Raw genomic sequence first — 114,156 nt, 5'->3', positions numbered from 1 at the left:
AGCCAGACCGTCATCCGGGCAATCCAGCCCCGTACCATTGGCGACAGCCGCCATTTCGATGGCCGCCTTGGTGCCATCGGTGAAGGAATTATACATTTTCGGATTGAAGTCGCCCTTGGCCACTTCCTCGTCCGTCCAGCCGAAATAACCCCAGACCGTGTCGGGCGTCGAATAACGGTAACGCGGCTCGAAGTTCATGCCCTTGCCGGCGGAAACGACCTCGAAGCCGGTGGCGCGCGCCCAGTCGACAAGCTCGCAGATCAACGCCGGCTGGTCGCCGTAAGCCATGGAATAGATCAGGCCCTTGGCGCGGGCCTTTTCGGCAAGGATCGGGCCGACCATGACGTCGGCTTCGACATTGACCATGACGACGTGTTTGTTGTGGTCGATGGCGCCCAACGCGTGGCGGGCACCGGCCAGCGGATGGCCGGTGGCCTCGATGACGCATTCGATCTCACCGCAGGCGAAAAGCTCGTTCACGTCGTCGGTCACATAGGTCTTGCCGCTCTTCAGCGCCTCGGCGCAGCTCTTCGCATCGTAGCGCTCCTTCGGCCAGCCGACGCGATCCAGCGATTCCTTCGCCTTTCCGACATTGAGGTCCGCAACGGCGACCATGTGGAAACCGGCGATGCGCTGCGCCTGCGCCAGCACCATGGAGCCGAACTTGCCCGCGCCGATGAGACCGACGCGGACAGGCCTGCCGCCGGCCGCACGTTCTGACAGAAGAGAATAGAGGTTCATGTTTCATCATCCTTCGCTGGGGAAATTGCTGGCGAGAATGTCCAGTCAGCCCGGCGAAAACCATGCGATACCGCGGCTGCGAGGCTCCCCTCACGGCACTGGAGACATGGCAATCTGACGTTCCTCCCGAAGCCCGGCACACCTGTGCGCCGGCTCTCGCGGTCGCCTCCCAAAGCAACCTTGAGAACAGAGTAGGAGCGTTCAAATATTAGTTCTATTTAGAAAATCACATTTTTATTTTAGTTTTTCTAACGACCCTCAGGCCGATTTCCGCAGCATCAGATCGGCGCTGAGCAGGATGCGCTCCCGCATTCGGGTGGCATCGTCTGCCTCCTCGTTCAGTTTCTGAAACAGCAGCTCGATCGACAGCCTGCCGATCTCGTTGTAGTTCTGCGCCACGGTGGTGATGGGTGGGCAGGCATAACGCGCCAGCGGATGATCGTCGTGGCCAGCGACCCTTAGATCGTAATCGGCGCCGTGGCCAACCCTGATGCCCTTCTGAAAAGCCGCGGCGATGACGCCGAAGGCGATGCGGTCATGGGCGCACAGGATCGTCCGCGAGGGCAGAAGCGTGCGCCGTTCCAGAAGCCGGCCTGCTTCCTCGAAAGCAAACCGTTCAAACTCCCATGTGATGTCGCCCGGGACGTTAATCACATGTGGCTCGAAGCCGAGTTGTTGCATGGCCTCCACATAGGCCGTGCGGCGCGTGGCGGCATTGGTATTGACCTGCGGCATGTCGAAGAAACAGGGCGGTTCTCCCGACCGGCAGAGATAATCCACCATCAGTCCCACGCTCTGCCGGTTATCTGTGCCGACAAAGGCGGACGTCTCGTCGAGTGGCGAATCGACATAGACGATCGGGACAGTGGCCGCGAGTTGCTCCAGCGTAGCGCGATGGGATTTGACGCCAAGCGGCGCGATGATGGCACCCGCCACGTTCATCGACTTGAAGGTGCGGATGGCGCGGTCTTCGATTTCGGGCTTGCCGTCCGATGAAAGCACGAAGGCCAGAAACCCGGCTTCGCTGGCGATGAGCTCGATACGGCTCGTGAGCGCCATATAAAAGGGGTCGGTGGAACTCGGGATGATGATGCCGATGATGTTGGAACGGCGGCGGTTGAGGTTGACGGCGAAAATGTTCGGCCGAAACCCGGATTTCTTCAGCGCATCCTCGATGGCATCCCGCGTCTTCTTGCGGACCGAGGCCGGGTCATTGAAGTATTTCGAAACGGTCGGGCGGGAAAGGCCGACAAACTCCGAAAACTCCTCCATCGTCCTGATAGATTTGGCCAAAGTGCTTGCCCCCATGAACGTCACAGGTGGCACTTTACATCGACGGGCCTTCGCACGAAAAGCCGGTCCGATGCGGTTATCAACGGCCAAACGATCAATCGGCCGCAAATTAGAGTTTTATAGTGGTCGGATCGGACAACTCGAAAGCTCCGGTCCGTCCCTGTCAGGGCGAAAAGTCGACGGGGGTGGACGGCCAGAACCGATGGCAAGCTCGAGCTCAGGCTCGGTCAGGCCGTTTCATCACGCCGATGACAGCAGAGCGATCCCGGCCTGAATGATACGAGCGAAATCAGGGTGGCCGAAGCCACCCTGAAACTTTTCGGCTGAACGGCGGTCTTATTGCCCGAGTACAGCGGCCGAGATGGTCTCGATATTGTGGTTGACCATGTCGATATAGGTCGCGGCCGGGCCATCGGCCGTGGAAAGCGCGTCGGAATAAAGCGTGCCGCCAACCTTCAGGCCGGTTTCGCTGGCGATCTGGTCGATCAGCCGCTTGTCGGTGATGTTTTCGACGAAGATGGCCGAAGCCTTGTCGTGTCTGACCTGGTCCACCAGCTTGGCGACATCGGCGGCAGAGGCTTCGGACTCCGTCGAGATGCCCTCCGGCGCGAGGAAATTCAGGCCATAGGCATGCTCGAAATAACCGAAGGCATCATGCGACGTGATGATGACGCGCTTCTCCGGCGGGATCGCGGCGATCTCCGTCTTCACCTTCTCGTTCAGAGTGGCAAGCTTGGCGACATAGGCGTCGGAATTCGCGGTATAGGTCGCGCAGCCGGGTTTGTCGGCCTTGCAAAAGGCGCCGGCTATGTTCTTCACGTAGATTTGGGCATTCTTGATGGACTGCCAGGCATGGGGATCGTACTCGCCATGATGGTGATGTCCTTCGTGGCCATGGTCGTGATCGTGGGCGTCAGCCGTTTCGTGCTTGTGGCCGGCTTCCCCGGTCTTGTGGTCGTGAGCCTCCTCTTCCTCGGCCTCAGGATGGGCGTGGCCGGCGGGCTCGTCGGAAAGCCTGAGCGGCTCGACACCCTTGGTCAGCTCGACAACCGGCGCCTTCGTGCCGCTCGTTTCAATCAGCCGCTTCAGAAAGCCTTCGAATTCCAGGCCGTTGACCAGCACGACATCCGCCTTGCTGACGGCGACAGCATCGGCAGGGCGCGGCTCATAGACATGGGCATCGCCATCCGGCCCGACGAGCGTGGTGACCTCCACACGATCCCCACCGACATTTTTCGCGAAGTCGGCGATGATCGAGAAGCTGGCGACGACCTTCAGTTCGGCGGCGGAAGCCTGCGCCGTCAGAACCGGTGAGAGGGAAAGAAGACTGGCGTACGTGGCTAAGCGGAAGGTTTTGAACATTGGATTCTCCTGTTTCAAAGGCTGTTTTCAGGCCGCGCGGTGGCGGCCGGAACCGAGAAGATCGATGAGCACGCCGCGCGTGCCGAAGAGGATGGAGAGCACATAGACGGCGCCCGCCGAAAGGATGATCGCCGGGCCCGATGGCAGCGACGCGTGATAGGACAGGACAAGACCGGCAAAGCAGGACACCATGCCGATGCCGATGGAAATGAAGCACATGGGCGCGACGCGGTTTGACCAGAAGCGGCTGGCGGCAGCCGGCAGCATCATCAGCCCGACTGAAAGGAGCGTCCCCAGCGCCTGAAAGCCACCCACGAGATTGAGCACGACGATGCCGAGGAAGAGGAAATGCACCGGGCTGCCCCATCTGCTGACCGAGCGCAGAAAGAGCGGATCGAGGCATTCGGCCACGAGCGCCCTCCAGAAGGTGATCATCACCGAAAGCGTAATGACACAGATGCCGCCGATCAGTCCGAGCGCCTCATTGTTCAGCGCCAGCACCGTGCCGAACAGAACGTGCATCAGGTCGACGCTGGAGCCACGCCATGAGACGAGCAGCACGCCGAGCGCCAGCGAAATCAGATAAAGCGCGGCGAGAGAGGCGTCCTCCTTCTGAACGGTGAAACGCGACACCGCGCCGGCCCCCAGCGCGACCACGAGGCCAACGACGAGCCCGCCAATCGTCATCGGCAGAATGTCCAGCCCATAAAACAGAAAGCCGACAGCAGCGCCCGGCAGGATGGCGTGCGACATGGCATCGCCCGTCAGGCTCATGCGGCGCAGCATCAGAAAAACCCCGACGGGGCCGCAGCTGACCGCGAGGATCAGCGCACCGGCAAGCGCGCGCTGCATGAAGACATACTGGATGAAAGGATCGATGAAGATATCAGCCATGGCTATTCGAATTCGCGTGGAAGTGGGGGTGGGCGTGCGGCGGCGCCGCCGGATCCGGAGGGAGCGGAGGGGAAGCCGGCGCGCACCAAGGCGCGTCCTCCTCCCACGCCTCATGGAAATGTCGGGCCTGGCGAAGATTCTCCGCCTGCAGGACTTCAGCCGTTGGACCAAGCCCGACCAGCCTTCGCGCCAGGAAAAGCGTCTGGGGAAAATGCTGCTGCACGAGCTGGTGATCGTGAAGTACGGTCAGAACGGTGCGCCCTTGCGCCACCCATGCCTTGATCAGCACCAGCAGGTCGGTCACGGTCCGCTCGTCGACGGCATTGAAGGGCTCATCGAGCAGAATGAGCTGCGCATCCTGCAGCATGGCCCGGGCAAAAAGGGCACGCTGCATCTGGCCACCCGAGAGGGAGTCGATATTTCGCCTTTCAAAACCGGACAGTCCGACCGCTTTCAGCGCTTGGTCGATCGCCGTCCGATCTTCGGAACGGTGTCGTCCGAGCAGGCCGCGTCTCGGCCAGAGACCGAGGGCCACAAGGTCTCGTACTTGAGCGGGAAAGGACCGGTCCAGCTCCGACTGTTGCGGCAGATAGGCGACGGAGATCGCCGGACTAACCCGACATTCGCCGCCAAGCGGCTTCAAAATGCCGGCAATGCCTTTCATCAACGTGGATTTTCCCGAGCCGTTGGCGCCGATAACGGCGGTAAGCGAGCCGCAGGCAATACTACCATTGAGATGGTGCACCGCCGCCCGGCCGGCATATCCAAGGGTCAGATTTGAGAAGATAAGGCACGGATCGTTCATCGATCCCTCCGGAAGCAGGATGTCATTCGATGACCCTTGATATGTAATGTTATTACATTCGTCAAACGAATATGTAATGAAATAACATTTACTGGTGGAGGCGGACTGGCACGCTGTCACCTCCGGCGGTAGGCCGTTGCTGGCAAACGGCGAATTATTCATCCGGACGCGTAACCACCACGCTCATGCCGAAGGCAATTTCTCGCTCACCTGTTGACATTCCCTGTATATGTAATGTTATTACGTTACATATGGTAACGATGCGCGCCGGATCGTTTCCCAATGCCCCGATGTGCCCGCCGAGGTCCACTCGAAACACGTTTACAGAACGAGGTCCAAATGTCGAAAAAACTACCCGTCACCGTGCTTTCCGGCTTTTTAGGCGCTGGCAAGACGACGCTTCTGAACCACATTCTCGCCAATCGCGATGGTTTGCGCGTGGCCTTGATCGTCAACGACATGAGCGAGATCAATATCGATGCGGCGCTGGTTCGTGACGGCGGGGCCAATCTCTCCCGAACCGAAGAGCAATTGGTGGAAATGACCAATGGCTGCATCTGTTGCACCCTGCGTGACGATCTTCTCAAGGAAGTGCGGGCGCTGGCGGAGCAGGACCGTTTCGACTATCTGCTGATCGAATCGACCGGCATCGCCGAGCCGCTTCCCGTCGCCGCGACGTTCGATTTCCGCGACGAGAATGGTCGCAGCCTTTCCGATGTTGCCCGGCTCGACACGATGGTGACGGTGGTGGACGCCGCCAATCTTCTCAACGATTACGGTTCATCCGATTTTCTGGCCGACCGGGGCGAAACGGCGGGCGATGGCGACAACCGCACCATCGTCGATCTTCTAGTGGAGCAGATCGAATTCGCCGATGTCGTCGTGCTCAACAAGATCGGCACTGCAACGCCAGAGGAGCGGGATGCCGCCCGCAAGATCATCATCGGGCTGAACCCCGATGCAAAACTCATCGACGCCGATTTCGGCAAGGTGGCGCTGAAGGAGGTTCTGGGCACTGGCCGCTTCGATTTCGCCAGGGCCGAAGAACACCCTCTCTGGTTCAAGGAATTGCATGGTTTCAAGGACCACATTCCCGAAACCGAGGAATATGGCATTCGCTCTTTCGTCTATCGTGCCAAAAAGCCTTTCGACCCCGTGCTGTTCCAGCGTTTCATCGATCGCGCCTGGCCGGGGGTCGTGCGCGCCAAGGGTTTTTTCTGGCTGGCGACGCGGCCGCGTTATGTGGGAGAGATCAGCCAGGCCGGCGCTCTGGTTCGCACCGGCAAGATGGGTCTCTGGTGGTCCGCCGTGCCGAAAGAGCAATGGCCGCGCGAAAAGCAGTTCCTTGATATGATGAAGCCCTATCTCGACCCGGTCTTCGGCGACCGCCGGCAGGAAATCGTCTTCATAGGTTCCGATCCAATGAATGAAGCCCGCATCCGCGCCCAGCTCGATGCCTGCCTGATAGACACGGATGCCTTCACGCCCGATGCCTGGCGGCACCTGCCCGATCCTTTCGCCAGCTGGGACCGGCAGGCGGCTTGAGCGGTAGCTACCGATGCGGGGCAATCGCAAACCGTCACTCGGGATCAGGTCCGTGTCCAGCGCGGTCAAGTCCTTGATCGCGAAAAACTCTTTTCACGGCGCAGACGCGCCGTGGCTGGATGCCGGATCCAGTCCGGCATGACGGAGGAGAGGCTTCATGAAAAATTCAACGTCACCATCGCGAGCACCACGTATCGCCCGACCTTCGCGATGGTGACCAGCAGCAGAAACACCGGCAGCGGCTCTTTCATGATGCCGGCCGCAACCGTTAGAGGGTCCCCGATGATCGGCGCCCAGCTGAGGAGCAGGGACCATTTGCCGTAACGCCGGTACCAGTTCTGCGCCCGTTGCAGCGCAGCCTCCCCGACCGGAAACCAACGTTCATGTCGAAAACGTTCGATGCCACGGCCAAGCAGCCAGTTGGCGAAGGACCCGGCGACATTGCCGACGCTCGCCACGACAACCAGCAGCCAGACGGGCTGGGATTTCAGAAGAATGAGCCCCGCAAGCGCCGCCTCCGACTGCATGGGAAGGATGGTCGCCGCAATGAACGCCGTCAGAAACAAACCCGCATATACAGCCAGATCGGCCATTCCGTGCCCTTCATCATCCGCGAATCCCATCGCTGTCCCTGAAGTGGCGGATAAGGGCCGCGGCGGTCAAGCGGCTCTGCCGCGTGGAGGCCGGTTCTCAAGCTGAATTCGCGGCAATGGCGCGCACAATATCGTCATGATCCACCGCGAGAAGCGCCTTGTGGATGGATAATTGCCGGGTCGTACCGGAAACGGCGAGGATGACGATCACCGTTTCCCGTGGCGGGCAATCCGGCAGCGCGCAGGAAAGCTCGCTGACGGTAATACTGTCTTCCGGCTTGAGTTGCAGCAAATCACGTGACCATTGCTTCAGAAGACGCGCGTGCGAGATGATCGCGGAGCCACTGCGTGCAAGCGGATTGTTCATGCCCTGCCCTTCCGCCTTGCCTGCGCGGCCAATGTGTCGAAAAGCTCGCGAATGGGCTTTTGCGGCATGTCCATGCCGATCAGCACGATACGTGTCGAACGATCTTGATCCGGCCAGCGCTCCAGGCGGGTAAGCGGATAAAGCCGATGCTGCACCGCGTGGGCGACAACCGGTCGCTCCGGATCATCCGTCGCCCCGAAAATTCCCTTGAGCCGCAGAAGACCGGAATGCACATTGCTGGTGACGAGCTCGAGAAAAGTCACAATCGCCTGGGGGTCAAAAACCCCGTCAAAGGTGAGATTGAAGGCCTCGACCCCGACGCCGTGGCGGTTGACATCGTGCTGATGGGCCGCATGAAGGCTCAGCCTGTCGGCCGCAAGCCATGCAGGCGCATCCTCCGGCTTGCCACACAACGAATAATCCGATGCGTTGAACAACGACATCAGATCGAAATCGGCTGCATTGCGATCATGAAACGAGGCTGCGGGATTGAGATCGGCGAGGCTTTCGCGGTCCAGCGCCGCGTCATCGGCCAGATCGGTCTTCGTCAAAACGATGTGGTCGGCAAAGGCAAGCTGTTTCCAGCCCTCAATGAAGCTGTTGAGCATCGGCGGGCCCGAGACAACGTCGAAAGCCGTCACCACGCCCGAAAGATGAAAATGCCGGGCGACGATGTGATCCCGCAGGCCCAGCGCCGGCGTGCCGCTGGCGATGAGGCTGTTGATGATCGGCGCAGGATCGGCAAGACCGGTGGTTTCGATGACAACCCGCGAGACATCAGGCATTACCCCTTCCAGAATGGCCTGATGCAGTTCGTAAAGCGAGGTGCGGATATCGCTCGTGGCGGTGCAGCAGATGCAACCCGTCGTCGTTCTGAAATATCGTTCGGACCCCGTCCGCACCAGACCGTGATCGATGGGCACCGAGCCGAATTCGTTGACGATCACAGCCGCATCCCGCATGGCCGGCTCAGCCAGAAGCGCGTTCAGCAAGGTGGTCTTGCCTGCACCGAGAAAGCCGGTAAGCAGGGTAACCGGCACCGTTCGCAATGATGGCAGGCCAGCCGAATCGTCCCTGCGCTCAAACGCCTTTTTACGCTTCAATCCGAACACATCCACCTCTTCGCCCGCACAAATTCACAGCAATACAATACGTAATGTAATAACATATCAATGGCAACTATTGGATTTCGACAGGAGGGAATCCAGCGGAGACACGCGCCGGTGGCCAAGCGCATGAAAAAACCGTGGAACGAAGGAAATGGAATAATAAATCCGTTTCCTTCACTTTCGTTTTAATCGTTCCACGTTCTATTGCATTTTCGTTAGAGTTCGCTTTTAATCGGCAATGCTAATACAGAAAAGATCGCCCGCAACCATATCGAGGAGGATAGGCTGCAATTAAGGGGCTGTATCTTTTACTGTTTTCATAATGGGAGGAATCGCCTTGAAAAAACTCAGCTACCGCCTTGCTGCGGCATCCGCGCTTTCGTTTTTTGTCACATCGAATGCATATGCTGTGACGGAGATCCAGTGGTGGCACGCCATGACCGGCGCCAACAACGAAGTCGTGGATTCGCTTGCCAAGGAATTCAACGACAGCCAGAAAGACTACAAGGTCATGCCCGTCTTCAAGGGCACCTATCCCGAAACCCTGAACGCCGGCATCGCCGCCTTCCGCGCCAAGCAGGCGCCTGCCATCATTCAGGTCTTCGATGCCGGCTCCGGTGTCATGATGGGTGCTGCGGGCGCCATCAAACCGGTAGCGGACGTGCTGAAGGAAGGCGGCTACACCTTCAACAAGGATGAATATCTGGCAGGCATCGTCGCCTATTATTCCAAGCCTGACGGCACCATGCTGTCCTTCCCCTATAATTCGTCCTCGCCGATCCTCTATTATAACAAGGATATCTTCCAGAAGGCCGGCCTCGATGCCGCCAACCCGCCGAAGACCTGGCCGGAAGTTTTCGATGCCGCCAGGAAGATCAAGACCAGCGGTGCCGCGCAATGTGGTTTCACCTCCACCTGGCTGACCTGGATCCAGACCGAAAACTTCGCCGCATGGAACAACGTCTCCTATGGCAGCAATGAAAACGGTCTCGGCGGCACCGATGTGAAGCTCGCCGTCAATGCGCCGCTTTTTGTCGAGCATTTCCAGGCGATTGCCGATCTGGCGAAAGACGGTGTCTTCCGTTATGGCGGCCGCACTTCGGAAGCCAAGCAGCTCTTCATGTCCGGCGAATGCGGTATTCTGACCGAATCCTCCGGCGGCCTTGGAGATATCATCAAGACCGGAATGAATTACGGCATCGGCCAGCTTCCCTATTATGAGGGCCATGGCCCGCAGAACACCATCCCGGGCGGCGCCAGCCTCTGGGTCTTCGGTGGCAAGAGCGATGCCGAATATAAGGGCGTAGCGGAATTCTTCCACTTCCTCTCCCAGACCAAGATCCAGTCTCGCCTGCATCAGGTCTCTGGCTATATGCCGGTCACGATCGCGGCCTATGAGGAAACCAAGAAATCCGGCTTCTACGACAAGAACCCCGGCCGTGAAACGCCGCTGCTGCAGATGATGGGCAAACCGCCGACAGAAAACTCCAAGGGTGTACGTCTCGTGAACCTGCCGCAGGTACGCGACATCATGAACGAGGAGTTCGAGGCGATGCTGGCCGGCAAGCAGGATGCGAAGGCAGCACTCGACAAGATAGTCCAGCGCGGCGACGCGGCCATCAAACAGGCCGCCGGCAATTAAACGATCCCCTGCCCCGCCCGCATCCTCTGACAGATGCGGGCGGCATTTCCATGTCATCAGGAGATCGCCGTGCAAAGCGTCGGATTCCCCAACAAGATCCTGCCCTATCTGCTGGTCGCCCCGCAGATCATCCTCACGGTGATCTTTTTCTTCTGGCCGGCCAGCCAGGCGCTCTATCAGTCCACCATGCGCGAGGATGCCTTCGGGCTGAACAGCAATTTCGTCGGCCTGGCGAATTTTTCCGCGGTACTTTCTGATGAAAGCTACCTCAACTCGCTGCAGGTCACCGTCGTTTTCAGCATCCTCACCGCGCTTGTCTCCATGGGGCTGGCGCTGCTGCTGGCAACGGCGGCAGACAGGGTGGTGCGCGGCAAGGGCTTTTACCGCACCATGATGATCATGCCCTATGCCGTCGCGCCGGCGGTGGCCGGCATGTTATGGCTCTTCATGTTCAATCCGGCCATGGGAACCTTCTCTTATATCCTGCGTCGCAACGGCATCATGTGGGACCCGCTGCTTAACGGCAATCAGGCCATGCTGCTCGTCGTCGCGGCGGCTGCGTGGAAACAGATCAGCTACAATTTCCTGTTTTTTGTCGCGGGCTTGCAGGCAATTCCTAAATCATTGCTGGAGGCCGCCTCCATTGATGGCGCGCGCGGTTCGCGGCGCTTCTGGACCATCGTTTTCCCTCTGCTTGCGCCGACCACCTTCTTCCTTCTGGTCGTCAACACGGTCTACGCCTTCTTCGACACCTTCGGCATCATCCATGCGGTGACCGGCGGCGGCCCCGCAAAGGCGACGGAAACGCTGGTTTACAAGGTCTATAATGATGGCTTCGTGAACCTCAATCTCGGCTCATCCGCCGCGCAATCCGTGATCCTGATGGTGATCGTCATCGCGCTCACCGCCTTCCAGTTCCGCTTCGTCGAGAAGCGCGTGCATTACGGCTGAGGACGTCCTGATGATTGAAAATCGCCCCATCGCACGCGTGATTGCCCATCTGATGCTGGTGCTCGGCATCATCATCGTGGCCTTTCCGATCTACTACACCTTCATCGCGTCCTCGATGACGTCGAACGACATCATCCGGCCGCCCATGTCGCTGCTGCCAGGCGGCCATCTCGGAGAAAACTATACCGACGCCATGGTTGGCGGCGTGGAAAGGGTCGTCGGCGTCAGCCTCGAACGGCTGCTGTTCAACAGCTTCGTCGTGGCGCTGGCCATCGCCATCGGCAAGATCATCATCTCGTTCCTGTCCGCCTTCGCCATCGTTTTCTTCCGCTTTCCCTTCCGCATGGGCTTTTTCTGGATGATCTTCATCACGCTCATGCTGCCGGTGGAAGTACGCATCCTGCCCACCTACAAGGTCATCGTCGATCTGGGCCTGATCGACACCTATGCGGGGCTCACCCTGCCGCTGATGGCTTCAGCCACGGCGACCTTTCTCTTCCGGCAATTCTTTCTGACAATTCCCGGTGAAATGGTGGAAGCGGCGCGCATCGACAATGCGGGTCCGTTCCGCTTCATGCGCGATATCCTGCTGCCGCTGTCGAAGACCAATATCGCGGCACTTTTCGTGATCCTCTTCATCTACGGCTGGACGCAATATCTCTGGCCGCTGCTCGTGACCAACGACGCAAAGATGAACACGATCATCATCGGCCTCAAGCGCATGGTGGATTTTACCGATGCCTCGACGCCCTGGAATTATGTGATGGTGACGGCGATCCTCGCCATCATCCCCCCTGTTATCGTTGTGGTGCTGATGCAGCGCTGGTTCGTCAAAGGTTTGGTGGAGACCGAGAAGTAATGGCAAAAATTGCGCTGAAAGACGTCCGCAAGGTTTATGGCGGCAATGTCGAAGCCATCAAGGGCGTATCGATGGACATCGCCGATGGCGAAATGATCGTGCTCGTCGGTCCCTCCGGCTGCGGAAAGTCCACCCTGCTGCGCATGATCGCCGGTCTGGAAGGCATTTCCGGCGGCCAGATCGTCATCGGCGACCGCGTCGTCAACGATCTGGAACCCTCAGACCGCGACATTGCCATGGTGTTCCAGAACTACGCGCTCTACCCGCATATGACGGTGCGCCAGAGCCTTGCCTATGGCCTGAAGAACCGCAACACGCCGAAGGAGGAGATCGAGCGGCGTATCACGGAGGCGGCCAAGGCTCTCGAAATCGAGCAATTCCTGGAGCGCAAGCCGCGCCAGCTTTCCGGCGGCCAGCGCCAGCGTGTGGCCATGGGCCGCGCCATCGTGCGCAAGCCCGCGGCATTCCTGTTCGACGAGCCGCTTTCCAACCTCGACGCCAAGCTGCGCGTGCAGATGCGCGTCGAAATCCGCCGCCTGCAGCGCTCTCTCGCCACGACAAGCGTTTACGTGACCCACGACCAGATGGAAGCCATGACGCTCGCCGACAGGCTGGTGGTGCTGAATGCCGGCCGCATCGAGCAGATGGGCACGCCGATCGAGCTTTACGAAAAACCGGCCACGACCTTTGTCGCCACCTTCATCGGCTCGCCCTCGATGAACCTGCTGAACCACGGGACGGCGACGGCCAACGGCTCTTCCGGTTGGTCGGTGATGGAAAGCACCGCACTGCCGCAGGGTGCTGCCACGCTCGGCATCCGCCCGGAAGACATCACCCTTGCCAGTGAGGCCCCCACCGACGCTGCATTTACCGGCACCGTGCAGGTGGACGCCGTGGAACTGGTGGGTGCGGAAAGTTACGTGCACGGCTCCTTCGCCGACGGCACCACCATCGTCTTCCGCGTCCACGGCCGCTCGCAACTGCGCATCGGCGAAACGCTGAAAATCGCCGCCCAGGCAAAGGATTTCCATCTGTTCGATTCGGCGGGGAAGCGGATTTAAGCCACTGCGGGATGCCATTACTGCGACGTCCAGCATCTAAGTAATGGCGTCCCGTCGTGTTAGCCGCCCTTTCTCGCCGTGAAATGAAAGGTAAGGACATCACCTTGATAATGCTCGGAAAGCAAAACGTCCTTCATTCCGTTCCGACTGAACGCCGCGAGGATGGCGATAGGATCATATTCCGACATTCGCATTGAAAGTGTATTCCAGCCTTTTCCACGCAGGAATCTGTATGTTGCCGCCAGCACTGGCACATTGTGGCGCAGGTGATAGCGTAGGCGGTCTGACAAGCGGCGTTCAGGCCGTTTGACGCTCGCCTGGAGAATGGCGACACCGTTGGGGCCGACCTTAGACAGCAACTTGTCGATCAGCATCACTCCCCTCCTGGCATCTACGTGCTGGAGAACGATATAGCTGAGGACGAGGTCAAATTCGCCCGAAGCGTGACTTAAATCGTCGTCTGAAGGGACCATTTCGACATTTTTGACATTGTATAACTGGCAGTTCTTAACGGCTTCGGCACGCATGTCTGGAGATAGTTCTACGCCGATTACGGTTTCAAAACGGGATGCAAGCGGTATGCTCATTCGAGCCACCCCGGCACCGAACTCAAGAACACGTCCTTTACCCAACGGCCCGAAATACTGTTCCGCACGACCCAGCATCCAAGAGACATTGGCTTCCCCGGTTGCGAAGAATTCCCCCTTCGTTGCCTCGATATTTGAAGTGTGAAATCGGTCTTCGGAATACACGCCGTAATATGGGTTTTTCCTGCCCCATTCCAGCCACTGCGTATCGCTCATAAAATCCCTCAAACATAAGCAGACAATAATATTTATATATCCACTATTCAATACAATAACAGACATTACTTTGCAAAACAAATATATCAACAATAAATGCTATTAATAAAACACAAGCACAACCAAAATATATGTTATAAATACTCGGACGAGCAGGGGTGATGTGGAAAGACGCGGTGAAGCAAACATCGCAAATTTCGACTGAACCCCCTTTCAGTTTTCAAATGAAAAGGGGTTCAAAAGCCTGAAATCCCGTGCTTCGCCTCCATGAACGGCGACCAATCAAGGGAGCGCCAACCTACCAGACGAGTTCCACCTGCGGCCGGCCATTGGAAGTTTTCTCAAGGGTGCGGCCGGAGGTATCGACATTGCAATGAACGCGCTGGCGGAAAGCGGAGAAGCTTTCGAAGGTCACGACATCCACGGGATCATCGAGATGCAGGGTCAGCCGGTAACGTTCGGGATCCCCGCCGAGCGCCTGCACGCCCAGAACGGAGGCCACGAAAGGCTGCCCGAGGTAAAAACCTTCCACCCTCGAACCCAGAAGATAGGGATTGAATGCGGGACGATTTCCCGCGGCGGCATGTAGCGTATTCCAGTCGCGGAAGCCATATTGTGCGGCGATGAGTTCCAACGCCTTTGAATGGGTGATTGACTGCCCCCCATCCTCAAGAGCGGCACGCAGGCGCTTTGCCTGTTCTTTCAGCCCCTCAAGTGCGGGAAGCGGTTTGGACACGTTCATAACGGTTCTCCAACATGTGCATGCCGAATGTTCCGAAGGGGGTCCGCGTTGCCATCGACGACATGCAAAACATGGGATGACCGTTATCAAGAAAAGAGCTTCACCAGGGGCGCAAACGCGCCTGCGGACGGCCGGGGCTCTTGCCCGTGACCGTCCCTATAGCCCAGAAAGCGCCGCCCGTCAAAGGCCGCGCTTCATTGATCTACTGTCAGAAACGATAGGTGATACCCGCGCCAATCAGCCACGGATCCAGCTTGGCCTTGCCGCTGATCGGCGTGCCACCGAGTTCCGCCGTCCAGTCGGTCTTGAGGAAGATCTTCTTCACGTCGAAGTTCACACCCCAATGCTCATCCAGCATATAGTCGAAACCGACCTGCACCGCGGCGCCCAGCTTGTTCTTGACGTCGAGATTGCTGAAACCGGGCTTTTCCGTCTGGTTGTAGAACAGCGAATAGTTCACGCCCGCGCCGATATAGGGCTTGAAAGCGCCGAAGTCGGTGAAGTGATATTGCAGCGTCAGTGTCGGCGGCAGCAGCCAGGTCTTGCCGACCGGCGTGCCGGCCAGCACGCCCTCGCCATTGATTTTGGCATAGGTGGTGCCGAGAATGAGTTCGGCGGCGAAGTTATCGGTGAAGAAATAGCTGATGTCGAGTTCCGGGATTACGGTATCCGAATAGGACAGGCCAGCCCCTGGCACACCGTCGACGCTCCCGCTGTCGTTGGTGATGACGCCGAGGCCGCGCACGCGCAGCATCCACGGGCTTGCCGCCGCAATCGCTTCCTCCGCAGTCGGAGCCGGCGCCGCCTGGGTCATATCAGCGGCTATCGCATCGGCGGACCCGAGCATGGCGGCAACGCCAATCGCAACACTGGCAAGCAAGGCGTTGTTTCTGTTTCTATTCGTCATTCCATCTCTCCTATAGCGCACCGCAGCCGGGCAAGTCCCCGGAACCGGCTGATGACGGCGGGCCTTGCGAATCTTCGCCTGCCGCAACCGCTTGGGAGCCACTATGACGAAGGGTGACGCAGGCCGATTGAGATGGATCAAACCGGGATGCCCTTCATGTATGGAAGCGATGAACCGGCAAGCATTGTGGCAATTACGCAACAATACCGCCCGGCGACCCGCCTGCAGAAGCCGGAATACGGAGAAGGCCACATGCGCAGGCCTCCCCCATTCATATCACGCCGTCTGCGGCGTCAGGGTCGCGGAGCCCGGCTTTCGCAGCAGCAGAACCGAGACGGCGGCAATCATGCACATCAGACCGGCAATCTGCAGAGCGGGCATATAGGTATCGAAGTCGCTCTTGAAGAAACCGGCGCCAAAGGCGGCGGTGGCTGCCCCCAGCTGATGGCCGGCAAAGACCCAGCCGAAAACAAGACCGGCCTTTTCACGGCCGAAGTTTTCCGCGGCAAGCTTCACCGTTGGCGGCACGGTCGCTACCCAGTCCAGCCCGTAGAAGACGGCAAAGACCGAAAGCTCCACGAAGCTGAAGCCTGAGAATGAGAGGTAAAGCAAGGACAGACCGCGCAGACCGTAGAACCAGAACAACAGGAAGCGATTGTCGAACCGGTCGGAAAGCCAACCGGCGAAGATCGTACCGAAGAAGTCGAAAATGCCGATCACCGCCAGCGTTCCCGCCGCTGTTACCGCAGCCATGCCGAAATCGCCGCAGATCGAGATCCAGTGTGTCTGGATGAGACCGTTGGTCGAAAGTCCGCAGACGAAAAACGTGCCGAACAGCACCCAGAAGACGGGGTTGCCCGAGACGCTTTTCAGCGTCACCAGCGGCGATGCCAGCGTGGCGAGGAGATTGTGGTCCTGCTTGACCGGCTTTGTCACCACCGTCTCGCCATAGGCCGGCAAACCGACATCGGCGGGGTGGTCACGCATCAAAAGCAGGACGAGGACCATGGCGGTGGCAATCACAGCAACGGACAGGGTCAAGGCGGTTCGCCAGCCATAGGCTTCCGTCAGCGCCGCCAGCAGCGGCAGGAAAACCAGCTGGCCGGTGGCGTTGCTTGCCGTCATCAGGCCGATCACCAGTCCCCGGCGCTTGGAAAACCAGCGTGTCGCCACGGTGGCGCCCAGCACCAGGGCAGTCATGCCGGTGCCGACGCCGATCACCACGCCCCAGAGCAGCAGCAATTGCCACACCTCAGTCATGAAAAACGAGGCGACAATGCCGCCCATGATCAGGGCAAGCGCGGTGGAAACCACCTGCCGGATGCCGAAATGGTTCATGAAAGCGGCGGCAAAAGGACCAAGCAGACCGAACAGCACAAGCCTGACGGCCATGGCCGAAGAAATATCGGCGATATCCCAACCGAATTCCTGATGCAGCGGCTGGATCATCACCCCCGCAGATCCCATCGCACCGGCGGTGGCCAGCATGGTGAGAAAGGTGGTCGCGGCGACGAGCCAGCCATAGTGCAGATTTCTGCCGGCCATCCAGCTGGCGAGGCGTGTGGAGAGCATGTTCGAATTCCCTTTCCGGCGGCCGCGGCCGATATTTTACGGGTATATACCCACATTGCGGGCAGATAACCGCATATGCCCAAAAAACTACAGGGCTGCGAGCAGTTCCTGCAATTGTGCTGTCTTCTCGGGCCCAAGCCGGGCCTCGATTTCATCCTGCACCCCATCCCAGAGCGGTGCGCCCGCCTTGAGGATCGCGTGCCCTTCCTCCGTTACGGTCAGCATCGCTTCCCGCTGATCCTCGCCGTGACCAATAGCGACCAAACCCATCCGCGCCAGCACCTTGGCATTGCGGCCAACGGTGGAGCGATCCAGTTCCACCCTTGCAGCCAGGTCGGTCAGCGAGACCGGCGCAACGCGGTTGATGTTCCGCAGCAGGCTGAACTGACCGATGTTGACACCAAGCGGCGCCAGTGCCTCGTCATAATAGGACGAGACCTTGCGGGATGCTTTGCGCAACAGAATGCAGTGGCAGCTATCGTTTGGCATTTGTCTCGGGTATATACCCGCAAATTCCCGGGCGCAAGGGGGCATGGAACGCAAAGATGCGACAAAACGGCCGGAGATCGGCATGCGGCAGGGTTCAGAAGCGCAGTCGGAAGAAGCCATAGGCGGCAAGAACCGCACAGACAGAGGCGCCAACCAGATAAGGCATATGCAGCGCCGCGGTGCGGCCGATCTCCGGTTCGGCCAAACTGACCATTATCCCGGCGGCAAAGGCGCCGAACGACATGGCGCTCCAACCGAAAAACCGATAGACGGAATTGACGCGTCCAAGAAGCTCATCTGGAATGAGCCTCTGCCTGTAGCTGACGGTGACCACATTCCACAACATGCCGGCTGCGGCCTCGAAAAACAGGCCGGCCGCCACCAGCGGCAAGGACGCCGACAGGCCAAGCACCAGATTGAACAGTGCAAATGTGCAAAGCGCCAGAAAGAGGCTTGCCCTCGCCCCCAACCGCCGGGCAAGCCAGGGTGAGACCAGCCCGCCAAGAACGCCGCCAGCTGCGCCACAGGTCAACAGTACGCCATAGGCGGCCGCGGAGAGATTGAGCACCTCCTGCGCATAGAGAACGAGGACTGTCATTCCCCCGACAAATACGGCGTTGATTGCGCCCAGCATGATAGCGAGCCGCAGCACCATGGGGTTGCGCCACATCCAGCCAAGGCCTTCCTGCAATGCCGGCCAGAATGAAGCCGGACCGGAGGGTTTGCGTGGCGGCAGCACGATGAGCCAGATCAACACCGCCGAGACCGCGTAAAAGCCGGCATCAAGGCCGAAGGGAATGGCAATGCCCGCCGCGATCAACAGGCCGGCCAGCGGCGGGCCGATGAACTGGCCGGTCACCTGTTCGGCGCTCCACATCTGGCCATTGGCATGTTCAAGATCACCCGGCGCGACAAGCGAAGGCAGGATCGTCTGCGCCGCATTGTCCCGAACGACCTCGGCGCAGCCGAACAGGAACGCTATTACCGCGAGCGAAAAAATCGCCGTCGAACCCGATTGCATCGGTAATGGCAGGTTTGCAGTGGCGGAGATCATGGCGACTGCGCATATCATCAGCGCCAGCCGTACCATGTCTGCCCGCACCATCAGCAAACGCCGGTCGCTTCGATCGGTCCAAACCCCCACCGGCAGCGCAAAAAGCAGCCATGGCAACCGTTGCGCCACCGCGATCATGGATATCAGCAGCGGATCGCTGGTCAGCAACGTGCCGAGCCATGGTATCGCCACCATCGAAATACCATCGGCAAGATTGGATACGGCGCTGGCGGAGAATAACAGGCGGTAATCACGATTGGTTCGGAGTAGAGCTGCCTGCATGCCTGATCCCCTGCCGCTGAAATCACGCCGGAGCAGTCATAAACTGTCACAATGGCCAAAGAGGCTATTGCGACCTATCGCCGCCGAACCGGTATCGCATCCGATTCCGCAGCCTCGCATGAAAGAATATTTTGCAGCAATACAATTTCGCTGGATCGGCCCCGGCCACCCGGCCGGAGCACGAAATCAACGGTTGACGGTGTCAGGCAGAGAGCCTGCGGCCGCTTGCCACCAGCAGGCCGGCAGCGCCTTCAAGCCAGCCAGCTTTCAGCTCCAGCGCCAGGAAACGGCTACGCTCAAACGGGCCGGGCATGATGAGATGCTGGGCCTTGTCGGCGAAAAAGCCGAAACGCTCGTAATAGGGTGCGTCGCCAACCAGAAGAATGGCGCCATGGCCCCGCCTGGTGGCCTCGGTAATGGCGGCGCGCATCAGCGCCGAGCCGATGCCCTTGCCCTCATGGGCGGCATCGACGGCAAGCGGGCCGAGCAGCAGCGCTTCGACGGCGCGGCCTTCGCGGGAGATACCGGCTTCGACGTTCCACAGGCGCACCGTGCCGATGACATGGCCGTCCTCATCGCGGGCGACGAGCGCCAGGCCTTCGGCGGGAACGCGGCCGGCGCGCAGCTTTTCGGAAGACTTGCGGCGGCGTCCGGCGCCCATGGCGCGGTCCAGCAGGTTCTCACGGGCAACGACATCGCCCGGATTTTCCTGATCGACATGAAATGTCTGCGGTGTGAAAAATGCCCGTACCGAATTCAAAAGAGCGGCCATCCTTGGCCTCCCGTCACACAACCGCCCACACGCGGCCCTTGATGAAAATTGGTGGAGCCGTTCCGGCCCGCCGACACGCTTTCCTCGGCTGGAAGAGGTGCAGCAAGCAGGGATTTGCGCAACAGCACAATCGGCAGGGCCAGAACGGAAGCTTGGTCGAGACGCCGCCCTTTCAGCGGACGGCGCTCGGATCAGATGACGTAGGCCTTCAGCGGCTCGAAACCGTTGAACGCGACCGCCGAATAGGTGGTCGTGTAAGCGCCCGTGCCTTCGATCAGAACTTCATCGCCGATGGTCAGCGAGACCGGCAGCGGATACATGTTCTTTTCATACAGCACGTCGGCACTGTCGCAGGTAGGGCCGGCTAGAACGCAGGGCTCCATCTCGTCCTGATCGCGCTCGGTGCGGATCGGGTAACGGATCGCCTCATCCATCGTCTCGGCGAGACCGCCGAACTTGCCGATGTCGAGGAACACCCAGCGGTGGTTGTCATTGTCGGACTTGCGCGACACGAGAACGACTTCCGCCTTGATGACACCGGCATTGCCTACCATGCCGCGGCCCGGTTCGATGATGGTCTTCGGGATCTGGTTGCCGAAGTGCTTGCGCAGCGCCGTGTCGATGGCCTGGCCGTACTCTTCGGCAGCCGGAACGTCGCGCAGGTACTTTGTCGGGAAACCGCCGCCCATATTGACCATCTGCAGGTGGATGCCCTGTTTGGCAAGCGAAGCGAAAACGCGCTTGGCATCGGCCAGTGCCGCATCCCATGCGTCAAGGTTCATCATCTGCGAACCGACATGGAAGGATACGCCGTAGGACTCAAGACCGAGCTGATGGGCGTAAACCAGAACGTCGACAGCCATCTGCGGTACGCAGCCGAACTTGCGCGACAGCGGCCATTCCGCACCTTCGCCATCCGTCAGAACGCGGCAGAACACGCGCGCGCCGGGAGCTGCACGGGCAACCTTCTCAACTTCCTCATGGCTGTCCACGGCGAAGAGATCGATGCCGAGCGCATGGGCGCGCGCAACATCGCGTTCCTTCTTGATGGTGTTGCCGAAGGAGATACGGTCGGAAGTCGCACCCGCATCGAGCGCCATCTGGATTTCAGCCACGGAGGCGCAATCGAAGTTGGAGCCGAGCGAAGCAAGCAGCTTCAGGATTTCGGGAGCCGGGTTTGCCTTCACGGCATAATAGATCGCGCTGTTCGGCAGGGAGTGCCGGAACGCGTTGAAATTGTCGCGCACGACGTCGAGATCAACCACGAGGCAAGGGCCTTCGGGACGTCGGGTCTTGATGAAGTCGAGAATGCGTGCAGTCGTCATCGATGTATTCCCTGTTAAACCGGCTCCGGAAAAATCCGGAGGACAAAGGACGCTCGAGATATGCATTCGAATCAGCCGGTGGAGGCGCAGAATCGATAGCATACGCTCAAGGCGCGAATGTGAACGACGCCCTGCCAGAGCATCATTCGGCTTTGTCTGCCATGGATTGGAGGGAATGACCCGACCGCACTTCAGGCAATGATGGTGTGCCTCTTTAGTACCCCGGCTGATGGAGAGCCGGCAGAGAACCAGAAAGGCCCGCACCGTCGTTGCTTCGTATGTCCTCGCATTTTCCGGTTGGCCGGAATAGCGACTGGAGGGGTTAGTTCCAGGTACCTTACCTAAATCCTCACCACATCGAGGAATCGGCGGACACACATGGGCACGTGCGACTTTGGGCAGCACGGGAGATAAGAATATTCGCCGTCATAATCAAGAGGATTTTTTCACCATATAGCGGAATTTTTCAGCAGCGATTTTAAGGTTGAACAGTCAGGATGCAGCGTTCAATTATATGGAACAAACTGGAGGGTTTTCATGGACACGCTCACGCGCATCCGCGCCTTTATCGATGTTGTCGAAGCGGAGGGGTTTTCCGCTGCGGCGCGCAAGACCGGGCGCTCCAAGGCGCTTCTGTCCAAATATGTGCGGGAACTGGAGGACGATCTCGGAGCGCTTCTCTTAAACCGAACCACGCGGCAGTTTTCGCTGACGGAAGCCGGGCACACCTATTACCGCACAGCATCCGACATTCTGAAGGAGATCGACAATCTCGCCGACCTTGTTCGGGAAAAGAATGCCGATCTGAAAGGAAAACTGCGGATCTCCGTTCCACGCACTTTCATCGACGCGGAGGTCGGCCAGAGCCTCATCGACTTCGCCAAGGAAAATCCGGAACTGTCGCTCGAGATCGTCGCGGAAGACCGATTCGTCGACCTGATCGAAGAAGGCTTCGATCTCGCGATCCGGATCACCCGGCTGGAGGATTCGGGCCTGATCGCCCGCAAGCTTTCCGATTTCCGGGTCTATGCGGTGGCGACGGCGGATTTCGTCGCGCAACACGGACCGCTCGATGGTCCGCAGGATTTCTCCCGCGTTCCCTTCATCATCGACACCAATACGCGTTTTCATAATACGGTGCGGTATCTGGAGCCGGATGGCGGCTCAAATTCGGTCGCCATCAGCGGACCCATCGAGGTCAACAGCCCACAGGCGACCCTGCGCGCCGCCCGTGCCGGCCTCGGCATCGCCATGGTGCCTGACTTTATCGCCCGGCCCTATATCCAGTCCGGAGAACTGGTGACGCTGTTCGACGATTATATTTCCAAGGACCGCGGCATTTATGCGGTTTATCCGCATCGCCGCTACCTGCCCGCCAAGGTGCGCAGCTTCGTGGATTATCTCTCGGCGTGGTTCAGGAAGAACGGGTGAAGGCGGCATTCGCCGAGCGTCCTTCCGTCATGCCGGACTTGATCCGGCATCCAGCCACGGCGCGTCTGCGCCGTGAAAGGACTCTCCCGCGATCAAGGACTTGATCGCCCTGGACCCCGGATCAAGTCCGGGGTGACGGAGTGGGGATGCAGCCGTCTCGCCAAATCCAAACCTAGGCAAAACTTTTAGCAGCATCGACGCCCGCCTTGCAGCGGACGTCGCATGGCAGAAGCCAGCTCGTCAGAACGGCGAATCCGGGAAGTAGAACTGCTCGGCATTGTCCTTGGTGATCAGCGTCGCATCGAGGATGTACTCACCCGCGACCGGCACCTGATCGTAGAAATGCCCGGCCGTCAGCTGCATGGCGGTCGCCACCATCGCCGGCGGATAGAGCACGTCGACCGGCACAAGCTTGTCGCCGTCCATGACCTTCTTGATCATGTCCTTGGACCCGGCGCCCGCGACGATATACTGGATATCGGTGCGTTTGGCCTGCTGGATGGCTTCCAGCACGCCAATCGCCATATCGTCATCCTGACACCAGACCACGTCGATCTTCTTGTACTTGGTCAGATAGTCCTGCATCACACGGAAGGCGTCGTCGCGGTTCCAGTTGCCGTACTGGCGGTCGAGAACCTTGACATTCGAGCCGGCGATACCCTTGTCGAAGCCATCCTGGCGCTGCTGGTCGATCGGGATCGGCAGGCCGCGAATGACCACGACTTCGGCATCCGGCGTCGTCTTCTTGATGTATTCGCCGGCCACCTGGCCGAGCGCCGGGTTGTTGCCGGCCACATAGAGATCGCGGATCGAATTGTCGTTGACACTCGGCGCGCGGTCGACGAGCGCGACGAAGGTGCCCTTGTCCTTGATCTCCTTGATGGCGTTGACAAGCGGATCGGGATCGGACGGCAGGACGACCAGCGCGTCGAGCCCCTGCACGGCCAGATCCTGCAGCGCATTGGCCTGGTTTGCGGCGTCCGGCGATGTCTTGACGATGACGTTGAGACCCGGATGCTCCTTCATCAGAAGCTTCGCCACACGTTCGGCATGGTAGACCACGCCCGCCGTCCAGCCATGGTCGGCCGCCGGAATGGACACGCCGATCGTGACCTTTTTGTCCTGCGCGTGGGCCGAACCCGCCAGCACCGTTGCCAGCGCGGCAAAGGCCACGCCGATGAATTTATTACGCATAGTCTCTTTCCTCCCAAGACCGGGGCGTTCCTCCTCCAACCGCGCCTGCCCCACATGGCGCGGCGTGATACCTTACCTGCGGCTGAGCGAGCGCTGCACCAGCATGGCGATGATGATGATGGCCCCCTGTATGGCGCCGATCAGATATTCGCTGACGAAGTTCGACAGGATCATGATGTTGCCGACGATCTCCAGAATGAAGGCGCCGCAGATCGTGCCCCAGATGCGCCCTACCCCGCCGCGCAGCGCCGTACCGCCGACGACGACGGCCGTAATCGCCTGCAGCTCCCACAACATGCCTGTCGTTGCCGAAGTAGACGCGAGGCGCGGAACGTAAAGCAGCACCGCAACGGCGACGCAGAGCCCCTGTACCACATAGGCGATGGTGCGAACCCGGGCGACCGAAATGCCGGAATAACGCGCAACATCCTCACTGGAGCCCACCGCCGTCAGATGCCGCCCGTAGCGGGTACGGTAAAGCACGAAGGCGGCTATCGCAGCCGTGACGAAGATGACGATGACCGGCACCGGCACGCCCAGAACATTGCCGAAATAGACCGGGCGATAAAGCGTCTGGATTTCCGGGTTGCGCAGCGTGATCGCGCCGCCCTGCGACAGCCAGGTCGTCAGCCCGCGATAGATACCCATGGTGCCGAGTGTGGCGATGAAGGGTTCGATGCGGCCGATGGTGGTGATGAGCCCGTTTACCAGCCCGCAGGCCGCGCCGATGGCGAGCGCGAGCGCCATTGCCGCAAGAAGCATAAGCAACGGGCTCGCTATCGCGCCGCTGTTCATGAACAGGATCATCAGGCTGGCCACGAAAGCAACCATGGCGCCCACCGACAGGTCCAGCCCGCCCGACGTGATGACATAGGTTGCGCCCAGCGCGATGATGGCGATGAAGGCGCTGCGGGTGATGACATTCAACAGATTGTAGATGCCGATGAAATTGGGATTGGCGATGGTGCCGAGAACCAGCAGCAGTGCCAGCGCCACGAAAGGCGCGACGGCGCGCAGGTCCCAGTCCTTCGAGGTCTTCGGCGTTTTGCCGTTATCAAATGCGGCCTCAGTCATATTTCCCCTCAGTTTCTTTTGTCAGGCCATGTTTCCCGGAAAGCGGGCGCTCAGGCGGGTTCCTGCGTGTGAACACCCGTCGCCAGCGCCACGATGTCGTTTTCAGTCATGCGCTCCCCCGTCACCTCACCGACAATCCTGCCCGAACGCATCACCAGAATGCGGTCGCAGATGCCGATCAGCTCCAGCATTTCCGAGGAAACCACGATGATCGACCGTCCCTCATCCGCAAGCCCGGCGATAAAGCGGTAAATCTGCTCCTTGGTGCCGATATCGATGCCGCGGGTCGGCTCGTCGATGATGACGATGGACGGGTCGAGCAACATCATCTTGGCCAGCAGCAGCTTCTGCTGGTTGCCGCCGGAAAGCTGGCCCGCCAGCAAGTCCTTGCGTCCTGTGCGAATGTCGAAGTCGCGCACTGCAGCATCAAGCGCGGCCGTTTCCCGGCCGGTGTCGATCTGGAACAGACGGCTGAATTTTTTCAGCGACGCAAGCGTGAGATTGACCCGCAGATCCTTGGTGAGCAACAGCCCCTTCCCCTTACGGTCTTCGCTGAGGTAAACGATGCCGGCCCTGAGACTGTCCTCCGCCTTGGCGAAGTGCACCGTCCGGCCAAGGTGACGCACCGTCCCACGCCCGGTCCGCAGGCCCAGCACACCCTCCATCAGCTCCGTCCGGCCCGCCCCCACCAGCCCGGCAAAACCGAGGATTTCACCTTTGCGCAGGCTGAAACCGGCATCCTGCGCATAACCGGGAACGTTGAAATGCTCCACCTCAAGAACAGGCTCGCGCTCGCCGCCGGCGTTCCGGTCGGGATAGAGTTTCGCCACATCGCGCCCCACCATCAGCCGCGCCATATCGGCCGGCTCCAGCTCCGAGGCCGGGTGAGAGGCGACCAGCCGGCCGTCGCGCAGCACGGTCACGCGGTCGGCGATTTCCTTCACTTCCGGCAGGCGGTGCGAGATATAGAGCACGGCCACGCCTTTCGCGCGAATATCGCGGATGACGTTAAGCAGCGCCTCGGTTTCGATAGGCGTCAGGCTGGCCGTCGGTTCGTCAAAAATGACCAGCCGATGCGGCACGAGCAGCACGCGCGCGATCTGTACCAACTGCCGCTGGGCGATAGACAGGCTGCCGACGATGGCGTCGGGGTCTATAGCGCCGCCCAGTTCGGTGATCGCCCTGCGGGCGCCGTCGCGCATGGCACGATCGTCCACCACCGGGCCCTTGCGCAGTTCGCGGCCAAGGTAGATGTTCTGCGCCACCGTCAGATCAGGCGCGAGCAATATTTCCTGATGGACGAGCACAATGCCGCGATGTTCGGCATCCACCGGCCCGCTCAGCGTGACAGGGTCGCCGTCGACACGGATCTCACCGCCCGAGGGCTTTTCATTGCCCGCCAGCAGTTTCATGAGCGTCGACTTGCCGGCGCCGTTCTCACCGATGATGGCATGCACCTCACCGGCCCGCACGTCTATCTCTATGTCCTTCAGAACCTGAACCGGTCCGAAAGATTTCGATAACCCGACCGTCCGGACAAGTGCCGGTTCCGCAGTAACCTCAGCAATAGCCATGCGCCCTCACCGACATCCGGTGCGAACGGGCGGCTCCTGCCCTTCGATTGTCCTTGAAGTGACCATGAGCGAACTCCTCCCAAAGCTCGGAGAAGAAGCTAGCGTTGGTTTTGAGGTACGTAAAGCAAATTTCGCTTGTGTGTTAGAATACACTGAAATGTGAGGGTCGTCCGGTGGACGAGGAGCCCGCAAAACGCCTCACTCTGCAGGGGAACGCTGGAAGCCTTTCATGAGGCGATGTACCGCTTCGGCGCCGTCGCTGGCCAGATCGAATCGTTTGCCGAACAGCACCCAGTCGGAGCACATGCCCTTCAAAAGCCAGTAAAGCGCTCCAAGCGCGGATTCCGCGGTCCAGTTGTCGTTAAACGCGCCTTCCGCCTGCGCCCGCTCGAAAGCCGCCTCCAGCCGCTCCTTGTGGTATCGATCCAGCTCCTCCTGAGCATGAAGAACGGGCGCGAACTCATCGGAATAATTGGTACGAAGACTGATCGTCATGATGCGCTGGCGCTGTTCGTCGCCCGCCAGGAGCGCCAGCCATTTGCAGGCCGCTTCTTCTATCCTGGAGAGCAGCGCCGCACCCTTGAGGTCGGGATCGCCGAAATCGAGCAGGTCGGATTCCGGCAGAGCCACCGATTGGTAAAGGCCGATGAAGAGATCGGTCTTGCTGGAAAAATGCCAGTATATCGCCCCGCGTGTGACCCCGGCCGCGGCCGCCACCTCGTCAAGCGAGCTGTTGGCAACGCCCTTCTTGAAGAACACCCGCTCGGCAGCGGCAAGGATCGCCTGACGCGTCTCTTCTGCCTCGGCCTTGGTACGGCGCATTCCGTTATCTCCTTCCACTGCCGGCACGGCGCTTCCGCACCGTGCCTTTCCTCAACACCGGGGCGTCATGACATGACGGTATCCCGGCTTTCCCTCGATGTTATTCCGCCGGTGAAACGGCGTCAGCAGCAATCTCGTTCTCCTTCTTCCGATCCCCGAAAATCTTCATGACGAAAACAAAGAACACGGGAACGAAGAAGATCGCGAGGATCGTCGCCGAGATCATGCCGCCGAGAACACCGGTACCGATGGCATTCTGGCTCGCGGCGCTCGCACCGGAGGCGATCGCCATGGGCAGCACGCCGAGCGAGAAGGCGAGCGACGTCATCAGGATCGGCCTGAAGCGCAGATGCGCCGCCTCCACCGTCGCATCATAGGTGGATTTGCCCTCTGCCCGCAAATCCTTGGCGAATTCGATGATGAGGATCGCATTTTTCGCGGAAAGGCCGATGATGGCGACGAGGCCGACGAGGAAGTAGACATCGTTCGGCATGCCGCGCAGCATCACCGCCGCCACCGAGCCGATGACCCCGAGCGGCACCACCAGCATGACGGAGAGCGGAATTGACCAGCTTTCGTAAAGCGCTGCGAGCAGCAGGAAGACGAACAGCACGCTGAGACCGATGAGCGCCGGTGCCTGCGAACCCGACTGGATTTCCTGCAGTGACTGGCCGGTCCATTCGAAACCGAAACCGCCGGGCAATTCGCGCGCCAGACGTTCCATTTCGGCAATGGCATCACCGGAGGAGTAGCCCGGCGCCGCCTGGCCACCGATACGGATCGCCGGATAGCCGTTATAACCGACCACCTGAGAAGGACCGCGCACCCATTCCACCGAGGCGAAAGAGCTGATCGGCACCATGCCGCCATTGGCGTTGCGGACGTTGAGGTTCAGAAGATCCTCGGTCTTCATGCGCTGGCCCTGTTCGGCCTGCACCGTCACGCGCTGCATACGGCCGGCATTGGGGAAGTCGTTGACGTAGGACGAACCCATATTGGCCGAGATGGTTGCGTTGATATCGCTGAAAGTCACGCCGAATGTGTTTGCCTTCTCGCGGTCGATGACGAGATTGACCTGCGCCGCATCCGGCATGCCTTCGATGCGAAGGCCGGCAAGGATGGGGCTCTGCCGCGCCGCGGCCATCAGCTGCGCGCCGGCGGCGCTCAGTGCCGTCTGGCCCGCTCCGGACCTGTCCTGCAGGCGGAAGGTAAAGCCGCTGGAGTTGCCGAGACCCTGAATGGGCGGCGGCGACAGCGCAAAGGACATTGCGTCCGGCAGGCCCCAGAGCTTGCCATTGATCCGGGCTGAGATGGCCGCTGCAGAATCCTCCGGTCCACGTTCGCTCCAGTCCTTCAGCGTCGCGAAGGCGAGGCCGGCATTCTGGCCGGAACCGGAGAAGGAGAAGCCCGACACGGCGATGACGCGTTCAACCGCCGGCTCTTCCAGGAAGATCTTTTCGATCTGCTGGATGGACTGCAGGGTGCGGTCGCTGCTGGCTTCCGCAGGCGCCTGGATGTCCACGATCAGGTAGCCCTGGTCTTCGTTCGGCAGGAACGAGCTCGGCAATTGCATATAGGCCCAGCCGAGACCGGCCAGCAGCGCCGCATAGATCACCATGAAGCGGCCGGAGCGCTTGATGATGCCGCCGACCGAAGACGAATATTTGTGCGACGCCTTGTCGAAGTTGCGGTTGAACCAGCCGAAGAAGCCCTTCTTTTCATGATGCCCGGCCTTGATGGGCTTCAGGAAAGAAGCGCACAGCGCCGGCGTCAGCGACAGGGCCAGGAAGCCGGAGAACAGGATCGACACCACCATGGTCAGGCTGAACTGCTGGTAGATGATGCCGACGGCGCCGGGGAAGAAGGCCATGGGCACGAACACGGCCGTCAGCACCAGCGTGATGCCGATGATCGCGCCGGAAATCTGGCCCATTGCCTTGCGGGTCGCCTCCTTCGGCGACAGATGCTCTTCCGCCATGATGCGCTCGACATTCTCAACGACGACGATCGCGTCATCCACCAGAATGCCGATGGCGAGAACCATGGCGAACATGGTCAGAACGTTGATCGAGAAACCCGAGACATACATGATTGCGCAGGTGCCGAGCAGCGCCACGGGCACCACCAATGTCGGAATGATGGTGTAGCGGATGTTCTGGAGAAACACGAACATCACCACGAAGACGAGGATGATGGCCTCGATCAGCGTGTGAATGACCTTCTCGATCGAAATCTTGACGAAGGGGCTGGTATCATAGGGAATTTCATACTCTATGCCCTGCGGGAAATAGCGCGACAGCTCCTCCATCGTGGCGCGTACGCCCTCCGATGTCTGCAGCGCATTGCCGGTCGGCGACAGCTGCACGCCGATGGCGGCACTCGGCTTGCCGTTCAGGCGGCTCGAGAAGTTATAGCTTTCGCCGCCCACCTCCACACGCGCGACATCGCGCAGCCTGACGGAAGAACCATCCGGGTTGGCGCGCAGCACGATGGAGCCGAACTCTTCCGGCGAGGTGAGCTGACCCTGCACGTTGACGGTCGCGGAAATCTGCTGGCCAATCGGGTTTGGCGATGCACCGATGCGGCCGGCGGCGACCTGCGAGTTCTGCGCCTGGATGGCGCCGATGACGTCGCTCGACGTCAGGCTGAGGCCCAGCATCTTGTCCGGATCCATCCAGATGCGCATGGAGCGCTGGGTGGCAAAGAGCTGCGCGCTGCCGACGCCGGGAACGCGGCGCAATTCGCCGAGCACGTTGCGGCTGAGATAATCGCCGAGACCGATGGCATCGGTATTGCCGTCGACGGAGGTGAGCGCCACCATCATCAGAAACGAAGTGCCTGCCTGTTCCACGCGCAGGCCCTGCTGCGTCACTGCCTGCGGCAGGCGTGGCTCCACGCGTGCGATGCGGTTTTGAACTTCGACCTGCGCCTCACCGATATTGGTGCCTGGTTCAAACGTGACGTTGATCGAAATGCGGCCGGAAGCCTCCGATGTCGACTCGAAATAGATCAGGCCGGGAACACCGTTCAGTTCCTCTTCGATCGGGCGCGTGACGCTCTGGTAGATATCTTCCGGCGCAGCGCCGGGATAGGTCGTGGAGACCGAAATCTGCGGCGGCGCCACATTCGGATATTGCGCAATAGGCAGCATGGGAATGGCGAGCAGGCCCGCCAGCATGATGAAGATGGCGACGACCCAGGCAAAAATGGGCCGATCGATGAAAAAACGTGCCATGAAATCGGTCCTTATTGCTTCTGGGCCGGAGCCGCGCTCTCGCTGCCTGCGGCAGCGGCGACATCGGCCTCGTCGGACCAGGGTTCAGGCTTCACCTTGGCTCCCGGGGCGGTCTTCTGGAAGCCTTCGGCAACAACGCGGTCGCCATCCTTCAGCCCTTCCGAAATTACCCAGCGGTCACCGATGGAACGGCCGACGCTGACGCGCCGCTGCTCGACCGTATCTTCGGCGTTGACGACAAGCACGCTCGCCTGACCGCCGGCATCGCGCTGAACCGCCTGCTGCGGCACCGCGAATGCAGCCTTCTGAATGCCCTGCTGGATCTGCACGCGGACATACATGCCCGGCAGCAGATCGCCGTTCGGGTTGGGAAATTCGCCGCGCAGCGTCACCTGGCCGGTGGTCTCATCAACCGCCGCTTCCGAAAACAGCAGACGGCCGGGCTGCGGGTAACGGCTGCCGTCATCGAAGAGCAGATTGACTTCGGCTTCATTCGGGCCGGTCATCAGCTTGCCGTCCTGAAGCGCCTTGCGCAGCCGAATGAGATCGGCCGCCGGCTGGGTGAAGTCGGCATAGATCGGATCAAGCTGCTGGATCGTCGCCAGGTTTTCAGAGCCGGTCGCGCTGACGAGCGCGCCTTCCGTAATACGCGCGCGGCCGATCCGGCCGCTGATCGGGGCTTTGACATCGGCATATTGAAGATTGAGCTTCGCTTCCGCCAGGCCTGCCTCAGCCACCGCCACCTCGGCATCGGCCTGCGCCAGCTGGGCAATGGCGTTGTCGAATTCCTGCTGCGAACCAACGTTGGAACGGCGCAGCTGTTGCTGCCTGTCGGCCGTCTGGCGCGCCTGAAGCTGCGCGGCCTGCGCCCGGCGCAACGTGCCCTCGGCGCTGTCGACGCGCACCTGGAACGGGGCGGGATCGATGCGGTAGAGGACATCGCCTTCCTTCACCAGCGAACCCTGCTCGAACACGCGCTCAACGATGATGCCTGAGACACGCGGGCGCACTTCCGCAAGTCGCGTCGGTGCAATGCGGCCCGGCAGGTCGTTGGTTATCGGCAACTCTTCCTGCTTTACGGTCACGACCTTGACTGCACCAGGCGGCGGCGCGCCGGGGGCAGACGCCTGCTCGTCGCTACATCCGACCACAACGATGCCCGCCAACAACACCGCCACGATCTGCCCCAGTCTATTCGCCATTCTGCGCTCCGAATCCATGAAAAAGGTCACATTTACATACATACTAAGACGTATGTAAATTTCTGACAATAGAATTGTTGCAGCGCAAAACCGGCCTCACGCGCTTGTGAAGCCGCGCGAGACGGCGTGGAAACACGGCCTGCATTCGCAAGAACATCGGGAAACGGAAGGCACTGGGACCCACGACGGCGTGGGTCCCGCCTTGGGCCTTATGGCCGGAAGATCAGAAATAATTGCGAGAGCAAGGGTCGACGACCCGTCTTACCCTCAGGACAAACGCTTCAGCGAGCTGGCTTCGGGCTGGGGGCCGGCATTGGTCTTGTCGTTATTGTCGGCAGATCTGTTACGCAGCGCCGCGTAATAGGCATTTTTCTGCTCGTACATATTCATATCGGCGCGGCGCACCAACGATTCCATCGTCTCGCCTGCCTCGCTGGTCGCCACACCCAACGACAGGCTGAGCGGCGCGCTGGAATAGAACTGGTTGTTGATCTTCAGCAGCTCATAAACGGTTTCGACCATGGCGGCGGCCACCTGCTTGTCGGCGCCGGGAAGAAGAATGGCGAATTCGTCGCCGCCGATGCGGGCTGCATGGTTCGGCGCGGTCACCACGCCGTTCAGCACCTCGCCCATGCGTCGCAACAGGGCGTCGCCGGCATCGTGCCCAAGCTTGTCATTCGCGTCCTTCAGGCCGTTGAGATCGATCACGATCGCCGATACGGGCCGCAACGCGCTGCGCTCCAGCCTGTTCAGCTCGTCGGAATAGAAGGCGCGGTTGTGCAGCTTGGTCAGCACATCGTGCTTGCCGAGATATTCGAGGTAGGCTTCGGCTTTCTTGCGCGCGGTAATATCCGTCAGCGCCACCTGCACCAGAGACCAGTCCCGCTCATACCCGGGAAAAACCGAAAAATGCAAAAGCAGATGCCTCTCGGAACCGTCCAGCGCGTAGTTCACCACCTCGCGGTGATGGCTGAGATTACCGTTCCAGAGTTCCATCAGCTGTTCGCGGAACGGCTTTTCCATCTCGTCTCGGAAAATATCGCCGAGCCGCTGCAGCAGAACCTGCCGGTCCGGCGCACAGAACAGGTCGAGCGTCGCGCGATTGACGTCGATGACGCGGATTTCGCTCATGCATTGCCGCACGAATTCCGGATGCACATCCATGAAGACCCGGAAATCGATGATGCCGCGCTCCCTGACCTCCTCGATCAGGCGCCTTACCCGGCTGAAATCCTCCACCCATAGGGACACAGGCGAATGTTTGAACATGCCCTCGGCATAACGGCGGTTGAGCAGCTCCTTGCGGCGGGCCTCCTCCCGCTCCGTTACATCCTCGGTGGTCAGAAGCAGCCGGTCGAGCGTGTCCTCGTGGCCGGGTATCACCGCGCCGCGCAACTGAATGTCCAGCCGCTTGCCACCGATCGAATAATTGACAGCATTGCTGGTGAATTCCGTCTTGCCGGCCCAGAGTTCGGAAAGCTCGTTCACATGGCTCTCTAGCATGTCATCGCGAAAGATGCGGTGCAGATTGTCGACGAGATGGCCCTGGTCGTGGGCCTCGAACAGTTCCAGCGTCCTGGCGTTGACCTGGATGACGCGGATCTTCTGCGAACAGGCCGCCACCCTTGTCAGATCGTCCAGAAGAAACGCCCTGAGATCCTCTACGCCCTCCGCCCGCCAGATATCGAACTGGCGCTTTACCTCGCTGAAATCCTCGATCCACATCGCCACGGGCGCAAGATTGAAGACATTGGCATCGATCGTCTCAGTCATACGGGCAAGTCTTCTCAAGGATAGGTGCAGGCGGATCACCAAACGGAGCGGCGCAGCAATAGCCGCCGCCTACGGGAATTTATTAGGGATATTCGATCCAAAGCAAGCATTTATCGCGCAAGCCGCCGGATTGCGCGACAATTCATGGTTTTTTGCAGACCGCAGGCCCGTTACCAGAGCTTCACGTGTCGGTTTACATCCTTATAGAGCAGATAGCGGAATCGGCCCGGCCCGCCCGCATAACACGCCTGCGGGCAATAGGCGCGCAGCCACATGAAGTCGCCGGCCTGCACCTCCACCCAGTCCTCGTTCAGCCGGTACACGGCCTTGCCTTCGAGAACATAGAGGCCGTGTTCCATGACGTGGGTTTCCATGAAGGGAATGGTCGCGCCCGGCTCGAAGGTGACGATGTTGAGATGCATGTCGTAACGCACGTCATCAGGATCGATGAAACGGGTCGTCGCCCATTTGCCGTCGGTGTCCGGCATTGCCGAAAGGGCGGTCTCGTCTTCATGGGTGAAGATCGCCGGCGGTGGCTCCAGCCCGTCTACGGCCTGAAACGCCTTCCGCACCCAGTGGAATTTGACCGGCGCCTTGCCCGAATTACGGATCTGCCAGCGGCTGCCGGCCGGAAGGAAAGCGAAGGAGCCCTCCCGCAGCTCATGCCGGGCGCCCTCGAATTCCACGGTCATCTCGCCATCGACGACGAAGATCGCCGCCTGCGCCCGTGCGTCCGGCTCCGGACGGTCGCTGCCGCCGCCGGGCTGCACTTCAACGATATATTGCGCGAAAGTCTCGGAAAAGCCGGTCATCGGCCGGGCGATGATCCAGGCACGCGTGCCGGTCCAGTGGGGCAGCACGCTTGTCACGATATCGGACATCACGGTCTTGGGGATGACAGCATAGGCGGTCTTGAATACAGCCTTGCTCGACAGGAGTTCCGTCTGCCCGGGCAGACCGCCCATATCCGAATAATATCTCTTCATTTCAGCCATTCCATTCTGCAATGCATTCGGCGCGGATTCTTAGGCCCGCGACGAGGTTTAAGCAAATGGTTATTGGCAGGAAGACGGGCCGAAGGATGTCATGCCTTCTTACGCATCGTCGCGTAGACGATATTGTGGTTCTCGCCAAAGAACACCTCGGCCTCGATGCTGTCGGGATCGGCGCTGGCATTGACGATCCGCCACATATCCGCCTTCGAGCGCAACAGCAGCGCCCAGTTCATGAAGGTTTCCATGTAGCCGTCCACAACGATGTCCTCGGAGAAGTTGGCGAAGAGGAACATGCCGCCGGGTTTCAGCATCTCCATGCAGCGCCGCGTGAGTTTGATCGCCACACGGTCGTTCAGGTAGTCGTATAGACCGGCTGCGTATATCAGATCGAAAGTGCCGAGCTCCTGCGTGCGCAGGACGATATCGCGCACCGAGCCGTCGATCGCCTCGATGCAGGTGCCGGCGAAATCGCGGGCAACGGAACCGACGCTCAAGGGGTCCTGATCGAGCGCCACCCAGCGCCGCAGCCTGCCCTCCTTCAGCGCCGCGGAAGCATCCGCCTCGCGCAGATGTCCGGACGCTATGGTGAGGATTTCGGTATCTTCACCGTGCCGGGCCGCCGCTTCGTCGACAAAACGCGTCAGCAGATCCCGTCGCTCGCGCACCGCCACGGAAGAACTGGCGTCCTTCGTATAGTCGTAAAGATCACGCCCCAGCGGCGTCGCATTCTTCACCAGACCGGCAACGCTTTCGTGGCCATAGATAAAATCCAGCAATTGCGCATCGCCGGAATAACCCCGCGGCTTGTCGAACGACCAGCGCGTGAACGGATCCTGCAGAAAACGCTCCGACACGGGGTGATTCTGTATGATGGGGATCAGTTCAGCCCACACGCTTGAGTGGAGTTTTTCTCGCAACCCATGCAGCGCCCCCGCCGTTCGATGTATTATGTCATGTGCTGAAATACCATTATCGAACTGCTGCTGTGCCAATTCGAGAATGATGGCAATTTCTGCTTTTGCAACTGCGAACTGCTCATCGAACGTTTTCGTTTTGCGTGCAAAAATCTCTTTTGCGACAGTATCCGGGGTGATCAGACTTGCCCCATCCAGATTTTTCTTCTTTACCCGCACCACTTCAGCCTCCAGTGTTAACACATTGTTAACTATACGTTTCTGGGACACCGAAGGCCACTCGATTTCGATTTTTGCGCGGTGTAGGGATAGATTAGTAAATTAGCGTATTTTTTTGGTCACACTCTCGGGTGGCGGCTGGGAGGATAGGCGGTTTAGTGAAACTTAATGTTGCGAACGTATGATGCGTTCTTCCTTTCCATGGTCTCAATCCGCTTTGGCAGAGATCGACAGGAACCCGAACTGGGTGCGACAGCACACGGAAAAGTGGAATAAGCAGTTACTTAATAAGTATACGCAACACTATGGGAAAGTGCATGAAGCACACATTGGGAGAGGTGAGTGGACAGCAAGACTATCGGCGGCCGGACTCCCGGTTTTCTGATGAACTTCTTGCCCTTTACCAGCAGGAAGGCGAACGCGGCCGCCGGGGTTCTATCCGTCGGGGCCTGTGGACGGCTGTCTTCATTTATCTTCTGTTTGCCGCTTCAGACATCGTTCTGATACCCGACGTCGCGTTTTACACCATTGTCGCACGTTTCGCGGTCGCCGTATCAGCGCTGCTGACACTGGAAATCCAGCTACGCCGGGGAGCCAGCACCGCAGCGCTCGACCTCACCTGTGCGACCGCCCTCGTCATGGGTTATATCGGCTGGCTGTTGCCATCGCTGCTGACCGACAATATCGAAAACATGTCCTATTACATGGTTTTCGGGGCGATCTTCATGATGGGCGCCAATCTGTTTTTCACTTTCAGATTCCATCTGTCGCTGGTGTCATCGGGCATCATTCTCGTCACCTATTTTCTGGCGGCGACGCAGTTTCCTGAAGACGCTTTCTACAAATTCGCTTTCGGCACCTTCTATATCTCCTGCTTCGTCTTCACGTCTTATGTGAACTGGAACCTGAACAGGGAACGCTACCATGTCTTCGTCAACGGGCTGGAAGCGAAGGCCCAGCAGAAGGCGGCGGATGAGCGTGGCCAGGCGCTGCTGCGTCTTTCCAACACCGATTCCCTGACCGGGCTGCAGAACCGCCGCGCCATCGATCACCATCTGCGCCTGTTGTGGGATAACTGGATGAAGAAGGAAGAAGGTTTTTCCGTATTCCTGATCGATGTCGATTTCTTCAAGAAATACAACGACCGTTATGGCCACCAGGAAGGCGACAAGTGTCTCGTGACCGTGGGTAATGCCTTGCAGGATGCAATCATCCAGCACGGCGCCTCGATCGGCCGCTATGGTGGCGAAGAATTCATCGTGCTGGCGCCATTCAAGTCCAAACAGCAGGTTGGCGAGCTCGCCGAAACGATCCGCCATACCGTGGAAAGCCTGTCCCTCGCACATGACCAGCGCCGTGACGGCACCTTTATCGTCACTGTCAGCATCGGCGCCTCCTTCACCCGCCCCAATCCGGACGGCAAGCTGGAGAAGATCATCAACGAGGCCGATCGCGCGCTTTACATCGCCAAGGGCAATGGCCGCAATTGCATGAAGCTGTTCGATCCCGACGATCCGCAGACCAGCGACGAAACGGAAAACATCGCCGCTCTTCTGAAGATCGCAGTTGCGGAGAACCTTGTTTCCCTTGTCTACCAGCCGATCTTGAACATCTCGACCAATGAAACGACAGGCGTCGAGGCGCTGATGCGACTTCGCCTGCTGGATGGCAATTCCGTCGCCCCCGGCATCTTCATCCCGATCGCCGAGCGTACCGGCACGATCATGGAACTGGGCCTGTGGACCATCAAGACGGTCTGCAAGCACATATTGGCCGATGACAGGGTTGATGTCGTCAGCGTCAATGTGTCACCCATGCAATTGAAGAACCCTGGGTTTGCCACGTCCGTCGCGGCCATTCTCGTGGAAGCCGGTATTGCCGGCAACAGGCTCGCCTTCGAAATCACCGAAGGCCTGGACATGGAAATGCATTCGGATGTGCTGCGTTGCCTGAACGACCTGAAGACGCTTGGCATCAAAATCTGGCTGGATGATTTCGGAACGGGTTTCGCCGGGCTGTCATGGCTGCGCATGACGGATTTCGATACCGTCAAGATTGATCGTTCCTTCCTGCATGACAGCAAGACCCCACGCGGACGGGCGATGCTGCAGGACATGATCCGCCTCATTCGCAATCGCGGCCATAAAATTTTGATCGAAGGCGTGGAAACCGAGGAACAGCTAAGGCTCGTGCGCCAGATGGAAATCGATTACGCGCAGGGCTATTACATCGGCCGCCCGGTCGTGGCGGAAAGGCTGGGACCCGCAAAAGCACCCTATCCGCGCCCCAGCATGCTTCTTCGTCCCGCCTGAGCGGGCGCTGACAATCGTGGAAGCTTAGTGATATGCGGGCGGGCTGACCGAAAACCTTGCCGCCATTTCCGAAAAGGCCGCGCGGGTGACCGGATCGACCGGCGCTCCTTCCCTTTCCCGCTTCGCCGCCACCGCCCATTCGCGATCGCCAGGCGCCATGACCTTGCAATCCTCGCGAACGGGGGAACCCCGCAGCACTTCGAGATAGCGCTTCATGCCCTCGTCAAACGCGTCGCGCTCGAGGAAGGCTTCTGGTTTCAGCGCCAGAACGAAGGCACCAAGCCCGCGCGGCGTGGAGAAATCCGGCCCGCCCATCGGGGCGATATCGAAGCTCAGCTTCATGCCGGTCAGAACCGCACTGAAAATCTCCACCATTCCCGCCAGCGCCGCGCCCTTGAAGCCGAATTCGCCGCCGACAGGGGCAAGCATTTCCGCAGCATTCGGATCCCTTGTATCGACGCCGTCACCATCCGAGGCAACGCCCGCAGGCAATTGCTGTCCTAGGCTGCGGTAAAGCAGCACGCGATTATAGGGCACCGCGCTGGTCGCCATGTCCAGCAGCCACGGCAGGTCATCCGCTGCAGGAACGCCGACGGCAATCGGGTTGGTGCCGTGAAAGCGCATGGCGCCATCATGCAGGCGCACGAAACTGTCCGAATTGCAGAATGCCAGGCCGATATAGCCCTGCCGGGCCGCCTCCAGCGCATAAGCCCCAGCCGGTCCGAAATGCGAGGAATTCCTGATCGCCACCGCGCCGATGCCAAATTTTTCCGCGAGCGCCATGGCGTTTTCCATGGCCGCATAGGTGGCGCGGGCGCCGTGGGCGTTGTCCGCATCCACCGTCTCCACCGCGCCGAAGCCGGAAACGCGGCTGATCTGCGGCCGCGGATTGAGACGCCCGCCTTCAAGTGCGGTGACATAATGAGCGAGCAGGCGCACACCGTGGCTGTCAACGCCAAGCCGCGTACCATGCATCATGGCGCGGGTCGCCGCATCGGCCGTCTCGTCATCCGTACCGGCAGCGAGGAAAACGGCGCGGCAGAACCGATCCAGCTCATCCAGCCTCGCCAGAGCAGGGACGTTTTCATTGCTGTGCGACATGCGGGGAACCCTCCCGATTCCAGAATCCATGCCGCACAGGCTATTCATGGGATAGGTTTTTGCAATCGAATATCACGTGGAAAACGTCGATCGGCGCGGCGGCGGCGGAAAGCGGCCTATTTGCGCGGCGGGGCGATACTGCCCCTCAGCACCAGCCGGCAACCGAGTTCCAGCCGGTGCGCCGGCCGGGTGGGATCGGCCGCCACCAGCCGCTGCTCCAGCAGCGACAGCGCCGCCCCGCCCAGCCTGTCGGCGGGCAACTGGATGGTGCTGAGAGGCGGTGTGCTGAAGGCGGCTGGCATGATGTCATCGAAACCCAGCACCGAGACATCCTCGGGCACCCGGATACCGGCCTCCCCCAAGGCCTTCAGACAGCCGAGCGCCAGATTATCGGCGGCGCAGAAAATCGCGGTGGCGTTTCGCAGCGGTCGCTGCTCGGCAAGCAGACGGCGGATAGCCACCTCTCCCCATTCCGGTTCGTAGCTCTCGACCTCGATGACCATATCGGCCGGAACGGCAAGGCCCGTTGCAAGGAATGCATCGTTATAGCCATCATGACGACGGCGGATCGTCGTGCGGCCCTTCCAGGTCACATGCACAATATTGCGATGCCCGAGCGACAGCAGATGCTCGATGCCGAGGCGGGCGCCGAACCGGTTCTCCGCCGTTACCGTATCGACGATCATGGCCGGATCTTCGCCATTGATCAGCACCACGGGCTTGCCAAGCGCGGAAAGCGCCTCGACCAGCTGCGGCCTGTCGTCATTCAGAACCACGACACCGTCCACATTATCTGTCCTGACGGCCTCGGCAACCGCCACGGGGTCGAGCCGGCTCGTTGCACTGACATAGGGAACGATGCGGATTCCGCGCCGCTCGCATTCGCGGCGGAAGCCGTTCAACATTGTCCAGCTGACCATGTTGAGGTCGCTCTGCGGTGCCGCGTCATTGGTCATGGCCAGCAGGACGACACGCAAGGTGGCGATGGTCGCCTTCTGGCGCCGGTTTTCGAGATAACCAAGCGACCGGGCGGCTTCCAGAACCCGCTCGCGAACCTGCGTGGTGAGCGGCGCCGTGCCGTTGATCGCATGCGAAGCCGTGCTCAGCGAAACATTCGCCTCCCGCGCGACGTCCTTAAGCGTCGTTTTCCTGTCTATTTTCATAAAAGGGAATTCAACCACTCTTCTTCGGACGGCCCTGGCGGAAAGACTCACGCAATCGATCTGAAGAATAACCGCGCCGGTCTGCTGCTCTCTCGTTACCGGAGACTACAGCATCATCCGTAAATGCGGAATTGATTTCTCCGGCTTAGGCGATCGTCCGGTTGCCGCCCGCGCTTCACCGCGGGCGGCAGCGTGGTCAGAGCGCGCCGGCGATGTGGTCGATGCTGGCTTTCACGGCAGCGGCCGGGTCCTTCAGGTCATGAACTTCCGTCGCAAAGGGCTCGAAGCTGTAGGGGCCCTTGTAACCGGCGGCCTCCAGCGCCCTGATCTGGGCGATATTCTCCAGCCGGTCGGCGCCATCCACCAGGACGCGGTGGGCATCCAGCATGTCGGCGACGGAGACGGCGGGGTCGGTGACGCCGGAAATGTGGACGAGACCGGTGCGTTCGGGGAAAAACGCCATCTCGCCCGCGAGGTGATGGTGGAAGGTGTCGTGCACCAGCCTGTAGACATCGCCGCCGCCGGCCACATCAATGGCTCTCACCGCCTCGGTCTTGGTGCGCAGCGAGGAGACCGGGAAGCCGAGCGGTTCGACAAGACCGGTAAGGCCCCTCTCCTCAAGGATCGGCTTCATGGCCTTCAGCGCCGTCACGAGATCGTCGAAGGAAACCGCCCTGCCGTCATTGAGCGGGCACATGACCAGCGCTTTTGCACCGCTCGCCGCGGCGTAATCGGCCATGGCGACGGCGCGCTGCGGCAGGTCGCCCGACCAGACGTTGAAGGGATAAAGCGCGTTGATGGAGATGATCGTCACGCCGGCCTTTTCCGCCGCCGCCTTCACCTGCGCCGGTGTCACCGTACCGACAATATCCGGCAGGTCGTTGCGGATCTCGACCTCGGTGAGGCCGAGTTCGCGCGCGGTCTGGAAGAAGTCCTCGAGCGAAAGCGCCGGGGCGGTGATGTGGTTGATGGCAAAACGCATGAAAGACCTCACTGATAAAGGGCGGGACGGGCGGGAAGCCTGATTGCGACGGCTGCTCCGTCCGTCTCCTGCGCGGCGACGCAGGCATCGGAAGTGATCGCGGCCACGTAGCCGTCCCAGGAATTGGGGCCGGAGGCTGTTCCCTTCGCCGCCGCATGGATGAAGTCCTGCAATTCGACGTCGTAGCTCGCGATGAAGCGATCCTTCCAGTCGGTGAGAATATCGCTCTGCAGCTTGGCGCCGAGCCGTGTCTGTATCGCCATCGGCTCCGGCAGGCTGGCAATGCCGTCCTCGCCGACCACCTGGCACTGTATGTCGTAACCGTAGTGGCAGTTCACGAAGATTTCGACGTCGATGATCGTGCCCCTGGCCGTTTCCAGAATGACGATCTGCGGGTCCCTCAGCTTTGCATGGCTGCGGGCGGCGGCACGTGGAAAGAGAACCCGGGCCGACACATAGTCGTCATCGAGCAGCCAGCGCAGCACGTCGATCTCGTGGATCATCGTGTCGTGGATCGCCATGGGCGTCACATACTGCTCCGGAACGGTCGGGTTGCGATGGGCGGCATGGACCATGATCGGGGCGCCGATCATGGTGTCCACGGTCTTTTTCAGCGCCACGTAACCGGCATCGTAGCGGCGCATGAAACCCACCTGTACCAGCCGTTTGCCATGCACCACCTCAGCATCGACGATCCGCTTCGCGCCCTCTGCCGTCGTCGCCAGCGGCTTTTCGCAGAAGCACGGCTTGCCGGCGGCGATGGCCGCCAGCACATATTGCTCATGCGTCGCGCCCCAGGAGGTGACAAGCACGGCATCCACCTCAGCTGATGCAATGAGCTCCTCGCCGGTGGCGAAAATGGCGGCATCAGGGGCGATGTCTTTTTTGACCGCCTCGGCCGAGTCGCGGTTGACGTCGCTCAGCGCAACGACCTTCGCACCGCCCAGAACCTCATTGATACGTCGGGCGTGATCGCGCCCGATGGCACCGGTGCCGATGACACCAATTTTCACAGTCATCCGAAAAACCTCATTTCCAGTATTTGGCGACATATCGCCGGGTTTCGCTGAGCATGAAACGCGCGCTTTCATCGACACGATCTTCCCAGGCAAAGACGCAGTTCGACAGCACACCGTCGAATTTCATGTCGGCCAGCGTGGCGAAGAATATCTCCCAGTCGATCTCGCCTTGGCCGAAATCCGTGTGCTGGTGCACCCTGACTTTGGCGCCGGGCGGATTAACGATGTAGCGCAGCTGCGACGATTTGGTGTGGTCATAGGTATCGGCAAGGCGCACATGCACCAGATGACCTTCGGTCGCGCGCAGGTTGGCAACCATGTCCGGACCGTAAAAGAAGGTGTGAGGCGCGATGAAGGAGGCCTTTACCGCCTTGGAATTGATGGTCTTGATGATGTCGATGGCCGGCGCGATTTCCTCGACCCAGTCTTCGGGATGCGCCTCCAGCGACAGCACCAGCCCCTCCCGCTCGAGGATCGGAACCAGAACATCCATGGCGCGGAAGAACTGCGCTTCGCAGGTTTCCGGACGGTGCAGGCCGGACCGGTCGTTGAGGCTGCGCTCCGGCGAGCCTCCACGACCGAATTCCGAAACGAACATCGGGCACTCCATCTCCACCGCAATCTCGATGGCGCGTTTCCAGTTGTCGATCGCTACCTCCCATTCGTCCGGATACGGGCTCGCCCAGCGATACATGGGCTGCAGCGTGGCAAGGCCGACGCCGTGATCCTTCAGGGCTTTTTTGAATTCGGCGACGCGCTCGGGATAGACCTTCGGTCGCGTCCACCAGGACAGAAAATCCGGACGGGGTGAAAGTTCGACATAGTCGTAACCGAGCTCTGCGACCTTGCGGCAGGTCTCGGCCAGCGAAAGATGCCGGAACATGTGGGGATCGAGCGTATGTTTCATGGCTGTTTCCAGTCGGTGGGATAAGGGACGGGGCCGAAGCCCCGGCTCATTTGGCATAGGCGGACATGTTTTCCGGCGTGACGAGTTCGAAGGGCACCCAGAGCGTCTTTTCGGTGCTTTGACCGGCAGCGGCCTTCACCGCCGTCTGAACGGAGACCTCGCCCTGCTTCGTCGCATTCTGGTAGACGGTGATATCGAGATCGCCCGCCTGCATCGCGGCAAGTCCATCGGGTGTCGCGTCAATGCCGGCAATGACGACGTCCTTCATGGATACGCCCGCTGCCTTCAGCGCCTGCACGGCGCCAATCGCCATTTCATCGTTGTTGGCGATGACCGCATCGAACTGTATGCCCGCCGTCAGCCAGGAGGAAACGAGGTCCTGTGCCTGCGTGCGGCTCCAGTTCGCCGTCTGCTTTTCAAGGATTTCGATCTTGCAGTCCGGCTTGGAGAACACCGTTTCCACATCCTTGGTACGAACCAGCGCCGCATGGTTTTCCAAAGGGCCCATCAGAATGACGGCCTTGCCCTTGCCGCCCATCAGCTTGCAGGCGGCTTCGGCTTCCATGGTGCCGGAATCAAGTTCATTGGAGCCGACAAATGCCGTGCCGTCAGGCAGCCCGGTTTCCAGCTCAGCCGGCGGATGGTTCACATAGACAAGCGGAATTTTCGCAGCGGATGCGGCCTTGGTTATCGCCGAGGTAGCGTCACCATCGACGGCGTTGACGATGATTGCATCGACGCCATTGGCAATGAAATTCTGCACCTGGTTCAGCTGCTTTGAAGGATCGAGCTGGGCATCCTCGACCAGAAGCTCGATGGTCTTGTCGCGCCCGGCCTCGGCCCTTATGCCGTTGAGCAGGATCGTCAGAAACGGATTGTCGAAAGACGTCATCGAGACTGCAATTCGGGTCTCGGCCAGAGCCGGTGTCGCGAAGATACAGAGTGCCGTCGCCATCAATAGTTTTTTCAAGGTTTCCTCCCGCGGAAATCGCTGCTGATTGCATTGTCCAGTTTTTGCCGTAGCCGGTCGTGCCCGGCTGCGGCGCGTCAGGCCCCTCCGGCGGCACTCCCCCGGGGAGCGGAAGCCGGCAGGCACGGCCATGGCTCAGTTCCCGGCCTGATGGTTTTTGAGATCGGCCGGCCTTACCAGCTCGAAGGGCACGAAGACCCTCCTGTCTGCCGCAGCGTTTCCGGCAGGTTTCAGCGCCATCGAAACTCCAACGGCCTGCACCGGCGCGCCCGTCGTCCGCATGGTCGCGAAGGCTGCATTGGCGAAATGTCTTTTCATCTCGTTCCCCCTCCAAACCTTGAAAAGAACCGGCCGCACCATCGCGCTCGAAGTGCGCCGTCACGGCTTTCCGGAAAAAGCTGCCCCCGCGCCGCGAAGGAATATCCGCGGCGTCAAGCAACCCCGACGTAATCTCATGCTGTGAAGGTCGGCCTCCTGTCCGCTCCACAGGCAGGCAAGATTTCCTAGTCCGGTCACCACGTCAACGCGTCAGCAGCAGGCAAAACCATCAAGCATGATAGAAACGGGCGGGTGCGATATGATGTAATCTATCAAACCATCAAAGGCTTTCAGGAACCCAGAGATGGGCAGGAAGGAAACGCTGTCCCGGCGTCTCCGCCATGCCATGTTCGATAGTGTGAACCATGGTTGCGATGAGATCGGCGCACAATTCGCGCAGCGGGGTCTGGAACACGCCGCTGATGCTGCCTTCCAGCAGTGCCTGGCGGGACACGGGGGTCAGTTCGTTGACAAGGCAGACAATGGGTTCCTGCCGCTTTTCGTGTTGAAGCGCCTCGATCACCCCTTCCATGCCGCCGCCCACGCAATAGATGCCGACGAGATCCCTGTGCTTGGCGATAGAGTCCATCACGAGCTCATAGGTTACGCGTCGCGTTTCCAGCGTGATCAGGGCATCCATAACCTCAAATTCCGGCGCATATTCACGCATGTAGCTGCGAAAACCGGTTTCGCGCAGTGAATGACCATGAAACCGGTGACCACCAAGCAGCAGAAGCACCTTGCCCTTGCTGCGCGCCAGTCGTGAGATCATCCACGCCGCTGTGCGCCCCACCTTCATGCTGTTGACACCGAGATAAGCTTCCCGCACGCCCTGGGCAAAATCGGAAAGCAGCGAGAATGTCGGAATGCCCTTGATCTTCAATGCCTCGACGGCGGCCGTGACATCGTGGTGGTCCGGCCCGGTAGCGGCCACCGCCTGTACCCGGCCCTTCATGCCCATAAGCAGCGCCGCAAGCTCCGCCGGCTCACCGGATTGCGCAAATTCGATGCGCAGATTGACGTGGCGATCCCGGATGTTGCGCGCCGCAAGCTCCAGCTCGTCGGCAAAGGTCTGATAAAAGGCGTGCCGCTCCTTGCGCAGAATGATGCCAAGGCCATAGGACGGCATATCCGCCAGCATACGCTGACGAATGATGTTGGTGGCATGAAAGCCGATCTTCTCCGCGGCCTCGAACACACGCCGCGAGGTTTCCTCCCGCACCGGCAGGCGGCCGTTCAGCACCCGGTCGACCGTGGCGACGCTGACGCCGGCGGCCTTTGCAACATCGGTAATGGTCGGACGTTTCATGCGGGTGCCCCGTAGACGGAAAGATTCCTGTCATATCTCGCAAAACATGTCACGGATCATGATGGAATCCAACATGTGCAGAGGGATAAGAGCGTGGAGTACTTTATCAGGGAATAATCGACCGGGGCCTGCATCGCAGGGCCGGCTTGCTTGGCCCAGCACGCCTCCTCCCCTCATCTCTGTGCTTGTCACAGAGACTCAGCCAGCCCAAGTCCCTGGGCTGAGAGGAGTCTTTCCGCCGCGCAGACGCGCGTCGGCTGGATTCCTGTGACAAGCACAGGAATGAGGGGGCTGGGATGTGTCAGAGCGAAAAAATCACCTGCCGAGTAACCTGAATGGCCACTGTCACACTAAGGAAGATGCGGCAGCGGGCATTCGTACCGGTTTACGGCGGCATTAGCACCGTCATCACGATGCTGAAGCCGTTATCCCGTCAGATCCGCTCCAGCGCGACGGCGATACCCTGCCCGACGCCGATACACAAGGTGGCGAGCGCCAGCTGCTTGCCCGTCAAGGAAAGTTCGAGCGCCGCCGTGCCGGCGATACGCGCACCGGACATGCCGAGCGGATGGCCGAGCGCGATGGCACCGCCATTCGCATTTACCCGCGCATCGTCATCGGCAATGCCGAGCTGGCGCAGCGTTGCAAGGCCCTGACTGGCGAATGCCTCGTTCAGCTCGATCACATCGAGCTGTTCCTGCTTCAGCCCGAGCCGCGCCAGAAGTTTGGCGGAGGCCGGAGCCGGGCCGATGCCCATCACGCGCGGCGGCACGCCGGCAGCGGCGCCACCGAGGATACGGGCGATGGGAGTGAGGCCATATTTCTTCGCAGCCTCGGCTGACGCGATGATAAGCGCGGCCGCACCATCATTGACGCCAGACGCATTGCCCGCCGTTACCGTAGCGCCCTCGCGCTTGTTCACCGGCTTCAGCTTAGCCAGTGCTTCGAGGCTTGTGGCCCGCGGATGTTCGTCCTTCGAGACGACAAGTGGATCGCCCTTGCGCTGGGGGATCGTTACCGAAACGATTTCCCTGTCGAGACGGCCATTGGCCTGCGCATCCGCCGCCTTCTGCTGACTGCGTACGGCGAAGGCATCCTGATCCTCGCGCGAGACCTGATAATCGACCGCGACATTGTCACCGGTTTCCGGCATGGAATCGACGCCATATTGCGCCTTCATCAGCGGGTTGACGAAACGCCAGCCGATGGTGGTGTCGTAGATTTCGGCATTGCGCGAAAAAGCGCTCTCCGCCTTGGGCAGAACGAAGGGCGCTCGGCTCATGCTTTCGACGCCGCCGGCAATCATCAGCTCCGCCTCGCCCGATTTGACGGCCCGGGCGGCAGCAATGACGGCATCCATGCCGGAACCGCACAGACGATTGATGGTCGTTCCGGTTACCGACACCGGCAGGCCGGCGAGCAGCAACGACATGCGCGCCACGTTACGGTTATCCTCACCCGCCTGATTGGCGCAGCCGAAGATCACATCCTCGACGGCTTCCCAGTCGATGGAAGGATTGCGTTCCATCAGCGCCTTCAGCGGCACCGCGCCGAGGTCATCCGCCCTCACGGAAGAAAGCGCACCGCCGAAACGGCCAATGGGCGTGCGGATGTAATCGCAGATATAGGCTTCGGTCATCGGTGTTTCCTCAAAGTTCCGGTGCAACGAGATCAGCAACCGTGCCATCCACATGAAGCGGCGCGCCGGTCATGGCCTGCAATTCCTCAAACGTCATTGCCGGCAGTTTTTCACGCAGCACGAAGCGGCCATCAACCACGTCAATCACCGCGTGGCTGGTATAGATGCGGGTGATGCAGCCGACGCCGGTCAGCGGGAAGGCGCATTTCTCAACCAGCTTTGGCTCGCCATTCTTGGTCACATGTTCGGTGATGACGAAGACCTGCTTGGCCCCATGAACCAGATCCATCGCCCCACCGACGGCTGGCACACCCCTGGAGCCGACGCGCCAATTGGCGAGATCGCCATTCTGGGCCACCTGATAAGCCCCGAGGATCGCCACATCCAGATGTCCGCCACGCACCATCGCGAAGCTGTCGGCATGGTGGAAGAAGGCGGCACCCGGCTTCAGCGTCACGGCCTTCTTGCCGGCATTGATGAGGTTCCAGTCCTCCTCGCCTTCCGGCGGCGCTTCGCCGAAATTCAGGATGCCATTTTCGGTGTGGAAGATCGCCTGACGGCCGGGTGGCTGATAGCGCGCCACCATTTCGGGAAAGCCGATGCCGAGATTGACGTAGGCGCCATCCTCGATGTCCTGCGCCGCGCGCCATGCGATCTGGGCGTTGGAAAGCTTGATGTCTTCGCGGGTGTCGATGGTCATGGTCATGCGTAGGCTACTCCGGCGCGAATGAGGACTTCTTCCTGTTGCGGATCGGGAATTTCCACGACGCCGTTCACGAAAATACCCGGCGTCACGACATGCTCCGGATCGATCTCGCCGGCGGCGACGATCTTCGAGACCTGCGCAATGGTGGTTTTCGCGGCCATGCACATCAGCGGGTTAAAATTGCGCCCGGCCTTGTTGTAGGTGAGGTTGCCATAGGTGTCGCCAAGCTCGGCCTTGACGATGGCAAAGTCGGCCTTCAGCCAGCGCTCCTGCACGTAGGAGCGGCCGTCGAATTCCGCGATTACCTTGCCTTCTGCCAGTTCCGTGCCGAAGCCGGTCGGGGTGTAGAAGGCCGGAATACCGGAACCGCCAGCGCGAATGCGCTCGGCAAGCGTGCCCTGCGGCACCAGCTCCAGCTCGATTTCGCCGGCCAGATAGCGGTCAGTGAAGGCGCGCGGATCCGAAGATCGCGGGAAGGAGCAGATCATCTTCTTGACCATGCCCGCATCGATCATCGCGGCGATGCCGATGCGGCCGTTGCCGGCATTGTTGTTGATGACGGTAAGGTCCTTCGGTCCCTTGTCGATCAGTGCGTGGATCAGCTCGATCGGCGCGCCGGAGCCGCCGAAACCGCCGATCATGATCGTCGCACCATCGCCGATGCCAGCAAGCGCCTTTTCCGCGCTCTTGATTGTCTTGTCCATTCTTAAAACCTCCATCCAGCCGAGCGGATGGACCGGCAGGGCTGCTTCGCCATGAGGTAAAGCCGAAATTGCCTCGACGGCAAGGATTTTGTGCGTTATATGATTTTTGTTCGTATATCGCACAAATGGAGCGTAGCCATGGCCGTCAGCGAAAGAGACATGATGGGCGGTCTCGCCAAGGGATTGCGCGTGATCGAAGCCTTCAGCGCCGAGCGGCCGCGCCTGTCCATCTCCGATGCCGCCGAGATCGCCGGACTGGACCGCGCCACCACACGCCGCTGCCTGCTCACGCTATCGGAGCTTGGTTATGCCGCCTATGACGGCAAATTCTTTACCGTCACGCCGAAGGTGCTGCGGCTCGGCACCGGCTGCCTCGCCACCATGCCGCTGCCGAAAATCGTACAACCGCTCATCGACCATCTCTCTGAGGAGATCGGCCAGAGTACCTCCGTCTCTATCCTGGACGAGACCGAAATTGTTTATGTCGCCCGCGCCGCCCAGCAGCGGGTCATGTCCATTGCGCTGATGCCCGGGTCGCGCCTGCCCGCCTATTGCACCTCCATGGGCCGTGTTCTTCTTTCCGCTCAGCCGCCCGAACGCCAGCGCGACATTCTCGAAGCCTCCCGGCTGGTCGCCCGCACGGAAAAGACGATTACCGATATTCAGGCCCTGCTCACCGAGATCGAGGTGACCGGCCATCGCGGTTATGCGTTGATCGATCAGGAAGTCGAAATCGGCCTTCGCTCCATCGCCGTGCCGCTGAAAAGCGTGCGTGGCCAAACGGTTGCCGCGCTGAATGTCGGGCTCGCCGCCTCGGTCGCTTCGATGGATGATCTGGTGGAGCGATATTTGCCCGCCCTTCTGTCCGTTCAGCGGGAACTGGCGAGAATGCTGGTCTGAAGCGGCATCTGCCGCACGCCGGTATCGCCCATCCTGCGCTGCTCGGCGAGCCACCAGGCGCGCGGCGTCATGCCGGTTTCCCGCCTGAAGAAGCGGTTGAAATAAGCGGGATCGGCAAATCCAAGACCCTCCGCGATCATCTGTACGCTGGAAACGGTGAAGACCAGTTCCTGCTGGGCGATCTCGATCTGGCGCTTGGCAATCAGCCGCTGCAGGCTGAGCCCGGAAACGGAACGGACAAGCCGGTTGAGGTGCGTTTCCGAAAGGCCGAGCTTCCTCGCATAAAAACCGGCTTTCTGCGGCTCGCGGATATGGCGGGCGATCAGCGACAGCAACCGTTCGAAACGCTGCTCCGCCAGGCCCTCACCGCTTGTTTCCAGAAGCGGCCGCGCCGCCCGTGAAAGAAGCGCTACGACGGTCGCAAGCTGGCCTTCTATCATCGCGTCGCGACCGATCTCACGGGCCTCATATTCCGCGGAAATCCGTTCGAACCCGCTGCGCACTCCTTCTCCATCGGCAAAATCCTGCAAGGGCAGAAGCACCGGTTGGGAGAAATTCCGCAGCAGAAGCGCCTGCACCGATGCCGGCAGCGCGCCCTGCAGCATAGTGACGATGACGCCGCCGATATCGCGGGAAAAACGGAAGCCGTGTTCGAAACCGGGTGGCACGATGATGGCGACCGGCGGGCGGATCGGCTCGATGCGGCCATCCAGCAAGGCATCGCCCTCGCCGCCAAAAATGTACAAGATTTGCAAAAAAGCAGAATGGCGATGCAGGCCGATTTCAAAGCGATGCAGGCTGCTCCGCGAAAAAAGCGTTTCGCAATGGAAGCGAAAATCGCTGCCCTGCGCGGCTTCCTCACCATAGAGCCCTTCATTGGCAGTCACACGCATCTCATCCCCCTCCTGGACCCGATGGTCGGATTGTGCAATTTACGGACCGGAAAGTCCATTGAGCTTCCGGCAACGCTTGGTCAATTTCTTGACCGGAGACAAGTTCGGGAGGAAACAATGCGTACACAGGTCGTCATCATCGGCTCCGGTCCATCGGGGCTGTTGCTTGGCCAGCTTCTGGCGAAAGCCGGTGTCGAGACCGTCATTCTCGACCGCGTCAGCAAGGAATACATTCTCGGCCGCGTCCGCGCCGGCGTACTGGAAGAAGGCACGGTACAGCTCATGGAAAAGGCCGGCGCGGATAAGCGCCTGCGCCGCGAGGGTCTGCCGCATGACGGTTTTTCGCTGACCTTCGACGGTCGCGACCATCGTATCGATCTATTCGATCTGACCGGCGGCAAGCGTGTGACCGTCTATGGCCAAACGGAAGTGACCCATGACCTGATGGATGTGCGCGAAGCGGCCGGCCTCTCGACCATCTACGATGCATCTGATGTCGAGCCGCATGATTTCGATGGCGAAAGCCCTTATGTAACCTATCAGAAAGATGGCGTAACCCACCGGATCGATTGCGATTTCATTGCCGGCTGCGATGGTTTTCACGGGGTGAGCCGAAAATCCGTGCCGCAAGGCGCGATCAGGGAATTCGAGAAGGTCTACCCCTTCGGCTGGCTCGGCATTCTGGCCGAAGTGCCGCCGGTCAACCACGAACTCATCTACGCCAATCATCCGCGCGGTTTTGCGCTCTGCTCCATGCGCTCGCACACGCGCAGCCGTTATTACATTCAATGTTCGCTCGAGGACCGGCCTGAAGACTGGAGCGATGAACGTTTCTGGGATGAAATCCGCCGTCGCCTGCCGGAAAACCATGCGGATGCAATGGTGACCGGCCCCTCCTTTGAAAAATCGATCGCGCCGCTCCGTTCCTTTGTCAGTGAACCAATGCGGTTCGGACGGCTGTTTTTAGCGGGGGATGCCGCCCATATCGTGCCGCCAACGGGTGCCAAGGGCCTGAACCTTGCCGCCAGCGACGTACATTATCTGAGCGAGGCGCTGATCGAGTTTTATCGCGACAGGTCTGAGGCCGGCATCGACGCCTATTCGCAGAAGGCGCTTTCCCGCGTGTGGAAGGCGGTGCGCTTCTCCTGGTGGATGACGACGATGATGCATCGTTTTCCCGATACGGGGGATTTCGGCCAGCGCATTCAGGAGGCGGAACTGGATTATCTCGTCCAATCGCGCGCCGCTTCCACCGCGCTTGCGGAAAATTACGTGGGGCTTCCCTATTAGGGCTGCCCCAGACACGCGGCTTTTATCTCTACCGTTTCCACACCTCACCCCGGACCTGATCCGGGGTCCAGCGCTATCAAGTCATTGATCGCCAAAAAAGGACTCTTTTCACGGCGCAGACGCGCCGTGGCTGGATTCCGGCTCAAGGCCGGAATGACGGAGGAGAGGTTCTCAGACTTTTCCGACCCTCACCCTCATCTCAAGAACCAGCCTCCGCCCTCCCATCCAGCAACTCGCCCGCCGCCTCACGTATGGCCTGCATCAGCAGCGAAAGCGGCAGCGAGGGCTGCGTATCGGCCCGGACCGTCAGACCCACCGGCCCGCTGGTATCGCCGGTCTCGACCGGCAGAATTTCGAGGATGCCATCCGCCACATCCGCCGCCACCACGCCCTCCGAGATGATCCAGATCGCGTCGCTGGTGCGCAGAAAGGCGCGACCGAAGGCGTCGGATACGGTTTCGATGCGGATCGGCAGGGCCGGAACACCGTTGGCGATCAAAAACTGTTCCACGACAGGACCGATGACGGACTGCCGTGTGGGCATCAGCACCGGATATTCATGCAGGTGATCGAACACCGAAACACCGGGCGACAGAAGCGGGTGGCCAGCCCGCACCACGAAGCGCACCCTTTCCGAATAGAGATGCTCGAAGGAAAACCCGGCCATCTTCTGCGGCGCCGCGAGACGGCCGACGACGAGATCGAGATCGCCGACCCGCAGCTGCTCCAGCAGAACGGCGTTTTCGCCCGTCACGATCTTCACCGGGCTGCCGGTCTTTTCCGCCAGAAAACCGGCCATCGCCTTCGGCATGATGCGGACCGAAACCGTGGGCAGAGCACCCACCCGCACCGGGGGACCGGCGCGCGCCGCCTCCTGCGAAACCGAATCGACCGCCTGTCGCAACGCCGTCATCGTCGCGCCGGCGTGGCGCAGGAAAACCTCGCCGTAGCGGCTGATGCGAATGCCGCGACCTTCCCGGTCGAATAGCGAGACACCCAGAATCTCTTCCAGTTCGCGGATCGTTTTTGTCACCGCCGGCTGGCTGACATGCAGGATTTCGGCGGCGCGGATGACGCTTTTCTGCCGCGCAACCTCCACGAAGGTCTGCAGGTGGCGGAACTTGATACGCTGGTCGACCATCGCTCGTATAATCCAGTGGTTATGATTTTCATCGATAATGTCATTTTACTTAACCGGAACCCGCTTGCAATATCCCCGGCAGGAGGAGCCATCATGCATTTTCTGCGCTGCGGCGAGACCGTGATCCATTATCGCGTCAAGGGATTGGACAGCGGCAAGCCGGTCATCGCCTTCGTCAATTCGCTCGGTACGGATTTCCGCATCTGGGATGCGGTGATCGAGGTGCTTGGCGATGACTATGCCTACGTGCTGCACGACAAGCGTGGCCACGGGCTTTCCGATATCGGTTGCCCACCCTATTCGATCGACGACCATGCCGGTGACCTGATCGCGCTGCTCGATCATCTCGGCGTGAAAAGTGCCGTCATCTGGGGACTGTCCGTCGGCGGCCTGATTGCCCAGGGGCTTTATGCCCGCCGGCCCGATCTCGTCCGCGCACTCGTGCTCAGCAATACCGCTCACAAGATCGGCACGGCCGACATGTGGAACGCCCGCATCGACAAAATCTCTGCGGATGGCCTCGGCTCGCTGGTCGATCCCGTCATGGAGCGCTGGTTCACGCCCGCCTTCCGCACGCCTGACAATGCCGCCTATGCCGGCGCACGCAACATGCTGGCGCAGCAGCCGGAAGCCGGTTACAGCGGCACTTGCGCCGCCATCCGCGATGCGGATTTTACCGCTGCCGCCGGGCACATTGCCGTGCCGACGCTTTGTGTCGTGGGCGATCAGGACGGCTCGACACCGCCGGAACTGGTAAAATCGCTGGCAGACCTCATTCCCGCAAGCCGCTTTGTAACAATTGCCGGCTGCGGCCACATTCCCTGCCTTGAACAGCCACTCGCCTACGCGCAGGCCGCGTGCATTTTTCTCAAGACCTTGCCGGAGCATTGACCGATGGCGGACCAGAACAACAAGAACGAACGTTTCGAACAGGGCATGAAGACCCGTCGCTCCGTGCTGGGAGATGCCCATGTGGACCGCGCCCAGACCGTGACGACGGGCTTCGACCAGCCTTTTCAGCAGCTCATTACCGAAGGCGCCTGGGGCACCGTCTGGTCCGGCAATCAATGGACGAAACGCGAGCGCTCGATGGTCACCATCGCCCTTCTTGCGGCGCTGGGCCAGGACGAAGAACTTGCCATGCATGTGCGCGCCACCGTCAATACCGGCGCAACCGAGGCGGATATTCGCGAGGCGCTGATGCACGTGGCGATCTATGCCGGCGTGCCTGCCGCCAATCATGCTTTCAAGATTGCCAAGCTTGCCCTGGCCAGCATGAAAGCCGATAGTTCCCTTGATGAAACTGGCGATGGGGAGGAGACGAAATGAGCAACCAGCCACCAGAAACCGGGCCTTTCTTCGCGCGCAACCGCGATATTCACCCGCTGGCCTATGCGCCCGGCTACAAGACCTCGATCCTGCGCTCGCCGCAACGCGCCCTGATTTCGCTTGAGGGAACCAAGAGCGAGATCACCGGTCCCGTTTTTGGCCATGGCATGCTGAATCCGCTGGATAACGATCTCATCCTGAACTATGCCCGCCCCGGTGAAATGCCTGTTGGACCGCGTATTCTCGTTCATGGCCGGGTGCTGGACGAGCGCGGTCGCGGCGTCGGCGGCGCGCTGGTGGAATTCTGGCAGGCCAATGCCGGCGGTCGCTACCGCCACAAGAAGGAAAGCTACCTCGCCGCCATCGATCCGAATTTCGGCGGCGTCGGCCGCACGATCACCGACGAGAACGGCTATTACTGGTTCAAGACCATCCAGCCGGGCGCCTATCCCTGGCCGAACGGCGTCAATGACTGGCGGCCGGCCCATATCCATTTCTCCATCTTCGGTCACGGTTTCGCGCAGCGCCTCATCACCCAGATGTATTTCGAGGGCGATCCGCTGATCTGGAAATGTCCGATCGTCAAAACCATTCCGGACGAGGATGCGATACGGAGACTGATCGCGCCACTGGACATGAATGCGACGCTGCCGATGGACATGCTGGCCTATAAGTTCGATATCGTGCTGCGCGGTCGCCGCTCCACCCTTTTCGAAAACCGCATGGAGGGCAACTGACCATGGTTCAGCCGCTCAACTATTTCAAGGAAACCGCCTCGCAGACGGCAGGCCCCTATGTGCATATCGGCTGCACACCCAATTTCGTCGGCATCGAAGGCGTGTTCGAGAAGGATCTCGGTTCCGGCCCGCTTTATAACGACAAGGCCCGCGGCGAGCGCATCAGCGTGCGCGGCACGGTCTATGACGGCGCCGGCATGCCGCTCAAGGATGCGCTAATCGAGATATGGCAGGCCGATACCGACGGCTATTACAACAGCCCGAGCGAAACGCGCGGCAAGGCCGATCCGAATTTCATCGGCTGGGGCCGCTCGCCCGGTGACATGGATACGGGCGAATTCGTCTTCGAAACCATCAAGCCCGGCTCGGTGCCGTTCCGCGACGGTCGGCCGATGGCGCCGCACATCACCTTCTGGATCGTCGCGCGCGGCATCAATATCGGCCTGCAGACCCGTATGTATTTCCCGGAAGAACAGGAGGCCAATGCCGCCGATCCCGTTCTCGCCCGCATCGAGCAGAAAAGCCGCATCGCCACGCTTGTCGCCAAAAAGGAAGAAGGCAACGTTTATCGTTTCGATATCCGTCTGCAGGGCGAAGGCGAAACCGTGTTTTTCGATATCTGACGCATATCGCGCAAAAGTGTGCAGCGGTTTTGCGACAACGATATGCGCAAAAGAAAGCGAGACGGACGATGAGCCTTTCCCCCTTCGAGCACCCTTTCCTCTCAGGCCTTTTCAGCGACAGCGAAATCGTCGAGCTGTTTTCGGCAAGGGCGGATATCGACGCCATGATCCGTTTCGAAGCGGCGCTGGCGGAGGCGGAGGCGGAGGCTGGCATCCTTGCGGATGAGGTGGCACAAGCGATTGTCTCAGGCCTGTCGGACTTTGCCGCCGACGTCACCGCCCTTCGCCACGGCGTCGCAAAGGATGGCGTTGTGGTTCCCGAACTCATCCGGCAGATGCGGGCGGCCGTCGCCGGCAAGGCAGCGGACAAGGTGCATTTCGGTGCGACAAGCCAGGATGTCATCGATACCAGCCTGATGCTGCGGCTGAAATTGGCGGCGGAAATCATCGCCATGCGGCTCGGACGTCTCGTCGATACGCTGGGAGATCTCGCCTCCCGCGACGGCCACAATCCGTTGACGGGCTACACCCGCATGCAGGCCGCGATCGGCATCACCGTCGCCGACCGGGCGGCAAGCTGGATTTCACCGCTGGAGCGCCATTTACTGCGGCTCCAGAGCTTCGCGCAGACCGGTTTCGCCCTGCAATTCGGCGGCGCGGCCGGCACGCTCGAAAAGCTCGGTGACAATGCCGCAGCCGTGCGCATCGATCTGGCAAGGCGCCTCGGCCTTGCCGATCGGCCACAATGGCAAAGCCAGCGCGACGGCATCGCCGAATTTTCCGGTCTGCTTTCGCTGATCACGGGCACGCTCGGCAAGTTCGGGCAGGACATCGCGCTCATGGCCGAACTCGGCACGGAAATCCGTCTCTCCGGAGGCGGCGGTTCCTCGGCCATGCCGCACAAACAAAACCCGGTCAATGCCGAAACGCTGGTGACGCTCGCGCGCTTCAATGCCGTGCACATATCGGCGTTGCACCAGTCGCTTGTGCACGAACAGGAAAGGTCCGGTGCGGGCTGGATGCTGGAATGGCTGTCGCTCCCACAAATGGTGACGGCAACGGGAGCCTCGCTGTTGATCGCCGAGCGGTTGGCGGGGCAGATAGACAGGTTGGGCGCAGGCGACAACGAGCCTCAGGACGATCGGCATCTTCCATAGACCAGGGCTTCAAGGGACTGCCAGACGGGCGGCCGGTGGCGACATGGTGACGTGCGGAAAGCGCTTGCGCTCCTTTGCATTAGCCATTGATAAAAAAGACTTTATCGGGAATTTCAAAAAATAAAAAAACCGCGGTAACGCCACTTTTTAACCGGACATGGCGCTTGACACAAAAATGAACTAACTGGTACAAACATTAAGATTAACGAGACGCCGCCGGCAAGGGTTCGAAGCCCGCAGCGGCAAAAATCGACAAATGGAGGGCTTTGGCGCCGCACGGTTCCAGAGCGATGCGGACAAGGCGCAAAGCCTGTCCGGGCCCGAAGGGGTTGGGAGGAAGAATGTCTTACAGTCTCGATTTCTCAGCGGTCATAGACCGGCTGCCCGAGCTGCTTTTAGCCTGTCTGGCGACGATCGGCCTTGCCATTGCCGGCATGTCGCTTGCCACCGTCATCGGGGTTCTCGGGGTTGTCGCCCGACGCTCGCGTTTCAGGCTGCTGCGCGGCATCGTCATCGGCTTTGTGGAAGCCATCCGCAATACGCCGTTTCTGGTGCAGATATTCTTCATCTTCTTCGCCCTGCCGCAGATCGGCATCAAGCTCAATCCCACCGTCACCGCCATCATTGCGCTGGCCCTGAACGGTGGCGCCTACGCCATTGAAATCATTCGAGGCGGGGTCGATTCCATCCCCAAGGGCCAGGTGGAAGCGGGCCTCGCGCTCGGCCTGCACCGGGCGCAGATCTTCCGCCATATCATCCTGAAGCCGGCGTTGCGCGCGGTCTATCCGTCACTCACCAGCCAGTTCATCATGCTGACGCTGACGACGTCGGTCTGCACTTCGATCGCCGCTTATGAGCTGACTTCGGTCGCGCAGAAGATCGAGGCGGATACGTTCAGGTCCTTCGAGGTCTATTTCTCGATCACGCTGCTTTATCTCGTCATTTCCTCGCTGATGATGGCCGTCTTCTCGCTCATCTCCCGCCTTTCCTTCAGCTATCCGGTCAAGTGAGGAGAAAAGACAATGGCATCCATCGGTCCCAACGAACTCTTCTTCCTGCTGCAGGGCCTGAAATGGACCCTTGCGCTGACCATCATCGGCTTTATCGGCGGCGGCATTTTCGGCCTTTGCGTGGCGCTCGCCCGCGTTGCGGACAGCCCGGCAATCCAGCGGGCAAGCACGGCCTACATCGCCATCTTCCAGGGCACGCCGCTCCTGATGCAGCTTTTCGTCGTTTATTACGGCGTGGCGCTCGCCGGCCTCAATGTCGATGCCTGGATCGCCGTTGCCATCGCCTTCACGCTGCATGCCAGCGCCTTTCTGGGTGAAATCTGGCGCGGCGGCATCCAGGCTGTGCCGAAGGGCCAGACGGAAGCGGCCAATGCGCTCGGCCTGCATTACGTCTCACGCATGAAGGATGTGATCCTGCCGCAGGCGCTCAAGATTTCACTGCCGGCCACCATCGGTTTCCTCGTGCAGCTCATCAAGGGCACCTCGCTTGCGGCGATCGTGGGTTTCGTCGAGCTCTCCCGCGCCGGACAGATCGTCTCCAACCAGACGTTCCGCCCGCTCACCGTCTTCGCCCTCGTCGGCATCATCTATTTCCTGATCTGCTGGCCGCTCTCCCTGTGGGGCGCTGGCGTCGAAAAGCGGCTGCAGGCCGCGTCCCGTTAAACGTCAAAACCATCTCATCAGCTTTGTAAGGAGGAGCAAAAGATGAAAACCACCAGCATGAAATTCTCGCGTCGCGCCCTGCTCGCGCTCGCCGCGGCAACGGTTGCGCTGCCTTTCGTGACACCGGGCGATGCTTTCGCCGGGACCGTTGAAGAGGCAAAGGCCAAGGGCAAGGTCGTCATCGGCATTCAGGGTGACAATTCGCCCTGGGGCTTCGTGAATTCCAGCGGCGTGCAGGATGGTCTCGATGCCGATATCGGCAAGGCCTTCGCGGACTATCTCGGCGTGAAGGCCGAGTTCGTGCCGCTCGCCGTCGCAAACCGCATCCCGGCGCTGCTGACCGGCAAGGTCGACGTGCTCTTCGCCACCATGGCCATGACCGCCGAGCGCGCCAAGAGCATCCAGTATTCGAAGCCCTATGTCGGCAACGTGTTTTCCGTCTATGCCCCCAAGGACAAGAAGATCGCCGGTTACGATGATCTGACCGGCATCAATGTCGGCGTGCCGAAGTCGAGCGCCATGGACACGGCGATTACTGCCGGTGCCGGCTCCAAAGCCAATATTCTGCGCTTCGATGACGACGCCGCCAACATTCAGGCGCTGATATCGGGCCAGGTCGAAGCCGTGGGCGGCAACATGTTCTACGGCGACCGGCTGAACAAGGCCTCCGAGGGCAAGTACGAATCAAAGTTCGAACTGACGACCATGTATAACGGCGCCGGCACCCGCCCGGGCGAGAAGGACTGGAACGAAACCGTCAACGCCTTCCTCGACAAGATCAAGTCGGATGGTCAGCTCGCCAAGATTTACGACAAATGGATGAAGCGCGAAGTGCCGGCCTTCCCGGACAGCCTTCCCGACATCCCCTTCACCGTGAAGTAATCTGGAGGTTTCCATGCCGCAATCCGCCGCCGCACAGGTTCCGCTTATCGCCCTTGAAGGGGTCGGAAAGTGGTATGGAGCCTACCACGCGCTTAAAAATGTCAACATGACGGTTCGCAAGGGCGAGAAGATCGTTCTTTGCGGCCCGTCCGGTTCGGGCAAATCCACCCTCATTCGCTGCATCAACCATCTGGAGGAAATCCAGGAGGGCAAGATTACGGTGGAGGGAACCATGCTTTCGGATTCCAGCCGCGCCATCGATGCGGTTCGGCGCGAAGTGGGCATGGTGTTCCAGAGCTTCAATCTCTTCCCGCACAAGACCATCATGGAAAACTGCACGCTGGCGCCCATGCGGGTGAAAGGCCTGTCGAAGGCCGATGCGGAGGCGACGGCACGCAAATATCTGGAGCGCGTGCGCATTCTCAACCAGGCCGACAAGTACCCCGCCCAGCTTTCCGGCGGCCAGCAGCAGCGCGCGGCGATTGCGCGGGCGCTGTGTATGGAACCGAAGGCGATGCTGTTCGACGAACCGACCTCGGCCCTCGATCCGGAAATGGTGAAGGAAGTGCTCGACACCATGATCGGTCTTGCCCGCGACGGCATGACGATGATCTGCGTCACGCATGAAATGGGTTTCGCCCGGCAGGTGGCCGACCGCGTGGTCTTCATGTCGGAAGGCGAGATCATCGAGGAAGGCCCCCCGGAGGAATTCTTCCGCGATCCCAAGCACCAGCGTACCCGCACGTTCCTTGGCGAAATTCTCGCCCATCATTGAGGTTCGCGCTCCGCGGGGAACTCTTGGCGACCTCCCGCGCAGAGACAGCGTCATCCCCGGGACAGGCCCGGGGATCCATGGAGCCAGCGGATGACAGATCCCCGGGATCAGGCCCGAGGATGACGACGGCGAGGTTTCAACACCTCGCCAGCAACCCGAAGGCAGGCGATGCCCGCCGCCGAACAGATGAACGACCCGAGATCATGACAGACAAAACCGCATTCAAGGTCGGCCTGATAGGCGCCGATATCCAGCTATCCAAGTCACCCGCGCTGCATATGCGCGAGGGAGCAGCCCATGGTCTCGACTATTCTTATGAGCTGGTGGATGTCTCCGCCCGCAAATTGCCCTTAAGCGCCCTTCCCGATCTGCTCGATGAGCTGGAGGCGCGCGGTTTTGCCGGCACCAATATCACCCATCCGTTCAAACAGGCCGTCATCGCGCATCTGCACGAACTTTCTGACGACGCCCGGATGCTTGGAGCGGTCAATACCGTCGTCTTCCGCGACGGCCGCCGCATTGGCCATAACACGGACTGGTACGGCTTTTACGAAAGCTTCGTGCGCGGCCTGCCGGATGCAAAGCGTGATCGGGCGCTGCTGGTCGGCGCAGGCGGCGCCGGCGTGGCTGTCGCCCATGCCGCCCTGAAGCTCGATATTATGAGACTCGATATTTTCGATCGCGATTTGCCCCGGGCCGAGCGCCTGGCGAGCGAACTCAACGACCGGTTCGGAGAAGGGCGCGCCTTTGCCGTTGGCGACCCGGCCGCTTCCCTGCCCTTTGCCGATGGCCTGATCCACGCCACGCCAATGGGCATGCCCGCGCATCCCGGCATGCCGGTTTCGGCCGACCTGATCGAGCAACGACACTGGGTGGCCGACATCGTCTACATGCCGCTCGTGACCGAGTTGCTGGCGACGGCGGCGAAAAAGGGCTGCCGCACCCTGCCCGGCGGCGGCATGACGGTATTTCAGGCCGTTGGCGCATTCCGCCTCTTCTGCGGCCGCGAGCCGGACGCTGCGCGCATGACCGCACATTTCACCGAGCTGTGCATGGCGGAGGGGGTGGCATGAGCCTTTTCACAATCCTCAACGGCCCGAACCTCAACCTGCTCGGCCAGCGCCAGCCGGAAATCTACGGCTATGAAACGCTCGCCGATATCGAGTCCCGTTGCCGCGGGATCGCAGAAACCTCCGGCCACGAACTGTTTTTTGCCCAGAGCAACCGGGAATATGAGCTGATCGACTGGGTTCACGAAGCCCGCGGCAAATCCGCAGGCATCGTCATCAACCCCGGCGCCTTTACCCATACGTCGGTGGCCATCCTCGATGCGCTCAATGCCTTTGAGGGGCCGGTGATCGAGGTTCACATTTCCAACATCCACAAGCGCGAGGTCTTCCGGCACCACTCCTATGTCTCGACCCGCGCGGAAGGCGTGATCGCCGGCCTCGGCATCGAAGGTTATGACGTGGCGCTGCGCCACCTCATCGGCCGTCTTTCGCGCTCGTCGTGATATGGGCGGGCGTCAGCACATAACGCAGCACCATGTCGCTGACATGCCGCGACAATGTCTCCTGTCCCGCATCGGTGAACAGGCTGTCGCCGAAGATGAACGAGAACGTCGTGACATTCGAGACGTTGAAAAAGGACAGCGCGCTGATCTGCCAGTGCAATTCCAGCGCATCGATGCCCTCGCGGAAGACGCCGCTCTGCTGGCCTCGCAGCAGCACGCTTTCCAGCGCATCGATGGCCGGACGGTTGAGCTGGCGGATCGTTTCGGAGGACTGCATGTGCCGGCCGTGATGGATGTTCTCGATCATCACCATGCGAATGAAAGCGGGATTGCGCCGGTGGTGATCGAAGGTGAACCGACAGAGCTTGTCGAGCGCCGCAGCCGGTTCCAGATCATCGAGCTCCAGATCGCTCTCGCCGCCGCGAACCTTGGCATAAGCCTCCTCCAGAACGCGCTGGTAAAGGCTCTCCTTGTCGGTGAAATAATAATAGATCATGCGCTTGGACGTGCGCGTGCGCGCCGCTATTTCATCGATGCGGGCGCCGGAGAGGCCATTTTGCGAAAACTCTTCCATGGCCACCGAAAGAATGTCGCGGCGAACCCCTTCCGGATCACGCTTCGCCTGCCGGCTTTCTCGGGTCGCGTTCAAAGTCGCAGTTTTGGTCATCATCCATTCCATCGGTGGGGCGGCGGCCTGCGGTCACGCCCTGCTTATTAACCAATCAGTACATAAGGCTGAAAAGGAAGGCAATATGGCGAGCTATGACACAGCAGGACACGGCATGCCAATGCGCACATCCATTGCAACCGTATCGATCAGTGGCGAATTCCCCGAAAAGCTGGCGGCGATCGCCAAGGCCGGCTTTTCCGGCGTGGAGATTTTCGAAAACGATTTCCTGACCTATGACGCCTCCCCGCGCGAGGTAAAGGCACTGGCTGCCGACCACGGACTTGATATCACCCTGTTTCAGCCGTTCCGCGATTTCGAGGGCATGCCGGAGCCGCACCGCGCCCGCGCCTTCGAGAGAGCGCAGCGGAAATTCGACATCATGGGCGAACTCGGCACAGATCTGATGCTGATCTGCTCGAATGTCTCGCCGGTCTCGCTCGGCGGCATAGACCGCGCCGCCGCCGACTTCCATCAGCTGGGCGAACTCGCCGCAAAACATGGCGTGCGCGTGGGTTACGAGGCGTTGGCCTGGGGCCGTCACATCAGCGATCACCGCGATGCCTGGGAAGTGGTGCGCCGTGCCGACCACGCCAATGTCGGCATCATTCTCGACAGTTTCCACACGCTGTCGCGCAAGATCGATCCCAATTCCATCCGTTCCATTCCTGGCGACAAGATTTTCATCGTTCAACTGGCCGATGCGCCGCTGATCGACATGGACCTGCTCTACTGGAGCCGCCATTTCCGCAACATGCCGGGAGAAGGCGATCTGCCTGTCGTGGATTTCATGCGCGCCGTGGCTGCAACCGGTTATAGCGGCCCGCTGTCGCTCGAAATCTTCAATGACCAGTTCCGCGGCGGCTCGGCCCGGCTGCTCGCCGAGGACGGCCACCGCTCGCTCGTCAACCTGATGGATCAGGTGCGCCGTCTTGAGCCGGATATCAGAATCGACGTGCCCGCCATGCCGGACCGGGTTGAGACGCGGGGCGTGGAGTTCGTGGAATTCACCACGGCGCCGGAAGAAAAGATCAATCTGGAGGCGCTGCTCGCCACGCTCGGTTTCGAGAAAACCGCACATCACCGCAATCGCGATGTCGACCTCTACACCCAGGGCGATATCCGCATCGTCATCAATACCAGTGATGGCGGCGACAGTTTCGCCGGGGCGTCCTATTCCATCCACGGCACCAATGCCTATGCATTCGGCCTGAAGGTCGATGACGCCAAAGCGGCGCTGGCGCGTGCTGAAGCGCTGGGTGCGCCCACCTTCGCCGAGCCGCGCAAGACGGGCGAAGTCGCCGTCCCGGCCATTCAGGGCGTGGGCAACGGTGTCATTTATTTCCTCGACGATTCGCCGGCGCTTGCTTCCATCTGGGACAATGAGTTTGCGAAAGTCGGCGACAATAAACCAGCTGGCGATGCCGGGCTGAAGAGGATCGATCATCTTGCGCAAACAACGCATTACGATGAAATGCTGACGTGGCTTCTGTTCTACACCTCGCTATTTTCTACGCGCCGCACACCGATGATCGATGTGGTCGATCCGGGCGGGTTGGTGCGCAGCCAGGCGATTGAAAGCGTACCCTCACCGCATTTCCGCCTGACCATGAACGGCGCCGACAATCGCAAGACCTTCGCCGGCAAATTCCTGGCTGAAGGTTTCGGCACCAGCATCCAGCACATCGCCTTCGCCACCGACGATATTTTCGCGACGGCCAGGGCGATGCAGGCACGTGGCTTCCACGCCCTGCCGATCTCGCGCAATTATTACGACGATCTGGAAGCGCGTTTCGGTCTGGAGCCGGAATTTTCCGATGCTCTCCGGGCTGCCAGCATCCTTTATGACCGCGACGACAATGGCGAATATTTCCAGATCTACAGCCGCACCTTCGGCGAAGGTTTCTTCTTCGAAATCATCGAAAGACGCGGGGCTTACGGCGGTTATGGTGCCATGAACGCCCCCTTCCGCATCGCCGCGCAACGACGCCTTGCGCCGCCGGTTGGCATGCCGAAGGAATAGGTCTCGGCAGCGAAATCCTAAGAGGCTGCAGCGCTCAGGAATGCCGCTGCGGCCTGTTCTCAATTATTCCAATGTCGCTATCTCGTAATTGCGTGGAATGGCGGAGGTCGCCATAAACCACTCCGAAGCCCGCGTCCGCTGCTGATGAAAATCAAAGGCGGCACGATCGGCAAAAAGCTCCTCAACCCGCCAGATCAGGGGATCGTCTGTCTCGGATACCTCGAAGGAAATGCAGCCGGGTTCCTCTCTCGTCAGACGAAGATGTTCAGGAAGGTGGCGCCGGACCAGTTCGACATCATCCTTGGACAAGCATCGTAGAAAACCCCTCAGCCTGACTGCGCCCGCCCTATTGTTCATGCACGGCATTCCCATTCCTCTTCGTTCTTCTCAGCGTTTTCAGTGGCGCTACACGCGGAATACACGCCTCTTTGCGAAGCATTGTACAGGAACACGCGCTCAAAATCGGTGCATATGCGTATTTGTAGAGCAGTACACAAAAATTGTTCAACACTATGGACATGATTGTTCTGTTTTGTTAGCTTTTTCCATAAAACAAGGGCGGGGGAGAATAAGGTTTCATGCGCATTGTCGAATTGGCATCCGGCGTTTCGCGTCGGGTGGCTGACATGGATTTGACCGGTACGGCTGCGGCGGCACTGCGGCTATTAATGCGGGGCATCGCTTGTCGCGCGGCTCCCTGTGAAAAAGCATCCTGAAGATGCGATCTTACCCGACATTTTCGATATTCCCGCCCGGCGTTGCGCCAAGCTCGCCTGCCCATCGCTCTTTTCCTTTTCCAGACCACCGCGCCGCTTCACCGGCGCAGGCCACGCCGGAGACACTGACATGACTGCCGCAAACGCAAACGCCCTGCTGTCCGTCGAAGGCCTGAGCGTCGAGTTTGGCAACAGCCGCGTCGTGGACGATATTTCCTTTCGCGTCGAGCCTGGCCGCACGGTGGCGATCGTCGGCGAATCCGGATCGGGAAAATCGGTCACGTCGCTCTCCACCATGCGCCTTGCGGACATGATGGGCGCGACCTATCCGACAGGCAAAATCCTGTTTGAAGGCAGGGACTTGCTGAAGGCCTCTCAGAAAGAGATGCGCTCGATCCGCGGCAAGGAGATCGCCATGATCTTCCAGGAGCCGATGACCTCGCTCAACCCCGTCTTCACCATCGGCGACCAGATCTGCGAAGTGCTTGTGCTGCATGAGAAGATGGGTAAGCAGGCAGCGATGGCAGAAGCACAGAAGCTTCTCGAAATGGTGCGCCTGCCCGATGCCGCCGAGCTTCTGAAGCGATACCCGCACCAGCTTTCCGGCGGCATGCGCCAGCGTGTGATGATTGCCATGGCGCTCGCCTGTCGCCCGAAGCTTCTCATTGCCGACGAACCGACGACGGCGCTCGACGTGACCATTCAGGCGCAGATCCTCAACATCATGCGCGACCTGCAAAAGAAGCTCGGCATGGGCATGGTCTTCATCACCCATGACATGGGCGTGGTGGCGGAAATGGCCGATGACGTCGTCGTCATGTGGAAGGGCAAAAAGGTCGAGGAAGGTCCGGTCAAGGATATCTTCGCCAATCCGCAGCACCCTTACACGCGCGCCCTGCTTTCCGCCGTTCCGCGCCTTGGCAGCATGGAAGGTGAAGCCTTTCCGAAGCGCCTGCCGCTCACCGTGCTGCAGGATGGCCAGCCGGTCGTGATCGGTGAAGAGCGCGTGCAAAATACCGCGAAATACGACCAGAAACCGCTTCTGTCGGTCAAGGACCTGTTCGTGCGCTTCGATATCCGCAAGAACCTGTTCGGCAAGGCAACGCACCGGTGCAGCGCCGTGCAGAAGGTGAGTTTCGATATTCATGCCGGCGAAACGCTGGCGCTGGTGGGAGAATCCGGCTCGGGGAAATCCACCATCGGCCGCACCATCCAGCAGTTGCAGTCGGCCATCTCGGGCGAAATAACCTTCAACGGCCGCAGCTTTGCACAGATGTCGGCGGCGGAACGCTTCCGCATGCGTCAGGAAGTGCAATATATCTTCCAGGACCCCTTCGCCTCGCTCGATCCACGCAAGACGGTCGGTTTTTCGATTGCCGAGCCGATCAACACCCATGGTTTGATCAATGATCAGAAAGCCGTAAAGCGGCGGGTGGATGAATTGCTGGAGCGTGTGGGCCTCTCCTCCGAGCACGCCGCGCGGTATCCGCACGAGTTCTCCGGCGGCCAGCGACAGCGCGTCTGCATTGCCCGCGCGCTTGCTTCCGATCCAAAGCTTATCATTGCAGACGAGGCGCTGTCGGCGCTCGATGTCTCCATTCAGGCGCAGATCATCAATCTCTTCATGGATTTGCAGGCCGAGCGTGGCCTCGCCTATCTCTTCATCAGCCATGACATGGCTGTCGTGGAAAAGATGAGCCACCGCGTCGCCGTGCTTTATCTCGGCCAGATCATGGAAATGGGCAGCCGCCGCCAGGTCTTCGAAACGCCGACCCATGATTATACCCGCCGCCTGCTATCGGCCGTGCCGGTGGCCGATCCGACCATCGAGCGCCGCATCGCCATGATCGAGGGCGAAATTCCCAATCCCGTGCGCCGTGTCGGCGATGAGCCGGCCATTCTCGCCCATGAGGAAATCAATCCGGGCCACTTCATCGCGAAGAGCGCCTGAATAACAACCAGAACCACAACCATCTGAAGAGGAACAGGTAGATGACAATAATCAAGAAGGGGATGACGACAACGTTCGTCGCGCTTGCCATGGCCGCAACGGCCTTGACCGCCGCACCGGCTCTTGCCGCCGGCAAGATGACCATTTCCAGCCCGCAGGATCCGGGCAGCTGGGATCCGATCGACACCTTCCTCGTTCAATGGGCCGCTGTCGCCACCAACATCTTCGATGGCCTCACCTATCGCGGCCCGGACCTGAAGGTCGTGCCCGGCCTCGCCGAATCCTGGGAAGAGCTGGATGAAGGCAAGCGCATCCGCTTCAAGCTGCGCCAGAACGTCAAGTTCCACAATGGCGAGCCCTTTAACGCCGCCGCCGTCAAGTTCACCTTCGAGCGCCTTCTTGGCGAACAGGGTGCCAAGGGCCCGCAGCGCTCCAACTATGTCGCCATCGAAAGCGTCGATGTCATCGACGACTACACCGTCGACATGAAGCTGAAGGCGCCGGATCCGGTTCTGCTCACCAAGCTTGCCGGTTATGGCGGCATGATCGTGCCGCCGAAATATATCCAGGAAAAGGGTGAGGACAACTTCAACCTCAACCCTATCGGCACCGGCGCGTTCAAATTCGTATCCTATGCACCGAAGACCAACATCAAGCTTGAAGCCAACCCGGATTACTGGGGCGGCGCACCGAAGCTTTCCGAACTGGAATACCGCTTCATTTCAGAGCCGGCGACCGCCGTTGCCGAATTGCAGGCAGGCCGCGTCGATCTCGTCATTCCGCCCACCATCCCGATCGGCATGATCCCGGTCATCGAAGGCGATTCCAAGCTTCAGATCGTCAGCGTCCCCGGCCCGACCGTCGATGCGCTGCGTTTCAACACCCGTGACGGCATTACCGCCGATCCGAAGGTGCGCAAGGCCATCATCATGGCCGTCGACCGCGGCACGATCGTCAAGTCGATCCTTGCCGGCCAGGCATCGGAAATCGCAAGCTTCCAGAGCGCGCTGTCCTTCGGTTACGATCCGGAACTGAAGCCGCTGCCTTACGATCCTGAAGGCGCAAAGAAGCTTCTCGCGGAAGCCGGCGTCAAGCCGGGTGCGGCGCTCCAGATCGACATCCGCGGCAATGACGCGACGATGAACGAAGTGGCGCAGGTCATTTCCAGCTACCTCTCCATGGTTGGCATCACCGCTACCATCAAGCCCTATGAAACCAACGTTCTCCTGAACGACATCATTCCGCAGGGCAAGACCGGCGCGATGTTCCAGCAGAAATGGGGCGGCTGGACCTTCGATTACGATAACACCGCCTATTCCATGTATCACTCGGGTGAAAAGTGGAACCCCTATGACAAGGACGAAAAGCTGGACAAGCTCCTGGAATCCCAGCGTCCGCTGACGGACCGCGCCGAGCGCGAAAAGATTCTCAAGGAAATCGGCAGCTACACCGCCGAACGCGCGCTGGAAATCCCGCTTTACAACACCAATGCCATTTACGGCATCAACAAGCGGGTCAAGGGTTTTGTCGCACCGCCTGACAATCGCCTGAAGCTGACCGACGTTACCGTCGAATAATCGGGCTGGTTTCTGATCAACACACCTTGCCCGCCGCAATGCGGGCAAGGCCGGGTTTCTCTTCAAGGTAAAAAACGTGGCCGGTTTCCTCATCAAGCGATTGCTGCAGGCGATTTTTGTCGTCATTGCCATCACCCTTCTCGTTTCTTTCGCCATCCGCCTGACGGGTGACCCCGCCGTCACCATGTTCCAGGGCGGCGGCAGCATGACGGAAGATGATCTGGCGCGCATCCGTGCGGCGCTCGGCACCGACCGGCCGTTCTTCGTGCAATATTTCAGCTTCCTGAAGGGCCTCGTGACGCTCGATTTCGGCCGCAGCTTCACCGGCAGCACGCCGGTCTCGCGCCTGATCGCCGATGCCCTGCCCGCCACGCTGCTCTTGGCCTTCATCTCCATGGCGGTGTCGATTGCGCTATCCATCCCGCTCGGCATCAAGGCGGCGACTTCGCGTGGCAAGACGGCAGATCAGGTGATCCGCATCTTCTCGCTCGTCGGCCTTTCCTTCCCGAATTTCTGGCTGGCCACCATGCTGGTGCTGCTGTTCTCCATCACGCTCGGCTGGCTACCGCCAAGCGGCATGGGCGGTTTTGCGAGCTACATCATGCCCGCGGTCACCATGGGTGTGATCCTTACTGCCACCAATGTGCGCCTTGTACGCACGGCAATGCTCGATACGCTGCGCTCGCAATACGTCATGGTGGCGCGCGCCAAGGGGCTCAGTGAAAGCAAGGTTCTCTACAAACATGCGCTGCGCAACTGCGCCATTCCGCTCATCACCTATTTCGGCCTGCAATTTGGTGGGCTGCTTGGCGGCATCGTCGTCATCGAGCGTGTCTTCAACTGGCCGGGCCTCGGCACGCTCGCCTTCGACGCGGTCGGCGCGCGCGATTATCCCGTGCTTCAGGCCGTCATCACCGTGCTGTCGCTGATGATCGTCGGCATCAACCTTCTGGTCGATATCGCCTATGGCCTTGTCGATCCGCGCATCCGCACGGAGTAAGTGACGATGGCTGCCAAAACCTCGCGTCTCGCGCGCTTCACCAATCTCGAATTCGTCCTCGGCGCGTCGCTGACGACAATCATCTGCCTTGCCGTCATCTTTTCCGACGTGCTGTTTCCTGGCGGGGCCGACAAGATCGACCTGATGGCGCGCCTTGCCAAACCCTTCGCCAATGCCGCCCATCCCCTCGGCACCGATCCGCTCGGGCGTGATGTGCTCGCCCGCGTCGTCGCAGGTGGCAAGATTTCGCTGCTGGTCGGTTTCACCTCGGTCATCGGCGCGGTGATCTTCGGCGTCGCCGTTGGCCTTGTCGCCGGTTATTATCGCGGCTTCTGGGATATGCTGGTCATGCGCTTTGCCGATATCCAGCTCGCCATGCCCTTCATCCTGCTCGCCATCACCTTCATCGCCATTGTCGGCGGCAGTCTCACCAACACCATCATCCTCCTGATCGTCTCGCAATGGGTGCAATATGCCCGTCTCGTGCGCGGCTCGGTGCTGACGCTCAGGGAGCGGGAATTCATTCTTTCCGCCCGCGCCATCGGCGTGAAAGACTGGCGCATCATCCTACAGCACCTGCTGCCGAACCTCATCGGCCCTGTCATCGTGCTGATGACGCTCAACGTCGCCAACAACATCCTGCTGGAAAGCAGCCTCACCTTCCTCGGTCTCGGCGTTGATCCGACAATTCCGAGCTGGGGCGGCATGCTGGCGGATGGGCGTACCTATCTGCAGACGGCATGGTGGGTTAGCGTCTTTCCCGGCCTTGCGATTCTTCTGACCGTGCTTGGCCTCAACCTTCTCGGCGACTGGCTGCGCGACAGCCTCGACCCAACAGGCAGAACTTCGAGGTAACCGTGATGAGCCAGATTTTCGACAAGACCTTCGAACGAACGCTGGACGCGCTTGTCGCCAAAGCCGAGCCCGGCCAGTCCTTCGAGGCATGGACCTTCGATGACGCCAAAAGCCGCCGCGAGACTGAAGAAAGGCTGAAGAAAAAAGGCATCTGCGCCCGCATCCGCAGCGCCTACAAGCCGCTTCTCTTCACCTTTCTGGAAGAGATCAATCTGGATGGCGTCGACGCCATCGAAGTGCGTTACCCGGTGCACGAAAACGCCCCCTCCAACCGTTTCCGGCTGGAGGCCTATCCGCTGGCGGCGCTGGTGGGCGATGCGAAGCTGGATTTCATCGCCCGCGAGGACGGCAGTTTCCATTATGAGGTGACGCTGAGCCGCCGTGGCAAGACGGAAACTCTGAAGGTTCTGGCTCCGAACCGGGTTCATACCGATATCGTCGGCGAAACCAATGTCTCGCCAACCGGCTGGTTCCGGCTTGCCGGTGATGCCTCGGGCGAGCGACTGGAGACGGATTACGAACAGCTTTTTGAAGCGGCAATCAGTGCCGTCGCCAACCACGGCTGGGGCGATGAAGAGCCCTATTTCGAGGAACTGAACATCCGTGTTACCCATCCGGCAGAAGATCTGCCTCTTTCCGTTGGTGATGAGGTCGTCAGCCTGCGCGAAGCGCTGCACGAGGATTTCTATTTCTCGCTGCTGGAGTTCTTTCAGAAAAAATCCGGCCGACCGCTGGGTGACCGTGGCCTCAAGCCCGGCCAGATCGTACCGGAAATCGTCAAAAGCGAAGGCGAGATCACCCTTCACATCGAGACCCGCCCGCTCACAACCGCCTTCCTCGATGGCGGCGAGCAACCGATCGATGAGGCGCGCGAACCGGTTGCGGCAGGCCAGCTCGCAGGGCTGCTTGAGGAAATCGGCGGCGAGCCATTCCAGGCGCGCTCCCGCTCCGGCCGCGTCCTTTCCGCCCGTTATGTCGCCGGCAGCGATGCCGCGGTGATGATCAGCGGCGGCCAGCACCCCAACGAGACGACGGGCATCGTCGGCGCCATCCGCGCCGCCCGCAAACTCGCTGATCGCAAGGGCGCGCATTTCACCATCTCGCCGCTCGAAAATCCTGACGGTTACGCCCTGCATCAGCGTCTGCGTGTCGATAATCCGCGCCACATGCATCATGCGGCGCGGTACACCGCCCTTGGCGATGACCTCGAATATCGCACGCCGGAAAATTCGGCTGCGCATCTGAACGAGAAGGAAATCCGTTTCAAGGCGCAGGAAATGAGCGGCGCCAGCCTGCATGTGAACCTGCACGGGTATCCCTCGCATGAGTGGACCAGACCACTATCCGGTTATGTGCCGCGCAATTTCGCCATGTGGACGCTGCCGAAGGGTTTCTTCCTCATCATCCGCCACCATGCGGACTGGGAAAGCCGAGCGGAAGCCCTGCTGGACAAGGTAACCCGCCATCTCGGCGCCATTCCCGGCCTGCTAGACTACAATAACCGCCAGATCGCGCTTTATGAAATCCACGCCGGCGAAACCGGTTTCCGCATCATCAACGGCTTTCCGTGCCTGTCGTCCATCGATGACCGCCACACCGTGCCGATGACGCTGATCACCGAATATCCCGACGAAACCATCTATGGCACGGATTTCATCACCGGCCACACCGCGCAAATGGAAACGGTGCTGTCCGCCTACGATGCCTGGCAGGAAATCCTGTCGCCGCAAGTGGCCTGATACGGCAACCGCCCCGGGCGGGCGGTTCACTTCCCCGGCGTTGTCGCAGCCAGTTTCTGATCGCGCTGTTTTTGCAGCAGCTTCTTGCCCTTGCTGAGAATATGCAGGTTGGCGGCATCAAGCTTGTTATATCCCGCCTGGATAATATCGAGATCGGCCACATGGCCGATGGCGGCCAGCTTGTACATCACGTCGCCAACGGCCACGTCGATGGTCGGTGCAGGTGACGACACGGCGTCCTTGACGGCCGCTTCCACATCCTCCATCGCACCACCAATGGCATGATAAAGCGTCAGCGCCTTGCGCAGAAATGCTTCACGACGCTCGATCCGGTTGTTGAGCCTGTTTTCTCCAACGCGATTGCGCATCAGCTCAACAGCTTTATTCTGATATTCGCCCATCAAGACACCAAATAACGTTCTAAATATGCTTGGGGAGACTACGAAAAATCCCCTTAGAACTGGTTAAAGCTCTGGTTGCGGGACGGCCGGTCGCGCGGTTGCAGGCGACATTTCCCCCGAACTGTTTGACCGCGAAGACCAAGGCCGATGCGGAGCTGAAAAAGGGGCAGGCGCCGGCCTGATTTCCCGATCCGATATGGGCAAGGCGTCAAAGACGCGGTATTGATAACCGTCAGGTTATTTATTACCCCCCTTATTTCATTTTACTTTGATATTCTTAATCATCAATCTGGCAGCCTGGACCGGTGGATGGGAGCCACAGGCGAATTTGGAGGAAACCATGAAATTTCGGATCACCGTGGCGATAGCGGCCATCTGTTTCAGCTCTGCCGCTTATGCAGAAACGATCAAGGTGGGCGTTGTCGGCCCGTTCTCCGGCCCGTTTGCGCTGCAGGGCAAGAACTTCAAGGCCGGCATCGATGCCTGGTTTGCCCTTCACGGTAACAAGGTCGGCAATGACACGGTCGAGGTCGTCTATCGCGATGTGCCGCAGGCCGATCCGGCGCAATCCAAGGCACTGGCGCAGGAGCTGGTGGTGAAGGAAGGCGTGCAATATCTTGCCGGCTTCTATTTTACCCCTGACGCCATGGCCGTCACACCCCTGCTGAAGCAGGGCAACGTGCCGATGGTGGTCATGAATGCCGCCACCTCGGCCATCGTGACCAAGAGCCCCTATGTGGTGCGCACGTCGTTCACCACCTGGCAGACTTCCACCCCCATCGCCAAGGTGGCCTTTGACGGCGGCGTGAAGAAGGTCATCTCACTGGTCAGCGATTATGGCCCGGGCGTCGATGCCGAAAATGCTTTCAAGGCGGCCTTCACCGCTGCCGGCGGCGAAGTGGTTGAAACCATCCGCATGCCGCTTTCCACCAATGATTTCAGTCCCATCATGCAACGTGTGAAGGATTCCGGCGCACAGGGTGTTTTCGCCTTCCTGCCATCGGGCCCGACCACGCTCGGTTTCGTCAAGGCCTTCAACGACAACGGCCTGAAATCCGCAGGCGTCAAGCTCTTCGCGCCGGGTGATCTGACGCAGGAATCCGACCTGCCGGCGCTCGGGGAAGCCGCACTCGGCATGCAGACGACCTTCCATTATGCCATCTCGCATGATTCACTCGAGAACAAGACCTTCGTGGAAGCCGCAACCAAGGCAATCGGCAATCCGAAGGAACTCTCCTTCCCTTCCGTCGGCGCCTTTGACGGCATGTATGTCATCAGCAAGATGATCGAGGCCACTGGCGGCAAGCAGGATGCGGAAAAGGCGGTTGAGGCAGTCAAGGGCCTTTCCTGGACAAGCCCGCGCGGCCCGGTCAGCATCGACCCGGAAAGCCGCCACATCACGCAGAACATCTATCTGCGCGAAGTAGCCAAGGCCGATGACGGCAGCTATTACAACAAGGAAGTCCAGACCTTCGAAAAACAGGGCGATCCGGGTCTCGCCGCCGCGAAGTAACGGCCAGACAGGACAAAATTGCCGGGCCGCCAGTGGCGGCCCGTTTCCGGCCCGGACGGGCATTGCAGCACCGGGAGGAGTTTCTTCATCATGCAGACGGTCTTCAGCATCCTCATCGATGCGCTTGCCTATGGCATGGTCCTGTTCATCATCTCCATCGGCCTTTCGGTCACCATGGGGCTGATGCGTGTGGTCAATCTGGCGCACGGCGCTTTCGCCATGATCGGCGGTTATCTCGCCTCCTATGCCGCCCACGGACTGGGTCTCGGTTATGCGGCTGCGATCCTCGTCGCCATCGTCGGTACCATCGTCATCGCCATACCGCTGGAACGTTTCCTTTATCGCCGCATCTATGGCGCGCCGGAACTGACACAGGTGCTGATGACCATCGGCATCACCTTCTGCATCATTGGCATCGCGAACTTCGTTTTCGGCCCGACGCTGAAGACCATTCCGCTGCCGCAGCAGCTGGCCGGCCCCACCGATCTTGGCTTCCGCACCATCGCCACCCACCGCATCTTCGCCATTGCCTGCGGTCTTGCCGTGGCCGGCGCGCTGTGGTTCACCTTTGAAAAGACCGCCTTCGGCATCAAGCTGCGCGCGGCGGTCGATAATGCCGCCATGGCCGCAGCCCTCGGCGTGCGCACCGAAATCATCTATGCCGTCAGCTTCGCCATCGCCGTCGGACTAGCCGCCATGGGCGGCGTCATCGGCGCGGAACTACTGCCGGTGGAACCCTATTACGCCCTGCGCTACATGGTCACCTTTCTGGTCGTAGTTTCCGTTGGTGGCGCGGGCTCCATTCCCGGAGCGTTGATCGCCTGTCTGCTGCTCGGCGCCATCGATACGACCGGGCGATATCTTGCGCCCGAATATGGCGAATTCTTCTTTTATCTGGCGGTCATCGTGATCATCACGCTGTTCCCGCGCGGCCTTCTTGGAAGGGCGAAATGAGATGGCGGTGCTCATGAACGACGTGACTGAAACGGCAGACATTCCGAAGGCGCGCTCACCACTGCGCGCGCTCGCGGGGCCGCTCCTCATCATCGCCGCCGCTGTTGCCGGTTATTACCTGTTTCCGGATAATCTGGCACTTCTGACACGCATCATAGCCATTGCGCTTCTGGTGCTGTCGATCGATCTCGTCACCGGTTATTGCGGCGTCGCCACGCTTGGCCATGCCGCCCTCTTCGGCGCCGGCGCTTATGCCGCCGGCATCGCCGCCGCCCATTTCGAAATCACCGACCCGCTTCTCATGACCGCCATCGGCGCGGCTGCGGGCGGCGTGGCCGGGCTGCTTTCCGGCGCGGTGCTGCTGCGTGCCCACGGGCTTCCACAGCTTGTGCTATCCATCGCTGTCATCCACCTGTTCCACGAGGCGGCGAACAAGGCTTCAGGCTGGACCGGCGGCAGCGACGGTCTTGCCGGCGTTTCGCCGGACGCGCTGTTCGGCACCTTCGAATTCGACCTCTTCGGCCGCACCGCCTATATCTATGGTGTCTGCCTGCTGCTTGTCGTCTTCCTCGCTCTAAAGGTGGTCGTCAATTCACCCTTCGGCATGTTGTGCCGCGGCGTCAAACAGGACAGCATCCGCATTCAGGCCATGGGCGGCGCCGTCAATGGCACAATCCTGAAGATGTTCGTTATCTCAGGCATCGTCGCCGGCATTGGTGGTGCGCTTAACGCCATCTCCACGCAGGTCGTCGGCCTGGACAGCCTCAGCTTCACGCTATCGGCCGAGGGGCTGGTCATGCTGGTGCTCGGTGGCGCGGGTTCCCTTTACGGCGCGCTGATCGGCACCGTCACCTTCATGTGGTTTGAAGACGTGGTTTCCGCCGCCAACCCGTTTCACTGGCTCACCATTGTCGGCCTGCTGCTGATCGCCGTCGTGCTCTTCGCGCCGCGCGGCCTTTATGGCGCAGGCGAACAGATCATCGCGCGTCTCCGGGGAGGTCGCAAATGAGCGCCATTTTCGAAGTCTCCGGCCTGCAGAAAAATTTCGGCGGCCTCGTCGTCACCAACAACGTCTCGCTGTCGCTTTCGCCGGGAGACCGGACGGTACTCATCGGCCCCAATGGCGCCGGCAAGACGACCTTTGTCAATCTCGTCACCGGCAATATCAAACCGTCAGCCGGCACGGTGCGCATCGCCGGCGAGGATGTGACGGGCCTCAGCGCCAGCCAGCGCGTGAAACGCGGGCTCGTACGTTCCTTCCAGGTTACCAGGCTGTTTCAGGACATGACGCCAGAGGAGCACGTGGCGCTCGCCATTCTCCAGCGTGAGGGAAAGACCGGCCGGATTTTCGGCCGTTACCGTGCCATGCCTGCGGTGATGGGCGAAGCCCGCGACATTCTCGGCACGCTTGGCCTCACGGCCCTCGCCGAAACGAAGGTGCGCGAAATCGCTTATGGCCAGCAGCGGCTGATCGAGATCGCGCTTGCCATGGCGCTTCGCCCGAAAATCCTCTTGCTCGACGAACCTGCCGCCGGCGTGCCTTCCACAGAAACCGCGCGTATCGAACAGGCGCTTGACCGGCTGCCATCCGACCTCGCGATCCTGATGATCGAACACGACATGGATCTGGTCTTCCGTTTTGCCAAGCGCGTCGTCGTTTTGGCCGCCGGCGCCGTCATCTTCGACGGTTCGCCTGATGATGTCACCAGCAATGCGGAAGTCCGCCAAGCCTATCTGGGAAGTTACGCCGATGCCCGCAGCGCCGCTTGAAATCGTCAACCTCACGGCCGGTTATGGCCCGACGAGGGTCATCGAGGGCCTGTCGCTTTCCGTGCCATCGGGCTCGCGTTTCGCCGTGCTCGGCCGCAACGGCGTCGGCAAGACGAGCCTCTTCGCCACGCTGGCCGGCCAGACGAAGCGTTTTTCCGGCGATATCCGCATCGGGGGGCAGGAGATTGGCACCCTGCCAAGTGCTGCGCGCGCCAAGGCCGGCCTCGGTTACGTGCCACAGACCCGTGACGTGTTTCCGACGCTGACGGTGGAGGAAAACCTGTTCGTGGGCCTCAAGGGGCGACCGAAATTGGCGATCGAGGAAGCCTACACGCTGTTTCCGCGCCTCAAGGAGCGCCGCCGCAATCTCGGCTCGCAACTTTCCGGTGGCGAACAGCAGATGCTGTCCACCGCCCGCACCATTCTCGGCCAGCCGCGGGTGCTGCTGCTCGATGAACCGCTCGAAGGCCTCGCCCCCGTCATCTGCGAAGAGCTGATGGCCGCCTTCTCCAAGCTCGCGCAATCCGGCGAAATGACCATTCTTCTCGTCGAACAACGCATCCAGATGGCCATCGACTTCGCCGACCACGCCATCATCATGGAACGCGGCCGCATCGTCTGGGACGGACCGTCGAGCGAACTGGTGGAGAACCCGGATATTATCGATACACATCTAGGCGTGGGTGGGCTGCACTAAGCCAACGCATCGCCATTGCGCGTTCATATATAATCTCCGTCATACCGGCCTTGAGCCAGCATCCAGGCACCCCAAGTCTTTGGGGTGAAGAGACCCTTCGCGCCGCGCCGACGCGCGTCGGCTGGATTCCGGCTTGAGGCCGGAGCGACGGAGGGTGACCGATCATACAAAGCCCCCGCCGTCTCATCTGCCCTTCCTCCGAAAAACCCAATGGAATAAAAATTCCATTGCAGTTAAAGTGCACACGATTTCAATCTGCACCAGGGAACGACAATGACGGCAATCGAGGCGCCAGACTCCGTAAAGGCTTTTGAGGAGCGGCTGCTCCAGGTGGCGGAGGGTTTGCCGAAACGATTGCGGCAATGTGCCGATTATGTCGCCTCCAATCAGGATAGAATCGCCGTTTCCACCGTCGCCGAAATGGCTGAAGGCGCCGGCGTGCAACCCTCGGCCTTCATGCGTTTCTGCCAGATCATGGGTTTTTCCGGATTTTCGGAAATGCAGCGCCTGTTCCGTGATTCCTATGTCGGCGGCTGGCCGGATTATGCCACGCGGCTCGATCATCTGCGCGAAAAGGGCGATGAAAGCGCGTCCGGCCTGCTTGCCGAATTCGTGGAAGCCGGCCGCTCGTCGCTGGAAATGCTGCTGAAATCGGTCGACACCCGACAGCTCGATGAGGCGGTTTCCGTGCTGGCCAAGGCGCGCACCGTGCATATCGTCGGCCTGCGGCGGTCCTTCCCCATTGCCAGCTATCTGGCCTATGCCTTCGAGAAGATGAAGGTGCCGGCGGTTCTGCATAGCGCCGTGGGCGGGCTCGGCAATATCAGTGCGATTTCCCGCGACGACGCGCTGATCGCAATCACCTTTTCCCCCTACTCTACCGAGACGCTGGAACTGGCGGAAACGGCCCGCGCCAAGGGCGTTCCGGTTGTCGCCATGTCCGATTCCGCCGTCAATCCGCTAAGGAAATCCGGCGCAACGCTGCTGACGGTTACAGAGATCGATTTCGGCGCTTTCCGCTCCCTTTCGGCCACGCTCTGTCTCGCCATCACGCTGGCCGTGGCTGTGGGAACACGCAAGACGGCCTGAATATTTTTATTGAAAACGGAAAAAATAGAATTTATGATCCAAATTCATGAAACGGACATTCCACGACTGTCCTTCTCGTGACGGGCCATGTGAGCGGAGGAGGCTCACCGGAGCGGGGATGGCGATAGCTGGCGGCATGGTTGCCTGATCCGCTCGACACATATGAGGCAGACCGCGCCAGCGTGCAGTGCTAAGGAGGAACCTTTTGAAAAAACTTGATCTCATCACGATCGGGCGCTCGTCTGTTGACCTTTATGGGTCGCAGGTCGGTGGCCGTCTGGAGGACATGGCCTCCTTTGCCAAATATATTGGCGGCTCTCCCACGAACATCGCAGCCGGTGCTGCGCGGCTTGGCCTTAACAGCGCCGTCATCACCCGTGTCGGCGACGAGCACATGGGCCGCTTCATCCGCGAACAGCTGGTGCGCGAAGGCGTTGACGTGCGTGGCGTGAAAACCGACCCGGAGCGCCTGACCGCGCTGGTGCTGCTCGGCATTCGTGACCAGAACCAGTTTCCGCTGATTTTCTACCGCGAAAACTGTGCCGACATGGCGCTGAGCGAAGACGATATCGATCCCGCCTTCATTGCCGAGGCGGCCTGCGTCTGCGCCACCGGCACGCATCTGTCGCATCCAAGAACGGAAGCGGCCGTGCTGAAGGCCCTGAAACTTGCCCGCGAAAATGGTGCAAAAACCGCGCTCGATATCGATTACCGCCCCAATCTCTGGGGTGTGGCCGGCCATGGCGATGGCGAGAGCCGTTTCGTGGAATCGCAGAAGGTCACCGCCAAGCTGCAATCCACCCTGCATCTCTTCGATCTGATCGTCGGCACGGAAGAAGAATTCCACATTGCCGGCGGCTCGACAGATACGCTGGCCGCACTGAATGCCGTGCGCAAGGTTTCGAATGCCACGCTCGTTTGCAAGCGCGGCCCGATGGGTGCTTCGGTCTTCACCGGCGATATTCCCGCAAGCCTCGATGACGGGCAGACGGGCGAAGGTTTCCCGATCGAGGTCTTCAATGTTCTGGGCGCTGGTGACGGCTTCATGGCCGGGCTGTTCCGCGGCTGGCTGCGCGGCGAAGACTGGCCGACGACGCTGAAATACGCCAATGCCTGCGGCGCCTTCGCCGTCTCCCGCCATGGCTGCACGCCCGCTTATCCAAGCTGGGAAGAACTGCAATATTTCTTCAAGGCCGGCATTCGCAACAAGGCGCTGCGCAAGGACGAGGCGCTGGAGCAGGTGCACTGGTCCACCAACCGCAAGGGCGATTGGGAGACCATGCGCGTCTTCGCTTTCGACCATCGCATGCAGCTGGAAGCGATCGCCGACGAGCTTGGCGTCAAGCATGAGCAGATCGGCGCCTTCAAGAAGCTTTGCCTCCAGGCCGCGCAAAAAGTTTCCGGTGGTGAGCCGGGCTATGGCATTCTCTGCGACGGACGCCTTGGACGTGACGCGCTGTTTGCCGCCAGCGGCTCCGGCCTCTGGATCGGCCGTCCGGTGGAATGGCCGGGCTCGCGCCCGCTGACACTGGAACCCGATCTCGGCAAGGACTTTGGCGGGCTCTCCGAATGGCCGCTTGAAAATGTCGTCAAAGTTCTGTGTTTCTATCACCCCGACGACACGGATGAGATGCGCGCTGCGCAGGAAGAGACCGTGATACGGCTGTTCGAGGCCGCACGGCGCAACCGCTTGGAAATGCTGCTGGAGATCATTCCCTCCAAGGTCGGCCCGACCGACGATCTGACCGCCGCCCGCATCATCGAGCGTTTCTACGAGATCGGCGTTTACCCGGACTGGTGGAAGCTGGAGCCGATGAAAACCACCGCGGCATGGAAGAATGCCTGCGACGCCGTTAACCGCAACGACCCTTACGTGAGGGGCATCGTCGTTCTCGGTCTCGACGCACCGCAGAGTGAGCTGGAAGAAAGCTTCCGCCTTGCGGCTGGCTTCGATCTGGTCAAGGGTTTCGCCGTTGGCCGCACGATTTTTGCCGACGCCGCCCGCGGCTGGCTTTCCGGCAAGATGACCGACGAGGAAGCGGTCAAGGATATGGCGCAGCGCTATACCAGCCTGTGCCGTATTTGGGATGAGGCGCGCGCCAAAAAGGGAGAGGCAGCGTGAAGACAGTAAGATTGACGGCTGCGCAGGCCATGGTTCGTTACCTGGCAGCGCAGATGAATGAACATGGCGAAACCTATATCGCCGGCATGTGGGCGATTTTCGGCCATGGCAATGTCGCCGGCATCGGCGAAGCGCTTTACGGCATCAGGGACGAGCTGCCGACCTATCGCGGCCAGAACGAGCAGTCCATGGCTCATGCGGCCATCGCCTATTCCAAGCAGCTGCGCCGCCGCCGCGCCATGGCGGTCACCTCCTCCATCGGCCCCGGCGCGGCAAACATGGTGACGGCGGCAGCGCTGGCGCATGTCAACCGCCTGCCCGTCCTGCTGATCCCCGGCGATGTTTTCGCCAATCGTGGCCCGGACCCCGTGCTGCAACAGCTCGAAGATTTCGGCGATGGCACCATGACGGTGAATGACTGCTTCCGTCCGGTCAGCCGCTATTTCGACCGCATCATGCGGCCGGAACAGTTGCTCACCGCCCTCCCCCGCGCCATGCGCACCATGACGGACCCTGCCGATTGCGGCCCCGTCACGCTCGCCTTCTGCCAGGATGTACAGGCGGAAGCCTACGACTATCCCGAAAGTTTCTTCGAAAAGCGGGTCTGGCGCCAGCGCCGCCCCGAGCCCGACGTGGTGGAATTCGAAGAGGCCGTCGCGGCGCTGAAGGCCGCGAAGAACCCCATCATCGTTGCTGGCGGCGGCGTTCATTTCGCCGGCGCAACGGAGACGCTGAAGCGCTTTGCCGAAACCCACTCCATCCCCGTCGTCGAAACGCAGGCCGGTAAATCAGCATTGGCTTGGGATCACGATCTCAATTTCGGCCCCGTTGGCGTTACCGGTGCCGAAAGCGCCAATATCATCAGCGAAAAGGCTGATCTGGTCTTCGGTGTCGGCACCCGCTTTCAGGATTTCACCACCGGCTCCTGGGCGCTATTCAAGAACCCGAACCGCAAAATCCTGGCGCTCAACGTCCAGCCCTATGACAGCGCCAAGCATGATGCGATCAGCCTGACGGCGGATGCCAAAATCGGGCTTGAAAAACTCTCCGCAGCCCTCGGCGCTCACCGTTTTGCAGCGCCGGATGCCGGCCTGAAGGCAGCATGGTTCGAAAAGGCCGATGCCGATACGGCGGCGCCGGGCGAAGAGCACGCAAACAGCCTGCCGACCGACATGCAGGTCATCGGTGCTGTCCAGCGCCAGTCGCGCGACAATACCGTCGTCATGTGCGCGGCCGGCACCATGCCGGGCGAGTTGCACCAGCTCTGGAAATCCAAGCTGCCGCTTTCCTATCACATGGAATACGGCTTCTCCTGCATGGGTTACGAGGTCGCCGGCGGCCTCGGCATCAAGATGGCGGAACCGGACCGCGACGTGATCGTCATGGTCGGCGATGGCTCCTACATGATGATGAATTCCGAGCTTGCCACATCGGTCGCCATGGGCGTGAAGATCACGCTCGTCATTACCGACAACAGGGGTTACGGCTGTATCAACCGCCTGCAGATGGAAACCGGCGGCGCGGAGTTCAACAACCTCTACGCCCATACCAACGTCAATCCGATCGCCATCGACTTCGTCGCCCATGCCGGCTCGATGGGGGCGGATGCACGTAAGGTTTCCACCATAACCGAACTGGAAGAGGCGCTCGCCGCCGCCCGCGCCTCCACCCGCACGACCGTCATCGTCATCGATACCGACCCCTATCCGACACCGCAGGCCGGTGGCCACTGGTGGGATGTCGCGGTGCCTGAAGTCTCAGTCCGCGCCGAAATCGGCCCGGCCCGCGTCCGTTATGAAAACCATGTCAAGGAAAGACAGTAAGATGATCCGTTACGGCACCAACCCCATCGCCTGGTCCAACGACGACGACCGCACGCTGGGCGCCCATATCAGCCTGGAACAATGCCTTGATGAAACCGCCAAGATCGGTTTCGACGGCATCGAAAAGGGTCACAAATTCCCGACCGACCCGGAAGGCCTGAAGGGTGTGCTTTCGCCGCGCGGCCTCTCCTTCGTCTCGGGCTGGCATTCGCTGAACCTTCTGACCGACGATATCGAATCCGAAAAGAAGGCGATGCAGCAGGCGCTTGACCTTCTGAAGGCCATGGGCTCGAAGGTCATCATCGTCTGCGAGACCTCCAACGCCATCCACGGCGCGGACAACACGGCGCTGGTAGACCGTCCGCGCCTTGCGGCCGATGACTGGGCGAAATTCGGCGCAGGCGTGGAAGCGCTGGCCGCCTTTGCCGCAGAACAGGGCGTCACCCTCGTTTATCACCACCACATGGGCACGGTGGTCGAGAGCGAAGACGAGATCGACCTTCTGATGCAGCACACCGGTCCGAAGACGCATCTGCTGCTCGATACCGGCCATTGCCTGTTCGGCGGCGGCGACCCCGTTCGCGTCGCGCAGAAATACATGGGCCGCGTTGGCCATATCCATGCCAAGAACGTGCGCCCGGTCATTGCCGATCAGGTCCGCAATGAGCGGCTCTCCTTCCTCGAAGGCGTTCGCCGCGGTGTCTTCACCGTGCCGGGCGATAGCGAAGGCGGCGTCAACTTCCCGCCCGTGCTGAAAGTGGCGGCCGAGCATGGCTATAGCGGCTGGCTGGTGATCGAGGCCGAGCAGGATCCTGACGTGCGCAACCCGTTCGAATATCAGAGCCTCGGGCTGAAATCGCTGAAGGCGTTTGCGCGCGAAGCGGGGCTGGACAAGGCTCAGGCCGCTTGAGCTGAGCCAAGGAAGGCGGGTGACCTATCCCACCCGTCATACCGGCCTTGAGCCGGTATCCAGCCAGCCCAAGTCCTTGGGCTGAAAAAGTCTTCGCGCCGCGCAGACGCGCGTCAGCTGGATTCCGGCTCAAGGCCGGAATGACGGCAGGGCGCGAAACTACCGAACGACATGTTTGTGCTACACACGAAAAAGGAACGACACCATGACCTCACTTCTGCGCAAGCCGGTCGCGACAAGCGGCAAGGTGCACGATATCACGCCCCAAAGCGCGGATTGGGGTTATGTCGGTTTCGGCCTTTACCGACTGAAGCCGGGCGAGACGGCAGCCGAAAGCACCGGCGACACGGAAGTCATTCTCGTGCTGGTCGAAGGCAAGGCGACGATTTCCGCTGGCGGCAAGGATTTCGGTGAACTCGGTGACCGCATGAATGTGTTCGAGCGCAAGCCGCCGCATTGCGTTTATGTTCCGGCCGGTTCCGAATGGTCGCTGACGGCCACAACGGATTGCACCATCGGCGTCTGCACTGCTCCCGGCGAAAAAGGCAACCGCGAGGCACAGCAGATCGGACCTGACGGCGTGCAGCTGACGGAACGCGGCAAGGGCGCCAACACGCGATACATCTTCCCCATCGCCATGGAAGAACGCGACGTCGCCGACAGCCTGCTGGTAACGGAAGTCTTCACACCCTCGGGCAACTGGTCTTCCTATCCGCCGCACCGGCATGACGAGGATAACTATCCCGACATGACCTATCTCGAAGAGACCTATTATCATCGCCTCAACCCGGCGCAGGGTTTCGGTTTCCAGCGCGTCTTCACCGAAGACGGCTCGCTTGATGAGACCATGGCGGTATCCGATGGGGATGTCGTGCTGGTGCCAAAGGGCCACCACCCCTGCGGCGCGCCCTATGGTTACGAGATGTATTATCTGAACGTGATGGCGGGGCCGATGCGCAAATGGCGCTTCAAGAACCACCCGGATCATGACTGGATTTTCAAGCGCGATAATCCGTAAGGCATTTCGGGCAAACATCGCCGCCTCCCTCATCCCTGTGCCTGTCACAGGGATGAGGGAGTGCGCGAAGACACGTCTTGAGACTGTCTTGGCACACAACAAACGCAATTAACGAATTGTATTAATTCAAATAATTTCGGGAGGAGAACACCATGACCGCTCTTGGCGTGGGCCTTATCGGCACCGGTTACATGGGCAAATGCCACGCGCTGGCGTGGAATAACGTCACGAGCGTCTTCGGCGATGTGGAACGCCCCCGCCTCGTGACGCTGGCGGAAGTCAACCCCGAGCTTGCCGCGAAGAAAGCCGCAGAGTTCGGTTTTGCCCGCTCGACAGGCAACTGGCGCGACCTGCTTTCCGATCCCGAGATCGACGTGATCTCCGTCACCACGCCCAACGCCTTCCACCCGGAAATGGCGATTGCCGCGCTTGAGGCCGGCAAGCATGTCTGGTGTGAAAAGCCGATGGCGCCCGCCTTTGCTGACGCGGTGAAGATGCGTGATGCGGCCCGCCAGTCCGGCAAGGCGGCGGCGATGGGTTACAACTACATCCAGAACCCCGTCATCCGCCACATCCGCCGCCTGATCGACGAAGGTGCGATCGGCAGGGTCTATCATGTACGTGCCGAAATGGATGAGGACTTCATGGCCGATGCCACCCAGCCCTTCTACTGGAAGAGTGAGGCGTCTTCCGGTTACGGCGCGCTGGACGATTTCGCCGTGCACCCGCTATCGCTGCTTTACGCCCTGTTCGGCCACGCACAAAGCGCCATTACCGACATGGTCAAACCTTACGAGACCCGTCCGCTTGCCGGCGGCGGCGAACGCGCGGTTGAGACTCATGATCTCGCGAGCGTTCTCCTGAAACTTGAAGGCGGCATTTCCGCCGTGCTCATCGCCAACCGTTCCGCCTGGGGCCGCAAGGGGCGCATCGCCATTCAGATTTATGGCTCCACCGGCTCGATCCTGTTCGATCAGGAACGGATGAACGAGTTTCAGCTCTACACCACGGATGGACGCCCGGAAGAGCAAGGTTTCAGGACTATCCTCACCGCCCCGCACCACAAGCCCTACGACCGCTTCATCCCCGCCCCCGGCCACGGCCTCGGCTTCAATGACCTGAAGGTCATCGAATGCCGGGAGCTGATCGCGGCGATCGAAGGGAAAAAGGCGCATATCATCGACTTCGAGGAGGGGCTGAAGATCGAGCGCAGCATTCACGCCATGGCACGGTCTTTTGCCGAAGGGCGCTGGGTGGGAAGCGCGGAGATCGTGGAATAGAACGCCCACAACGGGCGAAAACGTCTCCTCCGTCATGCCGGACTTGATCCGGCATCCAGCCACGACGCGTCTGCGCCGTGAGAGGAGTCTTTCGCGATCAAAGACTTGATCGCGCTGGACCCCGGATCAAGTCCGGGGTGACGGTGCGTGGAGGTTCCGACCTTACCCCTTGACCGGCGTCTCCGGCACCGGCGTCAGCACCTTGCCATCCCGGAACCAGCCGAGAATATTGTCGGCCACCAGATCGGCCATCGCATCGCGCGTCGGGATGGACGCAGAAGCGACATGCGGCAACAGGGAAACATTCGGCAGCGACAGGAAGGCCTCCGGCACTTTCGGTTCGGCATAAAACACATCGAGTCCCGCAGCACCCAAAGCACCGCTTTTGAGCGCCTCAAGAAGCGCGTCCTCATCGACGCTGGAGCCACGACCGACATTGATGAAAACGCCCTCAGGCCCAAGCGCGGTCAGGATGTCGGCATTGATCGCCTTGTGCGTCTCCGGCGTGCCCGGCACGATGCAGATCAGCGTATCGACGGCCTCAGCCATCTCCTTCAGCGAAGCGTAATAGGTGTAGGAGAGTTCTTCGCGCTTGCTGCGGGTGTAATAGCCGATCTCCACCTTGAAAGGCTCCAGCCGCTTGGCGATTTCCTGGCCGATGCGGCCCATTCCGAACAGGCCAACCTTGCGGCCGCGCAGCGAAAACGGCGACAGCGCGAACGGGCCTTCGCCGACCCATTTGCCAGCCCGCAGCCAGGTTTCGGCCTGATAGAGACGCCGCACGGTATTGATCAACAGCGCAATCGTCGTATCGGCCACTTCGTCATTCAGCACATCAGGCGTGTTCGTCACCACGATGCCACGCGTGGCGGCGTGTTTGGCATCAACGCCATCGTAACCCACACCGAAATTGGCGATGATCTCGAGCTTCGGCAGCGCGTCGATCCATTTGGCGTTGACGGCGCCGGAAACGGCAATGGCATTGATGCGCTCCGCCGCGCCGTCAGGCAGAACCGGCTCTGCGCCGGCGGGTGCCGTGACAATCTCGACCTTGCCTTCGAGGCGTTCAAGAACGCGCGGATTAATCTTGCCGGGAACGAGAACGACGGCCTTTTTGTCAGACATAAGCGGATATTCCTCCTGATAACATTCCAATAGCCGGAGAGGGTTGCGGGCAAACTACCCGCCATCCTGCTCCATCGGACCGCGATCTTTTCAAACAACGGCTGCCGTGAAAAGGCCAATAAGCGGAAGCTATGGGGGCAGAGCGACGTTTCATGCCGATTTTTTTTAGCGCCCGGCAGCATCATGCAGCCTTTGCTGCGGCACTTGCAAGGTTGTCATGCCGGACTTGATCCGGCATCCAGCCAGCCCAAGTCATTGGGCTGAATGACTGTTTTTCACCGCGTAGACACGCGGCGGCCGGGATTCCGGCTCAAGGCCGGAATGACGGAGGGAGGAAACACCGTAGACGGCGAGGAGCACGTAACCTGCCGTATCCAGGCCTGCGAGGGCGTTACGCTCACACCCGCGGCCGCACCGGCCCGGTCGATTGCCGGATACGCATTTCCGGCTTGATGAGGTGAATGCCGTCAGGTTCATGGCTGCCCGCCAGCCTGTCCAGCAGTGCGCGGGCCGCCAGGCGCCCGACCTCGGCCTGGCCGTTGGAAACGGTGGTCAGCGCCGGGGTGGCGATGGCCGCTTCCTCCAGGTCGTCGTAGCCCGTTACCGAGATATCGACACCCGGCACCAGACCGGCGCGGGAAATACCGTTCATGAGGCCGATGGCAACGAGATCGTTCCAGCACACGGCCGCAGTCGGCTTCTGCGGCAGCGACAGGAAATGCACCGCCGCCTCGAAACCACCCTGCTTGGAGCGCGGGCCGGGAATGCGCAGGTTCGGATCGACCTCGATGCCGGCCTTGCGCAGCGCATTGACGTAACCCTGGTAACGGTCACGGCCCGTGGAAGTCTGGTCCGTGCCGCCGACCATGGCGATGGTGCGGTGGCCGAGGCTGATCAGATGGTTGGTGGCGAGCGAAATGCCGTAGCTGTCGTCGCCGCGATAGGTCGGCATATCAACGCCATCCATGGAACGGGCCACCAGAATGGCAGGCATGCCGTTTTCTTCGGCGAGCGTCATGTCCTCGATCGGCGTGCCGATGGCCGGCGACATGATGATGCCGTCGGAGCCGAGCTGCAGCAGCGTCTCGATGAAGGTGCGCTGCTTTTCAACCGAATCATAATGGTTGGACAGGATGAAGGTCTGGCGGCTGCGGTCCAGCTCGCTTTCAATGGCTTTCAGGATTTCGCCATAGAAGGGGTTCATCACGTCATGGAACACGACACCAACAATGCCGGAGCGCGAGGTGCGCAGGCTGGCGGCACGGCGGTTGTAGATGTAGCCCAGCGCCCGCGCCTGTTCCTTGATCTTGTCCCGCGTATCGGCGGCGACCAGCGGACTGTCGCGCAATGCAAGGGAAATGGTGGCGGTTGAAAGGCCGAGACTTTCGGCGATGGTAGACAGTTTGACCTTTTGGGCCACGGCATTCCTCCCCAAACGCGTGTCAGTGACGGATGGCTCCGTTTAAATCGCAATTAAACAATTTAAACAAAATCCGCAACCCGTTTAAGGAATAACCGCAAAACAGATGGTTCTTTTAAAAATTTCAGCAAAAATTATTGAAGATTGGCGTCTATTGCTTTCAAGAGTTTAACAATGTTGCGAACATCCTTGGCCGAAAGGCCTTCGACAGCTCTCGCGCCACAATTGGCGATGGAAACATTGATGTGCTCGACGCTTTTCAGGCCCGCTTCGGTCAGCTTCACCAGCGTCACACGGCCGTCCCCGTCGTCACCGCTGCGTTCCACGAAACCCTGGGCTTCCATGCGGCCAATGGTGCGCGTCATGGTCGGCGCCTTGACACCCAGCTTCTGGGCGATTTGCCCCGGCGTCAGGCTGCCTTCCTGCGCCAGCGCCAGGATGACGCCGTCCTGTCCGGCATAAAGCCCGCTTTCGGCGAGGCTGTGGCTGAGCGCGGTACGCATGGAGCGGGCGGCCTGGGTTATCGATTGCGCCAACTCCTCCGGGTTGAAGTTTTCATCCCTCTTTTTGCCGTCCTTGACCTTCTTGCCGCCCTTATCCTTCTTGGCGCTTTTGTCCTTGTTCCCGGATTTGTCCTTGCTCATACGCGAGTGCCTTTTACCCTGTGGCGGAACCGATATATGTTGCTGGAAATCCTTACCGAATGCTCGCGCGGACTGCCAGATGCCAAACTCATACACGCATTATCACGACGAAAACGTAACAGACCCTCATCTTCACGCAACAGGCGCAATTTCCGTGCTGCCGCTCGGCGCGCATGAACAGCATGGCCCCCACCTGCCCTTCGAGACCGATACGCTGATTGCCGAAGGCATCGTCGCCCGCCTTGCCGCCGCCTTGCCCGGTCATCTGCCCGTCTCCTTCCTGCCAGCGGAGCCGGTCGGATATTCCATCGAGCACATGAATGTGCCGGGCACGAAGACGCTGCGATACGATGAGGCCATCGAGCGCTGGCTCGGCATCGCCGAGTTGGAACATAAAAGAGGTGTGCGCAAATTCGTGATGCTGAACGCCCATGGCGGCAATTCACCGCTGATGACCATCGTCGCCACCGAGGCCCGCGCCCGTTTCGGCATGCTGGCGGTCGCCACGAGCTGGACCCGTTTCGGCGTGCCGGAAGATATCGTGAAGCCGGAGGACAAGGCGGTTGACATTCACGGCGGCGATATCGAGACATCCGTCATGCTGGCACTTCACCCCGAATGCGTGGCAATGGAAAAGGCCGCGAATTTCCCCTCGCGCCAGAGCGATTTCGCCAGCCGCTTCAAACACCTGCGCGCCTATGGCCCGCACGCATTCGGCTGGCTGATGAGCGACCTCAACCCTGATGGCGTTGCCGGAAACGCCGCCGCCGCGACAGCGGAAAAGGGCGAAAGGCTGATTTCCCACGCCGTCAACGGCCTTGTCGAACTGCTTGAAGATATCCACGCTTTTGACATAACGTTATTTCATAACAAAATTTGAGTGAGATGGCCGGATTCGGCCAAAATCTCTTTGAACTGCCGGAGCGTCGCGCCTATATGGACGACGACACATCTTCCTGAGGCCATCGGGCCTCTCTCCACGCGGGGTTTTCCATGACCGAAACAGCAACAGCCAAGCCCATTCCAGTCACCGTCCTGACGGGTTATCTCGGCGCCGGCAAGACGACGCTTCTCAACCGCATTCTCTCCGAGAACCACGGCAAGAAATACGCTGTCATCGTCAATGAATTCGGCGAGATCGGCATCGACAACGATCTGATCGTCGAATCCGACGAGGAAATCTACGAAATGAACAATGGCTGCGTGTGCTGCACGGTGCGCGGCGACCTGATCCGCGTCGTGGAAGGTCTGATGCGCCGCCCCGGCCGCTTCGACGGTATCATCGTTGAGACGACGGGCCTCGCCGATCCGGTGCCCGTCGCCCAGACTTTCTTCATGGATGACGACGTGCGCGCCAAGACCGAGCTTGATGCGGTCGTCGCCCTCGTTGATGCCAAGCACCTGCCACTGCGCCTGAAGGACAGCCGCGAGGCCGAAGACCAGATCGCCTTTGCCGATGTCGTTGTCGTCAACAAGACCGATCTCGTTTCGCCGGAGGAAGTTGCCCGCATCGAGGATATCGTGCGCGCCATCAATCCTTCCGCCCGCATCTACAAGACCACCCGTTCCGGCGTCGATCTCGCCCGGGTTCTCGATCAGGGCGCCTTCAACCTGGAACGCGCGCTGGAAAACGACCCGCATTTCCTAGAGCACGGCCATGACGACCACGTCTGCGGCCCTGATTGCGATCATCATCACGATCACGACCATCATCATCATGACCATGACCATGACCACGGGCATCATCACCACGATCATGACCATGGCCACGATCATCACCACCATGGCGCGGTCTCGCCGATCCATGACGTGACGGTCCAGTCAGTTTCGCTGCGCGGCGGCGAGATGAACCCCGAACGGTTCTTCCCGTGGATCCAGAAGGTCACCCAGACCGACGGCCCGAACATTCTGCGCCTCAAGGGTATCATCGCCTTCAAGGGCGATGCCGAGCGGTACGTGGTGCAGGGCGTGCACATGATCATCGAGGGCGATCACCAGCGCCCGTGGAAGGAAGATGAAAAACGCGAAAGCCGCCTCGTCTTCATCGGCCGTGAGCTGGACCGCGAGAAGCTGGAAAAGAGTTTTAACGCCTGCCTCGCCACGGCTTGATCTTTATCCCTCCGTCACCCCGGTCCTGAGCTGGGGTACGGCTGCGTTCGTCATCCGCCCGACGCGCGTTCTTCGACACCGTACACGGCAGTTGAAATCATTGACGCTCTGCGCTCCGGGCTCCCCCCCCTCTGTCCTGTCGGACATCTCCCCCTCAAGGGGGGAGATCGTTCCGTGGCGAGGTTTCGCACCTCTCGACGGTCGAGAATGAAGCGAGAAAAGTGCGTCTTGCCGATCTCCCCCCTTGAGGGGGAGATGTCCGGCAGGACAGAGGGGGGTGAGCCCGGAGCGCAGAACATCAATAATTTTCGACCGCTGTGCAGGATGATTCCCCTACCGCAAAGAATTCTATCTCCTTGATTTCGCGAATCGTCCGAACGTAAAAGCGGTTCCGCTTTTGCCGGAAATGCTCTAGAACCATGCCAGCCGGCGGGAATGACGCCCCGCCAATCAGACACAGATACGAAAGACCAATACCCCATGCCGACTGTTGCCCCGCTTGATATCGAAGGCCACGTGGTCTCGACCCATTTTCTCGGCGACATTCCCCTGTTTGCCACCGCCGCCGGCACCATTCACCGGCTCGATGGCGGCGAGAAGGTGACTGAGGCGCATGACGGGCTTTTGACCTGCATTCGCGACCCCTACAGCGCCACGCTGCTTTCCGGCGGCGAAGACGGGCGTGTGCTGCGCATCGGCCATGATGGCAGCCTCAGCGAAATTGCCAACGTGCCGCGCAAATGGGTGGGCGTCGTTGCCGGCGGGCCACAGAAGGCGGTTGCTTATGGTGTCGGCAAATCCAGCTTCGTGCGACTGCCGGACGGTACGGTCAAGGAATTCAAGGAAGAGCGCACGGTGGAGGCGATCGCGTTTGCGCCCAAGGGCCTGCGCATTGCCGTTGCCCGTTATAACGGCGTGACATTGCATTGGGTCGCCACAGCAGGCGACCCGGTGGATCTCGAATGGAAGGGCGCGCATACCGGCATCACCTTCTCGCCCGACGGCAAGTTCCTCGTCACCACCATGCAGGAAAATGCCCTGCACGGCTGGAAGATGGAAGCCACCAAGGGCGGCATGGAGGCCCGCCATATGCGCATGACGGGTTATCCCGGCAAGGTCAAATCCGTTTCCTGGTCGGCAAAGGGCAAATGGCTCGCCTCATCGGGCGCACCGGCCGCCATCGTCTGGCCCTTCTCCGGCAAGGATGGTCCGATGGGCAAGGCCCCGGAGGAACTCGGCACCCGCGCCAACATCATGGTCACCAATGTCGCCTTCCACCCTGTGGAAGATGTGCTCGCCATCGGGTTCATCGACGGCATGATCCTCGGCGTGCGCCTTGCGGACGGCAAGGAAGCCCTGCTGCGTCGTCCCGGCAAGGGTGCGATCACATCCATGGACTGGAGCGCCACCGGCAAGCTGCTCGCCTTCGCTTCAGAAGCGGGTGATTGCGGGATTATAGACATTTCGGCTTGAGGGCTGGCCGCCCGCGAGGCGGCCGCTTATCCCACGGCCAATCTCGCTGCCTCATTCCTGTGCCTGTCACAGGAATCCAGCCAGCCCAAGTCCCTGGGCTGAAAGGAGCCTCCCGTCGCGCAGACGCGCGTCGACCGGAATCCTGTGACAGGCACAGGAACGAGGGTCGTCCGCTATCTCGCCGCCAAGCCTTTGTGCAGGATTGCTGCCCCCTGCAATACCCTGCAATACCCTACTCTCCCACCTGCCGCCGCGTGAGGAACAAGAGCAGCAAAGTCGCGCCTGCACCGACCGAGGCGAGCCGGATCGAGGCCCCGAAGCTGGCATATTGCGATACGAACCCCATTAGCGGCACCGCAAATAGCGCAGCGAGAAAAATCGAATTCATATAGAGCGCCGTTGCCCGCGCCGTGCGTCCACGGGCAAAGCCCTGCACGAAGGTCAGACAGGTGCCGGCGAAAAGGCCGTAATAGGCACCCTCCATCGCAGCCCCCACCAGCATTGCGGGCAGGGTCGTGACCGAAGCGATGATGTTGAAGGCGATTATCGCCGTTATCGCCGCGCCGCTCAGAAGCAGCCGTGCGCTGATCCGGCGCATGATGCGCGGCGCAAGAAGAATAAGCAGAACTTCCATGGCGCATTTGACGCTGAGCGACAGGCCCGGCGCATAGTCCGGCAACCCCACTTCACGCACCAGAAACACCGGCAATGCCGAAGCGCAGAGCGCATGGGCGAAAGACATGCAGAAACTGGCCGCGGCGGCGAGAAGCAGCGGCATATTGCGCCGTGTGTCGCCCTCGCCCTGCGGCCGCCGTTCCATGGGGCTTGTCTGGTTCAAAGGCACGACGACGAGCGCAAGACCGCCCCAGATGACGGCCATCAGCATGGCATTCACGAATACCGCCTTCGCACCCGCAAGGTCGAAGATCAGATAGGCGGCGGCGGGGACCAGCATCCATGCCAGCGACACCATCGTCCGCAGGAAGGCATTATAGGCGGCCGTGTCCAGCCCCTTCACCCGGCCATGATACCGGCCGAAACTGAAAATGAGCGTGCTTGCGGCGTTGGAAAGCCCCATGCCGGTCGCCGTTACGGCGACCAGCAGCGCCATATGCCCAAAGCTTGCCGCCGCGGCCGCGACAAGAGCGCCGCACACCGAAAGCAACAAAAGCGGCCTCACCCGCATCCCGGCATCAACGCGCTCACCATAAACACGGCTTGCGACAATCGAAGCCAGCGCCGCCGTCACACTGTAAAATCCGACGGTGGCCGGCGGATGACCAAGCACCTGAATGATGTAGAAGCCGATAAATGGCACAACGGCGGCATTGGTGCTGCCGGCAATGAAGACCAGCAACGCGATCATATAGGCCTGGCGATCAAAAGCGCCCGGCAAAGTGCTTTTTTGTTGCATGGGAATCGTCTGAAGGCTGGCAAGCGGGGGTGGCACCCACCATCACATCAAAACGCTCCGCTGTTCAAGCCTGAGCGCAACACTGGATGCCGTTTCGTGGCTGAAAGAAGACGAGACCTTTTCTCTCCACTCAGGATTTCTATCGCCCACGGGCTGGACCTGCTTCAGCGGAAAGCAAGTGTCGTTCGATTAAGGGCACCTGCCCGGGGATGTTCTCGCCACCGGGCAGGTTATGGATTGATACTGCTTGACTGTCGCCCCGATGCGTTCGGCAGGGACGAACAACCGCCAATCAGAACTTCACGCCGAGACCGACGTTAACGACGTGGTCGCTGAGCTTTCCATCGGCAGAGAGGTTCTGGATAGTATAGGTTTTCTTGCCGAAATCGTTGTAGCGATATTCGAGACGGCCGAATATGTTGTCGGTGAAGGCGTAATCGATACCCGCACCAATCGTCCAGCCATTCAGCGTCTCGCTCGTGTTGCCGAAAGGCGTCTTGATCTTGCTGTTTGTGGCGGTGTAACCGCCGGCGGTGTAGATCAGGGCGCGGTCGATGGCATAGCCGGCACGCAGACGTGCCGAACCGTTCAAGCCCGAGGAAACCTTGCTGAGCTCGATCGTCTTTTTGCCCCAGGCGTAACCGAGGTCGCCCTCGACACCGAGAACGACTGACGGCGCCACTTCCGCATTATAACCGGCAAAGCCCGCGAAGCGACCGCCATCAAAACTATGCTTTTCGGTGTCACCGTCTTCCGTGGCTTTCAAACGGTTCCAGCCATAGCCACCGGAAACACCGGCGTAAAAACCATCCCAGGAAAAGGCAGGCGCAACGTCGCTGACAGCAGGCGCCGCCGGAATGTCGCTAACGGCATCAGCAGCAATGGCTGCGCCGGAAAGAACGCCAAGTGCGGCGAAGACGAGAAATGATTGTTTCAACATAAATTGCTCCTTCAAAACTGCCCTACCCGCCACGAAGCGGGCCTCGAATATACCCGCCGCCGAAATCACGGTCACAAACGACGAGTCGGGGACACGTTTTAATTGAAGCATCCAAACGTTAAAAACAAGTAACAATGACGCCAAAGCCAGAGAATAGCAAATTATATTGTATATTTCTACATTATAACTTCTTATTTCATTTGAAGTAAAATTAGAATATATAAACATAAATACACCGGATGCACGCATCTTTCTAAGGCACTTCAAGGATCGGCGAGCGCGACGACGCAGCTGGATCATCCTCCAAAAAAAGGGAGCCCGAGGGCCCCCTTCAGTCATGCGATGCGCCGTTTGTTCTTGCCGGAAATACCATGCGTCACACACACGCAACTCTGGGCTCGTTACCGGCTTATGCGCTTCGCGCATCGTCTGCGTCGAAAATCCCTGATGATCTTCGAGCTGTCCCGTAAGAGCGGGATGGCGAAAGACAATGGTTTCGCCATCCCTTTCTTCATTCCTTAGAGCCTGATCCGAAATTAAGTTGAGTGGTGTCAGCGGGTTAGCTTGACGCCATCCCAAGTCGCTGATTCACGGGGTTTTGCAACAAACTTCCGGAGTTCGACGATGTGGACCGACACCACTCGGGCGCAGTATGCCCGTGCACAGCTGACTTTGCCAAGCGATTTGACTGACGCGGAATGGGCCGTGCTGGAGCCGTTTCTTCCGCAGCCTTCACAGGTTGGGCGTCCGCGGAAGTGGCCGCTGCGGCGCATCGTCGAGGCGATCCTGTATCTGCTGCGCGGAGGGCTGCCTTGGCGGATGTTGCCGCCCTGCTTTCCTCCGGTCTCGACGGTACGACGCTGGTTCTACCTGTGGCGCGACAATGGTCTGTGGCTTTCGCTCAATCATGCTCTGCTTCTGATCGGCCGGGAAGCGGCAGGGCGCGAAGCGTCGCCCAGTGCAGGAGTGATCGACAGCCAGAGTGTCAAAACCACCGAGAGCGGCGGGCCTCGGGGCTACGATGCGGGCAAGAAAATCAAGGGGCGCAAGCGCCACATCCTGACCGACACAGACGGCAACCTGGTTCATGCTGTGATCCACACCGCCGACATCCAGGATCGCGACGGGGCACCGTTCGTCCTCGCCGAAATAATCCGCCGCTTCCCGTGGCTGCGGCACGTCTTCGCCGATGGTGGGTATGCCGGTGACAAGCTCCGGGAGGCACTGCGCAAGATCGGAAAGAGCAAATGGACCATCGAAATCATCAAGCGGTCCGACGCCGCGAAAGGCTTCGAGGTGCTGCCGCGCCGCTGGGTGGTGGAACGAACCTTCGCATGGCTCAGCCGCAACCGACGTCTCGCCAAGGACTTCGAACAAACCATCGCCTCAGCAACCGCCTGGCTGTTCATCGCATCAATCCAGCTCTTCACACGCCGTATCGCAAGAGCATGAAATTACACGAGATAGTTTTGAATCAGACTCTTAGTGCCGGCGCTTCTTGCCGCCGTCATTCTTGTTGTCGATGACATCGACGGACGTCTTGTTGCCATTCAGCACGCCGTTCAGGATGCCGGTCTTGTTGCCATTCAAAATCCCGTTATTGGACAGGATGCCACTGACACCGAGATCGATGCTCGGCGAAACCACGACAAGGGCGCCGCCCTTGTTGCTGTTGCCGGACAGGATGCCACCCAGAAGACCGCCCGCATTGGCCTGACCAACGGAAGCGACAGTAAGAATAGCGGCTACACAAGCGAACTTTGCAATCATTTCTCTCTCCTCTTTTGTTTGATCACGCCATCTGGCGTAACTGAACTGTATATTTAGAGGATTCTAATTCAAGCAAAGGCTAATATTACAATAAACGATTCACACTAATACTGGCGATTTTAATCAAATACTACATATCTCGCCTCCGCCCTTTCGCTCCTTTTCCTAACAGTATCGGCAGGCACCTTTGGCGGAGACAGTAAAACCGGGCAGGAAACTTTATTAACCATCCAAATATAAGATATTGCTTAATTAGCGACCGGAGATGCAAATGCGGCTGGGGGGATATATCGCGCTTGTTCTCGGGCTTGCCTGCGCCTGCCGCGGGTGGGCGGGAGAAAAGGCCGATGAGCACACCATCATCTACAAATCCGGCATCTCCTATGACAGCAATTATTTCGCCGACACCAATCGGCTGAGCGCCATTTCGCTGCGCGCCGGCTTCGGGCTCACGGGCAAGATCGCGCTTGAAGGGGCGGAACTGCGTTACTCGCTTGAGCAGGAAGAGGTTCGCCTTCCCCGTTACCGTTTTGCCAATGAGCATAACACCATCGCGTCGCTGGGTTTGACCAGACGCTTTTCCGAAAAGCTGGAATGGGCTCTTGAGTTGCGCGGCACCCGCAGCGATGCCGGCGATATTTTCCTGCACCTGCCGGAAGAAAATATCGGATACAGGCAGCTGGATCACAAGCTTGAAGCCTCCTCCCAGCTTGGCATCCTCGCCCTTGGCGGCAAGAACAAGCTGACGGCCAGCCTTGCCAGCCTGATGAAAGGCGAGGCGCGATTCCGCCCGGCCTATTTCATCCCCACGCGTCTGGAGGCCAATGAGGCGCTCCTGTCGCTGAAGGCGGAACATGAACGGCCACTCGCCGGCGGTGAGGCTGGCATCACGATCGCCTATGACCGCATTCTCGTGCCGGAAGGGCAGCAGGAAAAATATGAGCGGTTTCCGGCCCATACGCTGCGCGGCTCGCTTGCTTACGGCTACAGGTTCTCGAACCGTCTCGCAGTGCTTGCCGAAGCTGGGCTGACCTCCATTTCCGGAGACGAGATCAGCGACAAGGTGAAGCGCACCCGGCCTTATCTCCGGGCGGAAGCCGAGCTGAAGGCCACGGACCGCATCGCCTTCGGCGTGGGCTTCTCGCAGGATTACGCCCTGTTCGATCCCGACGACCCGATCGCCGAATTTCACCGTCGCTGGCAGTTCGTCGTGAAAAGCAGGCTGGCCGAGAAGGTCGGCCTGGACCTCGCGCTGCAGCAGGTCCACAAGGACTGGATCTATTACAATTACGATACCAGCGAGCGCCGGCTGGTCGCCACCCTCTCTTTCGATACCGGCAAGAACAGCAAGCTGGAGGTGGAGTTCAACCGCCTGCTGCATGACGAGCGCGATACCGACCTTGCCTATGATGGCTCGAGCGTCACCTCGCGTTTCAGCGGCACCTTCTGAACTCCGTCTCAACCTGCGCGAAGGTTCGGACGCATCGGGTCGAAATTCGGTCCCAATTTCTGCTAGAGTCAGACCTTCCAGATTCGACGGCAGGACAGACCGGATAATGTACAGACGATTTTTGCTTCTCGCGGCCGGCCTCGCCAGCATCCCCGTCGCCGCCTCCGCCCATCCGCATATCTTTGCCGAAGCCCGGATGGAAATCGTCGAGGGACCGAACCGGACCATCCAGGAAGTGCGCAACATCTGGCGTTTCGACGAGATGTTCTCAGCAAGCGTTGTGATGGATTACGACAAGAACAGCGATCTGAAATTGGACAAGGACGAGCTGGCCGAAATCGGCAATACCGTGCTGGAATCGCTGGCCGAATATTCCTACTACACCTTCATCACCGCTGACGGGAAACCGGTGGAGTTCGGTAAACCCGACGCCATTCATGTGGATTACAAGGACCAGCAGATTCTGATGTTCTTTTCCGTGAAACCGCTCAAACCTCTGGCGGTGAAGGGCAGGCTCAGCTTTGGCGCGTGGGATCCGACGATGTATACGGCGATCGATTTCGCCAAGGACGGCGATATCGCCACCGAGGGCAAGGATTTGAAGGCCTGCAAGCAGCATGTGGTGCGCCCTGATCCGGACGAGGTGATCTCCCAGAACCAGAATACGCTCACCGATGCCTTTTTCAACGATCCCACCGGTACAGACATGACCAAGCTCTTTGCCACGCGGCTGGAGGTCACATGCTGAGCCGCCGGGTCGGCCTGCTTGCCGTCGTCATCGGCTTCATTGCCGTGGCCGGCGCGGCCCATGCGCAATCGCCGCTCGGCATAGGCTCGGCCGAACCGTCCTTTTCCGTCGGCGGGCCTTTCGCCCCGTTGATGCAGTGGATCAACGTGCACCAGCAGATGTTCTACCGGGCGCTGACCGGCGCGCTGAAGGCGATGCGCGAGGACAGCTGGGCGCTCGGTTCGCTGATCGGCCTCTCCTTTGCTTATGGCGTGTTCCATGCGGCCGGTCCCGGCCACGGTAAGGCGGTCATCTCCTCCTACATGATCGCCAATGAAACGCAGCTGAGACGTGGCATCGTCATCTCTTTCGTCTCGGCGCTCATTCAGGGCGCTGTCGCGATCGGCCTTGTCGGCGCGGCCTGGCTGGTGCTGCGCGGCACCTCAATTACCATGACGAAAGCGACACAGGCGATGGAAATCGCCAGTTTCGCCATGGTCGCCCTGTTCGGCGCATGGCTGCTGGTGCGAAAACTCTGGTCGCTGCGCATCCGGCGCGAGCCGGCCACCGTTTTCGCTGTGGCGGGTGAGGCACCGGCAGCAAGAACCACCGGCATGGGCACGGGGCTGCGGTTTCAGGGCAAACCGGTTTTTGCCGATCACGCCCATGACGGCTCGGGCGACCTCTGCACCACCTGCGGCAAATCCCATGCGCCCGATCCGATGCTGCTGAGGGCAAAGAACTTCAGTCTTCACGAGGCATGGTCAGCCATCATCGCTGTAGGGCTCAGGCCCTGCTCGGGGGCTATCATCGTCATGAGCTTCGCGCTTTTGAACGGGCTTTATCTTGGCGGTGTGCTCTCTGTCCTTGCGATGTCGCTCGGCACCGCCATCACGGTCTCGGTCCTCGCCATCATGGCCGTCTCCGCCAAGGGTCTGGCCGTGCGTTTCGCCGGCCCCGGCAGCCGCAGGGCGGCCGGTATCAGCCACGCGATCGAAATCGCCGGTGCGCTCTTCGTCTTGCTGATGGGCCTGATGCTGCTCGGCGCGTCGCTTCAGTTCTGATCGTTATGGCGGCGCTGGTAACGCGCCCGCAGCCAGAACAGCAGGAAAAAACAGAGCACCGCCACCGTGCCGAAGGCGGCCGCCAGCCAGGGCGAATAATCCCCGAGCCACAACATGATTTTAGGCATGATGAAGAATATCAGCCCGAAGCCGAGGATGATGAGCACCGCGGCAATGGCAGGCGACCAATCCTTCCTGGCGGTTGGCGTCTCGGACTTTGGCTTTTCAGGCGTTGGCATGGGCAAGCTCCGCGCGAATATCCTCAAGCTTGCGCTTCTGCGTGCCGTCAGCTGTAAAATTGTCCGGTGAAAGCCAGGCCTCGAAGGCCCTGCCGATCAGTGGCCATTCGCCGTCGATCATGGAAAACCACGCCGTATCGCGATTTTGCCCCTTCGAGATCATATGCTGGCGGAAGACGCCTTCGAAGGTGAAGCCATAACGCTTCGCCGTCGTCTTGGAGGGCTCGTTTTCGTTGTGGCATTTCCACTCGTAACGGCGATACCCCAGATCCTCGAACACATGCTTTGCCATAAGGTAATGCGCCTCGGTGGCAAGCGGGGAACGTTTCATCTTCGCCCCATGGGCGACGGAGCCGACTTCTACCACGCCATTGGCGGGATCGGGCCGCATGTAACTCGCCATGCCGACGATTTCGCCCGTTGTGTTTTCGACGAAGACCAGCGTCACCCAGTTAAGCTTTTCGCCAGCGCCAACAAGCCAGTCGCCAAAGGCATCCGCATCGGGAAAGGCGCTTTGCGGGAAATATCTGAGCAGCGCATTGGTGCCCTTGCCGCCAAGCGCAGCCCAGAGTTTCTCCAGATGTTTGTCGCGATCGAACGGTTCCGCCGTTACATAACGGCCCTTCAGCACCACCGGCAGCGGCGCCGGGCATCCCTTGAATTCACTCAGATCGCGCATTCTCTTCCCCATTTGCTGGGAGAAGGATTAGGGCAAGCCGGGCGGGATGACAACAGTGGATGTGGGGGTGGGATGCGGTGATCTCGGCGGGGCGCTTATCGTCCTCGGTGGGCGTGGCTCATCCCCCTCTGCCCTGCCTGGCATCTCCCCCTCAGCGGGGGAGATCAGCGGGAGGCCCTACCGCCGCTTCAATCGCAAACGTCGAAAGAGGCGAGATGTAGCCGCTTGTCGATCTCCCCCCTTGAGGGGAGATGCCCGGAGGGGCAGAGGGGGTGAGCCACACGCTCAAACCTCATGCCCAAGCCCAAACGCCAACCTACACCTTCGCCGCCACCACCGTCGCCTCGATGTGATCCACCAGCGCATCCGGCAACCCAAGCCGCCCGGCAAGAAGATCGAGATACCCCCGCTCCGCCCGCGTATCGGCCTCGATGGCAAGCCGCGAGGCGGTATAAAGCTCCACCTTCTGCTCTTCCGTGCGGGCAGCGGCCACCAGCGCGTCGATGTCGAGCGGATCGGCCAGTTCCTTTTCGAGGAAACGCTCGGCTTCGCTATCGAGGCCGGAAACCTGCACCTTGTCCATGATATTGGCGCGCTCTTTCTCATCGATATGCCCGTCGGCCTTGGCCGCCGCGATCATGGCTTGGATGAGCTTCAGCGCGAAATCATTGGAAAGCGCCGGCGACTGCGGATGGAAAGCGGAATCGGCGGGTGGAGCGAGAAGTTCCGGCTCTGGTTTCGGCGCGGCTTCCGGCGCCTGTCCTGACTTGTAATTCTTGTAGGCGAGGTAACCGAGGCCAGCGATGGCGGCGACACCGCCGATGGTGGCGACGTTGCCGGCGAGCTTGCGGCCGGTTTTGGTGCCCAGGATTGCGGCGGCGAGAGCACCGGCCTTGAGGGGATTGTTCTTGGCGATATCGGCGGCCTGCCCGGCTCTGTCACGGACGCTTCCCGAAAGGCCCGGCACCTGCGAGCCGAGGAATTGTTCAAGAAGCTTCTTGGCGTCGAACATCAAAATCTCCTGTAGAGGTCAAATCTACAGGGGAGATAGGAAGCCGTGGGCCGATTATAAATGTCAAACCCGCTCACGCCTTCGTGAACGGGTTTGACAGGAGATAAATCAGCCGCGCAGCGCAGCAGCTTCGGCGGCAAGCTTGGTGATGCCCGCCCAGTCACCCGTCGCCACCAGTTCGCGTGGGGCAACCCAGGAGCCGCCGACGCAGACGACGTTCGGCAGGGAGAGATAGTCGTTGGCGTTCTTGAGCGATACGCTGCCGGTCGGGCAGAAGACGGTGCCGGCGAGCGGCGAAGACAGCGCCTTGAGGTAAGGTGCGCCGCCAGCCTGTTCGGCCGGGAAAAACTTCAGCACCTTGTAACCCTCGTCGCGCAGCGCCATGACTTCGCTGGCAGTGGCGGCGCCCGGAAGCAGCGGCACCCTGGAGCTGCGCGCAGCTTCCAGCACGCTCTTGTTGATGCCTGGGCTGACGATGAAGGTGGAACCGGCTTCGGCAGCCGCCTCGAAATCCTTCGCATTGAGAATGGTGCCGGCGCCGACATTGGCGCCTTCCACTTCCGCCGCAACAGCACGGATGGCGTCCAGCGCGGCCGGCGTGCGCATGGTGATCTCGATTGCCTTCAGACCGCCAGCGACCAAAGCACGCGCAAGCGGCACGGCGGAGGCGGCGTCATCCACGATCAGCACCGGCACGACCGGCTGAAGTTTCAGGATGGAGAGAAGTTTTTCGGAGTCCTGGGCCAAGATGAGCCTCCTTGCGCGATTGAAACGATTGAAATCCCGTTTACCGATTAGCCTGCCCCGGCTTTGATGTCGAGGCATGGCAAGGCCATTTTTTGCCCTGATACTTCAATCAATTCGCTTCTTCATCAGGCTGTCTTGCGATAGTCTGGCGCACCAGTTTGCGGAGACAGCATGGCCAAGGAAATCGAACGGAAGTTTCTTGTTGCAGGCGGTGAATGGCGCGATGAGGTAACGCATAGCATGGCTTTCCGGCAGGCCTATGTCGCCTCCATGGAAAATCGTTCGGTCAGGGTGAGGGTCGTCGACGGGCGTGACGCGACACTCACCATCAAGATCGGCGCAAGCGCGCTCGTCCGCGACGAATATGAATATCCCATCCCGCTGGAAGATGCCGAGGAACTGATGGCCAGCGCGCCCGGCGTGGTGATCGAGAAGACGCGGCACACGGTTGATCACGGCGGCTTCACCTGGGAGATCGATGTTTTCGAAGGCCGATATAAGGGGCTTATCGTGGCGGAAGTGGAGATGGATGACGAAAATGCCGATCCGGATCTTCCTGCCTGGCTCGGCAGGGAGGTAACGGGCGACAGGCGCTTTTCCAACCAGTCCCTCGCCACGGACGACCAGAGCGGAGACCTGTCGGATGCCTTTCAGAATTGATCCGAAAAAGCCCTTTGACGATGAAATCCGCCGCGCCGGCCTGGAATTGATCGAAGACACGGTCACCATCCTGCGTAACCGTCCGTCCGGCCCGCACGAGGCCGTGCACGATGCGCGCAAGCGCTTCAAGCGGCTGCGAGCCCTCTACCGCCTCATCCGAAAGGCGGCGCCGGATTTCAGCCGAGAGGAAAATGCCCGCTTCCGGGATATTGCCCGTTCGCTCGCCTTCGCCCGTGATGCGACGGCATTGGTGGAAACGGCGGAATATCTGGAGGCTTTCGCGCTCTCCGATACACAGGGTGAGGCGCTGCGGTCCATCACGGCGATGCTGCGCGCGCGTCGGGATCATGCGGTGAAATACGAGGCCGCTCTCGACGAGGCGATTTCTGCGGCCATCACCGGCTGCGAGGCGGGACGTGAACGGCTGAAGACGCTATCGCTGCCGGATGAGCTCAAGGACAGCGCCCGGCTGCTGAGGACAAGCTGGGCGCGGCAGAGGAAACGGGCGCGACAGGCGCTGGCCGATTGCCACGAGCGGGCCGATGTCGAGCATTTCCATGAGTTGCGCAAGGCCGGCCAGACCTACTGGATGCATCTCGGTCTGATGAGGCGTATCTGGCCATCCGCCATGCGCGCCAAGCGCGCCGATACCAAGCGACTGGTCGACATTCTCGGCCACGAACACGATCTCTCGGTTCTCGCCGCCGTGGCCGACCGCGAGCCCGACCGCTTTGGCAACGGCGAACGGCTGGCGCTGCTGCTCGACGCCATCATCGAACGGCAGCAGGCGCTGCGTGCCGAAGGCCTTGAACTGGCAGATGAGGTCTTTTCCGAATCTGCCAGCACGGAAAGCCGCATCGTCGGCCTGCTGTGGCGGCAGGCGGCGAAGTAGGCCAAACGCCACTTTCGGCGCTCGCTCACCTCCGTCATTCCGGCCTTGAGCCGGAATCCAGCCAGCCCAAGTCCTTGGGCTGAAAAGACTTGTCCCGCCGCGCAGACGCGCGTCGGCTGGATTCCGGCTCAAGGCCGGAATGACGGAGGAGGCATTGCGACATCCCGTTGCCTGCACACGGCAGCAGGAATGACAGGAAGCCAGCAAATCCTCCCGATTGACGATTTTCAAAATACCCGAACCCACCGATAAATATTGCTTTGCGGCCGCCGTCGCTGTATTTCACCGGCCATGACCGACACGACCATTCTCCCCCGCCCGGAAGTCTCTGGCGATTTCCTTGTGGCCGCGCTTTACCATTTCGCCCGCCTGCCGCGGTTCGAGAGCCTGCGTGAGCCATTGTTCGAGCTCTGCCAGAAGAACGGCGTGAAGGGCACGCTGCTGCTGGCCGCCGAGGGCATCAATGGCACGATCGCCGGCCCGGATGCAGGCGTTCACGCCGTGCTTTCCTTCCTGCGCGCCCAGCCGGAATTTTCAGCATTGGAGCACAAGGAAAGCCGCGCCTCGCACATGCCTTTCGTGCGGCTGAAGGTGAAGCTCAAAAAAGAGATCGTCACGATGGGCGTGCCTGATATCGATCCGAACCGGATCGTCGGCACCTATGTCGACCCGCGCGATTGGAACGAATTGATCTCCGACCCGGACACGATCGTCATCGATACCCGCAACGATTACGAAACCGCCATCGGCGTCTTCAAGGGTGCAGTCGATCCGAAGACGAAAACCTTCCGCGAGTTTCCGGACTGGGTGAAGAACAATCCCGGCCTGCACAACAAGCCGAAGATCGCCATGTATTGCACCGGCGGCATTCGCTGCGAAAAGGCCACGGCCTTCATGAAGGAGCAGGGCTTCGACGAGGTCTATCACCTCAAGGGCGGCATCCTGAAATATCTGGAAGAAGTGCCGGAAGAAGAAAGCCTGTGGGAGGGCGCCTGCTTCGTTTTCGACGAGCGTGTGTCGGTGGTGCATGGCCTGGCCGAAGGCGACCACCAGCTGTGCCACGCCTGCCGCAACCCGATCACCCCGGAAGTGCGCCTGTCACCCAAGTTCGAGGAAGGCGTCTCCTGCCCGAGCTGCTACGATGAGCGCAGCGAAGAAGACCGCCAGCGCTTCCGCGACCGGCAACAGCAGATCGACCTCGCAAAGAAGCGCGGCGAGCGGCATCTGGGGCGGTAAGCCCAGGTAGCTATAGGACTGTATCTAAATTTGGATAGAGCGGCGCCGCGTGTTTCTTCTCCCCGTCGGGGAGAAGAAACGAGAAGCGACACGTCGAGAACCTCACGCCCCCGCCCGCAGCGCAAAGAGCGGCGCATCCTGCCCGTCCAGCATGGCGGTGATCTCTTCCGCCGCGACCGGTTTTGAGAACAGGTAACCCTGCAATTCGTCGCAGCCGCACAGATGCAGTATGGCCGCCTGCTCTTCCGTTTCCACGCCTTCGGCCGTGACCGGAATGTCGAGGGATTTCGCCAGCGCCACGGTCGCCTGCAGCATTTCCAGCGAGCGGCCGCCCTTGTCGAGCGCCATGATGAGCGAACGGTCGATCTTCATCCTGTCGAAGCCGAAGCGACGCAGATAGCCGACGCTGGCAAAGCCGGCGCCGAAATCGTCGAGCGCAATATGCAGGCCGAGCTGTTTCAGCTTGTCTATCGCCGCACTTGCCCGCTCCGGGTGCTGGATGAAATAACCTTCCGTCATTTCCAGCCGCAGCCTTTCCGGCGGCGTCTTCGTTGCATCCAGAATATCCGCGACATGGCCGGAAAAGGCCGGATTGCGGAACTGCACGGGTGAAATATTGACCGACAGCTTGATGGACGACCATTGCTGTGCTGTCTCGCAGGCCTTGCGCAGCACCAGCAGGCCGAGCCGGTCGATGAGACCACTCGTCTCGGCAGCGGCGATGAATATGTCGGGCGGGACGAAGCCATATCCCGGCCTTTGCCAGCGGGCCAGCGCCTCCACCCCGGTAATGCAGCGCGTGGCGGCGCTGACGACCGGCTGATAAACCACCTGTATCTCGTCGTTCAAAATGGCGGAGCGAAGATCGGCCTCGAGCTGCAGTTTTTCCTCGCGCAGCGCATCCATTTTCAATTCGTAGGACACGTAACGACCGCGGCCGTTTTCCTTGGCCTGATACATGGCCATATCCGCGCGGCGCAGCAATTCCTCACCATTGATGTCCCCCGCCCGCGAGATCGACGTGCCGATGCTGCAGCCTATACTTGCCACACGCTCGCCTATGCTGAAGGGTTCGGTGAAGAGTTCCAGCAGTGACATACAGAGCTTGCGGCCTTCCACCCACACGTCGTCGCCCTGAATGGCGATGGCGAATTCGTCGCCGCCGAGCCGCGCCAGAACCGCGCCTTCCGGCACCAGCACCCTGAGCGCCGCCGCCACGCCCTTGATGAGCCGGTCACCCGCCGCGTGGCCGTAGGAATCGTTGATTTCCTTGAAGCCGTCGAGATCGAGATAAAGCAGCTTGATATCCGTCTTGTCGTGGCTTGCCCTGGCGACCATGCGGTCCAGCCTCGCGAAGAGACCGGCGCGATTATTGAGGCCGCTCAGCCGATCGCGCAGAGCTTCTTCCCGCGCCGCCGCCTCATCCGCCTTCAGACGATCGAGCGTGGCCGAACCGATAATGAGCAGCACCAGAAAGAACGTGCCGGCGATACCGAGCGCGGTAAAGACGACCGGCCGCGCCTCATGAAAACTGACATCTCCGGGCAGGTGCGACCGCCAGACGAGCCGTGCCAGCACCTGCCCCAGCGGATTGACGATATCCACGTGGTTGGCGGCCGTTCCCTCGCCATATTGCAGCTCCAGGCCCTCGATCACGTAGTTGCGGGCGAGTTTGTGCACCGTCGCCTGGGTGAGATGACGGGCAAAAACCAGATAGCGCCGCTCCGCACCGACCGGCGGCAGCGCTCCCGATTTGAGCCGCACCAGCGCAACACCGGCAGCGGCGATACCGTCCCCGGTTTTGACGAAACCCGTGACCTGCGAGGTGACGCCGGGACGCATGGACCGCACCCGTTCGATCATTTCCGGAAGGCCGGCGGCGAAATAGGTGCCGGGCACCCATTTCACCGGCTTGCCATTCTGATAAGCCATACGGACCTTGTCATCCTCGTCGATGATAACGGCAGTATCGAAAAGATCGTTATTGGCCGTCATGTCGCCGTAATTGCTGGCCACCCAGTCGAAGCGATCAGGAGCATAGACATATTCGGCGGCATCGTCCCAGGCGGCGTAATCGTTGAGCGTCGCACCAAGCTGTTCGCGAAAAGTGATGAGAGCTCCCGCCGTCGTCTCGCGTGAACGGGCACTGTCGAGCAGATTGGCCTTTTCCCGGACCTGACTGAGAGCGGAGAGGACGAGCGCCGTAACGATGAGAAGCACCAGCGCGAAGGTGGACAGCACAACGCCGACGGCGGTTCTGCGCCCGACCGGCAAATAGTCCCCAATGTTGCGCGGCGCAATCCGCATAAAATCCCCTTCGAAAGCATCATCTTGCGAAGGAAACATTCAAAAGCCGTTAAGCCGCGCCGTAACACCGACCCAAAAAACAACGGGTACAAAACGACAGTCCGACCGGAAATCTGAAAAATCCTTTCTGAAAGAACGGAGGTTTTTCAGGAAAAGTGGATTTGCGCCCGTCCGTAAAACAAAAAACCTCCCCCGCGCGCGGGAGAGGTCATCATTTTCATCGTGATGGAGCGATTACCAGGACGGGATAACCGTGCCGTTATACTTCTCCAGAATGAAGGCCTTCACTTCCGGGCTGTGGTAGGATTCCACCAGCGTCTTCACCCAGGGCTTGTCCTTGTCCTGCGTGCGAACGGCGATGACGTTCGCGTAAGGGGACTTTTCGCTTTCGATGGCGATGGAGTCCTTCTTCGGGTTCAGGCCGGCTGCCGTGGCATAGTTGGTGTTGATGACCGAAGCGTCGGTATCGTCAAGCGAGCGCGGCAGCTGTGCGGCGTCGAGTTCGACGATCTGGATGTTCTTCGGGTTTTCGGTGATGTCGGCAGGCGTTACCTTGAGGCCAGCTTCTTCCTTGACCTTGATCAGGCCCTTGGAGGCAAGAACCAGAAGGGCGCGGCCGCCATTGGTGGGATCGTTCGGAATACCGACCGTCGCGCCATCCTTCAGCTCGTCAAGGCTCTTCACCTTCTTCGAATAAACGCCCATCGGGGTGGTGATGGTGGTGCCGACGCTGACGAGATCGAACTTGCGGTCAGCGATCTGGTTGTCGAGGTACGGCTGGTGCTGGAAGGAGTTGGCCTGCAGCTCGCCGTCGTTCAGCGCCTGGTTCGGCACGACATAATCGGAGAACTCGACGATATCGATATCGAGGCCCTTGGCGGCCGCGATCTTCTTCACCTGTTCCATGATCTGCGCGTGTTCGGCGGGGGTGACGCCGATCTTGATCGTCTCGGCCAACGCCTGACCGGCAGTGAAGAGAGCGGCGAGCGATGCCGCGAGGATGAGTTTCTTCATGGGTGTCTCCTTGGGTTGTTATTATGAACGCAGTTAATTCTTCCGTGTACGCTTGTCGAAGCTGCGCGCCAGCCGGTCGCCGGCGCTCTGCACCAGCTGCACCAGCACGATCAGCACCAGAACCACGGCCAGCATCACGTCTGGCATGAAGCGCTGGTAACCGTAGCGGATGCCGAGATCGCCCAGCCCGCCGCCGCCAACCGCGCCCACCATGGCCGAATAACCGATGAGGCTGACCAGCGTGAGCGTGAGCGCCAGCGTGATGCCGGGCTTCGCCTCAGCCAGCAGAACCTTGGTGACGATCTGCAGCGGGGTCGCGCCCATGGCGCGGGCGGCCTCGATCAGACCCTTGTCCACCTCACGGATCGCCGCCTCCACCAGCCTGGCGATGAAGGGCACGGTCGCAACCGTCAGCGGCACGATAGCGGCGCTGGTGCCGATCGATGTGCCGGCCACGAGACGGGTGAAGGGAATGATCGCCACGACAAGAATGATGAAGGGCGTGGAGCGCGCCGCATTCACGATGAGGCCGAGGATGCGGTTGGTCATGGGCGCGGGAAACAGTTCGCCCTTGCCGCTGGTGGCGAGGAAAACGCCCATCGGCACGCCGATGATGGACCCAACGATGCCGGAAACAGCAACCATGTGAAGGGTTTGCAACAGCCCTTTCAGCAGAAGGTTGAAGATCATATCAGGCGGCATAACCGAGCTCCTCCGTGTGAAGACCGGTTTCAGCATAAAAGCGATCGGCGCGCGCCGTAACCTCAGCCGAGGCCGGATAGGAGACGACAAGCGAACCGAAGGGCTCGCCGGAAATTTCCTCGATGGTGCCGGCGAGGATGTTCACATCGGCGCCGATTTCGGCGACGAGACGGGCCGTCAGCGGCTGGAAGGCCGTTTCGCCGAAGAACACCAGACGCACCAGAACACGATCGCCTTCCGCTGCCTGCGGCTTGAGACCAGAGGTAACCCAGTGCGGCAGCTTCACGCCGACAGAGGAGGACAGCAGGCTGCGGGTGGTCTCGTGTTTCGGCGCCGTGAAGATATCGAAGGTGCTGCCTTGCTCAACGATCAGTCCCCTGTCGATGACGGCCACCTGCGACGCGATGGTCTTTACCACTTCCATCTCATGGGTGATGAGCAGCACGGTCAGACCGAGTTCAGCATTGATGCGCTTCAGCAGTTCGAGAATGGATTGTGTCGTTTCCGGATCGAGCGCAGACGTTGCTTCGTCGGAAAGCAGCAGCTTCGGCTGGGTGGCGAGCGCACGGGCAATGCCGACACGCTGCTTCTGGCCGCCGGAAAGTTCCGCCGGATAACGCTTTGCCTTATCGGACAGGCCAACAAGATCGAGCAGCGGCGCAACCCGGGTCTCGATATCCTTCTTGCCCATGCCTGATATTTCGAGCGGCAGCGCGACATTGTCGAAGGCTGTGCGCGAGGACAGGAGATTGAAGTGCTGGAAGATCATGCCGACGGAACGACGCAGCGTGCGCAGGCTCTTTTCATCGAGCGCCGCAACATCGACGCCATCGACGATCACACGACCGGTCGAAGGCTTTTCGAGGCCGTTGGCGAGGCGGATGAGCGTGGACTTGCCGGCACCGGAACGACCGATGATGCCGGTGATGGAGCCTTTCGGCACGGCGTAATCGATACCGGCTAGGGCTGCGAAGCCGGGCTTGCCGCCCGTGCCGCCAAAGGTCTTGGTCACGCCTTCGAACGTGACCATCGGCTCCTTTGCCGCCCCTTCAGGGACCGCCTGTTCTTGGCGCGCGGGCGAGGCCGCACTGGATGGAAAACTCATTGTGAACTCTGGGAATGCGTGACGGATCGGGTCTCAAAAAATCCTGTTGCGGTGCTGAACCGCTCTCTTCATGCAGCCTTCGGGCACATTCGATGACAGCTGATTTTCCGGGTCATTTCGTCAGGCTTTCACTCAGAAATGCCGGGGATCGGCAATTCGATGGCGCATACTTGCCCGCACACGCCACCTTTTAACAGGGATGTTTTTTCAATTATCTGAAAAGAGAGGAAAAATCTACCGCAAAGCCGCGTGTGCAGCCCTGCGGTAGTCAAGATTTTGCGAGTACCTTGAATCAGACGCGGCTGACGAATTCTTCAGCGGGACGGCGCACCTTCTTCAGGTTCACCAGCCAGTCGCCTTCCGGCTGGCGATAACCGAGCGGCAGGATGGTGACGGAGCGCAGGCCCTTCTCACGCAGGCCAAGGATTTCATCGAGCTTGGCAGGATCGAAACCTTCCATCGGAGTGGAATCCACACCCTCAAAGGCGGCCTGCGCCACAGCCATGCCGAACCCGATATAGGCCTGACGGGCGGCGTGCTCGAAATTCACCTGCTGATCGCGCTGCGGATAGGTGTTAAGCAGCATCTGGCGATAGGCTTCCCAGCCTTCATTCTTGATGCCGCGCTCTTCATTGACCAGATCGAACATATGGTTGATCCGCTCTTCGGTGTAATTATCCCACGCCGCAAAGACCAGCAGATGCGAGCCTTCGGTCACCTGCGCCTGGTTCCAGGCAATCTCGCGGATTTTGGCGCGCACTTCCGGATCGGTGACGACGATGACTTCAAAGGGCTGAAGACCGCTGGAGGTGGGCGCCAGCCGCGCTGCCTCGACAATGCGCTCAACCTTGTCTTCGGACACCGTCTTGGAAGGGTCCATTTTCTTGGTGGCATAACGCCAGTTAAGTTTTTCGATAAGCATGTTCGTTTTCCCTGGGAGGACCAGCCCGCCCTGCCCCTTGACGGCAGGATGGGCGCTACGCTTCGTAGCCCGTCTCACATAGGAGCCGGGACGGCAGGCGCAAGCAGGCACCGTGGGGTAACCGACAAAAAAGTTTGGAAAACTGATAATAAGGGGAGAGAACTTTATTGCGGACAGGCTTCGTGCCCTCGCCCGTCAAGAGTCGACGTTGAATTTTACGCATCAGCCGGCCTCCCCACCCTCATTCCTGTGCTTGTCACAGGAATTTAGCCCACACGCGTCCGCGTGGCGGAGAGACTCCCCTCAGCCCAAGGACTTGGGCTGGCTAGATCCCTGTGACAAGCACAGGGATAAGGGGAAAAAACCTCACCCCTTGGCAACCCCATGGTTCCCCTTCGGGAAACCCGAAGCCAGCGCGCTGTACCACTTGCCGCTATTCTTCACCGTCCGCACCTGGGTCTCATAATCCACATGCACGAGCCCGAAACGCATGCGGTAACCCTCGGCCCATTCGAAATTATCCATCAGGCTCCAGGCGAAATAACCGCGCATCGGGTAACCGTCACGGATGAGATCGGCGACGATGCCGAGGTGTTCGGCGTAATAATCGAGACGCGGCTGGTCATTCACCTCGCCGTTTTCGACGCCCATATTATAGCAGGCGCCGTTTTCGGTGATGTAGCACTCCGGCAGATCGTAACGCCTGTAGAGCGTCTCAACCAACGACTTCAGCGCCGGAGCGTAAACCTCCCAGCCGATATCGGTCTTCACATCGCTGACCGCCGGTGCGGGCATAGTCGCGGGGAATTCCGCGCCCGGTGTCGCGTCGTCGGCAACGCGCATCGGCGTGTAATAATTCAGGCCCCACCAGTCGAGCTTCTGGCTGATGATGCCGAGGTCTTCCGCCTCCACGACGGGCATACGATCACCCAGCGCCTCCATCATCTCGGCGGGATATTTGCCTTTGAAGACCGGGTCAAAGAACGCGCCATTGTGGAACTGGAAGGCCCGCTCGGCCGCCTTCAGATCAGCCTCGCCATCGGAAGCGGGAATGACGGAATGGGCGTTCAATACCAGCCCCACCGGCACTTTCGGCGCGACGTGGCGGGAAGCTTCCACGCCGAAACCGTGGGCGAGGTTGATATGGTGCATGGCGGCAAGCGCGGCCTCCATGTTGCGCTCGCCCGGCGCGTGGACGCCGTAGAGATGGCTGAGCCACACCGCGCACCATGGTTCGTTGAAGGTCGCCACCGCATCCAGCCGGTCGCCGAGGCGGGCCATGACGGTCTTGGCGTAACGCTGGAAGGCATGTGCCGTGGAGCGGGAAGACCAGCCGCCATCCCCCATCAGGGTCAGCGGCAGATCCCAATGGTACAGCGTCGCATAGGTCTTGATCCCGCGTGCCTTGCAGCCATCAACGAGACGGTCGTAGAAATCCAGACCCTTCTCGTTGATCGGCCCGAAACCATCGGGAATGATGCGCGGCCAGGCGATCGAGAAACGATAGGCCTCCACCCCCATCTCCTTGATGAGATCGAGGTCTTCCTCCCAGCGATTGTAATGATCGCAGGCGATATCGCCATTGTGACGCCCGAAGACATGGCCCGGCATATTGCAGAAGGCATCCCAGATGGAGGGCTTGCGGCCATCCGCCTTGGTGGAACCTTCGATCTGGAACGAGGCAGTTGCAACGCCAAACAGGAAATCGCCGGGGAAACGGGCTGCGAGCGTTTTGGGATCGGTCATCGGAGAGTCCATCGGATGTGAAAAGATCAGCAGCGGTTTAGACCATGTCGCCTGCGAGGTACAGTCGGGCTCGGCGGAATCTACAACGTTTCAGGATGCGCGGTGAACAGGCCCAAAGCGCTTTGCATGCGCAAACGTCGCCGCGGCGCTCGGCCGGCGGCGTGGAAGGCAGGCCCGGTGAATGCGGGTGGAACAGGTATTGGTGGAAGTATTTGCATGCACCGGGCCGCATTATAGAGACCATGATCATGGCCTCTCGCTTACAGCCTTTTCACGACATCTATCCGATCAGCCCTTCCCGCCTCTGGCCGTGCGGGACGCCTCTCCGAAACACGGTCTACCAGAACCATGCTTGTCGATGCCGGCAGCCGGTTCGCAAAAGGCGCCGCGCGTATCGCCCTTCCGTTCCGGTTGCGGGAGGAATGATGCAGCCAAAGAGGGTGATGGGGATGGAAGAGGAAGGATTTTTTTGGAAGTGACTGAAAAGGATGGAGGGGTGGCGCGGAGTTGTCCTCGCCTTTAAATGCCTGCCGGAGAGCGAGCCACCGGATCAGGCGTTTCAACCTTCTTCCTCCGACTGTGGAATGGTATCTGCAGCATCAGGGCCGAAGACGGCATGAGCGGCATCCCGCATATTCGACGTCATCCTCGGGCTCGTCCCGAGGATCCAACCACCTCTCAATCAATTGAGACGTTGCAGATGCTCGGGACAGGCCCGAGCATGACGGAAGCAAGGTCTTGCAGCTTAAACGAGCCTATGGATGGGGGGAGGTTCCCCCATCCACCATCTTTGAACAAACCAACCGTCAAACGTAACGATTGACCACGTTTTCGAGATATTCCTGACGACCCGATTTTGGCTCAGGATTGATATCCTCGCGCTCGACCAATGCCGCAATCTCGTCGAGCTTCAGCTCGCCGCGCAGCATCTTCTGGGCTTCCGGCGAATCCCACTTGGCGTAGCGCTCCTTGAGTGGCTTCGACAATGCGCCGTCCTCGATCATCTTCGC

Annotated in this window: 105 protein-coding genes (2 of these 105 running past the window's edge); 47 read left to right on the top strand and 58 right to left on the bottom strand. The window is 60.3% G+C overall.

The genetic code is table 11. The features are described 5' to 3' along the window. The 5 genes from EGT36_RS26355 to aztA all read right to left on the bottom strand — a co-directional run. Window positions 1–741, bottom strand: partial view of an NAD(P)H-dependent oxidoreductase gene (locus tag EGT36_RS26355; protein ID WP_125271370.1) — the 5' portion only. It extends 618 nt beyond the left edge of the window; only the first 741 of its 1,359 coding nucleotides appear in the window; its start codon is at window positions 739–741; the stop codon falls past the left edge of the window. A gap of 258 nt (window positions 742–999) precedes the next feature. Beyond that, the gene (locus EGT36_RS26350) at window positions 1,000–2,013 is read right to left on the bottom strand and encodes a LacI family DNA-binding transcriptional regulator (protein ID WP_006700382.1); all 1,014 of its coding nucleotides are present in this window, start codon (window positions 2,011–2,013) and stop codon (window positions 1,000–1,002) included. 357 nt (window positions 2,014–2,370) lie between these two features. Further along, complete coding sequence (aztC, locus tag EGT36_RS26345) at window positions 2,371–3,396, bottom strand: zinc ABC transporter substrate-binding protein AztC (RefSeq protein WP_125271369.1); 1,026 nt, start codon at window positions 3,394–3,396, stop codon at window positions 2,371–2,373. A gap of 27 nt (window positions 3,397–3,423) precedes the next feature. Further along, window positions 3,424–4,290 carry a zinc ABC transporter permease AztB gene (gene aztB / locus EGT36_RS26340; protein ID WP_107339597.1) on the bottom strand — a complete coding sequence of 289 codons (867 nt, stop codon included), beginning with the start codon at window positions 4,288–4,290 and terminating at the stop codon, window positions 3,424–3,426. Continuing rightward, window positions 4,283–5,095 carry a zinc ABC transporter ATP-binding protein AztA gene (aztA, locus tag EGT36_RS26335; protein ID WP_125271368.1) on the bottom strand — a complete coding sequence of 271 codons (813 nt, stop codon included), beginning with the start codon at window positions 5,093–5,095 and terminating at the stop codon, window positions 4,283–4,285. Before aztA ends, aztB begins: the two co-directional genes overlap by 8 nt. Window positions 5,096–5,434: 339 nt before the next feature. Here aztA and zigA point away from each other — a divergent pair, with 339 nt between their 5' ends. Continuing rightward, a complete protein-coding gene (zigA, locus tag EGT36_RS26330) occupies window positions 5,435–6,640 on the top strand; it encodes a zinc metallochaperone GTPase ZigA (protein WP_125271367.1) in 1,206 nt (401 codons plus the stop codon). A 155-nt stretch (window positions 6,641–6,795) separates the two neighbouring features. Here zigA and EGT36_RS26325 read toward each other — a convergent pair whose 3' ends face one another. The 3 genes from EGT36_RS26325 to EGT36_RS26315 form a co-directional block, all read right to left on the bottom strand. Further along, window positions 6,796–7,233, bottom strand: a complete 438-nt coding sequence (locus EGT36_RS26325; RefSeq protein WP_004445041.1) for a YqaA family protein — start codon at window positions 7,231–7,233, stop codon at window positions 6,796–6,798. A 97-nt stretch (window positions 7,234–7,330) separates the two neighbouring features. Beyond that, window positions 7,331–7,600, bottom strand: a complete 270-nt coding sequence (locus EGT36_RS26320; RefSeq protein ID WP_006700378.1) for a hypothetical protein — start codon at window positions 7,598–7,600, stop codon at window positions 7,331–7,333. Further along, a complete protein-coding gene (locus EGT36_RS26315; protein ID WP_502697448.1) occupies window positions 7,597–8,703 on the bottom strand; it encodes a CobW family GTP-binding protein in 1,107 nt (368 codons plus the stop codon). The genes EGT36_RS26320 and EGT36_RS26315 overlap by 4 nt, the downstream gene beginning before the upstream one ends. Before the next feature lie 337 nt (window positions 8,704–9,040). Between EGT36_RS26315 and ugpB the strand changes: the two genes are divergently transcribed. From ugpB to EGT36_RS26295, 4 genes are all read left to right on the top strand, one after another. Next, window positions 9,041–10,351: a sn-glycerol-3-phosphate ABC transporter substrate-binding protein UgpB gene (gene ugpB, locus EGT36_RS26310; protein ID WP_169692189.1), complete on the top strand. Its 1,311-nt coding sequence runs from the start codon at window positions 9,041–9,043 to the stop codon at window positions 10,349–10,351. A 69-nt stretch (window positions 10,352–10,420) separates the two neighbouring features. Further along, window positions 10,421–11,302, top strand: a complete 882-nt coding sequence (ugpA, locus tag EGT36_RS26305; protein ID WP_125271366.1) for a sn-glycerol-3-phosphate ABC transporter permease UgpA — start codon at window positions 10,421–10,423, stop codon at window positions 11,300–11,302. Window positions 11,303–11,312: 10 nt separating this feature from the next. Beyond that, window positions 11,313–12,161 carry a sn-glycerol-3-phosphate ABC transporter permease UgpE gene (gene ugpE / locus EGT36_RS26300; protein WP_004445050.1) on the top strand — a complete coding sequence of 283 codons (849 nt, stop codon included), beginning with the start codon at window positions 11,313–11,315 and terminating at the stop codon, window positions 12,159–12,161. Then, window positions 12,161–13,222, top strand: a complete 1,062-nt coding sequence (locus tag EGT36_RS26295) for a sn-glycerol-3-phosphate import ATP-binding protein UgpC (protein ID WP_125271365.1) — start codon at window positions 12,161–12,163, stop codon at window positions 13,220–13,222. Before ugpE ends, EGT36_RS26295 begins: the two co-directional genes overlap by 1 nt. A 59-nt stretch (window positions 13,223–13,281) precedes the next feature. Here EGT36_RS26295 and EGT36_RS26290 read toward each other — a convergent pair whose 3' ends face one another. From EGT36_RS26290 to odc2, 8 genes are all read right to left on the bottom strand, one after another. Beyond that, complete coding sequence (locus EGT36_RS26290; protein ID WP_125271364.1) at window positions 13,282–14,025, bottom strand: class I SAM-dependent methyltransferase; 744 nt, start codon at window positions 14,023–14,025, stop codon at window positions 13,282–13,284. Between the two features lie 298 nt (window positions 14,026–14,323). Continuing rightward, entirely contained in the window at window positions 14,324–14,767 is a 444-nt protein-coding gene (locus EGT36_RS26285; protein WP_125271363.1) for a glyoxalase superfamily protein, read from the bottom strand. Window positions 14,768–14,975: 208 nt separating this feature from the next. Beyond that, on the bottom strand, window positions 14,976–15,674 hold the full coding sequence (locus EGT36_RS26280) for an OmpW/AlkL family protein (protein ID WP_004445064.1): 699 nt from the start codon (window positions 15,672–15,674) through the stop codon (window positions 14,976–14,978). 276 nt (window positions 15,675–15,950) lie between these two features. Next, window positions 15,951–17,246, bottom strand: a complete 1,296-nt coding sequence (locus tag EGT36_RS26275; protein WP_034496672.1) for an MFS transporter — start codon at window positions 17,244–17,246, stop codon at window positions 15,951–15,953. Between the two features lie 87 nt (window positions 17,247–17,333). Next, window positions 17,334–17,735, bottom strand: coding sequence for a MarR family winged helix-turn-helix transcriptional regulator (locus EGT36_RS26270; protein WP_004445069.1), 402 nt, complete (start codon window positions 17,733–17,735; stop codon window positions 17,334–17,336). Between the two features lie 94 nt (window positions 17,736–17,829). Beyond that, window positions 17,830–19,071: an MFS transporter gene (locus EGT36_RS26265; RefSeq protein WP_125271362.1), complete on the bottom strand. Its 1,242-nt coding sequence runs from the start codon at window positions 19,069–19,071 to the stop codon at window positions 17,830–17,832. 202 nt (window positions 19,072–19,273) lie between these two features. Then, window positions 19,274–19,843 (bottom strand): GNAT family N-acetyltransferase, encoded by a 570-nt coding sequence (locus EGT36_RS26260; RefSeq protein ID WP_006700372.1) that lies wholly within the window; start codon window positions 19,841–19,843, stop codon window positions 19,274–19,276. 191 nt (window positions 19,844–20,034) lie between these two features. Further along, window positions 20,035–21,168, bottom strand: a complete 1,134-nt coding sequence (gene odc2 / locus EGT36_RS26255; protein WP_004445074.1) for an ornithine/lysine decarboxylase — start codon at window positions 21,166–21,168, stop codon at window positions 20,035–20,037. A 537-nt stretch (window positions 21,169–21,705) separates the two neighbouring features. Here odc2 and EGT36_RS26250 point away from each other — a divergent pair. After that, complete coding sequence (locus EGT36_RS26250) at window positions 21,706–22,599, top strand: LysR family transcriptional regulator (protein WP_004445076.1); 894 nt, start codon at window positions 21,706–21,708, stop codon at window positions 22,597–22,599. Window positions 22,600–22,839: 240 nt separating this feature from the next. On the opposite strand, the gene EGT36_RS26245 is transcribed toward EGT36_RS26250, so the two are convergent. The 9 genes from EGT36_RS26245 to EGT36_RS26205 all read right to left on the bottom strand — a co-directional run bounded on the left by EGT36_RS26245 (window position 22,840) and on the right by EGT36_RS26205 (window position 35,604). Next, the gene (locus EGT36_RS26245; RefSeq protein ID WP_004445078.1) at window positions 22,840–23,793 is read right to left on the bottom strand and encodes a substrate-binding domain-containing protein; all 954 of its coding nucleotides are present in this window, start codon (window positions 23,791–23,793) and stop codon (window positions 22,840–22,842) included. Between the two features lie 72 nt (window positions 23,794–23,865). After that, a complete protein-coding gene (locus EGT36_RS26240) occupies window positions 23,866–24,867 on the bottom strand; it encodes an ABC transporter permease (RefSeq protein WP_125271361.1) in 1,002 nt (333 codons plus the stop codon). A gap of 50 nt (window positions 24,868–24,917) precedes the next feature. Further along, on the bottom strand, window positions 24,918–26,441 hold the full coding sequence (locus EGT36_RS26235) for a sugar ABC transporter ATP-binding protein (RefSeq protein WP_125271360.1): 1,524 nt from the start codon (window positions 26,439–26,441) through the stop codon (window positions 24,918–24,920). Window positions 26,442–26,639: 198 nt separating this feature from the next. Next, complete coding sequence (locus EGT36_RS26230; RefSeq protein ID WP_125271359.1) at window positions 26,640–27,263, bottom strand: TetR family transcriptional regulator; 624 nt, start codon at window positions 27,261–27,263, stop codon at window positions 26,640–26,642. A gap of 100 nt (window positions 27,264–27,363) precedes the next feature. After that, on the bottom strand, window positions 27,364–30,498 hold the full coding sequence (locus EGT36_RS26225) for a multidrug efflux RND transporter permease subunit (RefSeq protein ID WP_022562699.1): 3,135 nt from the start codon (window positions 30,496–30,498) through the stop codon (window positions 27,364–27,366). A gap of 11 nt (window positions 30,499–30,509) precedes the next feature. Next, window positions 30,510–31,700 carry an efflux RND transporter periplasmic adaptor subunit gene (locus tag EGT36_RS26220; RefSeq protein WP_004445090.1) on the bottom strand — a complete coding sequence of 397 codons (1,191 nt, stop codon included), beginning with the start codon at window positions 31,698–31,700 and terminating at the stop codon, window positions 30,510–30,512. A gap of 267 nt (window positions 31,701–31,967) precedes the next feature. Further along, window positions 31,968–33,473 (bottom strand): sensor domain-containing diguanylate cyclase, encoded by a 1,506-nt coding sequence (locus EGT36_RS26215; RefSeq protein WP_125271358.1) that lies wholly within the window; start codon window positions 33,471–33,473, stop codon window positions 31,968–31,970. Between the two features lie 170 nt (window positions 33,474–33,643). Further along, window positions 33,644–34,468, bottom strand: coding sequence for a bifunctional allantoicase/(S)-ureidoglycine aminohydrolase (locus EGT36_RS26210; protein WP_006700368.1), 825 nt, complete (start codon window positions 34,466–34,468; stop codon window positions 33,644–33,646). An 89-nt stretch (window positions 34,469–34,557) separates the two neighbouring features. Continuing rightward, on the bottom strand, window positions 34,558–35,604 hold the full coding sequence (locus tag EGT36_RS26205) for a class I SAM-dependent methyltransferase (RefSeq protein ID WP_006700367.1): 1,047 nt from the start codon (window positions 35,602–35,604) through the stop codon (window positions 34,558–34,560). Window positions 35,605–35,918: 314 nt separating this feature from the next. On the opposite strand from EGT36_RS26205, the gene EGT36_RS26200 reads away from it, so the two are divergent. Next, window positions 35,919–37,913 carry a putative bifunctional diguanylate cyclase/phosphodiesterase gene (locus EGT36_RS26200; protein WP_125271357.1) on the top strand — a complete coding sequence of 665 codons (1,995 nt, stop codon included), beginning with the start codon at window positions 35,919–35,921 and terminating at the stop codon, window positions 37,911–37,913. A gap of 24 nt (window positions 37,914–37,937) precedes the next feature. On the opposite strand, the gene EGT36_RS26195 is transcribed toward EGT36_RS26200, so the two are convergent. The 11 genes from EGT36_RS26195 to EGT36_RS26140 all read right to left on the bottom strand — a co-directional run bounded on the left by EGT36_RS26195 (window position 37,938) and on the right by EGT36_RS26140 (window position 48,731). Further along, on the bottom strand, window positions 37,938–39,014 hold the full coding sequence (locus tag EGT36_RS26195) for an Ldh family oxidoreductase (RefSeq protein WP_006700206.1): 1,077 nt from the start codon (window positions 39,012–39,014) through the stop codon (window positions 37,938–37,940). A 116-nt stretch (window positions 39,015–39,130) separates the two neighbouring features. Continuing rightward, a complete protein-coding gene (locus EGT36_RS26190; RefSeq protein ID WP_004445099.1) occupies window positions 39,131–40,177 on the bottom strand; it encodes a LacI family DNA-binding transcriptional regulator in 1,047 nt (348 codons plus the stop codon). 196 nt (window positions 40,178–40,373) lie between these two features. Next, complete coding sequence (locus tag EGT36_RS26185) at window positions 40,374–41,159, bottom strand: TIM barrel protein (RefSeq protein WP_125271356.1); 786 nt, start codon at window positions 41,157–41,159, stop codon at window positions 40,374–40,376. A gap of 8 nt (window positions 41,160–41,167) precedes the next feature. Beyond that, window positions 41,168–42,178, bottom strand: a complete 1,011-nt coding sequence (locus tag EGT36_RS26180; RefSeq protein ID WP_125271355.1) for a Gfo/Idh/MocA family protein — start codon at window positions 42,176–42,178, stop codon at window positions 41,168–41,170. 10 nt (window positions 42,179–42,188) lie between these two features. After that, window positions 42,189–43,085 (bottom strand): sugar phosphate isomerase/epimerase family protein, encoded by an 897-nt coding sequence (locus tag EGT36_RS26175; protein WP_004445102.1) that lies wholly within the window; start codon window positions 43,083–43,085, stop codon window positions 42,189–42,191. Window positions 43,086–43,131: 46 nt separating this feature from the next. Continuing rightward, a complete protein-coding gene (locus tag EGT36_RS26170) occupies window positions 43,132–44,055 on the bottom strand; it encodes a sugar ABC transporter substrate-binding protein (protein WP_004445103.1) in 924 nt (307 codons plus the stop codon). 135 nt (window positions 44,056–44,190) lie between these two features. Next, window positions 44,191–44,373 (bottom strand): hypothetical protein, encoded by a 183-nt coding sequence (locus EGT36_RS26165; protein WP_125271354.1) that lies wholly within the window; start codon window positions 44,371–44,373, stop codon window positions 44,191–44,193. Between the two features lie 280 nt (window positions 44,374–44,653). After that, complete coding sequence (locus EGT36_RS26160; RefSeq protein ID WP_004445104.1) at window positions 44,654–45,682, bottom strand: LacI family DNA-binding transcriptional regulator; 1,029 nt, start codon at window positions 45,680–45,682, stop codon at window positions 44,654–44,656. Between the two features lie 433 nt (window positions 45,683–46,115). Continuing rightward, the gene (gene pcaF, locus EGT36_RS26150) at window positions 46,116–47,321 is read right to left on the bottom strand and encodes a 3-oxoadipyl-CoA thiolase (RefSeq protein WP_125271353.1); all 1,206 of its coding nucleotides are present in this window, start codon (window positions 47,319–47,321) and stop codon (window positions 46,116–46,118) included. Window positions 47,322–47,331: 10 nt separating this feature from the next. After that, window positions 47,332–48,027, bottom strand: coding sequence for a CoA transferase subunit B (locus EGT36_RS26145; RefSeq protein WP_125271352.1), 696 nt, complete (start codon window positions 48,025–48,027; stop codon window positions 47,332–47,334). Beyond that, complete coding sequence (locus EGT36_RS26140; RefSeq protein WP_125271351.1) at window positions 48,024–48,731, bottom strand: 3-oxoacid CoA-transferase subunit A; 708 nt, start codon at window positions 48,729–48,731, stop codon at window positions 48,024–48,026. Before EGT36_RS26140 ends, EGT36_RS26145 begins: the two co-directional genes overlap by 4 nt. A gap of 138 nt (window positions 48,732–48,869) precedes the next feature. Here EGT36_RS26140 and EGT36_RS26135 point away from each other — a divergent pair, with 138 nt between their 5' ends. Then, the gene (locus tag EGT36_RS26135; RefSeq protein WP_045531640.1) at window positions 48,870–49,631 is read left to right on the top strand and encodes an IclR family transcriptional regulator; all 762 of its coding nucleotides are present in this window, start codon (window positions 48,870–48,872) and stop codon (window positions 49,629–49,631) included. On the opposite strand, the gene EGT36_RS26130 is transcribed toward EGT36_RS26135, so the two are convergent. Then, window positions 49,601–50,524: a helix-turn-helix domain-containing protein gene (locus tag EGT36_RS26130; RefSeq protein ID WP_125271350.1), complete on the bottom strand. Its 924-nt coding sequence runs from the start codon at window positions 50,522–50,524 to the stop codon at window positions 49,601–49,603. The two genes, EGT36_RS26135 and EGT36_RS26130, sit on opposite strands and share 31 nt — an antisense overlap. Before the next feature lie 117 nt (window positions 50,525–50,641). On the opposite strand from EGT36_RS26130, the gene pobA reads away from it, so the two are divergent. Continuing rightward, window positions 50,642–51,814 carry a 4-hydroxybenzoate 3-monooxygenase gene (gene pobA, locus EGT36_RS26125; protein WP_004445111.1) on the top strand — a complete coding sequence of 391 codons (1,173 nt, stop codon included), beginning with the start codon at window positions 50,642–50,644 and terminating at the stop codon, window positions 51,812–51,814. Window positions 51,815–52,013: 199 nt separating this feature from the next. Here pobA and pcaQ read toward each other — a convergent pair whose 3' ends face one another. After that, window positions 52,014–52,955 carry a pca operon transcription factor PcaQ gene (gene pcaQ, locus EGT36_RS26120; RefSeq protein ID WP_072493010.1) on the bottom strand — a complete coding sequence of 314 codons (942 nt, stop codon included), beginning with the start codon at window positions 52,953–52,955 and terminating at the stop codon, window positions 52,014–52,016. Window positions 52,956–53,048: 93 nt separating this feature from the next. On the opposite strand from pcaQ, the gene pcaD reads away from it, so the two are divergent. The 11 genes from pcaD (at window position 53,049) to aroQ (ending at window position 61,644) form a co-directional block, all read left to right on the top strand. Continuing rightward, window positions 53,049–53,846 carry a 3-oxoadipate enol-lactonase gene (gene pcaD / locus EGT36_RS26115; RefSeq protein ID WP_125271349.1) on the top strand — a complete coding sequence of 266 codons (798 nt, stop codon included), beginning with the start codon at window positions 53,049–53,051 and terminating at the stop codon, window positions 53,844–53,846. Window positions 53,847–53,849: 3 nt separating this feature from the next. After that, window positions 53,850–54,284 carry a 4-carboxymuconolactone decarboxylase gene (pcaC, locus tag EGT36_RS26110; RefSeq protein ID WP_125271348.1) on the top strand — a complete coding sequence of 145 codons (435 nt, stop codon included), beginning with the start codon at window positions 53,850–53,852 and terminating at the stop codon, window positions 54,282–54,284. Continuing rightward, the gene (gene pcaH / locus EGT36_RS26105) at window positions 54,281–55,021 is read left to right on the top strand and encodes a protocatechuate 3,4-dioxygenase subunit beta (protein WP_004445116.1); all 741 of its coding nucleotides are present in this window, start codon (window positions 54,281–54,283) and stop codon (window positions 55,019–55,021) included. The genes pcaC and pcaH overlap by 4 nt, the downstream gene beginning before the upstream one ends. A gap of 2 nt (window positions 55,022–55,023) precedes the next feature. Continuing rightward, entirely contained in the window at window positions 55,024–55,644 is a 621-nt protein-coding gene (gene pcaG, locus EGT36_RS26100; RefSeq protein ID WP_004445117.1) for a protocatechuate 3,4-dioxygenase subunit alpha, read from the top strand. A 68-nt stretch (window positions 55,645–55,712) separates the two neighbouring features. Further along, window positions 55,713–56,801, top strand: a complete 1,089-nt coding sequence (locus tag EGT36_RS26095; RefSeq protein ID WP_125271347.1) for a 3-carboxy-cis,cis-muconate cycloisomerase — start codon at window positions 55,713–55,715, stop codon at window positions 56,799–56,801. A gap of 341 nt (window positions 56,802–57,142) precedes the next feature. Beyond that, window positions 57,143–57,811, top strand: coding sequence for an amino acid ABC transporter permease (locus tag EGT36_RS26090; RefSeq protein WP_004445120.1), 669 nt, complete (start codon window positions 57,143–57,145; stop codon window positions 57,809–57,811). A gap of 12 nt (window positions 57,812–57,823) precedes the next feature. Further along, window positions 57,824–58,474 carry an amino acid ABC transporter permease gene (locus EGT36_RS26085; RefSeq protein ID WP_004445121.1) on the top strand — a complete coding sequence of 217 codons (651 nt, stop codon included), beginning with the start codon at window positions 57,824–57,826 and terminating at the stop codon, window positions 58,472–58,474. Window positions 58,475–58,516: 42 nt separating this feature from the next. After that, window positions 58,517–59,356, top strand: coding sequence for a transporter substrate-binding domain-containing protein (locus EGT36_RS26080; protein ID WP_125271346.1), 840 nt, complete (start codon window positions 58,517–58,519; stop codon window positions 59,354–59,356). Between the two features lie 13 nt (window positions 59,357–59,369). Beyond that, the gene (locus EGT36_RS26075) at window positions 59,370–60,131 is read left to right on the top strand and encodes an amino acid ABC transporter ATP-binding protein (protein WP_004445125.1); all 762 of its coding nucleotides are present in this window, start codon (window positions 59,370–59,372) and stop codon (window positions 60,129–60,131) included. Between the two features lie 203 nt (window positions 60,132–60,334). Next, window positions 60,335–61,204 carry a shikimate dehydrogenase gene (locus EGT36_RS26070; protein WP_044459384.1) on the top strand — a complete coding sequence of 290 codons (870 nt, stop codon included), beginning with the start codon at window positions 60,335–60,337 and terminating at the stop codon, window positions 61,202–61,204. Beyond that, window positions 61,201–61,644: a type II 3-dehydroquinate dehydratase gene (gene aroQ / locus EGT36_RS26065; RefSeq protein WP_112766324.1), complete on the top strand. Its 444-nt coding sequence runs from the start codon at window positions 61,201–61,203 to the stop codon at window positions 61,642–61,644. The genes EGT36_RS26070 and aroQ overlap by 4 nt, the downstream gene beginning before the upstream one ends. On the opposite strand, the gene EGT36_RS26060 is transcribed toward aroQ, so the two are convergent. Continuing rightward, window positions 61,616–62,311 (bottom strand): TetR/AcrR family transcriptional regulator, encoded by a 696-nt coding sequence (locus tag EGT36_RS26060; RefSeq protein ID WP_022562722.1) that lies wholly within the window; start codon window positions 62,309–62,311, stop codon window positions 61,616–61,618. The genes aroQ and EGT36_RS26060 overlap by 29 nt on opposite strands. Before the next feature lie 121 nt (window positions 62,312–62,432). On the opposite strand from EGT36_RS26060, the gene EGT36_RS26055 reads away from it, so the two are divergent. Further along, window positions 62,433–64,334 carry a bifunctional sugar phosphate isomerase/epimerase/4-hydroxyphenylpyruvate dioxygenase family protein gene (locus EGT36_RS26055; RefSeq protein WP_125271458.1) on the top strand — a complete coding sequence of 634 codons (1,902 nt, stop codon included), beginning with the start codon at window positions 62,433–62,435 and terminating at the stop codon, window positions 64,332–64,334. A 63-nt stretch (window positions 64,335–64,397) separates the two neighbouring features. Here the strand turns inward: EGT36_RS26055 and EGT36_RS26050 are convergent, their stop codons facing one another. Further along, the gene (locus tag EGT36_RS26050) at window positions 64,398–64,700 is read right to left on the bottom strand and encodes a putative quinol monooxygenase (protein WP_125271345.1); all 303 of its coding nucleotides are present in this window, start codon (window positions 64,698–64,700) and stop codon (window positions 64,398–64,400) included. A gap of 480 nt (window positions 64,701–65,180) precedes the next feature. Here EGT36_RS26050 and EGT36_RS26040 point away from each other — a divergent pair, with 480 nt between their 5' ends. The 5 genes from EGT36_RS26040 (at window position 65,181) to EGT36_RS26020 (ending at window position 72,172) form a co-directional block, all read left to right on the top strand. Beyond that, entirely contained in the window at window positions 65,181–67,001 is a 1,821-nt protein-coding gene (locus tag EGT36_RS26040; protein WP_004445135.1) for an ABC transporter ATP-binding protein, read from the top strand. A 41-nt stretch (window positions 67,002–67,042) separates the two neighbouring features. Continuing rightward, window positions 67,043–68,578: an ABC transporter substrate-binding protein gene (locus tag EGT36_RS26035; protein WP_113382267.1), complete on the top strand. Its 1,536-nt coding sequence runs from the start codon at window positions 67,043–67,045 to the stop codon at window positions 68,576–68,578. A 76-nt stretch (window positions 68,579–68,654) separates the two neighbouring features. Then, the gene (locus tag EGT36_RS26030; RefSeq protein ID WP_172965715.1) at window positions 68,655–69,578 is read left to right on the top strand and encodes an ABC transporter permease; all 924 of its coding nucleotides are present in this window, start codon (window positions 68,655–68,657) and stop codon (window positions 69,576–69,578) included. Between the two features lie 6 nt (window positions 69,579–69,584). Then, window positions 69,585–70,433, top strand: coding sequence for an ABC transporter permease (locus tag EGT36_RS26025; RefSeq protein WP_004445140.1), 849 nt, complete (start codon window positions 69,585–69,587; stop codon window positions 70,431–70,433). Window positions 70,434–70,438: 5 nt separating this feature from the next. Then, entirely contained in the window at window positions 70,439–72,172 is a 1,734-nt protein-coding gene (locus EGT36_RS26020) for a M14 family metallopeptidase (RefSeq protein WP_125271344.1), read from the top strand. 26 nt (window positions 72,173–72,198) lie between these two features. On the opposite strand, the gene EGT36_RS26015 is transcribed toward EGT36_RS26020, so the two are convergent. After that, window positions 72,199–72,573, bottom strand: coding sequence for a hypothetical protein (locus EGT36_RS26015; RefSeq protein WP_125271343.1), 375 nt, complete (start codon window positions 72,571–72,573; stop codon window positions 72,199–72,201). A 340-nt stretch (window positions 72,574–72,913) separates the two neighbouring features. Between EGT36_RS26015 and EGT36_RS26010 the strand changes: the two genes are divergently transcribed. From EGT36_RS26010 to EGT36_RS25960, 11 genes are all read left to right on the top strand, one after another. Further along, window positions 72,914–74,086 carry an ABC transporter substrate-binding protein gene (locus EGT36_RS26010; RefSeq protein WP_125271342.1) on the top strand — a complete coding sequence of 391 codons (1,173 nt, stop codon included), beginning with the start codon at window positions 72,914–72,916 and terminating at the stop codon, window positions 74,084–74,086. Window positions 74,087–74,176: 90 nt separating this feature from the next. Then, window positions 74,177–75,040, top strand: a complete 864-nt coding sequence (locus tag EGT36_RS26005; protein ID WP_004445147.1) for a branched-chain amino acid ABC transporter permease — start codon at window positions 74,177–74,179, stop codon at window positions 75,038–75,040. Between the two features lies 1 nt (window position 75,041). Further along, a complete protein-coding gene (locus EGT36_RS26000; RefSeq protein ID WP_004445148.1) occupies window positions 75,042–76,049 on the top strand; it encodes a branched-chain amino acid ABC transporter permease in 1,008 nt (335 codons plus the stop codon). Then, on the top strand, window positions 76,046–76,810 hold the full coding sequence (locus tag EGT36_RS25995; RefSeq protein WP_004445150.1) for an ABC transporter ATP-binding protein: 765 nt from the start codon (window positions 76,046–76,048) through the stop codon (window positions 76,808–76,810). The genes EGT36_RS26000 and EGT36_RS25995 overlap by 4 nt, the downstream gene beginning before the upstream one ends. Beyond that, window positions 76,791–77,507 (top strand): ABC transporter ATP-binding protein, encoded by a 717-nt coding sequence (locus EGT36_RS25990; protein WP_037092275.1) that lies wholly within the window; start codon window positions 76,791–76,793, stop codon window positions 77,505–77,507. Before EGT36_RS25995 ends, EGT36_RS25990 begins: the two co-directional genes overlap by 20 nt. A gap of 273 nt (window positions 77,508–77,780) precedes the next feature. Further along, window positions 77,781–78,596: a MurR/RpiR family transcriptional regulator gene (locus EGT36_RS25985; protein WP_004445154.1), complete on the top strand. Its 816-nt coding sequence runs from the start codon at window positions 77,781–77,783 to the stop codon at window positions 78,594–78,596. Window positions 78,597–78,801: 205 nt separating this feature from the next. After that, the gene (locus tag EGT36_RS25980) at window positions 78,802–80,718 is read left to right on the top strand and encodes a bifunctional 5-dehydro-2-deoxygluconokinase/5-dehydro-2-deoxyphosphogluconate aldolase (RefSeq protein ID WP_125271341.1); all 1,917 of its coding nucleotides are present in this window, start codon (window positions 78,802–78,804) and stop codon (window positions 80,716–80,718) included. Then, complete coding sequence (gene iolD / locus EGT36_RS25975; RefSeq protein ID WP_045531615.1) at window positions 80,715–82,541, top strand: 3D-(3,5/4)-trihydroxycyclohexane-1,2-dione acylhydrolase (decyclizing); 1,827 nt, start codon at window positions 80,715–80,717, stop codon at window positions 82,539–82,541. Before EGT36_RS25980 ends, iolD begins: the two co-directional genes overlap by 4 nt. A gap of 1 nt (window position 82,542) precedes the next feature. After that, complete coding sequence (gene iolE, locus EGT36_RS25970) at window positions 82,543–83,451, top strand: myo-inosose-2 dehydratase (RefSeq protein ID WP_072493023.1); 909 nt, start codon at window positions 82,543–82,545, stop codon at window positions 83,449–83,451. 205 nt (window positions 83,452–83,656) lie between these two features. Beyond that, complete coding sequence (gene iolB, locus EGT36_RS25965) at window positions 83,657–84,469, top strand: 5-deoxy-glucuronate isomerase (RefSeq protein ID WP_125271340.1); 813 nt, start codon at window positions 83,657–83,659, stop codon at window positions 84,467–84,469. A 152-nt stretch (window positions 84,470–84,621) separates the two neighbouring features. Beyond that, window positions 84,622–85,749, top strand: a complete 1,128-nt coding sequence (locus tag EGT36_RS25960; protein WP_125271339.1) for a Gfo/Idh/MocA family protein — start codon at window positions 84,622–84,624, stop codon at window positions 85,747–85,749. Window positions 85,750–85,911: 162 nt separating this feature from the next. On the opposite strand, the gene EGT36_RS25955 is transcribed toward EGT36_RS25960, so the two are convergent. The 3 genes from EGT36_RS25955 to EGT36_RS25945 all read right to left on the bottom strand — a co-directional run bounded on the left by EGT36_RS25955 (window position 85,912) and on the right by EGT36_RS25945 (window position 88,938). Further along, the gene (locus EGT36_RS25955) at window positions 85,912–86,874 is read right to left on the bottom strand and encodes a 2-hydroxyacid dehydrogenase (RefSeq protein ID WP_125271338.1); all 963 of its coding nucleotides are present in this window, start codon (window positions 86,872–86,874) and stop codon (window positions 85,912–85,914) included. A 397-nt stretch (window positions 86,875–87,271) separates the two neighbouring features. Continuing rightward, window positions 87,272–88,294 (bottom strand): LacI family DNA-binding transcriptional regulator, encoded by a 1,023-nt coding sequence (locus EGT36_RS25950; protein WP_003505469.1) that lies wholly within the window; start codon window positions 88,292–88,294, stop codon window positions 87,272–87,274. Window positions 88,295–88,428: 134 nt separating this feature from the next. Then, window positions 88,429–88,938, bottom strand: a complete 510-nt coding sequence (locus tag EGT36_RS25945; protein WP_125271337.1) for a MarR family winged helix-turn-helix transcriptional regulator — start codon at window positions 88,936–88,938, stop codon at window positions 88,429–88,431. A gap of 79 nt (window positions 88,939–89,017) precedes the next feature. Here EGT36_RS25945 and EGT36_RS25940 point away from each other — a divergent pair, with 79 nt between their 5' ends. The 3 genes from EGT36_RS25940 (at window position 89,018) to EGT36_RS25925 (ending at window position 92,520) form a co-directional block, all read left to right on the top strand. Beyond that, on the top strand, window positions 89,018–89,818 hold the full coding sequence (locus EGT36_RS25940; protein ID WP_035207167.1) for a creatininase family protein: 801 nt from the start codon (window positions 89,018–89,020) through the stop codon (window positions 89,816–89,818). A 113-nt stretch (window positions 89,819–89,931) separates the two neighbouring features. After that, a complete protein-coding gene (locus EGT36_RS25935) occupies window positions 89,932–91,047 on the top strand; it encodes a CobW family GTP-binding protein (protein WP_125271336.1) in 1,116 nt (371 codons plus the stop codon). A gap of 480 nt (window positions 91,048–91,527) precedes the next feature. Further along, window positions 91,528–92,520, top strand: a complete 993-nt coding sequence (locus EGT36_RS25925) for a WD40 repeat domain-containing protein (RefSeq protein WP_004445165.1) — start codon at window positions 91,528–91,530, stop codon at window positions 92,518–92,520. A gap of 232 nt (window positions 92,521–92,752) precedes the next feature. Here EGT36_RS25925 and EGT36_RS25915 read toward each other — a convergent pair whose 3' ends face one another. Together EGT36_RS25915 and EGT36_RS25910 are read right to left on the bottom strand one after the other, a co-directional pair. After that, a complete protein-coding gene (locus EGT36_RS25915; RefSeq protein ID WP_125271335.1) occupies window positions 92,753–93,934 on the bottom strand; it encodes an MFS transporter in 1,182 nt (393 codons plus the stop codon). 292 nt (window positions 93,935–94,226) lie between these two features. Next, window positions 94,227–94,874 carry an outer membrane protein gene (locus EGT36_RS25910; RefSeq protein WP_004445168.1) on the bottom strand — a complete coding sequence of 216 codons (648 nt, stop codon included), beginning with the start codon at window positions 94,872–94,874 and terminating at the stop codon, window positions 94,227–94,229. Between the two features lie 624 nt (window positions 94,875–95,498). Here EGT36_RS25910 and EGT36_RS25905 point away from each other — a divergent pair. Then, entirely contained in the window at window positions 95,499–96,326 is an 828-nt protein-coding gene (locus tag EGT36_RS25905) for an IS5 family transposase (protein ID WP_067489441.1), read from the top strand. Window positions 96,327–96,356: 30 nt separating this feature from the next. Here the strand turns inward: EGT36_RS25905 and EGT36_RS25900 are convergent, their stop codons facing one another. Next, window positions 96,357–96,644, bottom strand: coding sequence for a hypothetical protein (locus tag EGT36_RS25900; protein ID WP_004433441.1), 288 nt, complete (start codon window positions 96,642–96,644; stop codon window positions 96,357–96,359). A gap of 271 nt (window positions 96,645–96,915) precedes the next feature. Here EGT36_RS25900 and EGT36_RS25895 point away from each other — a divergent pair, with 271 nt between their 5' ends. The 3 genes from EGT36_RS25895 to EGT36_RS25885 all read left to right on the top strand — a co-directional run bounded on the left by EGT36_RS25895 (window position 96,916) and on the right by EGT36_RS25885 (window position 99,885). Next, the gene (locus tag EGT36_RS25895; RefSeq protein WP_125271334.1) at window positions 96,916–98,094 is read left to right on the top strand and encodes a hypothetical protein; all 1,179 of its coding nucleotides are present in this window, start codon (window positions 96,916–96,918) and stop codon (window positions 98,092–98,094) included. 106 nt (window positions 98,095–98,200) lie between these two features. Continuing rightward, window positions 98,201–98,842, top strand: a complete 642-nt coding sequence (locus tag EGT36_RS25890) for a DUF1007 family protein (RefSeq protein ID WP_172965714.1) — start codon at window positions 98,201–98,203, stop codon at window positions 98,840–98,842. Further along, on the top strand, window positions 98,836–99,885 hold the full coding sequence (locus EGT36_RS25885; protein WP_035207155.1) for a nickel/cobalt transporter: 1,050 nt from the start codon (window positions 98,836–98,838) through the stop codon (window positions 99,883–99,885). The genes EGT36_RS25890 and EGT36_RS25885 overlap by 7 nt, the downstream gene beginning before the upstream one ends. Here EGT36_RS25885 and EGT36_RS25880 read toward each other — a convergent pair. The 4 genes from EGT36_RS25880 to EGT36_RS25865 form a co-directional block, all read right to left on the bottom strand. Beyond that, entirely contained in the window at window positions 99,876–100,124 is a 249-nt protein-coding gene (locus EGT36_RS25880) for a hypothetical protein (protein ID WP_006700244.1), read from the bottom strand. The two genes, EGT36_RS25885 and EGT36_RS25880, sit on opposite strands and share 10 nt — an antisense overlap. Beyond that, window positions 100,111–100,803 (bottom strand): GNAT family N-acetyltransferase, encoded by a 693-nt coding sequence (locus EGT36_RS25875; protein ID WP_125271333.1) that lies wholly within the window; start codon window positions 100,801–100,803, stop codon window positions 100,111–100,113. The genes EGT36_RS25880 and EGT36_RS25875 overlap by 14 nt, the downstream gene beginning before the upstream one ends. Window positions 100,804–101,119: 316 nt before the next feature. Next, a complete protein-coding gene (locus tag EGT36_RS25870) occupies window positions 101,120–101,815 on the bottom strand; it encodes a tellurite resistance TerB family protein (protein ID WP_004445183.1) in 696 nt (231 codons plus the stop codon). A gap of 108 nt (window positions 101,816–101,923) precedes the next feature. Continuing rightward, complete coding sequence (locus EGT36_RS25865) at window positions 101,924–102,562, bottom strand: 2-dehydro-3-deoxy-phosphogluconate aldolase (protein ID WP_006700245.1); 639 nt, start codon at window positions 102,560–102,562, stop codon at window positions 101,924–101,926. A gap of 171 nt (window positions 102,563–102,733) precedes the next feature. Between EGT36_RS25865 and EGT36_RS25860 the strand changes: the two genes are divergently transcribed. The 3 genes from EGT36_RS25860 (at window position 102,734) to trhO (ending at window position 105,350) form a co-directional block, all read left to right on the top strand. Then, window positions 102,734–103,222 carry a CYTH domain-containing protein gene (locus tag EGT36_RS25860; RefSeq protein ID WP_125271332.1) on the top strand — a complete coding sequence of 163 codons (489 nt, stop codon included), beginning with the start codon at window positions 102,734–102,736 and terminating at the stop codon, window positions 103,220–103,222. Continuing rightward, window positions 103,206–104,114: a CHAD domain-containing protein gene (locus EGT36_RS25855; RefSeq protein WP_125271331.1), complete on the top strand. Its 909-nt coding sequence runs from the start codon at window positions 103,206–103,208 to the stop codon at window positions 104,112–104,114. The genes EGT36_RS25860 and EGT36_RS25855 overlap by 17 nt, the downstream gene beginning before the upstream one ends. 291 nt (window positions 104,115–104,405) lie before the next feature. Continuing rightward, window positions 104,406–105,350, top strand: a complete 945-nt coding sequence (gene trhO / locus EGT36_RS25850; protein ID WP_004445192.1) for an oxygen-dependent tRNA uridine(34) hydroxylase TrhO — start codon at window positions 104,406–104,408, stop codon at window positions 105,348–105,350. Window positions 105,351–105,452: 102 nt separating this feature from the next. Here trhO and EGT36_RS25845 read toward each other — a convergent pair whose 3' ends face one another. From EGT36_RS25845 to xylA, 7 genes are all read right to left on the bottom strand, one after another. After that, window positions 105,453–107,696, bottom strand: coding sequence for a bifunctional diguanylate cyclase/phosphodiesterase (locus EGT36_RS25845; RefSeq protein ID WP_172965713.1), 2,244 nt, complete (start codon window positions 107,694–107,696; stop codon window positions 105,453–105,455). A gap of 195 nt (window positions 107,697–107,891) precedes the next feature. Next, window positions 107,892–108,671: a MetQ/NlpA family ABC transporter substrate-binding protein gene (locus EGT36_RS25840; protein ID WP_006699526.1), complete on the bottom strand. Its 780-nt coding sequence runs from the start codon at window positions 108,669–108,671 to the stop codon at window positions 107,892–107,894. A gap of 33 nt (window positions 108,672–108,704) precedes the next feature. Further along, window positions 108,705–109,373 carry a methionine ABC transporter permease gene (locus tag EGT36_RS25835; RefSeq protein ID WP_125271329.1) on the bottom strand — a complete coding sequence of 223 codons (669 nt, stop codon included), beginning with the start codon at window positions 109,371–109,373 and terminating at the stop codon, window positions 108,705–108,707. Beyond that, on the bottom strand, window positions 109,363–110,403 hold the full coding sequence (locus tag EGT36_RS25830) for a methionine ABC transporter ATP-binding protein (RefSeq protein WP_125271456.1): 1,041 nt from the start codon (window positions 110,401–110,403) through the stop codon (window positions 109,363–109,365). The genes EGT36_RS25835 and EGT36_RS25830 overlap by 11 nt, the downstream gene beginning before the upstream one ends. 367 nt (window positions 110,404–110,770) lie before the next feature. Further along, entirely contained in the window at window positions 110,771–111,400 is a 630-nt protein-coding gene (locus EGT36_RS25825) for an NAD(P)H-dependent oxidoreductase (RefSeq protein WP_004445205.1), read from the bottom strand. Window positions 111,401–111,766: 366 nt separating this feature from the next. After that, window positions 111,767–113,146: a GH1 family beta-glucosidase gene (locus EGT36_RS25815; protein ID WP_125271327.1), complete on the bottom strand. Its 1,380-nt coding sequence runs from the start codon at window positions 113,144–113,146 to the stop codon at window positions 111,767–111,769. 806 nt (window positions 113,147–113,952) lie between these two features. Further along, window positions 113,953–114,156, bottom strand: the final stretch of a protein-coding gene (xylA, locus tag EGT36_RS25805) for a xylose isomerase (protein WP_125271326.1). The gene runs 1,107 nt beyond the window's last position; only the last 204 of its 1,311 coding nucleotides appear in the window; its start codon lies beyond the right edge, outside the window — the gene reads right to left on this strand; its stop codon occupies window positions 113,953–113,955.

This window comes from Agrobacterium sp. FDAARGOS_525, assembly GCF_003938925.1.
Lineage (GTDB): Bacteria > Pseudomonadota > Alphaproteobacteria > Rhizobiales > Rhizobiaceae > Agrobacterium > Agrobacterium pusense.
Note: the sequence above shows the minus strand (reverse complement) of the source record. Positions and strands in the feature narration are given on the sequence as shown.

What these genes read in the sequence shown, in the direction of transcription:
- EGT36_RS26250 (WP_004445076.1), top strand. Translation starts at nt 21,706, where the DNA reads ATGGACACGCTCACGCGCATCCGCGCCTTTATCGATGTTGTCGAAGCG.
- EGT36_RS25815 (WP_125271327.1), bottom strand. Translation starts at nt 113,146, where the DNA reads ATGACCGATCCCAAAACGCTCGCAGCCCGTTTCCCCGGCGATTTCCTG.
- EGT36_RS26135 (WP_045531640.1), top strand. Translation starts at nt 48,870, where the DNA reads ATGGCCGTCAGCGAAAGAGACATGATGGGCGGTCTCGCCAAGGGATTG.
- EGT36_RS25995 (WP_004445150.1), top strand. Translation starts at nt 76,046, where the DNA reads ATGAGCGCCATTTTCGAAGTCTCCGGCCTGCAGAAAAATTTCGGCGGC.
- EGT36_RS26280 (WP_004445064.1), bottom strand. Translation starts at nt 15,674, where the DNA reads ATGACGAATAGAAACAGAAACAACGCCTTGCTTGCCAGTGTTGCGATT.
- EGT36_RS26195 (WP_006700206.1), bottom strand. Translation starts at nt 39,014, where the DNA reads ATGTCGCACAGCAATGAAAACGTCCCTGCTCTGGCGAGGCTGGATGAG.
- EGT36_RS26035 (WP_113382267.1), top strand. Translation starts at nt 67,043, where the DNA reads ATGACAATAATCAAGAAGGGGATGACGACAACGTTCGTCGCGCTTGCC.
- EGT36_RS26020 (WP_125271344.1), top strand. Translation starts at nt 70,439, where the DNA reads ATGAGCCAGATTTTCGACAAGACCTTCGAACGAACGCTGGACGCGCTT.
- EGT36_RS26285 (WP_125271363.1), bottom strand. Translation starts at nt 14,767, where the DNA reads ATGAACGTGTCCAAACCGCTTCCCGCACTTGAGGGGCTGAAAGAACAG.
- EGT36_RS25840 (WP_006699526.1), bottom strand. Translation starts at nt 108,671, where the DNA reads ATGAAGAAACTCATCCTCGCGGCATCGCTCGCCGCTCTCTTCACTGCC.
- EGT36_RS26080 (WP_125271346.1), top strand. Translation starts at nt 58,517, where the DNA reads ATGAAAACCACCAGCATGAAATTCTCGCGTCGCGCCCTGCTCGCGCTC.
- EGT36_RS25935 (WP_125271336.1), top strand. Translation starts at nt 89,932, where the DNA reads ATGACCGAAACAGCAACAGCCAAGCCCATTCCAGTCACCGTCCTGACG.
- EGT36_RS26010 (WP_125271342.1), top strand. Translation starts at nt 72,914, where the DNA reads ATGAAATTTCGGATCACCGTGGCGATAGCGGCCATCTGTTTCAGCTCT.
- EGT36_RS25870 (WP_004445183.1), bottom strand. Translation starts at nt 101,815, where the DNA reads ATGTTCGACGCCAAGAAGCTTCTTGAACAATTCCTCGGCTCGCAGGTG.
- EGT36_RS25855 (WP_125271331.1), top strand. Translation starts at nt 103,206, where the DNA reads ATGCCTTTCAGAATTGATCCGAAAAAGCCCTTTGACGATGAAATCCGC.
- EGT36_RS26145 (WP_125271352.1), bottom strand. Translation starts at nt 48,027, where the DNA reads ATGACCATGACCATCGACACCCGCGAAGACATCAAGCTTTCCAACGCC.
- EGT36_RS25940 (WP_035207167.1), top strand. Translation starts at nt 89,018, where the DNA reads ATGCCAAACTCATACACGCATTATCACGACGAAAACGTAACAGACCCT.
- EGT36_RS25860 (WP_125271332.1), top strand. Translation starts at nt 102,734, where the DNA reads ATGGCCAAGGAAATCGAACGGAAGTTTCTTGTTGCAGGCGGTGAATGG.
- EGT36_RS25925 (WP_004445165.1), top strand. Translation starts at nt 91,528, where the DNA reads ATGCCGACTGTTGCCCCGCTTGATATCGAAGGCCACGTGGTCTCGACC.
- ugpE (WP_004445050.1), top strand. Translation starts at nt 11,313, where the DNA reads ATGATTGAAAATCGCCCCATCGCACGCGTGATTGCCCATCTGATGCTG.
- EGT36_RS26025 (WP_004445140.1), top strand. Translation starts at nt 69,585, where the DNA reads ATGGCTGCCAAAACCTCGCGTCTCGCGCGCTTCACCAATCTCGAATTC.
- EGT36_RS26070 (WP_044459384.1), top strand. Translation starts at nt 60,335, where the DNA reads ATGACAGACAAAACCGCATTCAAGGTCGGCCTGATAGGCGCCGATATC.
- EGT36_RS26290 (WP_125271364.1), bottom strand. Translation starts at nt 14,025, where the DNA reads ATGAGCGATACGCAGTGGCTGGAATGGGGCAGGAAAAACCCATATTAC.
- EGT36_RS26060 (WP_022562722.1), bottom strand. Translation starts at nt 62,311, where the DNA reads ATGACCAAAACTGCGACTTTGAACGCGACCCGAGAAAGCCGGCAGGCG.
- EGT36_RS26225 (WP_022562699.1), bottom strand. Translation starts at nt 30,498, where the DNA reads ATGGCACGTTTTTTCATCGATCGGCCCATTTTTGCCTGGGTCGTCGCC.
- EGT36_RS26050 (WP_125271345.1), bottom strand. Translation starts at nt 64,700, where the DNA reads ATGCCGTGCATGAACAATAGGGCGGGCGCAGTCAGGCTGAGGGGTTTT.
- EGT36_RS25825 (WP_004445205.1), bottom strand. Translation starts at nt 111,400, where the DNA reads ATGCTTATCGAAAAACTTAACTGGCGTTATGCCACCAAGAAAATGGAC.
- EGT36_RS25845 (WP_172965713.1), bottom strand. Translation starts at nt 107,696, where the DNA reads ATGTTTCCTTCGCAAGATGATGCTTTCGAAGGGGATTTTATGCGGATT.
- EGT36_RS26000 (WP_004445148.1), top strand. Translation starts at nt 75,042, where the DNA reads ATGGCGGTGCTCATGAACGACGTGACTGAAACGGCAGACATTCCGAAG.
- EGT36_RS26215 (WP_125271358.1), bottom strand. Translation starts at nt 33,473, where the DNA reads ATGACTGAGACGATCGATGCCAATGTCTTCAATCTTGCGCCCGTGGCG.
- EGT36_RS26095 (WP_125271347.1), top strand. Translation starts at nt 55,713, where the DNA reads ATGAGCCTTTCCCCCTTCGAGCACCCTTTCCTCTCAGGCCTTTTCAGC.
- EGT36_RS26040 (WP_004445135.1), top strand. Translation starts at nt 65,181, where the DNA reads ATGACTGCCGCAAACGCAAACGCCCTGCTGTCCGTCGAAGGCCTGAGC.
- EGT36_RS26130 (WP_125271350.1), bottom strand. Translation starts at nt 50,524, where the DNA reads ATGCGTGTGACTGCCAATGAAGGGCTCTATGGTGAGGAAGCCGCGCAG.
- EGT36_RS26245 (WP_004445078.1), bottom strand. Translation starts at nt 23,793, where the DNA reads ATGCGTAATAAATTCATCGGCGTGGCCTTTGCCGCGCTGGCAACGGTG.
- EGT36_RS26275 (WP_034496672.1), bottom strand. Translation starts at nt 17,246, where the DNA reads ATGCTCTCCACACGCCTCGCCAGCTGGATGGCCGGCAGAAATCTGCAC.
- EGT36_RS26240 (WP_125271361.1), bottom strand. Translation starts at nt 24,867, where the DNA reads ATGACTGAGGCCGCATTTGATAACGGCAAAACGCCGAAGACCTCGAAG.
- EGT36_RS25890 (WP_172965714.1), top strand. Translation starts at nt 98,201, where the DNA reads ATGTACAGACGATTTTTGCTTCTCGCGGCCGGCCTCGCCAGCATCCCC.
- pcaH (WP_004445116.1), top strand. Translation starts at nt 54,281, where the DNA reads ATGAGCAACCAGCCACCAGAAACCGGGCCTTTCTTCGCGCGCAACCGC.
- EGT36_RS25990 (WP_037092275.1), top strand. Translation starts at nt 76,791, where the DNA reads ATGCCCGCAGCGCCGCTTGAAATCGTCAACCTCACGGCCGGTTATGGC.
- EGT36_RS26090 (WP_004445120.1), top strand. Translation starts at nt 57,143, where the DNA reads ATGTCTTACAGTCTCGATTTCTCAGCGGTCATAGACCGGCTGCCCGAG.
- aztB (WP_107339597.1), bottom strand. Translation starts at nt 4,290, where the DNA reads ATGGCTGATATCTTCATCGATCCTTTCATCCAGTATGTCTTCATGCAG.
- EGT36_RS25905 (WP_067489441.1), top strand. Translation starts at nt 95,499, where the DNA reads ATGTGGACCGACACCACTCGGGCGCAGTATGCCCGTGCACAGCTGACT.
- EGT36_RS26325 (WP_004445041.1), bottom strand. Translation starts at nt 7,233, where the DNA reads ATGGCCGATCTGGCTGTATATGCGGGTTTGTTTCTGACGGCGTTCATT.
- EGT36_RS26015 (WP_125271343.1), bottom strand. Translation starts at nt 72,573, where the DNA reads ATGGGCGAATATCAGAATAAAGCTGTTGAGCTGATGCGCAATCGCGTT.
- EGT36_RS25880 (WP_006700244.1), bottom strand. Translation starts at nt 100,124, where the DNA reads ATGCCAACGCCTGAAAAGCCAAAGTCCGAGACGCCAACCGCCAGGAAG.
- EGT36_RS26190 (WP_004445099.1), bottom strand. Translation starts at nt 40,177, where the DNA reads ATGAAAATAGACAGGAAAACGACGCTTAAGGACGTCGCGCGGGAGGCG.
- EGT36_RS26160 (WP_004445104.1), bottom strand. Translation starts at nt 45,682, where the DNA reads ATGAAACGTCCGACCATTACCGATGTTGCAAAGGCCGCCGGCGTCAGC.
- EGT36_RS26260 (WP_006700372.1), bottom strand. Translation starts at nt 19,843, where the DNA reads ATGGCCGCTCTTTTGAATTCGGTACGGGCATTTTTCACACCGCAGACA.
- EGT36_RS26185 (WP_125271356.1), bottom strand. Translation starts at nt 41,159, where the DNA reads ATGCGTTTTGCCATCAACCACATCACCGCCCCGGCGCTTTCGCTCGAG.
- pobA (WP_004445111.1), top strand. Translation starts at nt 50,642, where the DNA reads ATGCGTACACAGGTCGTCATCATCGGCTCCGGTCCATCGGGGCTGTTG.
- EGT36_RS26270 (WP_004445069.1), bottom strand. Translation starts at nt 17,735, where the DNA reads ATGCCAAACGATAGCTGCCACTGCATTCTGTTGCGCAAAGCATCCCGC.
- EGT36_RS25885 (WP_035207155.1), top strand. Translation starts at nt 98,836, where the DNA reads ATGCTGAGCCGCCGGGTCGGCCTGCTTGCCGTCGTCATCGGCTTCATT.
- EGT36_RS26175 (WP_004445102.1), bottom strand. Translation starts at nt 43,085, where the DNA reads ATGAAACATACGCTCGATCCCCACATGTTCCGGCATCTTTCGCTGGCC.
- pcaC (WP_125271348.1), top strand. Translation starts at nt 53,850, where the DNA reads ATGGCGGACCAGAACAACAAGAACGAACGTTTCGAACAGGGCATGAAG.
- EGT36_RS25895 (WP_125271334.1), top strand. Translation starts at nt 96,916, where the DNA reads ATGCGGCTGGGGGGATATATCGCGCTTGTTCTCGGGCTTGCCTGCGCC.
- EGT36_RS25955 (WP_125271338.1), bottom strand. Translation starts at nt 86,874, where the DNA reads ATGTCTGACAAAAAGGCCGTCGTTCTCGTTCCCGGCAAGATTAATCCG.
- EGT36_RS25985 (WP_004445154.1), top strand. Translation starts at nt 77,781, where the DNA reads ATGACGGCAATCGAGGCGCCAGACTCCGTAAAGGCTTTTGAGGAGCGG.
- EGT36_RS26165 (WP_125271354.1), bottom strand. Translation starts at nt 44,373, where the DNA reads ATGAAAAGACATTTCGCCAATGCAGCCTTCGCGACCATGCGGACGACG.
- EGT36_RS26200 (WP_125271357.1), top strand. Translation starts at nt 35,919, where the DNA reads ATGAAGCACACATTGGGAGAGGTGAGTGGACAGCAAGACTATCGGCGG.
- EGT36_RS25915 (WP_125271335.1), bottom strand. Translation starts at nt 93,934, where the DNA reads ATGCAACAAAAAAGCACTTTGCCGGGCGCTTTTGATCGCCAGGCCTAT.
- EGT36_RS26230 (WP_125271359.1), bottom strand. Translation starts at nt 27,263, where the DNA reads ATGCGCCGTACCAAGGCCGAGGCAGAAGAGACGCGTCAGGCGATCCTT.
- EGT36_RS26320 (WP_006700378.1), bottom strand. Translation starts at nt 7,600, where the DNA reads ATGAACAATCCGCTTGCACGCAGTGGCTCCGCGATCATCTCGCACGCG.
- EGT36_RS26210 (WP_006700368.1), bottom strand. Translation starts at nt 34,468, where the DNA reads ATGGCTGAAATGAAGAGATATTATTCGGATATGGGCGGTCTGCCCGGG.
- EGT36_RS25900 (WP_004433441.1), bottom strand. Translation starts at nt 96,644, where the DNA reads ATGATTGCAAAGTTCGCTTGTGTAGCCGCTATTCTTACTGTCGCTTCC.
- pcaD (WP_125271349.1), top strand. Translation starts at nt 53,049, where the DNA reads ATGCATTTTCTGCGCTGCGGCGAGACCGTGATCCATTATCGCGTCAAG.
- iolB (WP_125271340.1), top strand. Translation starts at nt 83,657, where the DNA reads ATGACCTCACTTCTGCGCAAGCCGGTCGCGACAAGCGGCAAGGTGCAC.
- EGT36_RS26085 (WP_004445121.1), top strand. Translation starts at nt 57,824, where the DNA reads ATGGCATCCATCGGTCCCAACGAACTCTTCTTCCTGCTGCAGGGCCTG.
- EGT36_RS26220 (WP_004445090.1), bottom strand. Translation starts at nt 31,700, where the DNA reads ATGGCGAATAGACTGGGGCAGATCGTGGCGGTGTTGTTGGCGGGCATC.
- EGT36_RS26140 (WP_125271351.1), bottom strand. Translation starts at nt 48,731, where the DNA reads ATGGACAAGACAATCAAGAGCGCGGAAAAGGCGCTTGCTGGCATCGGC.
- EGT36_RS26265 (WP_125271362.1), bottom strand. Translation starts at nt 19,071, where the DNA reads ATGCAGGCAGCTCTACTCCGAACCAATCGTGATTACCGCCTGTTATTC.
- EGT36_RS25875 (WP_125271333.1), bottom strand. Translation starts at nt 100,803, where the DNA reads ATGCGCGATCTGAGTGAATTCAAGGGATGCCCGGCGCCGCTGCCGGTG.
- EGT36_RS26350 (WP_006700382.1), bottom strand. Translation starts at nt 2,013, where the DNA reads ATGGAGGAGTTTTCGGAGTTTGTCGGCCTTTCCCGCCCGACCGTTTCG.
- iolE (WP_072493023.1), top strand. Translation starts at nt 82,543, where the DNA reads ATGATCCGTTACGGCACCAACCCCATCGCCTGGTCCAACGACGACGAC.
- EGT36_RS25830 (WP_125271456.1), bottom strand. Translation starts at nt 110,403, where the DNA reads ATGGTCACGTTCGAAGGCGTGACCAAGACCTTTGGCGGCACGGGCGGC.
- EGT36_RS25945 (WP_125271337.1), bottom strand. Translation starts at nt 88,938, where the DNA reads ATGAGCAAGGACAAATCCGGGAACAAGGACAAAAGCGCCAAGAAGGAT.
- aroQ (WP_112766324.1), top strand. Translation starts at nt 61,201, where the DNA reads ATGAGCCTTTTCACAATCCTCAACGGCCCGAACCTCAACCTGCTCGGC.
- pcaF (WP_125271353.1), bottom strand. Translation starts at nt 47,321, where the DNA reads ATGACCGAAGCCTATATCTGCGATTACATCCGCACGCCCATTGGCCGT.
- EGT36_RS25960 (WP_125271339.1), top strand. Translation starts at nt 84,622, where the DNA reads ATGACCGCTCTTGGCGTGGGCCTTATCGGCACCGGTTACATGGGCAAA.
- zigA (WP_125271367.1), top strand. Translation starts at nt 5,435, where the DNA reads ATGTCGAAAAAACTACCCGTCACCGTGCTTTCCGGCTTTTTAGGCGCT.
- EGT36_RS26055 (WP_125271458.1), top strand. Translation starts at nt 62,433, where the DNA reads ATGCGCACATCCATTGCAACCGTATCGATCAGTGGCGAATTCCCCGAA.
- odc2 (WP_004445074.1), bottom strand. Translation starts at nt 21,168, where the DNA reads ATGACGACTGCACGCATTCTCGACTTCATCAAGACCCGACGTCCCGAA.
- pcaQ (WP_072493010.1), bottom strand. Translation starts at nt 52,955, where the DNA reads ATGGTCGACCAGCGTATCAAGTTCCGCCACCTGCAGACCTTCGTGGAG.
- aztA (WP_125271368.1), bottom strand. Translation starts at nt 5,095, where the DNA reads ATGAACGATCCGTGCCTTATCTTCTCAAATCTGACCCTTGGATATGCC.
- EGT36_RS26180 (WP_125271355.1), bottom strand. Translation starts at nt 42,178, where the DNA reads ATGACTGTGAAAATTGGTGTCATCGGCACCGGTGCCATCGGGCGCGAT.
- EGT36_RS26295 (WP_125271365.1), top strand. Translation starts at nt 12,161, where the DNA reads ATGGCAAAAATTGCGCTGAAAGACGTCCGCAAGGTTTATGGCGGCAAT.
- pcaG (WP_004445117.1), top strand. Translation starts at nt 55,024, where the DNA reads ATGGTTCAGCCGCTCAACTATTTCAAGGAAACCGCCTCGCAGACGGCA.
- EGT36_RS26005 (WP_004445147.1), top strand. Translation starts at nt 74,177, where the DNA reads ATGCAGACGGTCTTCAGCATCCTCATCGATGCGCTTGCCTATGGCATG.
- EGT36_RS25910 (WP_004445168.1), bottom strand. Translation starts at nt 94,874, where the DNA reads ATGTTGAAACAATCATTTCTCGTCTTCGCCGCACTTGGCGTTCTTTCC.
- EGT36_RS25835 (WP_125271329.1), bottom strand. Translation starts at nt 109,373, where the DNA reads ATGCCGCCTGATATGATCTTCAACCTTCTGCTGAAAGGGCTGTTGCAA.
- trhO (WP_004445192.1), top strand. Translation starts at nt 104,406, where the DNA reads ATGACCGACACGACCATTCTCCCCCGCCCGGAAGTCTCTGGCGATTTC.
- EGT36_RS26075 (WP_004445125.1), top strand. Translation starts at nt 59,370, where the DNA reads ATGCCGCAATCCGCCGCCGCACAGGTTCCGCTTATCGCCCTTGAAGGG.
- EGT36_RS26235 (WP_125271360.1), bottom strand. Translation starts at nt 26,441, where the DNA reads ATGGCTATTGCTGAGGTTACTGCGGAACCGGCACTTGTCCGGACGGTC.
- aztC (WP_125271369.1), bottom strand. Translation starts at nt 3,396, where the DNA reads ATGTTCAAAACCTTCCGCTTAGCCACGTACGCCAGTCTTCTTTCCCTC.